Origin of the sequence: Flavobacterium phycosphaerae, from assembly GCF_010119235.1 — a bacterium.
Taxonomy (GTDB): Bacteria; Bacteroidota; Bacteroidia; order Flavobacteriales; family Flavobacteriaceae; genus Flavobacterium; species Flavobacterium phycosphaerae.
This window is the reverse complement of the sequence record NZ_JAAATZ010000001.1, coordinates 92,501-207,843: the sequence shown is the minus strand read 5'-3', so window position 1 is coordinate 207,843 and position 115,343 is coordinate 92,501. Positions and strand designations below refer to the sequence as shown.

The window sequence follows — 115,343 nt, the reverse complement described above, 5'->3', positions numbered from 1 at the left end:
ACCCCCCTAAGCATCCATTCTAAAGAAATTCAGTATTTTGATTACAACGATCCTAAGATGTCAAAACATTTATGGATGTACGAAGGAGTAACCGAATATTTTGCCAATTTATTTCAAGTAAACCAAGGATTAATTGATGCCGATGAATTTTACCAAAGAATGGTAGGCAAAATCAAAAATGCCTCCGAAATGAATGATACCATGCCCTTCACTGAAATGAGCGCTAATGTTTTGGTACAACCCTATAAAGACCAATACTTGAATGTGTACGAAAAAGGAGCATTAATAGGTATGTGCATTGATATTATCATCCGTGAAAAAAGTAATGGTGAAAGAGGGATTTTAGACTTAATGAAAAAATTATCTAAAGAATACGGCCCAAGCAAACCATTTAATGATGAGGAACTTTTTGCCAAAATAACGGCTCTGACTTATCCCGAAGTAGGCGAGTTTTTAAATACATATGTGGCTGGTAAAACACCAATTCCGTATGATGTTTACTTTGCCAAAATGGGTGTCAATAAAACAAAAATCATGGTTCCGATGAATCCGTTTTTAAAAGATCCGTCAACGCCTTATATCACCATCAATCCCGATACCAAGGAAATTGTGGTAATTCCGGGTTCGGGACTCAATGAGTTTATGAATACTTTAGGTTTAAAAGGTGGGGATATCATTGTAGCAATCAATGACAAGCCATACAATCTAGACACCATTTATGATATGATAATGGAAAGTCAAAATTGGGAAATTGATGATCCTATCAGTGTCAAAATAAAAAGAGACGGTAAAGAGCAAACCATCAATGGTAAAGTAAAATTAGCGATGCAGGAAGAAGAAGGATACAACATGAGCGATACGGCTAAAGCAAAACTAAATGTGGCTTGGTTAAAAGGATAATCTGCAAAACAACTAATTTAAATCCTCAATCGGTTCAGCTGATTGAGGATTTTTTTTAGTAATATTGCCACCCGAGACCTTTAAGTAAAATGAAACTCTGTAAAATTTAAAACCATGTACAAATCTGTTATTGCTTGCTTTTCCCTACTTCTTTTAATTTCTTGTGCTGAAAAAAATCAGATAAAAATTTTGTTTTAAACGGAAATATCAAAGGATTAAAAAACGGCACTTTATACATTCAAAGAATGAAAGACACGGTTTTGGTTGCAATTGATACCATCAAAATTAATGGTGATTCTCATTTTACCAGCGAATTCGATTTGCAGTCGCCCGAAATGTTATACTTGTTTTTAGATAGAGGAGTAACCAATTCCTTAGACAATAATATTGCTTTTTTTGCCGAAAAAGGAAAGATGAATATCGAAACTTCACTTGATTTCTTTACCGCTGATGTCAAAATTACCGGGTCTAAAAATCAGGAACTATATGATGAATACAAAAAAGTGGTCTCAAGATACGTTGATCAAGATTTGGATTTGATTGAAAAAAAATTCCAAGCCTTCAAAGACAAAAAGACTGAGGAAGTCGTTAAGATTGATGAGGAACAAAAAAACATTCAAAAAAGAAAATACCTGTACACAACTAATTTCGCAGTAAATCATGGTGATTATGAAGTGGCTCCCTATGTGACTTTAGCCGAGATTTACGACATCAACCTAAAATATTTAGACACCATCCAAAAACGAATGTCACCAAAAGTTGCCAAGTCAATGTATGGTAAAAAACTAAACGATTTTATTGCCGAAAGAAAAAAAGAAGGGAAATAATCCCATTATCGCTTCATGGCAAAGTGTCCCTTGTGAATTTTTCCATCGCTTCGGGTAACATAAAACCAATAATCATCCGATGGCATTAAGTGCCCGTTATACGTACCGTCCCAGGCTTCATCACTGTCCATTATTATGAGCAACTTCCCGTAGCGGTCAAATATTTTTATGTCAATTTCCGGTTCAAATTGTGAAAAACGTATCCTCCAATTGTCGTTGACACCATCATTGTTTGGGGTGAAGAATTTTGGATAATTCAATAGCAAAGCTTCATCATCAACCACACCACAACCATACTTATCTCTTACAAATACTTTATAAATGCCGGGTTTTAAATGCTCAAATTTATTCGAATCTTGATAATGACCACCGTCTATTGAATATTCATATATCCCCAAACCGGTAACCGTTATAATGATGCTGTTGTCCACTTCGGTCCAGTCAAATTCTTCTATTTTTGTGATTGTTGCCGGGTTCGATAAAAATACAGTGATGTCTTTTTTTGAACTACAAACCAAACCGGCGGGGTGATTCTCGGTAACAGTAACCGAATAGTTGCCGTCATGAATAACGGATACCGCATGTACCGTTTGACCGGAAGACCAATGGTAACTGTCAAAACCAACTCCGGCATCAATAATAGCAAATTTAAACTCACACAATGGATAGCGGTCTTCCATATAAATTCTTGGCGAATCAATAAAAGTAAATTGTAATACAGCCACCGCCGAACAACTGTCGGTCGAAGTGATTCGAACAAAAACCTTGTTATTACTGTTACTCAAATTACAGGCAGTAAAATTGGTAATTAACCCCGAAGAATTCCCGGTTTGAGCCGCGGTTAAACTAGTGTAGTAACTGTAATTGTATGAGGTTGAGTTGGCAATAAGATTAGCATTGTAAAGCGTTAAATCTACATTTTCCGAACCGTCATTCAAACTGTCACACAAAGTGGTCGCATAATCAGTAACAGAAGGAATTGGTAAAAATTTAGTGTTTACATACACACTGGCCGAATACGATTTGCAGGCAGCTCCTTTTCTTACCATTATACTGAAAGATGCAGGACCGTTTAAATTGGTCAGCACAGGATTGGTACTCCATGTAGTTCCACCGTCAAAACTATAAAAATCACCCGGTGTAAGTATAGTAATGGTGGCATAAGTACCGCAACCGGCATCGTCTAAGGCATACTGCGGATAACTATTTTCTAAATTGTTTAAATAAACATAAACATTTGGCGATGTACACCCTTGGCTGTCTTTTATTTTAATAATATAACTGCCACTGCTTAAATTACTCAATGTATTTGAAGTTTGCCAGGTAGTCCCTCCATCAAAACTGTATTCAGCAGCCGGTGTTGTAATGATAATACTGCCGGGATTACCACAAAAGGGATTGTCTTTAATATACAGTGGTGGATCTAAAAATTCACTGCTCAAAGTAACACTGTTAAAATTAGAAATACAGCCTGCCGCATCTTTCGTTCGAATTAAATAAATCCCAGAGGGTAATCCTGTAGCCGTATTATCAGTAGTCCAAGTAACGCCATCATCAAAACTGTAAAAAGCGGCTGGAGACGTTATGGTTATACTACCTAATCCTCCGCAAAACGTAGGGTCAACAGCCGAAAAATTAGGAAACGAAGATAAAAAGGCAATAATGTTTACACTCGAACTATACGAAATACAACCGGCAGCCGTTTTCACTTTGACCAAATAGGTACCATACGGTAGATTGCTCATCGTTGAGTTGGTAACCCAAGTAGTACCCCCATCATAACTATATTCCGATGCAGGTGAAGTAACCTGAATAGAGCCCGTACTGGTAGAACAAGTAGGTTGGGTAAGCACTATAGAAGGTAAAGGCGCCACATTATTACTCAAAATAGTAACAGTTCCATTAGCTACACAACCATTGTTATCGGTTACAGTAACCGAATAGGTTCCCGTAGCGGTAACTGTAACACTCTGCGAAGTTCCTAAACTGTTGGCCCACAAATAACTTGTCCCGGCGGTTGCCGTCAAAACAGTACTGCCACTGCAAACATTCAAGATCCCGCTTATAGAAGCCGTTGGATTTCGAACAATCAGCTTAATGGCAATTATTTTATAACAAGTCGGACTTAAGGTTGCGCGGACAAAAATGGTGGTCGTCGGACTTTCGTAATTAGCAAAAGTGGCAATGGCATTTGTATCATTGGTAGCATTAGCCAATGTAGTGTAATAACTAAAAACCAATCCCGGTTGCGGAGTAGTAATGATACTTTCCACGCTGCTAAGGTTAAAAAATTCCTTCCCGTCATGATTAGTGTCACAAGCAGTAAGACTGGTAGATTGTAAATCAAGATTACAGCTGACACAATTTAAAAACCAAATGTCCCAACCCGGATTGGCATCATCATCCGTAGCCGAGGCAAAGCTGGTTCCAAGACAATCGGTCTGTACAATACCAAAATTGATAGTAGCACTCACATTATAACTCCCGGTAAGAACATTGGGTAAATTAGCCGCAGTCAAATCAAAACAAAATCGTTTAGTCGTCAAATTAAGTGATGCCGGAGTTTGTGTTGTATAAACAACAGCATTAGTAGCATCATAAACTTTTAAATCAATAGTGGTAATCGTAGCCGTAATTCCCCCCGAGTTAGGCAAGCTAAAACTACCGCAAACAGAAATCGGTAGGGTAGGACAAATTTTGTACAACGGGTCTAATTCAATACTTCCTTGTAAACTTTCATTCGAATGCAACAAACAAATATCATCAATATAAGCATACCCAAAATGACCGTTTAAACCACAACGGGCAGCCATAAATTCAACCGTAAATTCCTGATTGTTAGGTATGCTCGAAATATCTAAAAGGCCTGATTGCCAATTAGGCGTATAAAGAATGATGCTCCCGGCCTCCAAAGTAGGGGCTTGTGTAAAAATACAGTCGGCCGGGTTTCCAATCAAACAAAATTCACTAACCACAGCACCTGCATTATTAATAATTCGAGCCTTAAAATAAGGTTGTTCATTGTCATGATCGTTTTCAGTAATACTCTGTAAAACGGCTTTATAATTAAATTTAAAAATGGTTTCATTGTCAGTTTTATAACGCTTCGTCTGAATCAATCCCATCGTAGGAGAAGAATCTTTGTAATTAATTTTCAGCGTATATTGATCAAATGCATTAATGTTACCAATATATTCGTCAATAAAATTCGAAGGTACTGTGGAGGCCATTAATCCATAATCCGAAGGATTGTACTGTTTAATTCTCAAATTGGCATATTCCGAAACCGATTTACACTGCATCGGATTTAAAGGTTCTCCGGTAGTGTATTCATAATTTTTTAAAACCGTATTGGCTGAAACGGTTTCAAATTCTTCAAAACTCCCATTAGTACACATAGGAACCGCTGGTAAGGCCATAGTCGACTTAGCACTGTTTTTTCTAAGCAACTCCAATTGCTTTTGTTGGTTCTCAAAAAAGACTTTTCGCTGAATAGAATCGGTTATCAAATGACCATTTCGGTCTTCGATTTTTTTGGTGTTATCATAAACAAGTGTTGGTTTTTGCGACTTACTTTGTCCAAAAACAGTGATAAATGACAACAAACAAAACACATAAATAATTGATTTCACTAGGCTTACATTTCAAGAGGGATAACAAATATAAGAAAGTTCTTGTATTGGCAAAGTACACATTAAAAAAATGTAAGTCTTTTTTTTAAAGCCAATTACAATAAAGTTAATAACTCAGTAATTCTAACTTTTTTATCAAGACATTTTTTAATTTGAATCAGTATTAATTTTAAATAAATACTTCGCAGGTATCTTCAGATTAAAAGCATCGCTGAATCATTTTCTTGTCTGGTTAATAATGATTACACAGCTGACTATACCAATAAAACTGAAGCTGCCACTGAAATTATGGACAAAATAAATACCCTCTCTACCGAGAAAATTTAACAAATACATGACATCATTAAAAATATGGAGTAATTTTGTTTGTCAATAAAAGTAAATGAAAGACCTCCTGCTCCTTACGCCGCCTTTTACCCAACTCAATACGCCTTACCCCGCAACGGCTTATTTGAAAGGTTTTTTAAATACCAAAAACAAATCCGCTTTTCAAATGGATTTAGGTATTGAAGTAATTTTGGAGCTCTTTTCAAAGCAAGGGATGCAAAATATATTTAACCAAGCCACAAAGGTTCCTTCAAGAACCTTAGAAACATCTCAAAACCTGCAACGTATTTATTCGCTTCGAGAGGAATATATTAAAACCATTGCAGCGGTAATCAAATTTCTGCAAGGCAAAAATCAAACTTTAGCTCGTCAAATTTGTAGCGGTAATTTTCTCCCGCAAGCGGCCCGCTTCGAACAGTTAGATGATATGGAATGGGCATTCGGCTCTATGGGAATGCAGGATAAAGCCAAACATTTAGCCACACTTTACCTCGAAGATTTATCCGATTTTATTATTGAATGCATAGATGAAAATTTCGGCTTCAGCCGCTATGCCGAACGCTTAGGAAGAAGCGCCAATTCTTTTGACGAAATGTACGCCTATCTGCAAAAAGAAACCACTTATATCGATACCATTACACTAAAAATCCTCGAAGAAAAACTCAACAAAGTGCAACCAAAACTGGTCTGCATTTCTGTTCCCTTTCCCGGAAACTTATACAGTGCTTTTCGTATCGCCCAATTCATAAAAAAACACTATCCCAACACAAAAATAGCGATGGGAGGAGGTTTTCCCAATACGGAACTCCGTGATTTAAAAGATAAAAGAGTATTCGAATTCTTTGATTTCATCACACTAGACGATGGCGAACTGCCAATTGAATTACTTTTAGAAGCAGTTTGTCACACTGAGCTTGTCGAAGTGCCTCTCAAAAGAACTTTTTTACTCGAAAACAATGAAGTAGTTTATAAAAACAACAGTACCCAACCCGACTACAAACAATCTCAAGTTGGCACGCCTGATTATTCCGATTTGCTGTTGGATAAATACATATCAGTTATCGAAATCGCCAACCCTATGCATAGTTTGTGGAGCGATGGCCGTTGGAACAAACTAACGATGGCACACGGTTGCTATTGGGGAAAGTGCACATTCTGCGACATTTCTCTCGATTACATCAAAGTATACGAACCAATAGCCGCAAAATTGCTAGTAGATCGAATGGAAGAACTAATAGCACAAACTGGCGAAAATGGTTTTCATTTTGTAGACGAAGCTGCCCCACCGGCATTGATGCGTGAACTGGCGTTGGAAATTCTCCGTCGCAACCTAGCCGTAACTTGGTGGACAAACATTCGCTTCGAAAAAAGCTTTACTAGCGATTTATGTGTATTACTGAAAGCATCAGGCTGTATAGCCGTTTCAGGAGGGTTAGAAGTAGCTTCCGATCGATTGTTAGCGCTAATTAAAAAAGGCGTAACCGTTGAACAAGTCGCTCAAGTTACCAGCAATTTCACCGAAAGTGGTATCATGGTACACGCCTATTTGATGTATGGCTATCCAACCCAAACCATTAAGGAAACGGTAGACAGTTTAGAAATGGTGCGCCAATTATTCGAATTGGGTGTAATCCAATCCGGTTTTTGGCATCAGTTTGCCATGACAGCGCATAGTCCGGTAGGCTTGTTTCCGGAAGCATTCGGAGTAATTCCCGAGCTAAATGAAATTTCATTTGCCAATAACGATATTCAGTTTAAAGACAAAACAGGTATTAACCACGATAAGTTCAGTTTCGGATTGAAGAAGTCGTTGTTCAATTACATGCATGGCATTGGTTTCGAGTATGAGTTGCAGGATTGGTTTGATTTCAAAATCCCCAAAACAACCATTCCCGCTGACTTTATAATTACGTCATTAGAGAAAGAACAATTGTTGTCCACAAAACCTTCGGCCAAGATTATTTGGCTGGGCGGAAAACCAAAAACCGAAATATTTAGTAAATACAAGAAAGGGCATTCCTGGGAAATGATGCAATTAAGTTTTCACAGCAATACCGGAAAAATTGAAATCGCAGTAGAAAAAGAGAAAGGCGAGTGGTTGGCAGCAATTTTAGATACCCTATCGGTAACAAATCAAAAAGGCCAGACTTTTGCCCAACTTAAAGCCGATTTTGAAACGCAGTTTGATGATTTTGAATTGTTTTGGTATTCAAAGCCTATGGTCACTTTGCGCGATTTTGGTTTGCTGACTGTGTAGTTTTTTAAAAAATAATCTTGCTTAAGAAATCTTAAGAAAACTCGAGTAGGGTTTTTTTAACACTATATGTTTAAGCCAATATAGATTGATTTACTAACAGTATTGTTTCACAACATTGAATTTGAAATAGTATTTTAGCCGATAAACATCATTAAAGAACGTATCCTATGAGCAGAAAAATAAAGTTTTTAATTTTTGTAATTGTCGTGTTAGCCGTTGGTTTTTTTGCCGTTCGCTATTATGTGTATCACGGGGGTAAACGCGACATACAAGCTGAAGATACTGCCTTTACTGTAACTTCTGCCGCTATAGTTGCCGAGTTTACTTCTAATGTTGAGGCTTCTAATAAAAAATATTTAGAAAAACCGATAGCGGTTTCCGGTACGGTAACTTCGGTAAAAGGTACTGAAGTAATATTAGATAATACAGTAAATTGCAGTTTTACTACAGCCAATACCATTGTCAAAGTGAATCAAAAAGCAACAGTCAAAGGTCGCGTAGTTGGCTTTGACGATCTTTTAGGAGAACTGAGGCTAGATCAATGTAACATATCAACCAATAAATAAAATCAAAATGAAATTAAGTAAAATGGCGGGTTCAGCGCTCTTGCTCATTGCTTTTCACACAGCAAGTGCACAAGATTTGATGAGTGAACTCGATTCGGTGCCAAAACAAAAAGAAATTACCGCATCAGCTTTCAAAGGATTGCAAGTTTGTAGCATGCAGTCAACTAAAATGACCAACAAAAACGAATGGTATTTTTTAGTGTCTCACCGCTTTGGTGATTTAAAAGAAGGAATTAATAATTTCTTCGGTTTCGATAACGCATTAACTAAAATTGGTGGGATTTATGGAGTGACCAATTGGTTAAACATCAGTTTAGCTCGTCACACTTATAATAAAACTTTTGAAGCCGGTTTAAAATACCGATTGGCCAATCAAATGGAAGATGGTTTTCCGGTTACTATAGTTGGCTACAATACTTTAGATGTTAACGGTTCTAAGTTCGATAAAGCTTTATACCCTAATTTCAAACAATCTAATCGTTTAGCTTATTCAACCCAATTGTTGATTTCAAGAAAATTTTCTGATGCAATTTCACTCGAAGTTGTTCCGGTGTACATTCACAAAAACCTTTATGATTTACAACCCGGGACAGATAAAAAAGACCAATTTGTAGTAGGTATGGGTGGTAGATGTAAAATATCAAAACGCATTAGTTTCAATTTAGAATATGCAGCTCGTGTAAACCCGGAAGAGCATGAATACTATCACAATCCGTTAACAGCAGGTTTTGATATTGATACCGGAGGTCACGTATTTCAGTTGGTTTTCTCCAATGCACAACCAATGAATGATATTGCCTATTTTACCAATGCTACCGGAAAATGGAATGGCGGAAGTGTTTATTTTGGATTTAATTTATATAGAGTTTTTTAAGACTATGAAAACAGTAAAATTTATTTTGTTAATCGCCTTAGGTTCATTTGTTATGTCTTGTGAATCCGATACTTATGCCGATGTTTTTGGGTATGTTGAAAATCCTACCTACAAAGCCAATATAAAACCTTTAATGAGTGCACAATGTGTATCCTGCCACAGTACAAATGGTACCGAATCGAGTTCGCCATTAGAAACTTACCAAGAGGTTGTTGATTACGCTGAGTCAATTTCATGTCGTCTTGATGGAAACTCCTGTGCATTGATGCCGCAAAGCGGAAAATTACCACAAGTACAAATTGATATGTTTAATGCCTGGATTGCCCAAGGTTTAATAGAAGAATAAAAATTATGAAAAAAGTAATAATCATCGCAGTAGCATTTTTAATGAGTGGAATGGTTTTTTCACAAAAAATGCTAACCCGTTCAGGAGAAATAAAATTTGACGCTACCGTTCCCGGTGCAACCGATTTAGTTTATGCAACCAATAGTACAGTTTCCAGTATTTTTGATAAAACTACCGGTGATTTAGTGGTACAAGCTATGGTCAAATCGTTCAAATTCAAATTGCCATTGATGGAAGAACATTTCAATGAAAATTATATGGAAAGCGATAAGCTGCCAAAAGCCAGTTTCAAAGGAAAAGTGTTGAGCTATGATGGTAAATCAGGAAATTATGATGTTGAAGGTGACTTAACCATTCACGGAGTTACCAATAAAATTAAAACCAAAATGACCTTGGCTGCTGATGGCAATAAGCTGATTATTTCGGGAGGATTCAATATTAAGTTAGCAGACTACAAGATAGCAGTTCCTGCACTGGCCAAAAAGACCTTGGCGGAAACCGCCAAAATTACTTTAAAATTACCCATGGAAAACAAATAGTTTTCTGTAAACAACCTAATCAAATAATATAAATACCACAATTAAAATGAAAAGAGTACTACTGAATTTAGGTTTAGTTGTTATGTTATGCTTTGGTGCCAATATGAATGCACAAACTGCAGGGACATTAACATTTACCTATACTCAACCACAGCCTACGAGCCCTTCCTTAAATCAAGGAGTTAAGAATGTTTACGCCGTTTGGATTGAAAATGGTACCGGAACATTTATTAAAACAAAATGCCGTTACACTTCTACATCAACAGATGACCATTTGCCTACTTGGGCCAGCAAATCAGGATGTTCAAGCACCACAGTAGCTACAGGATCTACTTGTAATACTACTGATGCTTCTACCGGAGCCACAAGAACTACTTCCACAAGCCCAACTGCTTTTGGTGCCAAAACGATTACCTGGGACGGAAAAAATGTAGTAGGAGCTACCAATGGAACTACCGTTGTAGATGGAACCTATAAAATTTGGGTAGAAAGTTCCTGGAATGATGGTGCCAATAATATTCACAACGAGTTAATTGGCTTTACTTTTACCAAGGGTCCTAACGAGCAAACACTTACTCCAACCGGAGATACTTACATTAATTCGGTTACCTTACATTGGTTACCAACGGCTTTGTCGGTAGAGCAAAATTTAACAGAAAATCCGGTAGTTGTTATCTACCCGGTTCCTTCAAAAGGCATTTTTAATATTGATGCAAAAAACGAAGTGAAAAGTATCAAGGTATATGATTTGTTGGGCAAAATAGTTTACCAACAGGAAATGAAACAATCGGTTGTCAATACTACGCTTAGTGTTGATTTATCTAATGTGACAGCGGGTAATTATATCATTAGTTTGCAAAACGATAATGGCGTTTCCAATTATGAAGTCATAGTTAGTAAATAACCCAATTTTTTACTAAACTGTAAAAGCACCTAAATTCAAAAATAGGTGCTTTTTTTATTTTGTTTTTTCTAAAATGGCAGACAGTCCATCAGTGCTGTAGGTCTTGAAATTCCCTTTTTCATCTGAATAAATCAGATAAGCTTGTAATTCCGGATGCTGTTGTAAAAATACTTTCGCTTTATCCAATCCCATAACCAAAACCCCGGTAGCATTTGCATCAGAGGCAATACATTGTTTTGAAAATATAGAAGCACTGAGTAAATTGTTTTTGGTAGGATAACCGGTTTTCGGATCAAGGTGGTGAGCATATTTTACTCCGTTTTCTATAATAAATCGGCGGTAATTTCCCGAAGTAGCTAATGCCAAATTTTCAAGATTGGCAATAATGTTATAAGGGTTTTCACTTTCTTTATTGTCATAAGGTTGTTCAATGCCAACTTTCCAGTTTTCGCCATTCGGTTTTTTACCATGAGCATAAACTTCACCGCCAATTTCAACAATAAAGTTTCGAATTCCTTTTGATTTCAAAAAATCGGAGACTACATCTACTGAATAGCCTTGGGCAAAAGCGTTAAAATCAAGTGCTACTCGTGGATCTTTTTTAATGATTCTTTTTCCTTTTAAGGCAATCAAATCAAAGCCTACAAATTGAAGCATACTGTCGATTTTGGATTGTTCTATTTTTTGTTTTTTCCCCGGCCCGAAGCCCCAAGCGTTGACTAATGGATACACTGTTGGGTCGAAAGCACCGTGAGTGTTTTTCCAAACTTCTTTGGCTTTTTTAAAACAAGTAATAAAATATTTATCGACCTTTACATTAGGTTTATTAGTGTTTATTTTTGATATAATTGAATTGGGAATATAGGTAGAAACCGACAAGTCAAATTGTCTTAAAAGCGTATCGATTTGGGTTTGCCAATTTCTGTTTTTTTTATCAAAATAAGTAATATGATAAGTAGTGCCTTGGGCATAGCCTTCTAATTTAACGGGTTCTTGTGCATAACTCAATGCTACACAAAAAAGAAAGCCAATAATGATAATTTTTTTCATAAAATAAGAGCTCAAATTGGTCAAACAAATGTAGCTTTTTTATCTGCTATCCGCCCTTAAATAATATTAAAAATGCCTTAATCCTTAAATTGAAATACGAAGAGATTTAGATCAAAAACCTTGATAACTTGTTAATTTCTTTTGCATATTCTCGATCACAGCATATTTATTTAGATTATTTTTAAAGATTGTAATCAAATTCAGAATACTGAAAAAATGACATTAAAAAAGACATTTCCTAAGATACTTTGGTTGATAATCTCCTCGAGTATATTCTTTATAATACTCTATTTTGCATTGTTTTATTATACCAAAAAAGCAGAAAAACAAGTCTATGCTAATTCTGTTGAACATTTTGATAATGAGGTGAGTAAGTTGTTGGAGGTTAATGCAAAACCTATATTGGTAGCCATTAATAATGATACGAATTGGGATGAATTTGTAAACTTTATCAAAGATAGAAATGTAAAATGGTATAATGAATCGATAGGTAATGAATTGAATATTTATGAGGCTGACTATCTGGGTGTATACGATGTGAATAAAAAATTTATAATCAGAACGGAAACACCCAAAATAAAATCGGTAGACTTCATTCCTAAAGCTGAAATGGACTTGTTGAACAAAGTGGGCATCAACAAATTCTATATGAAAATTCCGGAAGGAATTGTTGAAGTCACCGGAGCCGCAATTCACCCTTCAGATGATCCATTAAAAAATAAAACAAAGGCTTCAGGCTACTTCTTTGTGGTTAGATTATTAGATCAAAAATTCATCAAAAATTTAGAAAAATTAACTAGTTCTTCTATTGAAATTCTTGACAATTACGCAGATTTAAACGAAGAAAAAAACAAAATAAGATCGTTAAGTCCCCTGAAAGATTACAACAATCAACTGGTGGCAGAGCTTTCTTTTAAAAGAAATTTTGCAGTCTATTTTGAAAACACTACCAACTTACTCTATGTTATCATAGTGGCGTTCTTTGTAAACCTTTTGGTTAATTTGATTTACACCCGAAGATTAGTGTATTATCCCTTAGACTTAATACGAAGAGTGCTGGAAACCGGTAATAAAAAAGCCATACGTGAGTTAAAGAAAACCACAGGGGAGTTTAGTTATATTGGTAATTTATTCGAAGAAAACAGCAATCAAAAAATAGAGTTGATAAAGGCTAAAATCAAAGCGGAGGAAAGCGATAGGTTGAAGTCATCCTTTTTGGCCAATTTATCACACGAGATTCGAACCCCAATGAATGCTATCAATGGATTTACGGAACTCATTATCAATACCGATATCAATGAAACAGAAAAACTGGAGTATTTGAACGTTATCGAAAAAAGCGGAAAAAATCTGGTTTCCATTATTGATGATTTGATTGAAATGTCAAAAATTGATTCGAATCAGATTGTGCCGAATTTTGCAGTAGTTAATTTAGAATCTTGCGTCAATGAGCTTTATGAAACCGTAAAAATTACGATTAAAAATAAGGCAATCGATTTTAAATTGATTAAAAGTAAAACTCCTGCTGAGTTCAATATACTAACCGATGATATCAAATTGAAGCAGGTTATTATTAACTTATTGACGAATGCCATCAAGTTTACCGATGAAGGAGAAGTTACTTTTGGTTACGAAATTGACGAAAAAAGAGACCTCATCAATTTCACTGTCAGAGATACCGGACTGGGTATTGATGAAGACAATCACAAAAATATCTTCGATCGATTTAAACGTGTAGATAGTGATATTTCTATCAAAGTGGGAGGTCTTGGATTGGGCTTAGCCATTTCAAAAGCTTATGTCGAATTGTTAGGAGGAACAATAAGTCTGGAATCAAAAGTTGGTGTAGGCTCTACGTTTTATTTCTCTATTCCGTTGAAGTATGCCAAAGTAGAGCATATAGTGGTAAAACCAATCAACAACATTGAGTTAATCAAATCAGAAGAAGAAGTTATCCTGATTGCCGAAGATGATAATATCAATTTCCTATTGTTCCAAAAAATGATGCAGAACAAAAATTTCAAAATTTTGCGAGCTATCAATGGGCAGGAAGCGGTTGATATTTGCATCAATAATCCCAATATAGATTTGGTGCTAATGGATATCAAAATGCCATTGATGAATGGTTTCGAAGCTTTAGAACAAATAAGACCAATTCGTCCTACCTTGCCTATAATTGCTCAAACGGCCTATTCTTCATCGGATGACAAACTTAAAATTGAAGAAGCCGGTTTTACCGATTACATCACAAAGCCTTTAAATAGAGAGCGTTTATTTGAATTAGTAGATAAATATTTGCGTAAAAAAAACGAAAATGAAGCATAATAAAAGGCTATTAGTATTACTTTTTATGATAGTTTCAGCTATCGGTTTTTCACAGGAAAACGAGTCTGAAAAAGATACGGTAAGCATAGCAAACGAAAAAAAACTCGATTTAAATGTTGATATTGTCAGTCGCTATCTTTGGCGTGGACAATGCTGGGGTGGTGATTATGTAGCAGTTCAACCAACGATTGAATATGCTGTAACGCCTAAATTTTCGTTAGGTTTTTGGGCGACAACCAATTTCAAAGGAGATTATTTTTATCCGGATGGAGAAACAGCTTACAAAGGATATCAGGAAATCGATTTTTATGCCACTTACCAACTTAATGATTTTTTACAGTTTCAACTTTGGGATTATTATTGGCCCTCTGTGAGTAAAGTAGAGGGAGTTGATAATGGTTTCTTCAATTATGGCAAAGACGGAACCAAAACCGTAGACGCTATGTTGTACTTCGATTTTTCGGAAGGCTATAAATTTCCTTTTAATGCTACGATTAGTACTTTAGTTGCAGGAAATGATTACCGTTATGATGCTGATGGCGAAAATCCGAAACAAAATTTCACTACTTATCTAGAGCTCGGTTATACTTTTACTTTATTTGAAAAATCTGCTTCTAAAGTCCTTAATTCAATTGAATTAGCGCCGGTAATTGGTGCGGTTTTAAATAATAAAGCGGAGTACTATTCGTATGCCGATTATGATGAAGCTTCTTTTGTGAATATGGGACTCAAAGCCACTAAGGAATTTGATTTGGGCAATGGAATCACTATGCCATTATCTTTAAATTATATTCACAACGGAGCGAAGAACAATACAGAAACATTCGGGAAAAATTTTCTAGTAGCAGGAATTAGTTTCAGTTATTAAGATAAAAAAAAGCTCCAATTCAATTGGAGCTTTTTTTATACTGGTTCGCCGTAAAGGTCAAATTCGGTAGCGTCAATAATTTTTACGTTGACAAAATCTCCTGTTTTCACATAGAATTTAGCAGCATCAATCAATACTTCATTGTCTACATCCGGACTGTCAAATTCGGTTCTTCCAATAAAATGTTGGCCTTCTTTTCTGTCGATGATGCATTTGAAGGTTTGTCCGATTTTCTCTTGATTCAAATCCCAAGAAATTTGCGATTGTAAATCCATGATTTCTGCAGCACGAGCTTGTTTTACCTCTTCCGGAACATCGTCTTCCAATAAATAGGCGTGAGTGTTTTCTTCATGTGAATATGTAAAACAGCCTAAACGTTCAAATTTCATTTCCTGAACCCAATCTCGCATGGTTTCAAAATCTTCCTGAGTTTCGCCCGGATAACCAACAATCAAAGTGGTTCTGATGGTCATTCCCGGAACGGCAGCACGAAAATCTTGTAATAGTTTGGTTGTTTTTTCTTTGGTCGTTCCTCTTCGCATTGATTTCAGAATGTTGTCTGAAATGTGTTGCAACGGAATATCGATATAATTACAAATTTTTGGTTCGCGTTTCATCAATTCCAACACATCCATCGGAAAACCGGTAGGGAAGGCGTAATGCAATCGAATCCATTCAATGCCTTCTACTTTTACTAAGTTTTCAAGCAGTTCAGCCAGATTTCTTTTTTTGTATAAATCCAAGCCATAATAAGTCAAATCCTGAGCGATAAGAATTAGTTCCTTTACACCGTTTTTAGCTAATCCTTCAGCTTCTTTTACCAACTTTTCAATCGATTGGGAAACGTGCTTGCCACGCATTATGGGAATAGCACAAAAACTGCACGGACGATCACAGCCTTCGGCAATTTTTAGATAAGCATAGTTTTTTGGAGTAGTAGTCAAACGTTCGCCAAGTAGTTCATGTTTATAATCGGCACCAAGAGCTTTTAATAACAATGGTAATTCGGTTGTCCCGAAATATTGATCTACATTGGGAATTTCTTTTTCTAAATCGGGACGGTATCTTTCGGAAAGACAGCCGGTCACAAATACTTTATCTACCAGACCTTTGTCTTTTTTATCAGCATACTCCAAGATGGTATTTACCGACTCAGCTTTGGCATTGTCAATAAAACCGCAAGTGTTGATAACCACTATGTTTCCTTCCTGTTCGTGTACTACGTCTTTGCCGCTGGCCTTTAATTGTCCCATCAAAACTTCACTGTCGTAAGTGTTTTTGGAGCATCCCAGCGTGATGACATTGATTTTATTTTTCTTTAAAGACTTAGTTCTCATAGATTTAAAATTGGAGTGCAAAATTACGCTTTTATTTCAAATTAAATTGGTTGCATGACTGTTAAAATAAAAAAACCACTTTGTATAAAGTGGTTTTAATTGTTTCTGATGTATTCTGTTAAAAATTAACGGAATAACTCAAGGTTACGTTGTTATTGTATTGACTTATTCTTGCCGGATCAATCATGCCGGAAGAAATTAACGCTTGATTCATTTTTCTGTGTTCGTAAGAGTAAGCCAAATCCAATCGGCTTTCTCCGAAGTTATAACCAATCCCCGTAGAATATCCAGTTAGGTCACCAAAAGTGGCATCAACTTTATACGGACTTTCATCAAAATGATATCCACCTCGTAAACTTAGTTGTTTGATTTTATACTCACCACCAATACGAACTTCAATAGCTTTATCAAGGTTGTTTTTCATTTGGTCGTTTAATATTTTATAGGTTGAATCATATTTAGGTTTGAATCGGGTTGTGCTGTAATCTTTGGTTGAAACATCAACGCTCAACAACCCTTTTTTGCCAAAAATATAAGCAGCACTTCCGGTCCATTTGTAGGGTGTTTGAATTTTATAGGCCGGATAAATCATGATGGTGTTTGGATCTACAACAACTGCATTGTTTTGCGAATAACAATCAGCGCAAATTACTTGTCTTTGTTCGTCTTCTAGTCGGTACCAAGTTGGTGATTCATAGGATAATCCCAAACGCAAACTTTTAGTAGCTTTGACTATGGCGCCAAGATTGAATGAAAATCCTTGACCAAATGTGTGGGTTTCGGTATCAAATTGAAGCGATTGTAGTTTTGTTAAATCGTTAATATTATAATCTTCATAGACTGAAGTAATTCTTGTCAAATCAGTAAAATGAAAATTTAAATTAACTCCTAACGATAAGATGTTTTTATAAACTGTGGCAAAATTAATAGTCCCTTTGCCACTGTAACCGGTTGTGTTCTCATAATAGTCCTGATAATAATTATTGGAAGTAGGAACATTGGAAGTATAAAGAGTGTTTCCGGGTGTATCACTAACCGGATTGATAGCATACCCTTGATAACCAAAGAAAGCTTGTTGTGCCTGAAAGCCATTTATATTAGGGTAATCACCATCCGGCAAACCTCCCAAGTAATTGTATAAATCGGCATAGGTTTCATTAGGTAAAGTTTTTAATAATTCTAAAGGAATTCCTCCTGAAGCATTTGCTTGGTTTACAAAATATTGGCTGATAGAATTGTAGGGGTTAATTCCTGCCGAAAAAATGCTGTTATTGAAGTTGTTATTGTTTTCATAATTCACTGCAATTGTGAATTTTTTCCAATCGGTTTTCGAATTGTTATCAGTAAAAACGAAAACAACTCCAGCCTGATTTAAATCGAATGAATTGTCATTCTCTTTTGTTTTGGTTCCGAAATAACTTGAACTGTTTTTAACATTATAGCTTGTTAATGTTGCTGTAGCATAATTGTTGTTAAAAAAAGTAGAGCCGGCGGGGTTTTGATTTAAAGCGGATAAATCGCCTCCTAATGCTCCAAAGGCTCCACCCATAGAGCGGAATCGGGCGGTTCCTGTAATGTTTTCAACGGCAAATCTTAGAGCATCTTGCTGAGTGGCTTCTTGAGCTTGTGTCGTTAAAAAACTAAGCCCGGTCAATAATAATAGTATGTTTTTTTTCATTGCAAATTAATTTTTGTTCAAAAAAAACCTATGCAATTGTAAACAAAGACATAGGTGTGTTTTAAAATAGTATGATATTATCTTCTTCCGCCGGATGATGATCTTCCACCACTAAATCCTCCACCTCCACCGCTGCTACCTCCGTAGGTTGATCTTCCTCCACCATAATTGCTGCTTGGGGTGTAAGAGCGAGTAGGGGTCGATTCTGTTGATCTCACGTTACCTCTTGTTGGGTAGTAGTGTTGTTATAATTTTGATTGGTGTTTGTTCGTGGCGAACTGAAAGAATTATTTCTAACGGTGTTATTAGTTGTATTAGAACGAGTGTTATTGAAGTTTTGGTTTCTGCTGCCAAAGTTTTGGCTTCTGGTACCGTTTGATATTAAAGAATTTCCTCTGTAACCACGTGTGTTATTGGCATAGCTTCTTCCATTTCCATTTCTTGCACCATAGTAGGCAGTACCTCTTCTTCCGCCGGCATAGGAATAGTAATAATGATTATAATAATTACCACACCAATTGTTGTATCCATATCCGTAATATCCTCCGTACCAAGGACTATACCAGCTATTCCATCCAAAACCTAAACTCCAACTTGGTCCGTACCAGCTGTTCCAACCCCATCCAAAAGATGGCCCATACCAACTGTTCCAGCCCCAATAACTGCCGTACCAATAGTTGTTCCAATAACTCCAACCCCAATTGTTGTCATAAACATTTACGGTTATTGATTGTGGGTTGCTCCCCCAGCCAGAATTATTGTCGTTATAACTTTCAACTTTTTTTACAGAGTCATTGGTTACAGTGCTATAGTTGTCAACATTTGTGAATACTTCAGCATCTTTATTTAAATCGCTGAAATATTCTTGATATTTATTGCTTTGGCTTTTTTCGTTTGAAGCGGCTTGCTTGTTATTGTTTTCAGAATTTCCGTAAACACCATCTCCGTCATAATAAGAACTGTTTTGGTAAGAGCCACAAGAAGTAATGGCAAGAGCCAAAAATCCAAATAGGGAATAAATGGATGCTCTTTTGCCGGATAAATAATAAGTTTTCATATCTATAGCATTTTATATTGTTGGACTATACAAAAATAGTTAGTTTTGCCGAACTATTTAGTTAAAAAAAGTTAAACAATTTTTATGCCAAACTATTCATTATGAGTAAAAACTTAACAAAGAGAACGGAAGACTATTCCAAATGGTATAATGAGCTGGTGGTTAAGGCTGATTTAGCCGAAAACTCAGGGGTTAGAGGTTGTATGGTTATCAAGCCATACGGCTACGCTATTTGGGAAAAAATGCAAGCAGAATTAGACAGAATGTTCAAAGAAACCGGACACAGTAATGCCTATTTCCCTCTTTTTGTGCCCAAAAGCATGTTTGAAGCGGAAGAAAAAAACGCTGAAGGCTTTGCGAAAGAATGCGCAGTAGTTACTCATTACCGACTAAAAAATGATGAATCCCGTCCTGGGAAACTGATGGTCGATCCGAATGCTAAATTAGAAGAAGAACTTATTGTTCGTCCAACTTCAGAGGCTATCATATGGTCGACTTATAAAAACTGGGTACAGTCTTATAGAGATTTACCTTTGTTAATTAACCAATGGGCCAATGTAGTGCGTTGGGAAATGAGAACTCGTTTGTTTTTGCGTACGGCTGAATTTTTATGGCAGGAAGGACATACTGCTCATGCCACAAAGGCAGAAGCCATTGAAGAATCAGAAAAAATGATGCATGTGTATGCTGATTTTGCCGAAAATTTCATGGCCATCCCTGTAATCAAAGGATTAAAAACAGAAACGGAACGTTTTGCCGGTGCTGAAGAAACTTATTGCATTGAGGCTTTAATGCAGGATGGAAAGGCACTACAGGCAGGTACATCACATTTTCTTGGTCAAAATTTTGCTGAGGCTTTTGATGTTAAATTTGCCAATCAGGAAGGGAAACAAGAATATGTTTGGGGAACCTCATGGGGTGTTTCAACTCGTTTGATGGGAGCCTTGGTGATGACACACTCCGATGATAATGGGTTGGTGTTGCCTCCCAATTTAGCGCCTATTCAAGTAGTCATTGTACCCATCTTTAAAACGGATGAAGAATTGGATAAAATTTCAGTGGTTGCAAATGAATTGGTGACTCAATTTAAAAAGATTGGAATTTCAGTTAAATTTGATAACCGAACTACTCAGAAACCAGGATTTAAGTTTGCCGAATGGGAATTGAAAGGGGTTCCGGTTAGAATGGCTATTGGACCAAAAGATTTGGAAAACGGAACATTTGAAATTGCCCGCCGCGATACATTGACTAAAGAAGTTGTTTCGAATGACGGAGCAGTCAACTATATTGCTGACTTATTAGCGCAAATTCAGAAAGATTTATTCAATCGTGCCTTGGAATTCAGAAATACACACATAACCGAAGTCAATTCGTTTGAAGAATTTAAAGAGGTGTTGGAAAATAAGACCGGTTTTGTATCTGCCCATTGGGACGGAACTCCGGAAACGGAAGAAAAAATCAAAGATTTGACCAAAGCCACCATTCGTTGTATTCCTTTAGATCAAAAAGCTGAAGAAGGAAAATGCGTTTTTTCAGGAGGTAAATCTACTGGCAGAGTGCTGTTTGCAAAGGCTTACTAACAAAAATCAGAAAAAAAATAGTTGCAGCCTTGTGTGATTGAAAAATAGTTGTATTTTTGCAACCGCAATTTTAAGCAAAGATGGCCCGTTCGTCTATCGGTTAGGACGCCAGGTTTTCATCCTGGTAAGAGGGGTTCGATTCCCCTACGGGCTACTAAATTATCAGGCTTAAAATTGGCCCGTTCGTCTATCGGTTAGGACGCCAGGTTTTCATCCTGGTAAGAGGGGTTCGATTCCCCTACGGGCTACAAATTAGTTGTAAATTAGTTTTATAAAGCAAAAGTGAAGTGTCTCTCGTTTTTGTTTTATTAGTTAAAACCAAAGTGATTTTATAATTGTGGGAGGTTTTTCTTTTTTAACTAAATAGTTTATTATTAATTACAATTAAATTACAAGAAAATGGCAAATCATAAGTCAGCTTTAAAAAGAATCAGAAGCAACGAAAAGAAAAGAGTGTTGAACAGATATCAACACAAAACCACTCGTAACGCTATCAAAGCATTGAGAATGGCTACAGATAAATCTGAAGCGTCTTCAAAATTATCTACAGTTATTTCTATGATTGACAAATTAGCTAAGAAAAATATCATTCATGATAATAAAGCAGCTAACTTAAAATCTAAACTAACGAAACACGTTTCGAAGTTATAATCTAAACAGATTATTTTAAGATATAAAAAAAGCACTCAGTTTTGAGTGCTTTTTTATTTTATGTAAAGTTCTGATTAAAATCGGGTTTTCAAATCTTCCAGCATTTCCTTAGTTATCGGCTTTGATAAGAAATCAACCACGATAGGGTATTTCTTGGCCTGATTCACATCGTCTGGATCTATCGTCGAGGAAAGCACAATGAATTTGGCATCCGGGAAAAGGTTTTGATAGCCTTTTTGCAAATAAACTTCCAAAAATTCCCAGCCATTCATTACAGGCATGTTCAAATCTAAAAAGGTTAATTTAGGATACGATGCACTAGCATCATTTGGGTTTTGGGCCAAGTCATGAAAGTATTGAATAGCTTCTTCACCGTTTTGTGCGGTGAGTATTTCTTTGGCAAATTCGACTCTCTCAATTACTTTTTTACAAAGCATGAGCGTTATTGGGTCGTCGTCTACACAAAAGATTTTATCTAGCATTTATTAACTGTTTTTAAAAATTATAGTAAAAGTGGTTCCTTTCCCGATTTCGCTTTCTACCGTTATGGTGCCACCCATAGCTTCTACTTGTGATTTTACAAGATACAAGCCTAGTCCTTTACTGTCAGGATGGTTGTGAAAACGTTGGTACAAACCAAATATCTTGTCTTTGTTTCTTTGTAAATCAATGCCAATTCCATTATCCTTAAACGTTAATACAAGGTTGTCGTCTATAATTTTTGAGGAAATAGTAACTCTCAGTTGTTTGTTCTCTGAGCGGTATTTTATGGAGTTGGTGAGTAAATTTAGAAAAATACTTTCTAAGTAGGACTTATTTATATTTAAAATAGTCACTTCTTCTAAATCAATCTTAAGGATGGGCTTGTGAAGACCAATTAAAAAACTCAATTGATTGAAAACGTTTTCAAAAATCTCCTTAATTAAGACTTTCTCTTTTTCAATAGATGGATTGTCTTTAATGATTACCACTTTCACCAAATCATTTATGGTTTCATTCAGTAAATGTGTCGATTTGGAAAAACCGTTAATTATCTCTTTCAACTCAGGATCGGTTATCGTCATGTCGTCTACCAAATTCAGTAATCCGGTTAAATTAGATAACGGTGCTCTCAGGTTGTGCGATGTGATGTAGGAGAATTGTTTTAAGTCTTTATTGTTTTGGGTTAATTCTCTAATCAGTTGTTCTCTTTCTTTCTCTTTTTCTTTTTCTTCGGTAATATCTCTTTGGATTGAAATCCAGTGGGAATGTTCGCCATCCTTGTTGGTTACCGGTATCATGGAAAAATTTATCCAAAATTCCTCTTTGTTTTTCTTGTAGCTAATCGTTTCAACAAAACATTCTTTATACTCTTGAATGGCGGTTTTTAATTTGTCAAATTCCAAAATGTCTGATTTCTGACCGAAAAACATCACGGGTGATTTTCCAATAACTTCTTCTGCCGGATACCCTGTCATATCAGTGAAAGCCGAGTTGACGAAGATGATATTCGGAATCACATTTTCCGAAGTGTCAATGTCAGTAATCATGACCGCATCTTTGGTTTGCGTAATTACCGTTTCCAACAATCGAAGGCGTTGTTCTTCCTCTTTTTCTTTAGTGACATCCTGAATGGCTCCAATCATACGAATAGGCTTTCCGTCTTTGTCTTTTACTAAAAATCCTCTATCGAATACATATTTATAGGTGCCGTCAGCACATTGAAAACGGTATTCATCCTGCCATTTTTCAGTTTTTTGCTCCAAAAAGGAATATAATTTCACAGACATCTTTAGGCTGTCTTCCGGATGAATTCGGTCAAACCACCATTTGGATGTTTTGCCGACATCTTCTTTTTTATATCCGAAAACACCTTGAATTCCTTTGTTCCAAATAAAACTATCTTGTTCAATTTTCCAATCCCAAATGGTATCGCTCGTGGCTTTGGCAACTATATCATATCGTTCGTTTGACTCTATGATTTCGTTATTGGTTTCCTGAAGCTTCTCAAAAATAGATTCATTTTTTTTGTCGTTTCGGTATAAAATGTATTTAAAAACAAAACCGGAAAACAGAATTAAAACAAGATCTTTTAAGTAACTGTATCTTAAAATGGTATCAGGGATATGGTCAGAAGAAAGATTGGCAACAATTTTATGACCAATAACAGTCACAAACAGTAATATTAGGACGTAGGTAAGCGTTGTTTTATTGGAATTATTTTTCATTACTCCAAATATATAGATTTTCATATAAGTTTTAAAATTTGCCTAAAAACTTATCAAGGATTTTATAAACTTTTGTCCCAATTTTAATAAAGTGTAAACTAATTTGTTATTGGTTTTTTATCTGAAAATAAAGTGTACCTTTGCACCCACAAAAAAGCACACATGGAATCTATTAGAAACATTGCAATTATTGCCCACGTTGACCACGGAAAAACGACTTTGGTTGACAAAATTATGTATCACTGTCAATTATTTCGTGAAAACGAAAATACCGGTGATTTAATTCTTGACAACAACGACCTGGAGCGTGAGAGAGGAATTACCATCACATCCAAAAACGTTTCGGTGGTTTATAAAGGAACCAAAATCAACATTATTGATACTCCCGGTCACGCCGATTTTGGTGGTGAAGTAGAACGAGTATTGAATATGGCTGACGGTGTTTGTCTTTTAGTAGATGCTTTTGAAGGGCCAATGCCACAAACGCGTTTCGTGTTGCAAAAAGCCATCGATTTAGGATTAAAGCCTTGTGTGGTAATTAATAAAGTAGACAAAGAAAACTGTACTCCGGAAGAAGTACACGAAAAAGTTTTCGACTTAATGTTTGAATTAGGCGCTGAAGAATGGCAGTTGGATTTCCCAACGGTATACGGTTCAGCTAAAAATAACTGGATGTCTGACCACTGGGAAAACCAAACGTCAAACATAGAGCCTTTGTTAGATATGGTAGTAGCCAATGTACCGGCTCCAAAAGTATCCGAAGGAACACCACAAATGTTGATTACTTCTTTAGATTTCTCTTCTTTCACCGGTCGTATCGCGATTGGCCGTTTAGAAAGAGGTGTTTTAAAAGAAGGAATGCCGATTTCTTTAGTAAAAAGAGACGGGAAAATAATCAAATCCAGAATCAAAGAACTACACACGTTTGAAGGTTTGGGTCGTAAAAAAGTAGCTGAGGTTGTAGCCGGAGATATTTGTGCTATCGTAGGAATTGAAGGTTTTGAAATTGGAGATACTATTGCCGATTTCGAAAATCCTGAAGCGTTACAAACCATCGCTATCGATGAACCAACCATGAGTATGTTGTTTACGATTAACGATTCACCGTTCTTTGGTAAAGAAGGAAAGTTTGTGACTTCACGTCACATTAAAGATCGTTTGGCCAAAGAGCTTGAGAAAAACTTAGCTTTAAAAGTGGGTGATACTGATTCAGCCGATAAATTCATGGTATTTGGCCGTGGGGTATTACACTTATCGGTTTTAATTGAAACCATGAGAAGAGAAGGTTATGAATTGCAGATTGGGCAACCACAGGTAATCATCAAAGAAGTGGATGGTGTGAAATGCGAACCAATCGAAGAATTGACTATTGACTTACCAGAGCATTTATCTGGTAGAGCGGTAGAGTTTGTTTCGGTTCGTAAAGGAGAAATGCTATCTATGGAAGGAAAAGGCGAGCGTATGATTGTAAAATTCAACATCCCGTCACGAGGAATCATCGGGTTGAGAAATCAATTGTTGACTGCCACTGCCGGTGAAGCTATTATGGCACACCGTTTCATTGGATACGAGCCATTCAAAGGTGAAATTCCGGGAAGAAACAACGGTTCGTTAATCTCTATGGAGAACGGAAAAGCGATTCCTTACTCTATTGATAAATTACAAGACAGAGGAAGATTCTTTGTTGATCCTAACGAAGATATTTATGAAGGTCAGGTTATTGGTGAAAATACCCGTAGCGATGATATGACGGTGAATGTTACCAAAACTAAAAAACTATCAAACGTACGTTCTTCGGGAGCCGATGATAAAGCCAGAATTATTCCGGCCATCAAATTCTCTTTGGAAGAAGCCTTAGAATACATTCAAAAAGATGAGTATGTAGAAGTAACACCAAAATCGTTGCGTTTGCGTAAAATATACTTAAACGAAAACGACAGAAAACGTTTTAAAATGTAATTTTAGTTTTCAAAATATATAGAAAACCATCAACGAAAGTTGGTGGTTTTTTTGCCTAAAAATTTCGGACAACCAAAACTAATTTCAAAAAACGTACATTTGTTTAGCTACGAATCCTTTTACTTTTCAAATAAAATCATATGTTCAAATTTACAGCCATTAGCCAACTACTTCTCGTTTTTATGTTTTTGGGGATAACGGTTTGTACTGCTCAAAATAGTAACATCGATTCGTTGAAGCAGGTTATCAATAGCCGCGCCAATGATACATCCAAGATAAGGGCGTTCAGTCTTCTTTTGATTAATATTTCCAACACTTCAAAAGAATACGAGTACTATAACGAAAAGATGAAAGCCACAGCGCTTCACTCCATAAATGATAAAAAAAGCAACGAAGCGATTAAGGAAAAAGCCTATGACGCCTTAGCGGTTTATTATGTAAATAAGGCTTACCAGACTATGCAAACCGATTACCTGGTTACCATTAAAAACCTTCACAAAAGTTTAGAATATTTCAATCCAAAGTATTTTGTGTCCGACAAATATATCGGCGGAAGAGCTTATGTGCTGATGAGCCTTGGAGTGATGTATAATAAGATTGGAAACACCAAGCAATCCATCAATAACTATTTTGAAGCCTTACATATTTTTGAAAAAGAAAAGCATAAAAGTTCCATTTCCTACGCGCTGCAAAGCATAGCCAATTTGTATAACGAGCAAAAGAAGTACAATGAAGCATTACAATATTATATCAAAGCCTACAACATCTATTACAAGACAGAAGAGCTGAGTTTTCAAGACAATGTTCAGAAGGTTTTGCTGTTCATCAGTATTGCCAAGTGCCAGCAGGAATTGAACCATTGTGATTCGTCGGCCAATTATTTAAACAGAGGTTTGGCGTTGGCCTTACAACTGAATGACAAAGACGTTTTATCTGAAATCTATTTTAATTTGGGACAAAATGCAGAAAAATGCAATAACAACCTTGACTCGGCATTAGCCGAATACAGAAAGAGTTTGCTCAATAGCAGTTTACCCGAAAACAATGCTAAATCTTTTATAGCTATCGGAAGTGTTTTGGGTAAACAAAAAAAGAATGTGGAAGCCGAAATTAACCTGAAAAACGGTTTGACTTTTGCTCAAAAAATCAATCATCTCGAATTTCAAAAACAAGCTTTAGAAAACTTATATCGTTTATACAAACAGCAAAAACAATTCGCCAAAGCCATTGAAATCGGCGAATCCTATGCTATGATAAAAGATAGCATTAAAAAGGAAGAGAACGATAACACACTTAGCAAAAAGCAATTGCAGTACGAATACGAAACCAAGCAAAGTCAGCTTAAGTTACAACAAGAACGAAAACTAAATGCGGTTAAATTAGCCAATCAAAAGAAAAATGCCTTCAAAAACAATTTGCTTATCGGTCTGTCCTTCGTGTTATTTTTGTTTTTTGCTATTGGTTATTTCTTGAACAAAAGCAACAAGCAAAAACAAGCTATTGCCAATTTTGAAAAAAATGAACTCAATCAAAAGCTACTGTTAAGCCAAATGAATCCTCATTTTATTTTTAATTCTATCGATAATATTCAGAGTCTTATTTTTAACAAACAAGACAAAGAAGCGGTCAATTATTTGACTAAGTTTTCAAAATTAACCCGTCAAATTCTCGAAAATTCTAATGAAAACTATATTTCGCTAAGCGAAGAACTGACCATGATTGATAATTATTTGGTCATTCAGCAATTGTTGTATAATAATAAGTTTGATTTTGATATTGAAGTGGATGAAACACTGGATTCCGAAAGTATTTTGCTGCCACCCATGCTGACACAGCCATTCATCGAAAATGCCATCAAGCACGGATTGAAAAATACCATAGAGAAGGGACAAATCAACATCAGTTTCAAATTTGAGAACGAAAAACTGCTTTTTGAAATCACGGATAGCGGAGTGGGTTTTAGTCATGAAGAAACGGTCAATCATAAATCATTGGCTATGAAAATCACCAAAGAACGATTGGTCAATATTTCAAAGAAAACCGATTTTGAAGTGCAAACCGAAAACCGGCTTGACGACCAAAAAAATATAATTGGCGCCAAAGTATTTTTTGAGATACCTTATATTTACGAAAATTAAACCGCCTATGTTACGAGCTGTTGTTATTGATGATATCGATGCTATTCGCATAAAAAATGTCGAGATTATAAAATTGAATTGTCCTAATATTGCTATTATTGGTCAGGCTGACAGCGTAGAAAGCGGCGTGAATTTAATCAAACAAATAATCCCTGATATTGTATTTCTGGATGTGGAAATGGCTGACGGTACCGGTTTTGACTTGCTTCAAAAACTAAAACCAATTACTTTCAAAGTGATTTTTATAACCGGTTTCGAAGACTTTGCTATTCGGGCTTTCCGCTTCAGCGCAATCGATTATTTACTGAAACCTTTAGATCCTGATGATTTGGTTGAGGCCGTCAGAAAAGCGGAAGAAGCACTTACCAAAGATGTAATGGAGCTCAAACTGAACACCTTGTTTTCCAATTTAGAACGTCCTAAAAACCTCCAAAAACTGGTTTTAAAAACGGCTGAAAAATATATTCGGTCAATATTCAGGATATTGTAAACTGCGAATCCGAGAAAAATTATACCACTTTTTATTTTATCAATGCCCCAAAATTGGTCGTTTCTACTACCTTAAAAGAATATGAAACCCTGCTTAAACCGTTTCAGTTTTTCAGAGCACACCAGTCGCATTTAATCAATATGGGCTATTTTGATCACTTTATTAAATCAGATGGTGGCAATACCATTGTGATGAAAAATAAAAGTACTATCCCGTTATCCACCCGAAAAAAAGAAGAATTTTTAGCGCTCATTGATACGCTTTAGGCCTATTGCTTAAAACGAATTTTCTACCATAGTCAGCAAACTTTCAGGCATGACTATCGAACTTTCATTTGCCTATTTTCAGCATTTTTTAATCTATACTTTTGATTCTATAAATTTTTAAATAGATAAAAATGAGAAAGTCAATACTGCTTTTTGTGGCTCTTTTTGCCAGTCAGTTGCATGCGCAAATTAAACTTAAAATCAACGACAAATTAGTTTCAGAAACAACAATCACAAAAATCGAAGAAATTAACAAAATAGAAGTTGCTTTTGATAAATTCAAAAGTCTCGACTATTATGGTTTAGGCAGATTATATTTATTCGTTCAACTATTGGATGAGGAGGGAAAATCTTGCGGTGATTATGTAATAACCAAAGATGGGTCAAATGCTATTAAATTCTTTTTAGAAGATACTAATACTTTTTACAATATTACAACGGATAAAAACCCAAGAACTGACTTTTCTTCTTATGACAGTAGAGGTGCCGTTTCACTCACCGACAAACTTGAAAATATGGTTAAATATAGAGATAAATCAAGAATGGTTAAAATTTCAATATCATTAAGTTATCGTGACAAAATCGGCTATGAAAAATATGGTGATACCGTATTTCTAATCAAACCTCAAATGTTTACGATAGATAATACCTATTTATTTAACGAAGGACAAAAGAAAAAAGCCGAGGAAAAAATAGCCAGCGATGCTAAAAAAGCCGAAGACGACAAAAAAGCCGAGGAGGCTAAAAAGCAGCGGAAGAAGAAGAGAAAAAGGGCAAAGGAAAAAAACTACTCAAGAAAGTACTAGGCTGGTAATTTTTATAAACTTAGAAAACAATTTTAATTATGAGAAAAAAATCAATTTTTATGACAATGGCAGTAACAGCAATGCTTTTTGCTTCATGTGCCGACAAAACAAACAAAGCTGAAAATAGTGTAACCACTGCTGACACTACACAAGTAGCTCCTGAAAAAGAAGTAGCTCCTGAATCGACTGCCTCAGTAGTAGGGGTTTGGAAACTATCGGCTATCGATTTAGATATGGTAGCTCCAAAAGGAAAAGAGCAGGCGCTGGAAGACATGAAGAAAAAAATGATTGCCGAAACGGTTTATACTTTTAATGATGACGGTACCATGACTTTCAAAAACTCAATGGTAAAGGAAACTCCGGCAACTTACACTTTTGAGGACAACAAAATCACCATGACCGACAATAAATCCAAAAAGTCCGAAACGGTTGCGGTTGATGAATTAACAGCCAATAAACTGGTGGTATCCAGTGAGCAAAACGGCAAAAAAACCGTAATGACATTTTCAAAATAAATAAAAAGGTTAATTGCAATGCTAAACCACTAACGAAAGTTGGTGGTTTTTTGTTAGGAGCTGTTTCCGGCTGTCCACTATATCTTTTGTGCCGAACACCGGCACAAAAGGATGCCGTTCCCATCCGGGCTAGGGCTATAAGGTTTCCATAATTTTTTTCAAAAAAAGAAACTTTCCCAAAACCAAACAGCAAGGGTTGGCGTAAATGGCAATATAACTTTTAAAACACATCATTATGAAAACCGGAAATTTTTTAAGAACTGCCTGTCTTGCCCTGACTCTGTTTGTAGGAACTGCCACTTTTGCCCAAAAAGAAAAAACTGTAAAGGTAGGAGGAGCCCCAATGTACCCTTCTAAAAACATTATTGAAAACGCGGTAAATTCTAAAGACCATACCACTTTAGTAGCCGCTGTAAAAGCTGCTGACTTAGTAGGTACCCTGCAAGGAAAAGGGCCTTTCACCGTTTTTGCTCCTACGAATGCCGCTTTTGATAAATTGCCAAAGGGAACAGTAGAAACTTTACTAAAACCCGAAAACAAAAAAACACTGCAAACTATTTTGACCTACCATGTAGTAGCCGGCAAAATGAACGCTTCGGATATTGCGGCAGCTATAAAAAAGGGAAATGGGAAAGCTACGCTTAACACTGTAAGTGGTGGCACCCTTACCGCTTGGATGAAAGGCAAAGCCCTGTACATAACAGATGAAAACGGAAAAAGCGCCAAAGTAACCATTGCGGATGTTAACCAATCTAACGGGGTGATTCATGTAATTGATGCCGTAGTAACACCAAAATCATAACGATACTTACTGTACTTCGAAATACATTTTGTACTAGAAAGCCCCGATAATTCGGGGCTTTTTTATTTGTTGTTGAGTTTTGAGTAAAGTTAGGAATAATTATAAACTGCGGTTTGGCCTTTGCTAAATTTGACCTTTATAATTGGGGTCAAAATCTACCATCCATTCAATGCCGTATTTGTCTCTAAACATGCCAAAGTAAGAACCCCATGGACTGACAGCTATAGGCATTTCAACTTGTCCGCCTGCAGAAAGACCGTTAAATAATTTGTCGGCTTCTTCTTTGCTTTCTGTACTGATTGAGATTTTGCTTCGGTTTTCATTTTCGTTGGTTCGACCCATACTTTCAGGAACATCATTAGCCATTAAAATGTTTGGACCAATGGATAAAGCAATGTGCATTATTTTATTAGCTTCATTTTCGGCTATAGGGAATTCATCACTGGCCAAGTCTTTGAACCGCATGATTTTTAAGAACTCTCCACCAAATACAGATTTGTAAAAATTGAACGCTTCTTCGGCATTGCCATTAAAATTAATATGTGGATTGATAAGTGCCATACTTTTTATTTTTAAGTTGTTTTTTATTTCTTAGGGTAACTGTTGTTGTACCAACAGGGAATAAAAATTACTAAACAGTTTTTGGTTCTTCATCATTCTTTTTGCTGTAATGTTTAATAGCTAAAACCGATACGGTCAAAAAGGGAATGGTGGAAATAATTATTTTATAGTTTAAACTCAATAGGCCAATGACCAACATAAATACTAATAACAAACCTAAGCCCACTATGCTTATGTAGGTAAGAGTTTTGCCGGGTGTCTTTTGAAATAATGTTATTAATAAAATTATCTGACTCAACAGTGGCAATACTGTAAAGGGATGGAGTGTTGTTAGTGGAGCCGTAAATAATTTGGAAAGGATTTCACCTTCGGCTTGAAAAAGAAACGAATGGCTATTTTTACCCCACTCTAAATAGCCCAAAAGCGAGCTGATAATCAAAAGAGAATTAAAAATTTTACTTTTCATTTCGTCTGTCGGTTCTTGATTGCGATTAGATGTAAAGATAAATAAATTTCTTTTTCAATTTTCCTGTTATCATTAGCGAGAAAACTATTCTAATATCGATTTGAAACACTCAAATTTTAACATTTCTGTTTCAACTTACCTCAAAAAACATTTTTTGCAACACTTTTTGTTGCAAAGTTTTCCTTTTTTACACTTTTGAAACAGAAATGTTAAAAAAAATCCCCTGCGGCGGCAGAGGACTTTTGATATACTATGATTATTTTTATGATCTCAAACTGGCACCCAATTCACTTTCCATATTCTTTTGCAACTTGCTCATGATTTTGTCAATCTGCTCATCGGTCAGGGTTTTAGTGGTGTCTTGCAGCGTGAAACTCACGGCATACGACTTCTTACCTTCCGGCAGGTTTTTACCTTGGTACACGTCAAACAAACTCACTTCTTTTAAAAGCGATTTTTCCGTTTGGCGGGCAATGCTGTAAATAGCATCAAATGCCACCGCTTCATCTACCAAAAGCGCTAAATCTCTTCTCACTTCCGGGTATTTAGGAATGTCGGTAAATTTGATTTTGGTGGATAATAATTTCAAAATCAGGTTCCAGTTAAAATCAGCATAAAACACTTCCTGCTTGATGTCAAAGTGTTTCAGGATCGATTTTTTCACGGTTCCAAATTCTACCAAAGTATCATTTCCGCAGGCAATAGCCAATCCTTCGGCAAATACATCCGAAGTTACCGGTTTGTTTTGGGTTTTGCATACGCCCAAACGCTCTAATATACTGCTTACATACCCTTTAAATAAAAAGAAATCGGTTGGTTTTTGTGCCAATGTCCAGCTTTCTTCACTTCTGTTTCCCGAAACGAATAAAGTCAAATGCTTAGGCTCATCATAACCCGAAGGCAATTTGTGATACGTTTTCCCGAATTCAAATAACTTCAAATCCCCGTTTCTGCGGTTGATGTTATAAGACACAGCCTCTAAACCGGAGAACAACAACGACTGACGCATAGCCGATAAGTCATTGCTCAGCGGATTCAGCATCATTACATTGTATTCTTCTTTCAACTGTTCGGATAACTTCACATAATCGGGTGTGGTCAGCGAATTGGCCATCATTTCGTGAAAACCGTTGGCATTCAACTGAGCCGCAATGATGTTTTGTATTTTATAATCTTCGGTACGAGCCGAGTTGGCTACCGTAGCATTCAGTTTTTTGGTAAAATTGATATTGTTATATCCGTATACTCGCAGGATTTCCTCAATCACATCCACTTCGCGTTGCACGTCTACACGGTAAGACGGAATAATTAATCCCAAACCGGCATCAGAAACCGTAGTTACTTTAATGTCTAAAGAAGCCAATATTTTCTTGATGGTTTCTTTTGGTAATTCTTGTCCGATAAGTTTGGTGGTTTTATCAAAGTTCAGGAATACACGGAAATCTTCGATAGCTTTCGGATAAATATCAATGATGTCTGAAGTGATTTCGCCACCGGCTACTTCTTTAATTAAAAGAGCCGCACGCTTCAGCGCAAACTCAGTAATGTTAGGATCAATACCTCTTTCAAAACGGAACGACGCATCGGTATTCAACGCATGACGTTTAGCCGTTTTACGAACAGCAATCGGGTTGAAATAGGCGCTTTCCAAGAAAATAGAATTGGTAGTTTCAGTAACTCCTGAGCCTTTACCTCCAAAAACACCGGCCATACACAACGGTCCTTTTTCGTCACAAATCATCAAGTCTTCTTCGTGCAAGGTTCTTTCTACATCGTCAAGGGTAGTGAACTTGGTTCCGGCAGGTACTGTTTTTACAGTAATTTTCCCGGTGATTTTAGCCGCATCAAAAGCATGTAGCGGTTGTCCTAAATCGTGTAAGATATAATTGGTAACGTCAACAATATTATTTTTTGGCGTAAGTCCTATGGCTTTCAATCGGTTTTGCAACCAGTCCGGTGAAGGCTTTACCGTAAGTCCGGAAAGGGTAACACCGCAATATCTTGGAGCAAGCTTGTTGTCTTTAACATCTACATCAATCTTCAAGGTTCTTTTGTCAATTCGGAACGTACTTACCGAAGGCGTAATCAACTCGATGTTGCTGTTTTTTTGCAACAAACTGGCACGCAAATCACGCGCTACACCATAATGCGACATGGCATCGGCACGGTTAGGTGTTAGTCCAATTTCAAAAATTTCGTCATTTTCTATGTTGAAAACTTTGGCACAAGGCGTACCCGGTTTCAATTTTTCATCCAATACCATAATGCCTTCGTGGCTGGTACCAAGTCCTAACTCATCTTCGGCGCAAATCATTCCGTGGCTTTCCTGTCCGCGGATTTTTCCTTTCTTGATTTCAAATTCTACCCCTTCTTTATCAAACAGTTTAGTTCCGATAGTGGCAACGGGTACTTTTTGTCCGGCGGCTACATTGGCAGCCCCGCAAACTATTTGCACCGGAGCGCCTTCGCCCAAATCAACGGTAGTTACTTTTAAACGGTCTGCATCCGGATGTTTTTCGCAAGTCAATACGTGACCTACAACCACACCTTCTAATCCGCCGCGCACGGATTGGTATTTTTCCACCACTTCCACTTCCAGTCCTAAATCGGTAAGAATGGCCGAAGTTTCCTCTGATTTTAAATCTATTTTAATGAATTGTTTTAACCAATTGTAAGAGATTCTCATGTATCGTTCTTTAAGGCTGCAAATATAGGGATTACAGTTTTTAGATTAAAAATTATTTTGTCCCAAAAAGGAAGGTCATAACTCATTTTTCGATTGCAGGATTGCTGATTTTTTACCGCTATTTTTTGAGTAACCTTAATTAAGCACCGTTAAAATTTTCATATTACTACTATTGTGCTATAAATTGCCCGAATTGTGCTATTCCGGGTTTAGGATTGAAATTACATTTGATAAAATCAAAAAAAGATAATTATGAGTAATTTAATTCAAAGACCCACATTCAAAGATAAGTATGATAATTATATAGGCGGAAAGTTTGTACCGCCGGCCTCCGGGCAATACTTTGATGTGGTTTCTCCGGTAGACGGAAAAGTGTTTACCAAAGCGGCCCATTCCAACAAAGAAGATTTAACTTTAGCAGTTGATGCAGCCCATGAAGCTTTCAAAACTTGGGGCAAAGTTTCGGTAACCGACAGAAGCAATATGCTAATCAAAATAGCGCAGGTTATGGAAGATAATTTAGCCTATTTGGCTGCTGCAGAAACCATAGATAACGGTAAAGCCGTTCGGGAAACCTTGGCTGCCGATTTGCCTTTGGCTATTGATCACTTTCGTTATTTTGCCGGAGTAATCCGTGCCGAAGAAGGGTCGGTAAGCGAGTTGGATGAGACTACGGTTTCATTAATTGTTCACGAACCTATCGGGGTGATTGCCCAAATCATTCCATGGAACTTCCCATTACTAATGGCTGTTTGGAAATTGGCACCGGCTTTGGCCGCAGGAAATTGCGTAGTCCTAAAACCGGCAGAGAATACCCCGATTTCCATCATGATTTTAATGGAATTGATAGGTGATATTATTCCGGCCGGTGTGATAAATGTAGTCAATGGTTTCGGTTCTGAATTAGGGAGAGCTTTGGTGACCAATCCAAAAGTAGCTAAAGCAGCTTTCACCGGTTCGACCGCTACGGGAAGAATGGTAATGCAATACGCTACCGAGAATATCGTTCCGGTAACTTTAGAGTTAGGCGGAAAATCACCGAATATTTTCTTCCCTTCAGTGATGGATGCCGATGATGAGTTTTTAGACAAAGCCATTGAAGGAGCCGTATTGTACTGTTTGAATCAAGGGGAAGTTTGTACTTGTCCGTCGCGTTTATTAGTGCATGAAGATATCTATGATAAATTTATTGCAAGAGTAATCGAACGTGTGGCTGCGGTAAAAACCGGAGACCCGCTCGACCCAACCGTAATGATGGGAGCACAGGCTTCGAAAGTACAGAAAGACAAAATTATGTCGTACATCAATTTAGGAAAAGAAGAAGGAGCAGAGTTGTTAATTGGTGGCGATGAAAATAAACTAGGCGGTGACTTGGACAACGGTTACTATATTAAACCAACCGTTTTCAAAGGAACGAACAAGATGAGAATCTTCCAGGAAGAAATCTTCGGACCGGTATTGGCCGTGACTACTTTCAAAACTACCGAGGAAGCCATCGAAATTGCCAATGATACTTTATATGGTTTAGGGGCCGGTGTTTGGACACGAGATGCCCACGAATTGTATCAGGTACCAAGAGCCATTCATGCGGGTAGAGTATGGGTAAACAGCTATCATGCTTATCCTGCGGGAGCACCGTTTGGAGGGTATAAACAATCCGGTATCGGTAGAGAAAATCACAAAATGATGTTGGCGCATTACCGCCAGACTAAAAACATGTTGATTTCGTATAACAAAAATAAATTAGGGTTCTTTTAATTGTGTGAAACAATTGGTTAGTATACACCGCAGATTGGCTTTCACAGGTCAATTTGCGGTTTGTTTATTCTTAAAACAAACAATATGAAACGATTGGCAGTAACGGATAATGCTTTGGCTGTAGTACAAATGCTCAAAGAAAAATTTGGTGATTTGATGTTTTATCAAGCAGGCGGTTGTTGCGAAGGAACCCAGCCTCAGTGCTTTGAAAAGGGTGGTTTCTTTCTGAGAACCGATGATGTGTGCATTGGTCAGGTAGCCGGATTTGATTTTTGGCTCGATAAAGATTTATTCGAATACTGGAAGATGGCTCATTTCACTTTAGATGTGATGGAGGGTATAGGTGCAGGAGGATTTTCTTTGGAAACCCCTTATGGCAAAACGTTTATCATTAATTACCGCTTGTTTACCCCTGAAGAGTTAGAACAACTCGAACCGGTAAATTACAATCGCTACGATTAGTGCGAACTGAAGTTCATCAACTGGTATTGTTTGGGTGTAACGCCTTCGTACTTTTTGAACAGTCGGATGAAATAATTGCAGTCTTCAAATCCACTGGCATACGACACTTCATTGACATGTATGTTCGGATTGCTGAGTAGTTTTTTGGCGTATTTTATCTTTTCGTTTAAGATGTATTCAATAGGACTCATGCCCAATTCTCTTTTAAAATAGCGGTAAAACGAAGTGGTACTCATACAGGCTTTATCGCTCAAGTCTTTTAAACTTATAGTCTCGCGGATGTTCTTTTTGATGTATTCCAGCGTAGGTGATATAGGACTATTGTTGTCAATGTATTTTTCGTTTTCAAAGCGTTTGGCACTTTGCGTTTGAATGATACGGATGATTAATTCTTGCAAAGTCAAATCGGCAATGGCATCCTTGGTGATGGAGTCGCCCATACACTCTTTGATGAGTTTGTTGATGGTGCCTGCCAATTCTACATTGTTGTAAAAAAAGTAATTCTCGTGGTCTAATTTCCACAAGTTGCTTTTGCCTTCTTTTGGGTATTTTTCATTCAAAAAATCTAACGTATCCGTAATAATTTTATGGTCTATGGCTAAGGCAATACATTGTGTTGGGTTTTCTTTGGTAGCTTCCGGAAAATCAATTTTCATTTCTACATTCGATGGCACAATTACGGTTTCACCGGGTAAGTATTCAAACTGCGGTTCTTCAAAAAGATGCATGATTTTTTTTCCGCGTAGCATGCTTGTTACCACCAAGTCGTTAAACTTCAACGGCACGAGGTCTGATTTCTGATAGGTTTCAAAAATGTTCAGCTCGCAATGGTCTAAGGAAAAAATGGTACGGTTTTCTACCAAAGTCTTGAGTGACTTTTCGTGAGTAAGTGCCGGTTTGTTTAATAAAATTTTGGAGGCCATAAAAAAACAATCGAACTACTAAAGTAGCACATAAAACTACACTATTTCAAAAAGGGTTTCAAATAATTGCTAATTAAGTATACTTATAAGAGTTCTTCCACATGCTTCTTGATGTTGGAAGCTATTTTGGCTGTAGGCAAATCATTAGCATCACCACCAAAAGGATCTTCAATTTCTTCGGCAATTAGTTCTAAAGAAGCCAATACATAAAAGATAAACACCACTACCGGCGCTACATAATAACCCAAACTAAAGGAATACCCAAAAGGCAATGTCATAACATAAAAGAAAATGAACTTTTTGATAAAAGCACTGTAAGAGTAGGGAATAGGCGTGTTTTTGATGCGCTCACAAGCCCCGCATATTTCGGTCAGCGATTGGATTTCGGCATTCAGAATTATTAATTGGTCGCCCGAAATTTTCTTTTCAAGATACAACTCATTTATTCGCGCAAACATTTTTTTGGCTACCTGATTTGGTTTGTGTTTGTGGTGGTCAATTGCTAAATCAACATCGTCAAACAACTGCTGACTGATTTCGGAGTTGTTCAAATGTTTGTGTAGTATGACAGCATAATGAGGAATGAGTTTTCTGAAAAAACTTCTGTCTTTCTCATCTTCCAAAATCACGGCCAATTTAATAGCTAAGTTGCGACTGTTGTTAACTAAGCTTCCCCATTGTCGTCTGCCTTCCCACCAACGATCATAAGCGGTGTTGGTTCTGAATACTAATAATAACGAAATGACAAAACCCAACATTCCATGCATGATGGTGATGTTTTTAATATAACTGTTTTCAGCTACTTTCCAAAATTCCACTTCCAAATAACCAATAAGCGCAGCATAAAAGCCAATGGCAATCATGATTGGGAAAAGCGTACGAAACGTATCGGCTTTGTGAAAACGAAAAATAAAAGTAAACCAGTCTTTGGTATTATAGGAAATCATTTTTCAGAATTAGATAGCGTCAAAAATACATTAAAAACTCAAATTCCCGGCCAATTCTTTTAGACTGATTTCAGAAAGTTTGGCCTGAAACTGCGCATTGGTATAACGCACTTTAGCAGTAATATAATTGAGTTGTGCCGTTCTGAATTCAATTGGCGTAATGGTTCCGATTCGGAATTTCTCCAAAGTGATATCCAGATTCTGCTTGGCAATGCCTTCGTTTTTTTCTTCTAATTGTACCAGTTCCAAGTTGGTTAAATAGGTTTGGTAACTGCTTTCCAATTGCCCGTTCAAAGTCGCCGTTTGTTGCTCGATGGCAATTTTGGAGTTTTCCAGTTCAAGTTGGGCAATCTTCTCGGTACGTTTTTGGGCAAAGCCGTCAAAAAGATTCAGGCTGGCACTGAAACCATAATTCAATCCACGGGAATAAGAGGAAGAAGTGAATCCCAAACTGGATTGACTTTCTGAAAAATTATATCCGGTATTCACTTTTACCGTAGGGTAGCGGTTGGCTTTGACTTGCTTCAATTGTAGTTCGGCTACTTTTTTATTGATAATTTGAGCTTCGAGTTCCGGATTTTGTTTGGTAGCTAAATCGGTTAAAGTTGGTAATAACAATCCTTTATCTACCACAATAACCTCTGCCACTTTGAAATCGGTTTTGACATCTCGCGCTAACAATTGATTCAAAAGAATTTTAGTATTGCCCAACAATTCCTTTTGTTTTAAAAGTGCGGTTTGGTCGGTATTCAAATCTACCTGAGCATTCAAAACTTCCAATTTAGAGGCCTTGCCAATGCTGAACCGGTTTTGTGCCACGGTCAACCGTTGGTTAGAAATTACGATTGAACTGTCTAAAGCCGCTAACTGTTGCTGTTGTTGTACTAAATCAAAATAAGTAGTGTTGACATCACTTATTTTGGTAATGATGGTCAATTTGGTTTTGGCATCGCCTAGTTTTTTTAACTCCTCTAACTGACTTTTTTTGGCAAACATTTTAAAGCCGTCAAATACCGTCCAGTCTAAGCTTACGCCATAAGTAAGGCTATTGTTTTTGGCGTTATTCAATTCGGTTTTAGTACCATCCTGACGGGTTTGTGAACTGTTTTGAATGCTGTTGTTGTCAGCAATATTGGCGGTGAGTTTGGGTAACATTCCGGCATTACCCGCGGTGGCATTGGCTTCATCCATTTTTTGATTGTTCGACGCTATGCGAATGTCAAAATTATTTTCCAAAGCAATTTTCACTGCCTCTTCAAGTGTTAGTACTTGTTGAGCCTTGGTTTTGGGCACAATGACCAACAATAGGATGACAAGATATAGTGATTTCATTTTCATAGTCAATTATTTTTCTAATGCTTCTATATTGTCAAATTCCGGGCGGTGTTTCTTTTGTTTTGACCACATCAAATAGAAAGACGGAATCACAAATAAAGTCAATACCAAAGAGAAAATAGTACCACCCACAATTACAACTCCCATTCCGATTCGACTGGTAGCAGCAGCTCCTAAAGATAAAGCGATAGGCAGTGCTCCTAAAGCAATGGCTAAACTCGTCATTAATATAGGGCGAAGTCGGGCTTCCGAAGCCTGAATAATAGCATCATATTTAGATAAACCTTGTTCTCGGAGTTGGTTGGCAAATTCAACTATAAGAATTCCGTTCTTGGTCACCAAACCAATTAACATTACGGTTCCTATCTGACTGAAGATATTCCACGTTTGACCAAACAACCATAACGAAAATAAGGCTCCCGCTACAGCCATTGGTACCGTTAAGATAATAATAAACGGATCAATAAAACTTTCAAATTGTGCCGATAAGATTAGATAAATTAATAGTAAAGCCAACCCAAAGGCAAACATGGTATTAGAACTGCTCTCCACAAAATCACGGGACTCTCCGCCCAAATCGGTGGTAAAAGTGGAATCTAAGACTTTCGCTTTGATTTCATCCATGGCGTCAATACCGTCACTGATGCTTTTGCCCGTCGCTAATCCGGCAGAAACGGTTGCCGACATATACCGATTGTTATGATACAACTGCGGCGGATTGCTTTGTTCGTCTACTTTCACGACGTTGTCTAACTGAATTAATTCGCCTTTGTTGTTTTTAACAAACATGGACGTTAAGTCCAGAGGCTCGTCGCGGTCTTTTTTGTCAAATTGCCCAATGACTTGGTATTGTTTTCCGTTGCGCATGAAATACCCAAAACGTTGTCCGCTCAAAGAGAGTTGCAGGGTTTGTGCCACATCTAAAACCGATACGCCTAAACTCTCCGCTTTTTCTCTGTCGATAGTCACATTAATTTCAGGTTTGTTGAATTTCAAGTTGACATCTACATTGGAAAAGGTTTCATTCTGATTGGCTAAATCCATAAACTCCGGAATCTTTTCGCGTAGTTTTTCAAAATTAGGAGCCTGAATGATATACTGAATTGGCAAGCCACCTCTTTTGTTTACAGCAATAGTAGGTTGTTCTGAAACGGTTACTTTGGCTTGGGAATATTTTTTCGTCCATTTGGTGAAAGCCTCAGCCACTTCTTTTTGCGACTTTTCACGGTCTTCCGGATTTTTCAAAGCCAAGCGTACTCTACCACTGTTTACCGAAGCTGAAGCAAAACCGGGAGCGGTAATCACCAAAGCAATTTTTTTCTCCGGAATAGAATCATCAATTAACTTTGACAAATCCTGCATGAAGCGATCGGTGTAATCATACGTTGAGCCTTCAGGTGTGGTAACTCCTACAATAATCAAACTTCTGTCATCATAAGGAGCCGTTTCTTTGGGGATAATTTTGAAAAACAAAACAATCAGTCCGATACAAACGATAACGATAGGAAAGCTTAGCCATTTCTTTTGCATAAAGTTTTCCAAAGCGGTGGCGTAGCCTTTGTTTAAACCTTCAAAATAAGGTTCGGTAAAAGTGTAAAACTTGGTTTTCTTTTGTTCGCCTCCTTTCATTAAATAGGCATTTAACATTGGGGTAAGTGTCAGTGAAACAAAAGCTGAAATCAATACGGCAGCACCAATGACGACTCCAAATTCTCTAAAAAGTCTTCCAACAAAACCTTCTAAAAAGATAATCGGTAAAAATACCGCAGCAAGTGTTATGGAAATGGAAATTACAGCAAAGAAAATCTCGTTAGAACCTTTAATCGCCGCTTCAATGGGTGTCATGCCTTGCTCTACTTTCTTGAAGATATTTTCGGTAACTACAATTCCGTCATCCACAACTAATCCTGTGGCTAAAACAATCGCTAGCAGTGTTAGTACATTTACGGAGAATCCGCATAAATACATAATGAAAAAAGTAGCAATCAAGGATACCGGTATATCAATCAGCGGACGGAAAGCAATAGCCCAATCCCTGAAAAACAAATAGATAATCAGGATAACCAAAAAAATGGAAATCAATAAGGTTTCCGCTACTTCGACTACTGATTTTTTGATGAAAAGCGTATTGTCTAAAGCAACATTGAGTTTAATGTCTTTGGGTAAATCTTTTTTAAACGAATCAAATTGTTTGTAAAATTGGTCCGCAATATCCAAATAATTAGTTCCCGGTTGCGGAATAATGGCGAGTCCGACCATCGGCTGTCCGTTGGCTTTTAGCTGGGTTTCCAGATTCTCGGCGTCTAATATGGCGTGACCAATATCGCTCAATCGAACTACCTTGTCACCGTTGGCTATGATAATAATGTTGTTGAATTCCTCTGCTTTAGAAAGATTCCCCATGGTTTTCACCGTAAGCTCTGTGTTAGCACCGGTTAGTTTTCCGGAAGGCAATTCTACGTTTTGTTTTTCTAATGCAGTGCGCACATCTGAAACGGTAACGCCATAGGAAGACAACTTCACGGGGTCAATCCAAATGCGCATGGAGTAGCGTTTTTGTCCCCAAATCTGAACGCTGCTGACACCCGGTATGGTTTGTAACCGTTCGGCAATAACGTTCTCGGCATAATCACTTAAGTCTAAAGCATTCTTAGTGTCGCTTTGAACGGTCATGGTTATAATCGGGTCAGAATCGGCATCAGCTTTTGATACCACGGGTGGCGCATCAATATCCTGAGGCAAACTTCTAACGGCTTGCGACACTTTATCTCTTACATCATTGGCGGCTTCTTCTAAGTTTTTTTCGAGTTTGAATTCGATGGTAATATTGCTCGAACCCTGATTACTGGAAGAAGTGATGTTTCTGATGCCGTCAATGGAGTTGATGGCTTTTTCTAAAGGTTCGGTAATTTGGGACTCAATAATATCAGCATTGGCACCGGTATAATTGGTTCGTACCGAAATCTGAGCCGGGTCAATCGAAGGAAACTCACGCACCCCCAAATAGCTGTAGCCTATAATTCCGAAAAGAATAATGGTCAGATTAATGACAATCGTAAAAACCGGCCGTTTGATGCTTAAGGTAGATAAACTCATAATTTAGTTATTGAAGTTTACTTGATTTTTACTTTGATATCGGCTTCATCTTTTAATGACATCATCCCCGAAGTCAGCAAAGTATCTCCGGCTTTTAATCCGGAAGTGATGACTACGTCTTTATCGGTTCGTGCCAATGTTTCTACTTTTATTTCTTTGGCTTTGCCGTTGTTGGCAATGAATACTTTTTTACCATCTTGCACCGGAACAATAGCTTCGGTCGGAATAATGATGGCGTCTTTGATATTACGCAAAGGAAGCTCAATAGTAGCGAACGTCCCAGGCAATAATTTGCCATTACCATTTTCGGTTAAAGCTCTTATTTTTAAAGTTCTGGTGGCTAATTCAATACCCGGTTCCAAAGCATAAATTTTGGCATTGAATTTTTCGGTCATATTCGGAACTGTAAAGGTAATTTGAGAACCTTTTACAATCTCCGAAGCGTATTTTTCCGGAATCGAAAAGGTGATTTTTAGCGGATTGGTATTGACTAAATTGGCAATCAAAGTGGCGGGTGTTACATAAGTCCCCGGGGAAATGGTTCTTAGTCCAATTTTACCCGAAAAAGGGGCTCGGATAGAAGTTTTACCAATTTGCGCCTGAATTAATTGGGTTTGTGCTTTGGCCGTTCGGTAATCCGCGCTGGCTATGTCGTATTCTTCTTGACTGATGGCTTCTTTTTGCAATAATAACTTGGCTCTTCTTTCGTTTTCCGAAGCTAAACTTTCTTTGGTTTTGGCTTGTGCCAATTGGGCTCTAAGTTCTATATCATTGACTTTAAGTAATATTTGCCCTTTACTCACCTGACTGCCTTCGGAAAAAGAAATACGTTCGACAATACCTGAAACTTCACTGTGAATTTCAATTTGTTCATTGGCTTCAATAGAACCGGATAACGAAATGGTATTCGAGAAATCCTGAGTTTTTACGACCATGCCACTAACCGCAACCGGCGGCTTTTTGCCTGACTTGTCGTTTCCTTTTTCGTTTTCTTCTTTGTTTTTGGTGATGCGGTAAACAATCATGCCGCCAAGGGCTATAACCAGCAGAGTAATAATTAGGTGTTTTAATTTCATAGAAATTGCGGTGTGGAGTTTCTGGTACAAAACTACTTCTTACCAATGGAAACGGCGTTAGACTTAGATTTTATTTAACAGTTGTAGATACAAATTTCCCTAGCTGATGTAATTCCAAATGTTTTTCTTTTTGGTCAATTCAATAAAAACCGTTCGCAATGTTTGGTGTTCGGGCAAACTCATTGAAGCGTCTCTTTTTAATAAATCCATGGCTTTGTGTCGTGCCAAAAGCAAAATGTCTTTATCTCTGACCAAATCGGCTATTTGTAAATTAAGAACACCACTTTGTTGTTTGCCCATAATATCTCCGGGACCACGCAGTTTTAAATCTACTTCAGCGATTTCGAAACCGTCGTTGGTTTTGCACATCGTTTCTAAACGAATTTTACTGTCGCTCGATAATTTAAAAGAAGTCATCAAAATGCAATAACTCTGCTCAGCACCACGTCCGACACGACCTCGCAGCTGGTGAAGTTGTGATAAACCAAAACGCTCAGCACTTTCAATAATCATTACACTGGCGTTGGGAATATTCACGCCCACTTCAATTACCGTTGTGGCTACCATGATATTGGTTTTGCCTTCGGCGAAGCGTTTCATTTCGGCATCTTTATCGGCGGGTTTCATTTTGCCGTGAACAATGGAAATACTGTAGTCCGGTAACGGAAAATCTCTGGATATACTTTCATAACCATCCATCAAATCTTTGTAATCCATGGTTTCACTTTCTTTAATTAAGGGATAAACAATATAAATTTGACGGCCTTTGGCGATTTCATCTTTAATAAATTTCCACACCTTCAAACGGTTGCTATCGTAGCGATGAACGGTTTGAATGGGTTTTCTTCCCGGAGGCAATTCATCAATCACCGAAATATCCAAATCACCATACAAACTCATGGCCAACGTTCGCGGAATAGGAGTGGCGGTCATTACCAAAATGTGTGGCGGAATGTCATTTTTTTGCCAAAGTTTGGAGCGTTGTTCTACACCAAAACGATGTTGCTCGTCTATAATAGCCAAGCCTAAATTGTTGAATTGTACTTTATCTTCCAGCAAAGCGTGTGTACCTATCAGTAGGTGCAAACTTCCGTTTTCAAGTTCTTCGTGGATGATTTTTCGGTCGGCGGTTTTGGTTGAACCGGTAAGTATTTTGATGTTGATGTTTAAGTCTTTCGCCAATTCGGTTAGCCCGTTAAAATGTTGGTTGGCCAAAATTTCGGTAGGAGCCATCAAACAACTTTGAAAACCATTGTCTAAAGCAATCAGCATGGCCATCAGCGCCACGATAGTTTTCCCCGAACCAACATCGCCTTGCAATAAGCGATTCATTTGGGCGTTGCTGCCCATGTCGTTCCTGATTTCTTTGAGTACTTTTTTCTGAGCATTGGTCAGCTCAAACGGGAGGTGATTTTGGTAGAAATTATTAAAGTTATCGCCAACAACGGTAAACGGATGGCCTTTGATTTTGTGTTTCCGCACCAAATTTTTGGTAATCAACTGCAGCTGAATGAAAAACAATTCTTCAAACTTCAAGCGAAATTGCGCTTTGGCCAAAAGATCAGCACTCTTCGGGAAATGAATGTTAAACAAAGCCGCATTTTTCGGAATCAGCTTTAATTCATCAATCAAATAACCGGGTAAGGTTTCGGTAAATTTGGCTTGCGTTTCCAAAAAGATTTGCTGCATCATTTTATTGATAACCCTGTTGGAAATGCCGCGATTGGTCAAGGTTTCCGTCGATGGATAAACCGGTTGCATGGCGGAACGCAGACTTTGTTCATGCTCATTTTTCAGTTCCATTTCAGGATGTGCCATGTTGTATTGCCCGTTGAAATGGGTCACTTTCCCAAAAATAACATAATGAGTATTGAGTTTTAACGTGTCGCGAATCCATTTGTGACCTTGAAACCAAGTGAGTTCCATTTGGCCCGTTTCATCAACAAAAGAAGCTACTAAACGCTTTTTGCCTTTGCCGAATTCTACAGTTTTAATGTTAATGATTTTGCCAATGATTTGAACCTCAGCCGGGTTGTTGTTCAGCTCATTAATTTTATAATACCCCGTTCGGTCGATGTACCGATTGGGATAAAAATTGAGTAAATCTTCATACTTGTGAATGCCAACTTCTTTGCGCAACAATTCCCCACGTTGCGGACCAACGCCTTTGAGGTATTCGATGGGAGTTTGGAGAAGAGTAACAGACATTTTAGATTGTTAGAATAACCATAGCGAAGATAGTTTTTTAATTTGAAAATTTGAAAATGTGTCAAATTGAAAATGATTATATTCGTAACAAATAATTCAAGCCAATGCGTCAAGTTTTTTTACTACTGTTCAGCATTTTTTCTTTCGCCCAACCATCTTCAAAAGTGGATTTCAAAATCGCTTATGGCAACATTACCATCAACCCGATAGAGAAGAAGGTCTATGGTTCGGTTCGGTATGTTTTAGATGTAAAAGAAACTGTGGATACCATTAAAATTGATGCACAAAACACGACATTCAACGCGGTAGAAATGAACGGCAAAGAAGCTAAGTTCAGCAACTCCGGAAAAAAACTACTATTGTTTGACGGGTATAAAAAAGGGAAATACACTTTAACCTTTACCTATGAAGCCAAGCCAAAACAAACGATGTATTTCAATGGCGACTTCAGCAATGCTACTATTAGCAATCAACAAGTTTGGACCCAAGGGCAAGGGAAATATACGAGTCACTGGTTTCCGAGTTTTGATGATGTGAATGAGAAAGTGATTTTTAATTTAAATATTTCGTTTGATAAAAATTACAATGTTATATCTAATGGTGTTTTGAAAGACGTGTTGCCGGATAAGGACAAAAAAATCTGGAAATACGAAATGTTGAAACCTATGAGTTCCTATTTATTGTCGGTGGCCATTGGCGATTTCAGCAATAAAGCGGTAGGTTCCAAATCGGGAATTCCGTTGCAGCTATTTATTCAGCCGAAAGACACCGGAAAGTTTGAAACCACATACCGCTATTCCAGAGAAATATTTGATTATTTGGAAAAGGAAATCGGCGTGAAATACCCATGGAAAATCTATAAACAAATTCCGGTAGAAGATTTCCTTTATGCCGGAATGGAAAATACCAGTTCTACCATTTTCGCTCAAGACTTTGTAATAGACAATGTTGGATTCAACGACCGAAATTATGTGAATGTCAATGCTCATGAGTTGGCTCATCAGTGGTTTGGTGATTTGGTAACGGCAACCTCAGGAAAACACCACTGGTTGCAGGAAGGATTCGCAACTTATTATGCGTTGTTGGCGGAACGACAGGTTTTTGGGGACGATTATTTTTACCACCAACTATACAGAACCTCTTTGCAGTTGCGCAATGCGGCTAAATCAGACACAATTCCGGTGATGCATGAGCGAGCCAGTTCGCTGTCGTTTTACCAAAAAGGTGCTTGGGCTTTGCATGTGATTCGGGAAGCCATCGGGCCAAAAGCATTTCAGAAAGCAGTAAAAAGTTATTTGAAAAAGTACCAATACCAAAATGCCGAAACCGATGATTTTTTGGCAGAAATTAGAAAAGTGTCGCATTTTGATACACAAGCATTTAAGAAAACGTGGCTGCAGGATTATCATTTTCAAACTGAGGAAGCTAATGCTTTATTGAAGAAGAATAAATTCATTCAAGCGCTTTTTGAAACACAACAATTGCGAAAAAAAACATTTGCAGAAAATAAAGAAACGTATAAAACCATACTGCAATCCAACGCTTTTTATCCTGTTAAAACGGAGATTCTATATCAGATAAAATACATTCCGTTTGAAGATAAAAAAGAGTTGCTGGATATAGCGTTGCAAACCAATGATATCAAAGTACGCCAGTCGGTAGCAGAGTTTACAGAGGAAATTCCGTTAGAATTCAAATCAAAATATGAAACCTTACTGAACGACAACTCTTATGACACTAAGGAAATTTCATTTATGAATTTGTGGAAAAATTTCCCGGACAGTAGGAGCAATTATTTGGCCAAAGCCCAAAACTGGATTGGAGGCAACGATAAAAGTTTAAGGATACTGTTTCTCACGTTTTCCATACTTTCTACCGAAGATAAAAGTGAGATTAAAACCAAGTATTATAACGAATTAATAGATTATACATCTTCTAAATACGAGAGCTCTGTGCGCCAAAATGCCATCATTAACGCATTAACCATTAGTGATAAGGATGTTGCTGTTTTGAAAAATTTGGTCAATGCCACTACCCATTACAAATGGCAATTCAGTAAATTTGGTCGCGAAAATATTCGAGAATTATTGCCGCAAGAAGGCTATCGAAGTTTGTTTGAATCGTTATTGCCCATACTACCGGAAGCCGATAAAAATCAGTTGCAAAAACTCTTAAGCGAAAAACCATGAGAGCCTTAGTTATATCAGGAGGCGGGAGTAAAGGGGCTTTTGGCGGGGGCGTTGCGCAGTATTTGCTTCAGGAAAAATTTCATAAATACGATTTGCTTATCGGAAGTTCCACCGGAAGTTTGTTGATTCCGCATTTGGCTTTGGGCAATGTTGATAAAATTCACGGCATTTACACCAGTGTGGATATGAGCAAAATTTTTGACATCAATCCGTTTGTGGTGAAAAAGAAAGACGATATCGATGTGGTTTCCATTAATCACTTTAATGTATTGCTGCAGTTTTTAAAAGGAAAGAGAACATTCGGCGAAAGCCACCGACTCAAGAGTTACATCAAAGAAAACTTCACTCTGGCCGAATTTAACCAACTTAAAGCCTCGGGTTGTAATATTGTTGTTACCGTTACCAATCTTTCTAAAAATGAAGTCGAATATAAATCGATTATTGACTTTGAGTATGATGAATTTTGTGATTGGATTTGGATTTCCTGCAACTACATTCCGTTTATGAGTTTGGTGACCAAAGAAAATAATGAGTACGGTGACGGCGGATTTTCGAGTTTGGTTCCTATACGCGAAGCCATAAACCGTGGTGCTACCGAAGTAGATGTTGTAATTTTGGAAACCGAAATGCAAAGCATCCCCAAATCTATCGGGAAAAACCCGTTTTCATTGATGATCGATTTGTTTCAAACCTTGTTAAATCAAGTGGAGAAGCATGATATCACCATCGGAAAATTGGCTGCCAACAATAAAAATGTAAAACTCAATTTATATTACACTCCAACCCAATTGACCAACAATGCCTTGATTTTTAACAAAGAAAAAATGAAGCAATGGTGGCAGCAAGGGTATGATTATGCCAAAAACAAGAGTGACTTAATGAGTGATAATTTGCAGTAAATCGCTTTAATCCTCTTGTTCCAAAGCAAAAATTTCTTCTACCGATTTTTCAAAAAAGCGCGCCAGTTTCAATGCCAAAACGGTTGAAGGAACATATTTTCCTTTTTCCATAGCATTGATGGTTTGTCGGCTTACTTGTATTTGTTTGGCCAATTCCTCCTGAGAAATGTTTTTAATTGCTCTCAGTACTCTCAAATTATTCGTCATCGCCAGTGGTTTTATTGAGTTTGTAAATTTGATAATGAAAGCGGATAATGAAAAACAGCAATAGCGTAAATGTATTGTAAAATAATACATTCAGGTACGATATGCCATAGATGAAAATAGTAAACAGCAAAATCAATCCGTAGTTGAGGTATGTTGCCCATACTAAGCTTTCGTATCTGATTTTGGAGGTGAATTCGTCTTCTGTTTTTAGTTTGGAGAAGCCAATTAAAATTCCGCCTATTATTAAACCAAAAAGTAATAATTCATCGGCAATACTATTTTCTGTAAAAGTAAAATAGCTGTCGGGTTCCATTATCCCGGTTTCTGTAAAAGCAAAAACTTTTACTTTAAGATAACTGTCTAAATTGATATTCAGTATGGAAACCAATATCGAAAAGACAAAACAAGGCACAAATAAAAACCAGCCTACTACTTTAAATTTGTTTGGTAATAAAAAATGTGTTTTCATATTTCTTAAAAGATTGATTCAATTCAAAAGTATATTATATTTTACAAATAGACAAATAAACTTTACATAAAGTTTGCTTTATTTTACATCTGTGCAAATTTTATCTATTGAAGATGCAGCTTTTGTAACTATTTTATTATTTTTATTTTGTAAATAAAATAGTATATGTTAGTTAAAGTCTTTGGAAGTGCAGTATTTGGCGTAGAGGCCACTACCGTGACGGTGGAAGTTAATATTGATAAAGGAGTTGGCTATCATTTAGTCGGTTTGCCTGATAACGCTATTAAGGAAAGCAGTTATCGAATAGCCGCAGCATTGAAAAATAACGGCTATAATTTACCGGTCAAAAAAATTACGATTAATATGGCACCAGCCGATTTGCGCAAAGAAGGGTCAGCTTATGATTTGACATTGGCCATTGGTATTTTAGCGGCTTCAGGACAAATCAAAGCGGATGAAGTTGACCAATATCTAATCATGGGCGAATTGTCACTGGACGGTGGTTTGCAACCTATAAAAGGTGCTTTGTCTATTGCAATCAAAGCCAAAGAAGAAGGATTTAAAGGATTCTTTTTGCCCAAACAAAACGTAAAAGAGGCTGCTATCGTGTCGGGATTAAATGTTTACGGTGTAGAAAATGTTTTGGAAGTCATTGATTTTTTTGAAGGAAAAGGTAGCTTGGAACCTACGGTTATCGATACCCGTGAGGAATTTTATAAAACCTTGGATTTTCCCGAATTTGATTTTGCTGATGTCAAAGGACAGGAAAGCATTAAGCGCTGTATGGAAATTGCGGCAGCGGGTGGTCATAATATAATTTTAATTGGCCCGCCGGGTTCAGGAAAAACCATGTTAGCTAAGCGATTGCCCAGTATTTTGCCACCGATGACTATGAAAGAAGCGTTAGAAACTACCAAAATTCACAGTGTGGCCGGTAAGATAAAAGAGGTTGGGTTGATGAATCAAAGGCCCTTCAGGAGTCCGCATCATTCTGCTTCAGCGGCAGCTTTGGTCGGTGGTGGCAGTTATCCGCAACCTGGAGAAATATCCTTAGCTCACAATGGTGTTTTGTTTTTAGACGAGTTGCCCGAATTCAAAAGAGAAGTTTTAGAAGTCATGCGCCAGCCGTTAGAAGATAGAGAAGTAACTATTTCCAGAGCAAAATTTTCTATTACTTATCCTTCTTCTATAATGTTGGTGGCAAGTATGAATCCGAGTCCGGGTGGTTATTTCAATGATCCTGATGCGCCGGTAACTTCTTCGCCTGCTGAGATGCAACGGTATTTGGGTAAAATTTCCGGCCCTTTGTTAGACAGGATTGACATTCATATTGAAGTAACTCCGGTGCCATTTGAAAAACTGACAGAAACCCGTCCGGCAGAAAGCAGTGTGCTGATTCGGGAACGCGTCACCAAAGCCAGAGAAATTCAATCGCAACGCTTTGAAAATTTTGAAGCCATCCACTACAATGCCCAAATGAGCACGAAACAAATAAGAACTTTCTGTGCTTTGAACGAAACCTCATTACAACTTTTGAAAACAGCGATGGAACGACTCAATCTTTCGGCAAGAGCTTATGACCGAATCTTGAAAGTAGCCAGAACTATAGCTGATTTAGAGCAATCGGAAAGTGTAAATTCTAATCATATTGCAGAAGCCATCCAGTATCGAAGTTTGGATAGGGAAGGGTGGCTGGGTTAATTCAACAATCCTTTAAAAGTATCTCCTTGTGAAATATCACCTGTTTTATAACCTCGGTTAAACCAATACATGCGTTGTTCCGAAGTGCCATGGGTAAAACTGTCAGGAACTACGTGACCTTGCATTTTGCTTTGAATGGCATCGTCACCTACTGCATTGGCAGCGCTCAAGGCTTCTTCTATATCACCGGTTTCCAAATATTGGCTGTTGTGTTTGGCCCAAACTCCGGCATAAAAATCGGCTTGCAACTCTAAACAAACAGAAAGTTTATTTCCTTCGGCTTCACTTTTCTCGGCTTGCAGTTGACGTACTTTATCCGAAGTACCCAGCAGATTTTGAATATGATGTCCTACTTCATGTGCAATGACATAGGCAATGGCAAAATCACCACCTTCGGCTCCAAAGCGTGATTTTAGTTCTTCAAAAAAGCGTAAATCCATATACACTTTATTGTCGGCCGGACAGTAAAACGGACCTGACGCTGAGGAGGCACTTCCACAACCTGTTTCTACATTGTCATAAAACAAAACCATTTTAGGCTTATCATAGTCTTGTCCGTTTTCAATAAAAATCTGGCTCCAGGTATCTTCATTGAGTTTGAACATAGTACTAGCAAAACTGCCGATTTCTTTTTCTTCGACGGTAAGTTCCCTATTTTCGGTTTGTTCTGTGGTATTGCCTTGATTCATTTGTTCCAATACCGGTGTAAGCATTTGAGCATTTTCGCCACCAAAGATGTTGAGTAACAAAATAATAATACCGATTACACCACCACCAACGAGTGCTTTTCCCTTACCCGACATGCCTCTTCTATCTTCTACATTGTCACTTTCTCCTAAACCTTTCCATTTCATATGCTTGATTTTTTAGTTAGTAGTTATGTATTCACGAATAATATTTTCCAAAAATTCTTTGTCAATAGGTTTTGGAATATAATCATTCATGCCAAATTCGATGCATTTTTCTTTTTCACCAACTATGGTTCCGGCAGTTAAGGCAATAATCGGAACTCTTTTTGAATGCGGTAGTTTTCTGATCTCGACCGAAGCTTCATACCCATTCATTATAGGCATTTGGATGTCCATTAAAATCAAATCCGGTAATTGGTTTTGTGCTTTTTCGAGCGCTTCTTTACCATTTTCTAATTCAATTACTTCAGCATTCGGCAAGATTTGTTTGACTAAGGTTTTGGCCAAAAGCATATTGATTTTATTATCTTCTACAATAAAAACTACTTTAGCATCGTTTGAAATAACATTTGTTTTAGGAGCTGTTTTGGCATAAAAATCAACCGAATTATCGTTGCTTATGATTTCATTAGAATAGTTCACTTCGAGAATGAAACTAAAATTACTGCCTTTGTCGGCTTCGCTGCTGAGTTCCAGTTGACTATTCATTAACCCCAAAAGTTGGTTGGAGATGGAAAGACCAAGACCGGTACCCCCGAACTTTTTGGTAGTTGAACTGTCTTCTTGCGAAAAGGCTTCAAAGATGCGCAGTTGGTTTTTCTTTTTGATACCAATTCCGGTATCTTTTACCGAAAATTGGAGTTGTATTTTATTATTATCAAGCAGTTTGAAAACAGAAATGGTTAAGTCGATGCTACCACTTTCTGTAAATTTAACAGCATTACTCAGTAAATTGATTAAGACTTGTTTCAATCGAATGTAGTCAATCCAAATGTACTTTGGCACATTTTCTTCGATGTTCAAATTGAGTTCTAATTTTTTTAGATTGGCTTCATATTTTATTAATTCAATCACTTGATTGGCTAAATCGTAAACATCAAACTTCTCAACATTCAATTCTAATTTTCCGGATTCTATCTTAGAAAAATCCAAAATATTATTGATAACCTCCATAAGGGCATTGGCCGATTGATTGACCGTTTCCATGTATTTTTTCTGAATGCTTTCCAAATCGGTATTCATAAGTAGTTCGGTAAAACCAATAATTCCGTTTAAAGGCGTTCTGATTTCGTGGCTCATATTGGCTAAGAATTCTGATTTGGCTCTGTTGGCTGCTTCTGCATAATTCTTGGCTTTGATGGCTTCTTCGGCTTCCATTCGTTGCGTAATGTCGATAAAAATCCCAACAATATAAACAATTTCTTCGCCTTTGAAAATAGGTTCTCCAAATTCTTCTACCCAAATGTAATGCCCATTTTTGTTGATGATTCGGTAGATTAAGTGTATTTTTTGTCGGTCTTTAAATAATTCGCTGGCTTTGTTTTGTACAATTTTCAAATCATCCGGATGCACCAAATCGATGTAGTGAATTTTATTGGACAGAAAATCAGATTTTGGGTATCCCGTTAGTTTTTCAATTTCGTCATTGAGGTAAATTTTGGACCATTTCTCATCGTATTTAGAAAGGTGAACGGTTCCCGGAATGTTGTTGGCCAACAATCGGAATTTTTCTTCGCTTTCCTGAAGCATCGCCTCATTAATATTTCTTTCGATAGCATAAGAAATATTATTGGTCAGTGTTTGCAATGCCCCAACTTCGTCAGATGACCATTCTCTCTCTTTGGTAGAATCGTCAAAAACTATAAAACCGTAAAAAGCAGATTTTACAAAAACGGGAATAAAAAGTACTGATTTGGTATCCAACTGCTGTAAAAAGGTGCGCGATACCTCGTCTGTCATTTTTCGTATGGTGGAATAGTAAATTTTGTTTTGAACCAATTGTGCTGAAATCTCCGGAATAGCATTATGAGACACATTTATCAGTTCTGGATTTGGTTCAGTTAACGAGTTGGTTTTTGCTGTCCAACGGTATTTTTGAGTGTAAATTTTATTTTGGTTGTCACTTTCAAAAAAAGAAAGTTTATCTACATTGGTTACAATTCCAATTGTTTCGAGAATTCCGGTAAAGATTTCACTGGTGTTTTTTGATAATAAAAAGCGTTCAGTGTTTTTGGTTATTTCTAAAAGGATATCGCTTTTATAGGATAATTTTTGTTCTACCTCAATACGCATTTGGGATTCGATGGCAATAGCAATCAAATCGGCAATAGAGCGTGAAAAATTAATGTCTTCATTGTCCCAATCTCTGGTGATTTCGATGGCTTCGAAGCACAAAATACCAATGATTTTGCCATTGATAAAAATAGGCGTATCAAGCATTGACTTGATGTTGTTTTTGGGGAAGTAATCTAAGCAAAGTTCTGAAGTGATGTTGTTGTTGTATACGTTCGAAGCAACAATTTGTATACCGGTTTCTATTTGATTGAAATAGGTTGGATAGTTTTCAATAGCCAGAAAAAAGTTCTTTTCAAAACGATCACTTTTTAAATAATAAATGCTTTCACAGCGAAGTCCTTCAGGAATGTAAGACCAATAACTTACTCGGTCAATGGCGCAATTAGTACCCGCTACCTTTAAGATGTTTTTTAGAATACCATTAAAAGTATCTTTGTTGGAATAACTTTGAGAAGTTAGTTTTTTTAATGTCTCATTGTGAACTCTGACTTTTTTGCTTCGGTTGTAATGCTCTATTTCAAGATTTTTAACCAAAGTAATGTCTCGGGCAATAGCCGAGTAGCCTATGACTTCTCCGTTTTCATTTCTTTTTAAAGTAACTTTTTGGGAAACCCAAATGGTATCTCCGTCATTTTTAAGCAATGGGAAAACCAAGTCATTATAGTCTTGCGCTTCTTTTGGTACCTCTTTATAAAAATCGACAACATAGTCCAGATAATCCTGTCGGATAAAGTTGGAGTAATTTTTATTTAAGATATCTTCTCTGGAATAGCCCAGTGTTTTTTCGGTGAAATGATTAACATAAGTTATTTGGGCGTCTAAATCGATTTCATAAATCAAATCGGCAGCCGATTCAATTAAACTGCGGTATTGGTCTTTGATTTTTACTTGCTCGGTTACATCCTGTCCAATTCCGATAGTAATATCGTCGGAGTATTTTTTATCTTTCCATTGAATGTATTTGTAGTCGCCGTTGCGGCATTTTAATTTCCGAATGTGGAGTCTCCCGTCAACATAATCATCGTGATACTCTTCACCAATAAACTCGGGGTCTTCAGTTAATTTCCAAAAACCAAAACCTAAAACTTCTTCTACCGTATAGCCTAAAATGGTTTCCACCGATTCACTGCAAAACGACAGCTCTCCTTTTTTATTAGTGGTGATAATTAATGAATTTCCGTTGTTGACAATAATGTCGGAAAAAATGAATTTGTTTTTAACTCCAATGGAGGCTAAATGCGTTGAAATATGTATGGCACTGATGGTTATAAAAGCGCATAAAAGCAGGATAATTAGTTTTTTGTCAATGAGTACAGCGTAATAAGCTATAGCCAAGGTAAGCATTGAAACAAAAACAAACAGCCAATAGCGCGTAATGTTTTTGATAACAAAATACGAAAGGAAAAATCCCAGAATCAATCCAACGTAGGCAAGCAATTCAAAAGGCCTGAAGAAGACATTGTAGGCTATGTAGCAAAAATAACTTAAATATAAAAAGGTAAATATTTTATTGAGGGACTTATAAAAATAGTCATATCTGCCGGTTAAATAATACAAAGACAAAAGCAATCCACCTACCGATAAATTAACAGCCAGATGACTCGTGGCTCTTATTTCGAAAACATCAACAATAATTTCTACCAATGGAATGGTTATTCCGAAAAAGAGTAAATAGATTCTGAATTGTTCCGCATTGGGTTCAAAATCGGAATATTTAGTGCTGAGATTTAATTTTTTTTGTAATGTTTTACTAATAGCTACATAAAATAGCATTAAAACAATTAATAATAAACTGATTATTATATAGCTATTGATGTTTGCAAATGAAACAAGCGTATTCAAAGTAGTGTAATTTTATCCAATTAGACAATTCAGTTTAAGGGTTACCTATTTTCTGCTCCAATATACATAAAAATAAAAATACAATGGCCAATTACAGTCTCATATTTTTAAGGATTATGAAAACCATTTCAATACGTTTTTTATCAACTTAATTTTCCCCTGATAAGGAGCATATCTAAAGGGCAAATCAAGCCAGTTTCCTTTTTTTACAACGGGTTTATGATGTGAAAAGGTAGCAAAAGCAAACTTCCCGTGATAGGCCCCAATGCCGCTGTGTCCGACACCACCAAAAGGCAATCGTTTATTGGCAAAATGCACTACGGTATCATTGATACAACCCCCGCCAAAAGAAAAATTTTGTATGATTTTTTTAGCGAATTGGGTATCGTCTGAGAATACATACAAAGAAAGCGGTTTTTCATATTTTGAAATGATGCGTTGCAAATCGGCTTCGGTTTCAAAACTTACAACAGGGAGGATTGGACCAAAAATTTCCTCATGCATCACCGGGCTTTCCAGATTCGGTTCGTCTATAATGGTTGGTGATAAATAACAATCCGAAGCGTTACTATTACCGCCAAAAACAATGGTTTCGTTTTCCAATAAAGTTACCAGTCGTTTCCAGTTTTTTGCATTGATGATTCGGGCAAAATCAGGTGAAGCTTCAGGATTTTCAACATAGGCCGTGGTAATTTCTGCTTTTAGATAGTCAATGAAAGTTCTTTTTATTTTTTGATGTGCCAAAATATAATCCGGTGCAATACAAGTTTGTCCGGCATTAAGGAATTTTCCCCAAACGATTCTTTTGGCAGCTAATTTCAGATTGGCATTTTCGGCAACAATACATGGGTTTTTACCTCCTAATTCTAGCGTCACCGGGGTTAAATTTTCAGCAGCAGCTTTGGCTACAATCTTTCCAACAGTAACACTTCCGGTAAAGAAGATATAGTCCCAGCGCTGTGCGAGTAATTGTTGTGTGACTTCAACACCTCCTTCGATGCAGTCTACATGATTTTTATCAAAAGTTTCACTAATGATTTTGGCTATGATACGCGAAGTGTTCGGCGTTAGTTCTGATGGTTTGACTACCACTTGGTTTCCTGCGGCAATGGCAGCTATCATAGGAGACAACACCAATTGATATGGATAATTCCACGGTGCAATGATCAGTACTTTACCATAAGGTTCTTTGTAGATATAATCCGTTGACGGAAAATTTAAAAGCGAAGGCAAAACCCGTTGCGGCTTTGCCCATTTATGAATATTGGTAATTGTATGATTAAGTTCGGCCAGAATAAAACTGGTTTCACTAAAAACGGACTCAAAAGCCGGTTTCTTGAAATCGTCATAAAGGGCTTTTATAATGGCCTCTTCATGTAATTGTACAGAATTCAGCAATTTCAGTAACGCTTGTTTTCTGTGATGAATATCCAACGTAAAACTCATTCGGGTTTACAAAAAGGCCCAGCGGAATCCGGTATAAATATCGGCTTGTTTGCTGTCGTTGATTAAGGCCGTAACAATAGAGCCTGAGCCCAGATAGAAACCTCTGAATCGCAATCCAACACCCACATTTGTTCCGGAAATCTCATTGTTATTCACCGGTAAAAATGCTTCAAAGAAGCCTAGGGTAAATCGCGGAGTCAGGGTAAAAGTATTAACTGTGGTAATTTGGTCGTTGCCTTCGTTGTCTTGTAATTTTTGTTGTAAAAAACCGGAAACATAAATTTTAGGGATGATTTTAAAGTCGGCATACAAGTTAATCATGGCAGGTAACTTTACTTTGAAACTTTTCTGATTAGGTAATTCAGTTAAATAACCTTTTTGTCTTAAAATAGTTTCTACATCTTTCAAATTATCAACTCCATCAAACAGACTCAAATCTAAAGGGCCAGGACCTTGAGTGCTAAAAGCATAATTGGTTGAAGCATTATTACTGTCTTTAAAGGTCATGCTTCCCAAGTTTTTGAATGCTAAACCTGCATTGACTTTATAGTCTTTACTACCGCCTTTCCATTGATAATTGAAACCAATATCAATTGCAGTACCATTCAATCCGCCAAAAATGGATTTACTATAATCACTGAAATTGGTAAAACTGTCCGCTAAGTTTCCGGAATAGGCAATGTTTAACGTTGCCGGCGAATTGGTAGTAAGATAGGCACCTGAAACATTTTGTGTGATTTGTCCATTCAGGTTATCTAGACCAAAATTGGAATATGTACCCGGGAATAAAAATTTAAGCGAAATCCCAGCGCTGAAAAGGTGCTTCTCGTTTTCAAATAAATTCCGTCCTGCCGATAAACCAACTTCGCCATAAGCAACACCATTTAAACGTTGGTTATTGCTACTGTTTAGTAAGGTTGTATTGAACACCAAATTATCATTGGCAATGGCATTACCAATAGCAGGGTCAACATCAATAATATTAAAATTGGTATAAGCTTTTGTGGTAAACGCGAATCCCCATTTTTTCCATTTCATGGCAAATCCGGGACCTAATATTTCTGCATCAACTCGTGCGTCAACAGGATCTGTTCCTTGAAAAAGTAAATCTTCAAAATCAGCATCGGAGTTGATGTCGCTAAAACCAATTTTATTGTTAGCCACACTAAAGCTCAGTCCGTAAATATTAACTTCAAATCGTTTAGAAAGATTTGCAAATTCAGCAGGATTCATCACTCCGTTTATAATACCAACACGATTGGAGGTACTCATTCCGGAAAAATGTTCTTGTGCCAAAGCACTAAAACCAATAAATAAACCAAGGGTTACAATGATTTTCTTCATAGCAGATGTTATTTGGGTTACTAACTAATCGTAAATATACAATTTTTAGTATTAAATCAAATTCCAAATAACATCTTTTGGGGTGGGCGCAATAATTTCAAGATTTTCTTTAGTGACCGGATGAACGAAAACCAACTTTCGGGCATGCAGATGAATGCCGCCATCCGGATTACTGCGGTCAAAACCGTATTTCAAATCGCCTTTGATTGGGCAACCAATAGCCGCTAGTTGTGCTCTGATTTGGTGATGTCTTCCGGTATGCAGATTGATTTCTAAAGCAAAGTAATTGTCTAATTCTTTGATGATTTTATAATCCAGACTGGCTTTTTTGCTTTCCGGTACTTCTTTTAGATGGGCTTTTGAAGTATTGTTTTTTTCATTTCGTTTCAGAAAATGAATAAGTGTATCTTCTGTTTTGGGTGGTTTGTTTTTTACTACAGCCCAATACGTTTTCTTCGTTTCGCGGTTGCTGAATAATTCATTCAAACGTGTTAAAGCTTTGCTCGTTCTGGCAAAAACCACGATGCCGGTAGTGGGTCTGTCTAAGCGATGCACTACGCCCAAAAAAACTTCTCCGGGTTTTTGGTATTTATCTTTGATATATTCTTTGACTACTTCTGATAAGGGTTTATCTCCTGTTTTATCTCCCTGGACAATATCGCCTACGCGCTTATTAACCACAATAACATGGTTATCTTCATGAAGGATTTGTAAATTATTTTTGGTAGAAACTATCTTCTCAGCCATACAAATTAATACTGCTCACTCTTATTCGGAAAGTCCTGCGATTTTACATCGTCTACATATTGTCCGATAGCTTTGGTCATTCCTTCGTATAAGTTCATGTAACGTCTCAAAAATCGGGGACTGAATTCGTTGTTCATGCCAAGCATATCGTGAATTACTAATACTTGTCCATCTACACCGCCACCAGCACCAATACCAATTACCGGAATGGAAATCGTTTTGGCTACTTTCTCGGCCAAGGCAGCCGGAATTTTTTCCAAAACTAAAGCAAAACAGCCCAATTTTTCTAGCAATTTAGCATCTTCAATCAATTGTTCTGCTTCCGCTTCTTCTTTGGCTCGTACGGTGTAGGTACCAAATTTGTATATCGATTGTGGTGTCAAACCCAAATGACCCATCACCGGAATACCGGCATTTAAGATGCGCTTGATACTTTCTTTAATTTCACTACCGCCTTCCATTTTTACAGCATGACCACCACTTTCCTTCATGATTCTGATAGCCGAACGCAAAGCCTCTTTGGGGTCAGATTGGTAACTTCCGAAAGGTAAATCCACTACAACTAAGGCTCTGTCAATAGCTCTCACTACAGAGGAAGCGTGATAAATCATTTGGTCTAACGTAATAGGCAAAGTCGTTTCATGTCCCGCCATCACATTACTGGCTGAATCGCCTACCAAAATCACGTCAACGCCCGCCGTATCTACAATTTTAGCCATAGTATAATCATAAGCCGTCAACATCGAAATCTTCTCGCCATTGGCCTTCATATCAAATAGGGACTTAGTGGTAATTCTTTTGTAATCTTTTTTTGCTGTAGACATAGTGGTTCGTTTTGGAAGTGTAAAAGTATTAAATCTATTTTTGATGGCACAAAAGTAAGGTGCCTAATGTGAAATTATACTACTTTTGTCAAAACGGATTAGGAGCGAATGGCTTGGGCAAATGCTAAACCATATTCCTGCTGTCTGCGCTACACGGTAGCCGCTCCCATCAGGGCTAGTTAGCCATCCATAAATTTTTAACAGTATGCCGAAAATATTAATCATCGAAGACGAACTTTCCATCCGAAAAGTATTAAGCCGAATACTTATTGAAGAAAGCGATACTTATATAGTAGAAGAAGCCGAAGACGGCAAGTTGGGATTTGAAAAAATCAAAAACGAAGACTACGATTTAGTGCTTTGCGATATCAAAATGCCCAAAATGAACGGTGAAGAACTGTTAGAAGCGGTTAAAAAAATAAAGCCCGAAATTCCAATGGTTATGATTTCCGGTCACGGCGACTTGGAAACGGCAGTAAATACTATGCGTTTAGGAGCATTCGATTACATTTCGAAACCCCCAGATTTAAATAGGTTGTTAAATACTGTTCGCAACGCTTTAGATAAAAAACAATTGGTAGTAGAAAACAAAATTCTAAAGAAGAAAGTTTCCAAAAACTACGAAATCATAGGTAAAAGTGAACCAATCAATCAAATTAAACAAATGATTGACAAAGTCGCTTTGACAGATGCCCGCGTATTAATCACTGGCCCAAATGGTACCGGAAAAGAACTCGTGGCGCACCAATTACACGAAAAAAGCGAAAGAGCCAATGCTCCAATGATAGAGGTAAACTGTGCTGCTATTCCCTCAGAATTGATTGAAAGCGAATTGTTCGGGCACGTAAAAGGAGCCTTTACTTCAGCCGTAAAAGACCGAGCCGGAAAGTTCGAAGCAGCCGATGGCGGTACCATTTTCTTGGATGAAATTGGTGATATGAGTTTGTCGGCACAAGCCAAAGTGTTACGCGCGCTACAGGAAAGTTTGATTCAAAGAGTAGGTGCCGATAAGGATATCAAAATCAATGTACGCGTGGTTGCGGCAACCAATAAAGATTTGAAAAAGGAAATTGCAGAAGGAAGATTTCGGGAAGATTTATACCACCGTTTGGCTGTTATCTTAATCAAAGTCCCGTCTTTGAACGATAGGAGAGATGATATTCCGTTATTGATAGAACACTTCGCCGTAAAAATTGCCGAAGAACAAGGAAACGCCACCAAGTCATTTTCAAAAGATGCCGTCAAACTATTACAAGAATACGACTGGACCGGAAACATCCGCGAATTGAGAAACGTAGTAGAAAGATTGATTATCCTAGGCGGAACTGAGATTTCTGAAACGGATGTGAAATTATTTGCCTCAAAATAACTGTCAGCTATCAGCAGTTAACGATTAGAAGAATTCTGTTGGCTAAAAGCAAAAAGAAAAAAATGAATCTAAAAAAATAAACCCAAGCCTGCAACAAGCTCTCATTGAAAACAAATTAACTGAAGCCAATGAGATACAGTCGGCTACCTTTTCTACTATAAAGAGTGGTGCCGATGCTGTAATTCAGTCGCCTGAAGGTACCGGTAAAACCACTACTATAGTTTTGAATGTCATTCAACGTATGGAAAAAACCATGGGCGAAAGTACTCGAGCGTTGATTATGGTTGAAAACAAAGAGCGTGTTTTAGAAATGGAAGAACTGTTTTTAAAATATGGTACTTACACCGATTTGAGCATACTGGGCGTACATGACAAAGGCGATATCGATTATGATAAAAACATCATTTCAATGGGATTAGATGTTTTAATTGGTACTCCTACCAAGATAAACACCATTTTTGCCTCGGCAGGTTTTAATATCAATACCATCAAAATGTTTGTGGTAGATGACGCTGATATTCTTTTCCGTTTGCGCCATGATGCTATTGTACAACGTTTGTCCATGAGTATCGAAAAAACACAACGTTTGTTCTTTTGTTCTCAAATCACTGAAAGAGTAGAAGTACTGGCAGATAAAATCATGATTGAACCACTCTTCTTCGAAATGGAGGAGTAAAGGTTGCAACTCGTAATTCATAATTTTTAATTCGTAATTAATAAAATGGGACTTATCAAAATATTCTCGGGTGAAGAAATTCTTGCCGTTACTTTAAAAGAAAGATTGGAAGAAGCCAATATCAATGTGGTGCTCCGAAATAACAATCAGGCTAATGTATTGCCAAGCATTCAAACCGCTAAACCGGTGGAATTATTCATCATGGAAGTTGATTATGGTAAAGCCAGTCCGGTGATTGAAGCGTTTCGGTTGAGTTTGTAATTACTTAAATAGCCTCAATCGACTTACCAAAATTGAAATAATTATTCCAAATACACCAATAACAGCAAAGGAGTATTTTAAACTGGTCAATTCGGCAATGAATCCAATTAAAGGCGGACCAATTAAAAACCCCAAAAAACTGATGCTGGTAACTATAGTTAAGGCAATGCCGGGAGGTACTTTTTCGTTGTTTCCGGCCACGTTGAATATGATTGGTACTACATTAGAAACGCCAAATCCTACCAGCATAAAAGCAATAGTACACGGAATCAGATAAGGCAATAAAACCGCCATATACAAACCGGCTGAAATTACCAGACCGCTACTGATGAGTACTTTTTTGGCACTATATTTCCTAACCAATATATCGCTCAAAAACCGTCCTGAGGCCATACTGATCATAAAAGTAGTATAACCCAAAACCACCAAAGCACCGGGCGCTTTTATAATTTCTTTAAAATACACACCACTCCAGTCAAACATAATCCCTTCGCTGGCCATTCCGCAAAAACAAACTATGCCTAACCAAATCAACGTCATATCAGGATTTTTAAAAAAAGAATAGCTTGATTTTTCCTCCCGTTGTTTTGATTTTACTTTGAGGATGAATTTATAATTGAGCAGTACTATGGCAATAACCAAGCTCAAGGCAACAGCAAAATGTTGTAACGGACTCAGCTTAAAAGCCAACATTACCAAACCTACCAAAGCACCGCAGAAACCGGCCAAACTCCACGAACCGTGAAAGGAACCAATGATGGGCTTATCAAACAATTGCTGCGTATAAACCCCTTGTGTGTTTACAGCGATGTTGCAAAAGTTGCCGAAAAAACCAAACAAGAACAAACCAATGGCTAACTGCCAACTAGTGGTTGCCAATCCCAGTAAAGTGAGACAAACAGCATACAACAACAAGCCGAGTATTGAAATAGTGCGGCTACCATAATGCGTGACCACTTTTCCCGAAAACGGCATAGCAATCAATTGTCCAACCGGAATGGCAAACAACAAAGTTCCCAAAGCCGCTTCGCTTAGTTGCAACACCGATTTAATATCCGGGATGCGACTCGCCCAAGTGGCAAAACAAAATCCCATACCAAAGAAAAACAAAGAAGTAGCCAGTCGAACCCTGTTGAGATACGATTTTTTGGCTTTCCTAAAGCTCTTTTTAATCTTGGCTTTGGGCAAAATTTTGGACAGGAAACTATAATCTATTAAAGGCATGTTACGGAGAAATGTTGATGCAATAAAGATAAATAAAACTAAGCAGACATTTTCAAATTTTCAAATTGACACATCTTCAAATTAGACTATCTTTGCCGCTTCAAAAAATAGCTCATGATAACTATTAACGACATAGCCGTAGAATTTGGCGGCACCACACTGTTCAGCGAAGTGACTTTTGCCATCAACGAAACCGATAAAATTGCCTTAATGGGTAAAAACGGTGCCGGTAAATCAACCTTACTTAAAATCGTAGCCGGCGAAAACAAACCTTCCCGAGGGAATATCTCAGCGCCCAAAGAAGCGGTAATTGCCTATTTGCCTCAGCATTTACTGGCAGCAGACAATTGCACAGTTATGGAAGAAGCATCGAAAGCTTTTGCCGAAGTGTTCAAAATGAAGGCCGAGATTGACGAAATCAATGAGCAGCTAACCATTCGTACTGATTATGAAAGCGATGCTTATATGAAACTGATTGAACGTGTTTCGGAGCTTAGTGAAAAATACTATTCCATAGAAGAGGTAAATTACGAAGCCGAAGTAGAGAAGGTGTTGAAAGGACTGGGATTTGAAAGAGAAGATTTCAACCGACCTACCTCAGAGTTTTCAGGAGGATGGCGCATGCGTATAGAGTTGGCTAAAATCCTGTTGAAACAACCCGACTTGATTTTGTTGGATGAGCCAACGAACCACTTGGATATGGATAGTATTCAGTGGCTCGAAGATTTCTTAATCAATCAGGCGAAAGCGGTAATGGTGATTTCCCACGACCGTGCGTTTGTCGATAATATTACCAACCGTACCATCGAAGTAACGATGGGTAGAATTTACGATTACAAAGCCAAATATTCGCACTATCTAGAATTGCGTAAAGACCGTCGCGTACACCAGCAAAAGGCCTATGACGAACAGCAAAAGTTTATAGCCGAGAATCAAGCCTTTATTGAGCGTTTCAGAGGTACTTTCTCTAAAACAGAACAAGTGCAATCGCGCGTAAGAATGTTAGAAAAATTGGTTCCGGTTGAAATAGATGAAATTGACAACTCGGCCCTGAAGTTGAAATTCCCGCCTTCGGTACGTTCCGGTCAATATCCTGTTATTGTTCGCGATTTGGAGAAATCGTATGGAGACCATTTGATTTTTAAGGATGCCAATATGGTAATTGAACGCGGACAGAAAGTAGCTTTTGTGGGGAAAAACGGGGAAGGAAAATCGACCATGATTAAAGCTATAATGAAAGAAATTGAAATCAATAGCGGAAATGTTGAGGTTGGCCATAATGCACAAATCGGCTATTTTGCCCAAAATCAAGCCTCGTTATTAGATGAAAATGCTACGATTTTTGAAACGATTGATAATATTGCCGTGGGAGAAATTCGTACTCAAATCAAAAATATTTTAGGAGCCTTTATGTTCCATGGCGATGACATTCAAAAGAAAGTCAAAGTATTGTCAGGTGGTGAGAAAACCCGTTTAGCTATGATTAAATTGTTACTGGAACCGGTAAACTTACTGATTCTGGATGAGCCTTCTAATCACTTAGACATGAAGACCAAAGACATCATCAAAGAAGCACTTAAAGATTTTGACGGAACTTTAATCTTGGTATCTCACGACCGTGACTTCCTTGATGGGTTGGCCACCAAAGTATTCGAATTCGGAAACAAACGCGTGAAAGAACATTTTGAAGACATTAAAGGATTCTTGGCGCATAAGAAAATGGAATCGCTGCGTGAAATTGAGAAATAACAATTACAATTCTACTGTTAATTTGTAAATAACAGATTCTAATTCTTCGGTATCATTATCCTCACAAAGCAAAAATTCAAGTTGTGTTGGCGTTTGTTTAAATAACGTTAAGCCTTCAAATTTTTGTTTTGCTGCAATTTGCTGTACGAAAGTGACTTCCTTGGTTTTCAAATCCATACACCCTAAAAAGCTACCATAGATTTCTCCGTCAGTATAGGTTGAGGTGGTGTCTTCACAAGCTGCTGTGAAATATACTTTGTCATCAACTTCAACAGCATCGGTAAACGTAGCTTCAATTGAGTTCACTTTGGGCAACAAAATCAAATGGAAACGTACAGTTTTATCCACTTTGTTAACCGTGAAAATACCGTTTTGTGCCTGAGCCCCATTTCCTCTTTGAAACAAATAATAATTTTCGGTATCAATGATAACGCCTTCAATGTTGAGTTCGTCTTCGTCAAGTGCTATGGTTTGGCGGAGTTTTTTATGCAATTTGGATACATCTTTTGCTTTGATTTCTTGGCTATCCAAATGGTATTTTACTCGAATGTCCCTCTTTTTGGTAGAGCCGGAGCCAAATATATAAAGCGTGTTTTCAAAAAGAGTTATCGATTCAAAATCGGCTTTGTCTTTTTTAGCTAAGCTTTCCTGACTGTCTTCAAAGAGTTTAATCTTGTTAAGCGCTTTGTCGGTAAAACGGTATTCGTATAAAAAAGTGCTGTCATCAGAAATAATAAACAGCGAATCGTCTTTATAAACTAAGCCTGAAGCGGCCGCAATTCCTTTGATTTCAAAATAGGGAAGTAGTTGTATGTTTTGCATAAGACAAATATAAAGAGGAATAGAATTAAAATCTTCAGGATTGATTTTTTTAAGGCTAATAAAAAGAGAAATCCTCACTATCTTTGCCCACTGAAAAAAATAGCGCTGTGAATTTAGCTCAATACACCAAAGAATTTCGATACAATATGCAACTGGCTTATCCGGTGATACTGGGTATGCTGGGCCATACCTTAATTGCTATTGTTGATAATATAATGGTCGGAAAATTGGGTAGTACCGAGCTGGCGGCCGTTTCTTTAGGTAATAGCTTGGTGTTTGTTGCTATGTCATTGGGTATCGGTTTTTCAACAGCCATCACACCTATAGTGGCCGAAGCAGATGCCGAAAAAGATACCGGAAAAATTCGTGCGGCTTTTCATCACGGTTTGTTTTTGTGTATCATTCTGGGATTTGCCCTCTTCGGATTAGTGATGCTGGCCAAGCCGATAATGGAGTTATTACACCAGCCTGAAGAAGTAATTACCTTGGCGCGTCCGTATTTGTCTTGGGTTGCTTTTTCATTGGTTCCCCTGATTATTTATCAAGGGTATAAGCAATTTGCAGACGGGCTTTCGATGACCAAAATCTCGATGTATGCTATTGTTATGGCCAATGTTATCCACGTTCCTATCAACTACTGTTTGATTTACGGGGTTTGGGTTTTTCCAAAAATGGGCATACTGGGAGCGGGTTTGGGTACGGTGATTTCCCGTATCGCGATGGTGGTTTTTATGCATTTTATTTTGGTCAAAAAGGAAGAACTAAAGCCCTATTTTCAAGAGTTTAGTTTTGAAGAAATCAAGAAAGAAACAATAAAAAAGATTGTCAACCTTGGATTACCTTCAGCTATGCAAATGCTGTTTGAAGTAGTGCTGTTCACCGCCGGAATCTGGCTTTGCGGGAATATCGGAAAAACCAGCCAGGCTGCCAATCAAATCGCGCTGAGTTTGGCTTCCATGACTTTCATGTTTGCTATGGGACTGAGTGTGGTTTCTATGATACGAGTAAGTAATCAGAAAGGATTAAACGATTATAAACAATTAATAGTTGTAGCCCGTTCCATCTTTTTATTGGCCATTATTATCGAAATTATCTTTGCAGTGATGTTCGTAGCCTTGCATCAGGTTTTGCCCTATTTGTTTCTCAACATGGAAAATCAATCCCAACTGTTAGACAATCAGGAGGTGATTACTATTGCCGCTAAACTCCTTTTGGTAGCCGCCGTTTTCCAAATTTCAGACGGAATTCAGGTAGTGGTGCTTGGAGCTTTACGAGGGTTACAGGATGTAAAAATCCCAATGTACATTACCTTTGTGGCCTATTGGTTAGTGGGCTTTCCAACGTCCTATTATTTAGGAATCAAGACCAATCTGGGAGCAGTTGGGGTATGGATTGGTTTATTGGCCGGATTAACCGCCGCCGCCGTCTTTCTTTTCATCCGTTTTCATTACCTGACCAAAAAGCTGGCTTCAGAAAATACTTCCCAATAAGTTGTAACTTCCTTTTAACAGTTGCGTATAATCACCGTATAATTTAAAACAAGTAAAATGATACTTTCTATTATTATTGGTGCTATCTTAATTATTATCAGCATTACGCTAAAAAACAATGTTAATCCGCTTTCTAAATTTGCCAATCTATTTAAAATACTGGGTTTTGTAATCATTCTAATCGGATTGCTTTCCTCTGCGTTTAAACAAATTGACGCTGGTAAAGTGGGGGTCAAATCACTTTACGGAAACGTGCAACCCGATATTTTAGAAAGTGGTTTGCACCTCGTTAACCCCCTTTTGGATATTACCGTTTTTGATGCCCAAACGCAAAACTATACCATGTCGGCCATACATAGCGAAGGCGCCCAAGAAGGTGATGATGCTATCCGTGTTTTATCAAACGATGGTTTGGAAGTGGTGATTGATTTAACGGTGCTTTACCGAGTGATTCCTCAAGACGCCCCTAAAATTTTAAAAGGCATAGGGGAGAACTATACCGATAAAATTGTGCGTCCGGTAACCAGAACCCGTATTCGTGACAACGCCGTTTACTACGATGCCGTGGCCTTGTATTCGACTAAAAGAAACGAATTTCAGCAACGTATTTTTCAATCTATTGAACAAGATTTCAAGAAAAGAGGATTGGTCTTAGAACAACTGTTAATTCGTAATATCAACCTGCCTGCTTCGGTAAAAACCACTATCGAAAGTAAAATTAATGCCGAACAGGAAGCTCAAAAAATGCAATTCGTACTGCAAAAAGAAAAACAAGAAGCCGAACGAAAAAGGGTAGAAGCCCAAGGGATAGCCGATTACCAAAGAATTATTTCGAGCGGACTGACCGACAAACAATTGCAATACGAACAAATCAAAGCCCAAAAGGAGATTGCTACTTCTGCTAATGCTAAGATTATTTTTATGGGTAAAGGGAGTGCCCCTGTAATTTTATCCGATAAATAACCGCTGAGCTGCTAGAGATAGACCAACAGACAGGAGCCCTTTAAAATTAATTCTTTACTTTTGCCGCAACTGTTAGCGATCAGTTTATCATCTATTCTCTCTTTATAAAATACAACAACTATGGAATTACCAAAATTTGTACTGGCCGACAACTCTGATTATCCTGATGATATTTTTGTTATTCACCTTGATTTTCCTCGTTTTATTATCAATTTAAAAGATGATGAAGTAGAGTTTTTGGAAGATCTTGAAGGCGAAGACGAAACCGAACTGGAATCAGAAATGGAGCACTTAATTACATTGGCCGGAGAATTCTACGATAAAGAAATGGAAGGCTACGAAGAGTAGTGCTTAGTCCGGGTCTCTTTAGGTATATAAAAGGAGACCAGCTACTATAATATAGAATTTCAACAACTTAAGGCTGCTTCAAAGGATGAAAGACCATCTGTTGAAGCGGCTTTTTTATTATACAGGGCTAAGAAAAACCATTTCTCATGGCGTATACTGCCAACCCTACGCGGGTCTTTAGTCCCAGTTTTTCAAAAAGATTATCTCTGTAGCTTTCTACAGTTCTCGGACTGCAGCACATCAATTCGGCAATCTCTTTATAATTCATCTCAGTGATGGTATATTTCAAGAACTCTTTTTCTCTTTCGGTAAGTTTGGAAACAGAACTGCTGGCCGTACCGTTTATATTGGTATAAATAATTTTGGAAACCCATTCAGGATAATAAAACCCTTCTTCGGTAACCTTGTTTAAGGCTATTTCCAAATCACGCGGGTGCGTGTTTTTCAGCAGATAACTTTTGGCGCCGTTGCGAATCATTTTAATCACACTCTGTTCATCGTTTTGCATGCTCAGTGCCATAATTTTAATCTCCGTATAGTTCTCGTTCAACCACAATGCGGTATCAAAACCATTCATCTCCGGCATACTGATGTCGAGCATTACAATATCGGGCAAGCTTTTAAGCGTGGGTATTTTGGTAATGAGTTCTTTACCGTTTTCACATTCAAAAATAACTTCAAAGTTGTTGAAATTAGAAATAATCCCCTTCAACGCTTGTGCAATCAACGTATGATCATCTACTATGGCAATCGTCTTTTTCATTTGAGTGGTAAGGTTACGGTTACTTTGGTTCCTATACTGAGTTGGCTTTCCAGTGTAAATTGGCCCTCGAGCATTTCGGTTCTTTTTTTCATGTTGTTTAAGCCGATTCCGTTAGTGTAGGTTTTAGAAATGTCAAACCCCTTACCATCGTCTACCAGCATCAGTACTACATTTTTATCGGAAACATTGAGTTGTAAAGTTAAGTTTTTACATTCGGAATGCTTAATGCTATTCTGAAAAAACTCTTGCAGTATTCGAACCAAAATGGTTTTCGATTGATAATCCAAATCAATATCTTTAATGTTGCAGCTGAGTTTTACCGTAAACAACTTTAGTTTCTTAACCCGTTCACATTCTTCTTTAATCAACTTATAAATGCTGTTTTTTTCTATGGCATTGTCGATAAGGGATTTTGTTAATTCCCGCATCTCGGCCAAGGATTCATTAATCAACAGGCTTACATTGTCAATACTCTCTTTGCTGTCAGGTTCGGTGTTTTTATATTCCAATTGTTGGGTATACAAACTGGCTAAGGTGAGCTTTTGACCTATGTTATCGTGAATTTCTTTGCCAATGTATTCCATCGTTTGCTGCTGTATTTCAAATTTCGTGGTAAAAAGCTGCATTTTGTGCTGGTGTTCTACTTCGCGTTTTTCTTTATCCACTATAAAATACTTGTAAATAAAGGCTCCGATAAAACAAATATTTTCAAAGAAGTACCCATAACATAAGTAATGAAAACCGGTATAAATGCTCGTTTTGGCATTGACCGTTGAGTCCCAAAGAGCCAAAATCCCGGACACAAATAAAAAAGTTGTTGCTAAAAACAAGTAACGGAAGAAGACTATTTTAAGCCCTTTTGCCATGTGGTAATAAAACAGTATCGAAATCAGATAAATAATTACTCGCGTCAGTACAAAAAAGGAAAAGCTAACCCTAACGAAATCAGGGAAAAGCAGCATGATGATAAAGTAGAACCCAGTAAAGGCTATAAAGGAATAATAAGCCTTTTTGAGTTTTTTATATTTTACATCCTGCGAAACCATGGCATGGTAAATAAAAGCGCAAAAGAGTAAAGCACTCAGCATTTGTAACCCATCCACCACCAACTGCATAACATTGCGCCTGTCTGATTTTAAGGGAAAATCACCAGTGTCTTTAGCATAAACCGCCACAATAAACAACAACAGCGTTACTATATACAAGCTGTAATACCGATACGTTTTTGATTTGAAAAGGTAGTTGAGATAGGCACTGGTAAACCCTACCAAAGACAAGAAGCCTATAGTAAAAAAACAAATTCCAATAAAGAAAGGGTCGTTTAAAATCATTTACGCTGTTAGTGCTTTCCTACCGTTGGCTTCGGATAGGAAACCTTTAAATTCCTGTATTCTACAAAGTAACTCGAACAGTAATTAAATAAATACCGCCGGAACCTCATTTTTGTACCCGTTAAACAACGGTATTTTTTTTTGGTTTATCCAACAGCGTAAATATAGTTTTTTGCCCATCAATTGCTAGGGGCAATTATTTGAAATTTGTTAGTAGTTAAGATTAAGGCATAGAAGAAGCGTTAGGAAACCTAAATTTTAACGATTTATCCATCGACGTAAAGTTAAATAAATATTGTGGTTTATTTGAGTTGTTCCCTAAAGTCGGACGCGTTTGCCACCGACTTTTAGGACAACAATTTTTTAGTAATCAAACAAATAATCCCCCTTTTGTCCAATAGAATTCCAGTAATATAATAATAGAATAAGTTAGTTAGATTTAGAATCCCGAGTCATTAAGTGGTTCGGGATTTTTTTTGTTACCGCAGTCGCTTAAAGCTAATTTCTTTTAATCTTGATTTCAATCCCTTAGACGGACTGAAAATCACTTTAGTTTTTTTGATGTTAGCCTTGCCTAAATCGGCTTCACTGTCGGCAGCAGTGCCTTGCAAAGTCAGCGCAAACGAACCCAAAAAATCAATATCTACGATATGACCATTCAGGAGCGATTCTCCTATTGCCCTAGTCAATCCTACAATCACACCATAACAATCGGCCTCACTTACCGTAGAGCGCGAAGCCACTATTTGGGATAAGGTGTCTAAATCTACTCTGCCCTGACTCACCGCACAAGGGTAGTATTTAACCTCGGGTGGGCTAACCTGCATGTTCTTTTTGGGAATCATTTTAAACGTAACAGCCATACTTTTTGAATTTATAAGGTTACTGTTTTACTTTGCTGCTGACTACTACACTAAAAGATGTACATCATTTGACTAAAACATGTACATCTTTGGGTAGAAACATGTACATCTTTTGACAAAGTGTTCAGCAACATTCTAAAAACTACTAAGGAACTTCAGAAAAAGTAATAAGGACTACGCAACTCACTTTTACTTTTTAAAGTAATGTGTCAGCAAATTCTGTGCCGCGGCAAAAGGAGAGATTTTGTTTTGAAGTACTTCTTGTTGGCTGGTAGCCAGTAGTTCAGCAATATCAGGGTGTTGGTAAAAGTTTTGTTTCAACTGTTCGTTGATGGTTTCCAGCATCCAGTACAAACTTTGTTCCTGACGCTTGTTTTCGAAATAGTGGTTGCTTTTGACTAAAGTTAGATAAGCGGTAATGGTTTCCCAAACAGCATCAATACCGGTTTTTTCAAAAGCACTACAAGTAGAAACTGTTGGGGTCCACCCCGAACTTTTAGCCGGAAACAAGTGCAAAGCCCTGTTGAATTCGGTTTTAGCCAATTTGGCTTTAGCCACATTATCCCCATCGGCTTTGTTGATGACAATAGCATCTGCCATTTCCATAATACCGCGTTTGATGCCCTGCAGTTCATCGCCGGCTCCCGATATTTTTAGTAACAAAAAGAAATCGACCATGCTGTGCACCGCCGTTTCGCTTTGTCCGACGCCTACCGTTTCAATGATGATGGTGTCAAAACCTGCGGCTTCACAAAGGATAATGGTTTCACGGGTCTTTCGAGCCACCCCGCCCAGGGTTTCTCCCGAAGCACTCGGACGGATATAAGCATTGTCATCTTTAACCAGCTCTTCCATACGGGTCTTATCGCCCAAAATGCTCCCGTGCGAAATCGTACTGCTAGGGTCAACCGCCAAGACCGCTACTTTTTTACCCATAGCGGTTAAGTAGCTGCCAAACGCTTCTATAAACGTACTTTTTCCCACCCCGGGAACGCCGGTAATGCCTATTCTGACCGATTGGTTGGCATGAGGCAAACAACCCGAAATGATTTCATTGGCTTTGGATAAATGGCTGTTGTTGGTACTTTCCACCAAGGTAATGGCTCGACTCAAGGCTACTTTGTCTTGGGCCAAAATACCGGCAATCAGCTCCGGTGCCGAAGGTTGTACTTGCCGCTTACGGACAATGTTGGCCATAGCCGACTGACTGAAGACCTCCGGTGGCGGAATGCCGTCTTTTTCGTGTAAAGCACTTTTTTTGTTAGCCTTGTCGTTCAAAGGAAAATCGTTTGGGTAAATTTAGTAAAATAATGCTTGTCCCAAAAAACGAAACTAAGCATTTTTTAAGAAACCTTTCACGTTTGATTTTAGTCTGTTTGCTTTTTTTGCCGTTCCTTTGCACAATAATTTTACCCTTTCGAATGGATAACATTCTACTAGTTTTTCTTTGCTTACTTATGGGTTTGGGCATGCAACGCATAACCGCCTTCCCCAAAAACGGACACTTAGCCCTTAACCAATTTGTTATTTATATAGCGCTGCCGGCTTTGGCCTTGTTCTATATTCCTAAGGTTTCCATTTCTACTGATTTGTTGTTTCCTTTGGGCATTGCGTGGATTGGCTTTATGCTGTCGTTTGCTTTTTTCTATACCCTCGGAAAACGATTAGGCTGGCCCAACCGATTGATAGGCTGTTTAGTCATCACGGCTGGTTTGGGGAATACTTCTTTTGTTGGTTTTCCTATCATACAGGCCCTTTATGGCGAAGAAGGATTGAAGACCGCCATCATAGTGGATCAGCCCGGTTCGTTTGTCGTAATGGCCACATTGGGTATTATCACTGCGGGTATCTTTGCCAAAGGCGAGCCCAGCCGCAACGAAATCATCAAAAAAATATTGCTGTTCCCCCCGTTTATAGCCTTTGTTGTTGCTTGTATCATGAACGTGATGAAAGTAGATTTTAACGACCACTTTCAAACCGTTTTCCAAAAATTGGGTGCTACAGTAACGCCGGTGGCCCTGGTAGCGGTAGGCTTACAGCTCAAGATTGACAAACGCAGCCAGCACTGGAAATTCCTTCGCTTGGGATTGTTGTTCAAACTGTTCATCACACCGGCTGTTTTCTTGGTGTTGTATAAAATCATTTTGGGCGGAAAAGGCTTAGCGGTTGACGTTTCCATCATGGAATCGGCTATGGCGCCTATGATTACCGGAGCGATATTGGCTTCTAATTATGGCTTGAAACCCAAGTTGAGCAGTATGATGGTAGGTATCGGTATCCCGCTGTCGTTTATCTCACTGGCTTTTTGGTATTTCATTTTAAACACTTTTTAAATGGACTCAATTGTAAACGCAACGTCAAAAAAGGATTTAGCCCAAAAAACAGTCTACTCTATACTGTTTTCCATCAGCTTTGCGCATTTGCTGAACGATTTAATTCAGGCAGTGATTCCTTCGGTATATCCTATTTTGAAGCAGAACTACAACTTGTCCTTCTCTCAAATCGGTTTGATTACGTTTGCGTTTCAACTGACCGCTTCGCTATTCCAGCCTTTTGTAGGCTACTATACGGATAAGTATCCCAAACCGTTTTCACAAATTTACGGCATGCTGTTCTCTATGGCGGGAGTGGTTTCGATTGCTTTTGCCAATAACTTTTACTGGATCTTGCTTTCGGTTATGCTCATCGGAACCGGTTCATCTATATTTCACCCCGAATCGGCCCGAATCTCCAACATGGCCTCCGGCGGAAGACGCGGCTTAGCACAGTCTATCTTTCAGGTAGGAGGTAATTTCGGTACCGCACTTGGCCCTTTACTAGTCGCCCTAATCGTAGTGCCCTACAGCCAAAAACACCTGCTTTGGTTTGTTTTAGCAGCGGGTATAGCCATTGCCATCATCACGAAAATTGCCTATTGGTACCGCGACCATTTAATCCACCGCCAACAGAAAAAAGTAGTCTTTGCCGATTTCCAACGCTTAACCAAAAGCAAAGTAAAATGGGCCATAGCCATACTGCTGATTGTAATCTTTTCTAAGTTTTTCTACTCAGCCAGCTTATCCACTTACTACACGTTCTATGTCATTGATAAATTCCACCTGACTATCAAACAGGCGCAATTCCACATGTTCATTTACCTTATAGCTTATGCTGCCGGTACCATAATGGGCGGCCCGCTGGGCGATAAAATCGGAAGAAAATATGTAATCTGGTTGTCTGTTTTCGGAGCGGCACCATTTGCCCTTTTATTGCCTTATGTCAATTTATTCTGGACCGATGTCTTAATGATTATCATCGGTATGATTATTTCCTCGGCTTTCCCGGCTATATTGGTGTATGCCCAAGAATTACTGCCTCGAAAACTGGGTATGGTGTCCGGACTTTTCTATGGTTTTGCCTTTGGGATGGGCGCATTAGGCTCGGCCTTGCTGGGTAAGTTAGCCGATTTTACTTCAATACAATACGTGTATCACGTGTGTTCTTACCTGCCGTTGATTGGGATAATCTGTTATTTTTTGCCTAATTTGAAGAAGCGATAGGAGCGAAGGGTTTGGGCTTTTTTGGAGTCCCTATTCCCGCTTTCCATTACAATCTCTTCGAGGATTTCCATTGCAATCGGGGCTAAAAAGGATTTGTCTTTTCCTTTTGTTATCCTTACATTTACTTCTCAATATATTAGAAATGTCACTCAATCCCGAAATAATTCAAAAACTTACCGCCATAGTAGGCGAAGCTTTCATTTTTACTGATATGGCTACTCGTAACCACTACGGTCACGACGAAACCGAAGATTATGTTTTTCCGCCCAGCGTTGTGGTAAAACCTGCCAACCCGCAGGAAATTGCCGCCATACTAAAAGTAGCCAACGACTATAAAATTCCTACCACACCCATAGGAGCCCGAACCGGTTTGAGCGGCGGGGCGTTAAGCATTTATGAGGGTATCGGACTGTCAACAGAACGGTTGAATAAAATACTTGAAATTGACGAACAGAACCTCCAAGTTACTGTAGAACCGGCAGTTATCAATCAAGTCTTGCGCGAAGCCGTAGCCGAAAAAGGCTTGTTTTACCCGGTCGACCCAAGCAGTATGGGCAGTTGTTGGATAGGAGGCAATATAGCCGAAAACGCCGGAGGAGCCAGAGCTTTAAAATATGGCGTGACTAAAGATTATGTCCTCAATTTAGAAGTGGTATTGCCTAACGGTGAAATCATTTGGACGGGAGCCAACACCTTGAAAAACTCTACAGGATACAATTTGACCCAATTAATGGTAGGCAGCGAAGGTACTTTGGGTGTGATTACCAAAGCCGTATTAAAGTTGTTGCCCAAGAACAATCATAACGTATTAATGTTGGTACCGTTTTACAAAGCCAATGAAGCTTGTGAAGCCGTGTCAGCCATTTTCCGTGCCGGAATTACGCCGAGTGCTTTAGAATTTATGGAGCGCGACGCCATCGATTGGACGCTTCGATTTGTAGAAGGCATCAGCGTAACCATCAAACCCGAGCATCAGGCGCACTTGCTGATTGAAGTAGATGGCAATTACCCCGATATTTTGATGCAGGAAGCCGAGAAGATATTGTCGGTGGTAGAGCAGTTTGAAATAGATGAAGTGTTATTTGCCGATACCGAAGACCAAAAGAACGCCTTATGGAAAATGAGACGCTCTGTGGCCGAGGCGGTCAAATCGAATTCAGTTTACAAAGAAGAAGATACTGTGGTGCCCCGCTATATGTTGCCCGAATTGCTGAGCGGCATCAAACGAATTGGTGCTAAATACGGCTTCAAATCGGTTTGCTACGGCCATGCCGGCGATGGGAATTTGCATGTGAACATCATTAAAGGCGAGATGACCGATGACAATTGGAAGAAACAAGTGCCCTTAGGTATCAGAGAAATTTTCGAGTTAACCGTTTCGCTCAAAGGAACATTATCAGGCGAACACGGCATAGGGTATGTGCAAAAAAACTTTATGGATATAGCGTTTTCGCGTACGCATTTAGAACTGATGGAAAGCATCAAGCGAGTATTTGACCCCAACAATGTTTTAAATCCCGGGAAGATATTTCCGGATGAATTATAAAAGAAAAGTCCCGATTGCTCGGGACTTTTTTAATCTCTTTTCGGGTTTTGCTTTTTTTGTCGCTTTTCCTCTTTTTTTTCTTTAGCCGTTTTGAGCGGTTCTTTTTTTACGGCTTTTTGTACATCTTTTCCTTTGGCCATGGTATCTTGATTTTGGTTGATTTTTTCTTGAGTTAAGTAAAGGTAAAAACTATTTGCCTAATCCCAATACCGTTTGGGTCTTTTCGTCAAATAAAGTCTTGAATGCCGCTTTTTGATGGTCATCATCTAAGTTGAAAAACGCCCAGTTGCCGTTGGTGGTTTCATCAAAAACAGCCAGATAGGTGGTGCTTCGTTTTACATTAAAACTGTTTCTTTTAGGTTCAAAAGTCACGTCTTTGGTGTGATTGATTTCCTGTAAGATCGGTATTTTGGCAGCGGCTTCTTCGGCGGATAGTTTAGTTTCATAAAAATACCGCACCGGGTTACGGCAGCTAACCACACAAAAGGATTGGTTTCCTATTTTTTGTATTTTACGAGTGATGAAAGGCATGCTCTCCAATTGGTAACGCAAGCGGTACTCATCATTTTGGTAGGACTTGTCGAGTTGCTCCTGCAGCACTTCTTTACCAATGGTTTCTACCATTTTGGGATACGAAAGTGCAGTGATGGTTTCAAAATCCATTTCATAATTGGCGGTATAGAATTTTTTGGTTGCCGATAACAACTGTAAGGCAGTTTGCGAAAAGCTGTTGCTGACTACCACGAGCAACAATAAAGTGAAGAGTTTTGTTTTCATACTACGATTTGCCATTGTATTACACAGCGTTATTTAGGTGTTATAAATCCTTGTACCTTATTATATTTTAAAAATAACATTTAAACTGCCCTGTAGGTTGGTAAACTTAGTTTCTTTGGTTTTGAGTCCCTCCGTTTCCGAAATGATTGTATCTCCATTGGTGTAATTGACCGTTACTGAAGAAACTCCACCTCCCACATTGGAATGTTGGAAAGCCGAATTTATTTCGAACCCAACTCCGATATGTTTGCTGATATAAAAATTCGATCCCAGAAAGAAGCCCAGTCCTATAGCGAATCCGCCGGGTTGTGTGATTCGGGTTCTTTGATCGGTTGCTTCACTGTTGGTAACAATATAGGTTTTGTCAGTGTATTCAAATTCGCTGATGGTAGTGATGGGAAGTTCTAAACCACCAAAAAATGAAATTCTTTTAGAAACAATTCCCCATTGGTAACCCGGAGAAAATTTCAGGTATTGTTGTTTGTTTCTGATGTTTATATAACCATGGCCGGGCGAAGTTGCATCTCCTACATTTTGCCTATTATTAATATCCTTGAGGGTGAGGCTTATCTTTAAACGCAGTGCTGAGTTTTCAGCTATAAAATATTTTCCCAGAACTCCAAAACTAAAACTGTTGTTGTTATTGGTTCCAAGTATACTGCTCCCATCGTTGGATAGCAATAAACTACCGTAGGCAGGATAAAAAGGCTCAACTGAATTTAGACCAATGCTGAATTCTTTAGTGTGTTTGGGCTGAGCTACCATTAAAATAGGGAGGAGCAACAAGAGAAAAGGAATCCGGTTTTTCATAACTTTTTTAGCATTTGTGATTATTAGCTAAAGACAAGATATAAAAAATCCCCGACAATAGATATTATCGGGGATTACTTTTTTTATTTTGGAAACTTAGTCGTGAACGATAACCCACTCACCCGAGGCCATCATACCTTCCGCTTTTTTGTATTTCATGGTTTCGGTTTTGCCGCTCATTACGTGTTTAATGGTCACGTTATCATTACGGTTGATTTTAGGTTGATCGCGAACGATGGTTTCAGTTACTTGTGGTCGTTGTTGCGTTTGTCCTGCTTCACGATTCGCACTTTCACTGCTTTGGATTTCGTCTTTACTTTCGGTGTAATTTTGTTTTTCACGTACTTGTCGTGCTTCCTGTATGTTTTGGTTTTGTTGCGGTAAGTCGCCTTTGAACAAGAACGAGATTACTTCTTTATTCACGCCGTCCAACATGTTGCGGAACAATTTGAATGCTTCTAATTTATAGATAAGTAACGGGTCTTTTTGTTCGTGTACCGCCAACTGTACCGATTGTTTCAATTCATCCATTTTGCGTAAGTGCTTTTTCCAAGCTTCATCCACTATGGCCAAGGTGATGTTTTTTTCAAAGTCGGCGACCAATTGAGCACCGTTACTATCGAATGCTTTTTTCAAATCGGTTACCACATTCAAGGTTTTGATACCATCCGAAAACGGCACGATGATGCGTTCAAATTTGTTGCCTTCTTTTTGGTATACATCGGCTATGATAGGGAAGGCTTCGCGGGCACTTCTTTCAGTTTTCTCGGTATAATAAGCCAAGGCTGCTTTGTATATTCTACCCGTAATTTCCATTTCGGATAATTTCTCAAAGTCACCGGCGGCAATAGGAGAAGTGATAGAGAAGTAACGAATCAATTCGAATTCAAAGTTTTTGAAATCATTTTTCGCTTTGTTTTCGCCTACGATTAATTCGCAAGTGTCATACATCATATTGGCAATATCCAGTTTCAAACGTTCTCCGTGCAACGCATGACGACGGCGTTTGTAAACTACTTCTCTTTGGGCATTCATAACGTCATCGTATTCTAACAAACGTTTACGGGTACCAAAGTTGTTCTCTTCTACTTTTTTCTGAGCGCGCTCAATCGACTTGGTCATCATAGAGTGCTGAATTACTTCGCCTTCTTTCAAGCCCATACGGTCCATGATTTTGGCTACTCTTTCAGAACCGAATAAACGCATCAGGTTATCTTCCAAAGACACATAGAACTGGGAACTTCCCGGATCTCCCTGACGACCGGCACGACCACGCAACTGGCGGTCTACACGACGCGAATCGTGACGTTCTGTACCGATGATGGCTAAACCTCCGGCGGCTTTAACTTCCGGTGTTAATTTGATGTCGGTTCCACGACCGGCCATATTGGTTGCGATAGTTACTACCCCCGGTTTTCCGGCTTCGGCAACGATATCGGCTTCTTTTTTGTGCATTTTGGCATTCAATACATTGTGAGCTACCCCGCGAATTTTCAGCATTCGGCTTAACAATTCTGAAATCTCTACCGATGTTGTTCCGATAAGTACCGGTCTTCCTGAGGCGGATAATTGCGTTACATCTTCAATCACCGCATTAAATTTCTCACGTACCGAGCGGTAAATCAAATCTTCTTTGTCATGACGAGAGATGCCTTTGTTGGTAGGGATTTCAACTACATCTAATTTGTAGATTTCCCAAAGCTCACCGGCTTCGGTAACGGCAGTTCCGGTCATACCGGCCAATTTGCTGTACATACGGAAATAGTTCTGTAATGTAATGGTAGCAAATGTTTGCGTAGCGGCTTCAATGGTTACTTGCTCTTTGGCTTCAATCGCCTGGTGCAAACCATCAGAATAACGACGACCGTCCATAATACGACCGGTTTGTTCGTCTACAATCAGAATCTTGTTGTCCATGATAACGTATTCTACGTCTTTTTCAAACAAGGTGTAAGCTTTCAACAGCTGGGTAAGCGTATGAATTCGTTCTGATTTGATTCCGAAGTCTTGGAATAATCGTTCTTTGGCTTCGGCTTCTTTGTCTTTTTCTAAGTTTTGTTTTTCGATGTTGGCAATCTCCGTTCCGATGTCCGGTAATACAAAGAAAGTTTCATCAGTATCTTGCGAAAGGAATTTGATTCCGCTATCAGACAACTCCACTTGGTTATTTTTCTCCTCGATTACAAAGTAAAGGGCTTCGTCTACTTCCGGCATTTTGCGGTTGTTGTCGGCCATGTATTCGTTTTCGGTCTTTTGCAATAGTTGTTTTACGCCTTCTTCACTTAAGAATTTGATAAGCGCTTTGTTTTTAGGTAAGGCTCTGTAGGCTCTCAATAATTGGAAACCAGCTTCTTTGTTATTGCCTTCTTTGAACAAACGTTTGGCTTCGGTTAAGAATCCGTTAGCCAATTGACGTTGTAAATTATAAAGGTTTTCAATTTTCGGTTTCAATTCGTTGAACTCGTGGCGGTCACCATCAGGCACCGGACCGGAGATAATCAAAGGCGTACGAGCATCATCAATTAACACCGAATCCACCTCATCGACAATCGCGTAATTGTGTTTTCTTTGTACCAAATCTTCCGGCGAATGGGCCATGTTATCACGCAGGTAATCAAAACCGAATTCGTTATTCGTTCCGTAAGTGATGTCGGCTTCGTAAGCTTTTCTACGAGCGTCAGAGTTTGGCGAGTGGTTGTCAATACAGTCAACAGTTATTCCGTGGAACTCAAATAAAGGTGCTTTCCAAGTACTGTCACGTTTCGCTAAGTAGTCATTCACGGTTACCAAGTGAACACCGTTTCCGGTCAAAGCGTTTAAGTAAAGCGGAAGCGTAGCTACCAATGTTTTACCTTCTCCGGTTTGCATCTCGGCAATTTTACCTTCGTGTAATACGATACCACCAATCAACTGTACGTCGTAGTGAATCATGTCCCAGGTAATTTCTTTACCGGCCGCATTCCAGGAGTTGGCCCAATGGGCTTGGTCACCATCTAGGGTGATGTAGGTTTTCGTGGCCGAAAGCTCTCGGTCTTTTGGTGTAGCCGAAACCGTAATAGACGTGTTTTCTTTGAAACGACGGGCCGTTTCCTTAACTACAGCAAAAGCTTCCGGAAGAATTTCCAATAAAACCTTTTCTGAAATTTCGTAAGCTTCTTTTTCTAAAGCGTCAATGGCGTTGTAGATATCTTCACGTTGGTCGATATCGGCGGTGTTTTCGGCTTCAGCTTTTTTGGCATTTATTTCAGCGTCTTGTTTAGCGCGGGCTTGTTTGATTTTTTCTTTGAATTCCGCCGTCTTCGCACGCAACTCGTCGTGAGAAAGGGTCGCTAATACAGGCTCTAAAGCTTTTATTTTGGTGATATAAGGTTGTGTAGCTTTGACATCTTTTTGCGATTTGTCGCCTACAAAAGCTTTGATAATGCTATTAATGAAACTCATAATGGGTTTGTATTTTTTTATGTTCTAAAAGGTGTGCAAATTTAAACAAAAAAAAAGCCCGAAATGGACTTTTTTCTGTTGTGTTCGTTTATTTTTTTAATATTCATCCTCGTTCCAAAGGTAGTCCTCGTCAGTTGGATAATCCGGCCAAATCTCTTCCATTGACTCGTAAATTTCGCCTTCGTCTTCTATCGATTGTAAATTTTCCACTACTTCAAGTGGAGCTCCTGTTCGTATAGCATAGTCGATAAGTTCGTCTTTGGTAGCTGGCCAAGGGGCATCACTTAAATAGGATGCTAATTCTAATGTCCAATACATCTTCTGTCGATTTTAGTTTATGCAAAAATAAATTTAATACTGAAAAAGTCAAGTTTTTTTTGATTTATTTTTAAGTAAGTTTAAGAACGTGCTTTTTCAGTGACCAGCCACTGTTTTAGTTTACAACAATTGTATACTAAATAAGGCTACTGATTACTTTCTCGGAATCCATTTTACTTCTTCCGCGTGCAGGTCAAGGGACAACTTCCGTGCCAAGACAAAAAGGTAGTCAGAAAGTCGGTTCAGGTACTTAATAACTTGTTCGTCGGTGGGTTCTATTTCGTGTAAATGTACCGCTAAACGCTCGGCTCTACGGCAGACACAGCGGGCAATGTGACAATATGACACGGTAGTATGACCGCCCGGCAAGACAAAGTTTGTCATGGGAGGTAAAGCGGTTTCCATGAGGTCGATTTCGTTTTCTAGAAAAACGATATCTTCTTCGGAAATGCGGTTGATGTTTAAACGGGGTTGGCCATTTTTTAGTATTTCCTTTTCGGGTGGTGTGGCTAGGATGGCGCCCACGGTGAATAAGCGGTCTTGAACCTCAATCAAAACGTTTTTGTACAAAACATTGATGTCTTGGTCTCGGATTAAACCGATATGGGAATTGAGTTCGTCAACGGTGCCGTAGCTTTCGATGCGAATATGGTGTTTTGGGACACGGGTGCCGCCAAAGAGTGCGGTGGTACCGGTGTCGCCGGTTTTGGTATAGACTTTCATGGTTGAATTAGGAATTAGGAATTAGGAATTAGGAATTCATAATTCGATATATTTGATTCCAAAGGTAACAAAAATACAAATGGATTACCAATTAGCCCTGATGGGAGTGGCACCTTGTAGAACGGACAGCAGGAAAAAGGATTACTGATAAAGCCCGAGCCTTTCGCTTCTTATTTTAAAGATGTTCCGGATTGGGGCTGTCACTTTCAATCAACCCGTCGCGCAAACGGATGATGCGGTGGGCGTATTTGGCGATGTCTTCTTCGTGGGTTACCAAAATTACCGTGTTGCCGTTTTTGTGAATGTCGTTGAACAGGTTCATGATTTCGACCGAAGTTTTACTGTCGAGGTTTCCGGTGGGTTCATCAGCCAGGATGATGGAAGGTTTGTTGACCAAGGCTCTGGCAATGGCTACACGTTGGCGTTGTCCTCCTGAAAGTTGGTTGGGCTGGTGGTCCATACGGTCGGCTAAATTTACTTGAGTCAGTACTTCGGTGGCACGTTCGTTTCTTTCGTTTTTAGCGTAACCAGCGTAAATCATGGGCAAAGCTACGTTGTCTAAAGCTGTGGTTCTTGGCAAAAGATTGAAGGTTTGGAAGACGAATCCGATTTCTTTGTTTCGGATTTCGGCTAAGTCGTCGTCGTGCATTTGGCTGACGTCTTTTCCGTTCAAAATATAGCTTCCCGAAGTGGGTGTGTCCAAACAGCCTAAAAGGTTCATCAAGGTAGATTTTCCTGAACCTGACGGTCCCATCAGTGCTACATATTCGCCTTTATTGATTTCTAAATCGATGCCTTTTAAAACGTAGATGGTTTCGCTCCCTAGTTGGAAATCACGTTTCAGGTTGCTTATTTTGATTAATGGGTTTGCCATTGGAATTGTGAGTTGTGAATTGTGAATGGTAAATATAAGTAATCTGTAGTGAGGATTTGTTACACTATATTATATTCTTATCACAAAATGCTCTTTCGGTTGTTCTTTTCTGAAGAATACCAATCCCCATTGAAACGTATCAATTGTTACTGTTACTTTCGGATGATTCTTTATGGTTTTCCAAGCTTCTTCCATGTCTTTTGACCAATGTATGTCGTCAAAAATCCAGACGGTTTCGTTGGTAATGGTTGGTAGTAATAATTCAAAATAGTCTAACGTGGCTTGTTTAGAATGGTTGCCGTCAAAGTAAATTAAGTCGAAAGTCGAAAGTCGAAAGTCAAAAGGTTTGAGGTAAGTTGAAAATTCAGCAACAATAAATTCAGCCTTTAGGGTCAAATTTTCAAATTGTTTTTGAGCTATTGCGGATGTGTTTTGGCAACCTTCAAGGGTGATGATTTTAGCTTTCGGATTTCCCAATGAAAGTGCTGAAGTTGCCAATCCTAAAGAAGTTCCGATTTCTAAAATATTCTCAGGCTTGAAATAATTCGTGATACGGAATAATAATTCGGCTCTTTTCTTTGAAATTCCGGCGTTCTTGGCAATTTGATTGATGGCTCTGGTGTTGCTTTTGAAAACGCGTGAACCTGCTCCGAAGTCGGTGACTTCAATCGTATTTTTGTTTTGTAAAAGAGTGTTTCGGTAGTTTTTTAAAAGCGCGTATTCGGCATACTCTTTCTTATCATAAAAACATTTGGTTACTAACGAAAAAACAAAAGGGGAATGTACCCCATGTTCGTTTTTAGAGTGCCAAAGGAAATTGAGATATGATTTTACGATATGAAACATTACTCCATTTTTGACGATAATTCAAACCAGCGTTCTTCTTTTTCTTCCAACTTGGTAATAATCGCTTGCAGTTCGTTGGCTTTGGTTGTGATGTCGGCATCGGCCACTTTTCCTTCCGCGAATTGGTTTTCGATTTGTTTTTTCTCGTATTCCAAATCCTTGATTTCGCGTTCGATTTTATTGAACTCTTTTTGCTCGTTAAAATTCAGGCCTGAAGTAGTTGGATTGTTTTGTTTCCAGTTCACTTTTTCGGTCGAAACATTTGATAAACCTTTTGGTTCCGCCGAATCTTCATAGGCTCTGAAGTCTGAATAATTCCCGGGGAAATCTTCTATCTGTCCTTCGCCTCTGAAAATAAACAGGTGGTCTACAATCTTATCCATAAAATACCGGTCGTGCGAAACCACCAATAAACAACCCGGATAATCCAGTAGGAAACTTTCCAATACATTTAAGGTCACAATATCCAAGTCGTTTGTAGGCTCATCTAAGATTAAAAAGTTGGGATTCTGAATTAAAACGGTACATAAATACAGTCGCTTTAACTCACCACCACTTAGTTTTTCCACAAAGTCGTATTGCTTTTTGGCATCAAATAAAAAGCGTTCCAGCAATTGCGAGGCCGAAATGATTTTGCCTTTTGTTAGCGGAATGAATTCACCGTATTCTTTAATAATGTCAATTACTTTTTGTCCAGGTTTCGGATTGATGCCGCTTTGGGTGTAGTAACCCACTTTTATAGTGTCGCCAATCACCACTTTCCCGGCATCGGGTACCATAGTTTTGGTAAGTATGTTTAGGAAAGTCGATTTCCCGGTTCCGTTTTTACCAATGATACCAATGCGTTCCCCGCGTTGAAAATCATAACTGAAGTTGTCGAGTATGGTTTTGTCTTTGAACTTTTTATATAATTTGTGCAGCTCAATAATCTTACTGCCCATGCGCTCCATATTGATTTCGAGCTCTACCACGTTTTCTTTTCTTCGGCTTTCCGCTACTTCTTTGATCTTGTAAAAATCATCCTGACGCGATTTCGATTTGGTCGTTCTCGCTTTAGGTTGGCGACGCATCCAAGCCAATTCTTTCACAAATAAGTTTTGTGCTTTGTCTATGGTGGAGTTTTCCATGGCAATACGCTCTTCTTTTTTCTGTAAATAATAGGAGTAATTGCCTTTGTAATTGTATAGCTTTCCGTTATCTAACTCGATGATTTCATTACACACACGCTCCAAAAAGAACCTGTCATGCGTAACCATAAATAAGGTGATGTTTTCTTTGGCAAAATAGCTCTCCAACCATTCAATCATCTCTAAATCGAGGTGATTGGTAGGCTCATCCAATATCAATAAATCCGGACGATTAATCAAAATAATAGCCAAAGATAAACGCTTTTTCTGCCCACCCGAAAGCGATTTGACTTTCAGTTTTAAATCATCCAATTTCAGTTTGGATAAAATCTGTTTGAACTGCGTTTCAAAATCCCAGGCATTGTGCCGGTCCATTTCATCAAAAGCCAATTGGTATTTTTCCTCATCTTCGGGATTTTCCAAAGCTTTTTCGTAACGTTCAATGATATGCAAAATTTCATTGTCCGAAGCAAAAACACTTTCCTCAATAGTTAATTCGTCCTGAAGATTATTGTTTTGGGAAAGAAACGCCATTTTAATTCCTTTTCTGATGATAATCTGTCCGGTATCGGGTTCGTCATCGCCATTAATCATGCGCATGATTTGGGTTTTGCCCGAACCGTTTTTGGCAATGAAAGCAATTTTTTGGTCTTTATTGATACCGAATGAAATGTCCTTAAACAAGGTTCTTTCGCCAAACGATTTTGATATATTTTCTACTGAAAGATAGTTCACTTTTGAGTTATGAGTTACGAATTATAAGTTATGAGTTATAACATTTTCGGCAAAAGTAACTCAAATTTCTAACAATCTAAAGGTGCAGCCGTATCTAATAATCTAACAATCCATTATATTTGTCCAATGCAACTATCGGTCATCATCCTTAATTATAACGTACGCTATTTTTTGGAGCTCTGTGTCTTGAGTGTCCAAAAGGCCATTCAAAATATAGAAGCCGAAATCATAGTGGTGGATAATAATTCTTCTGATGACAGCTGCGCCATGATGCAACAACGTTTTCCTAATGTCAAACTCATTCAAAACAAAGAAAACGCAGGCTTCCCCAAAGGCAATAATATAGGAGTAGCACAAACCAAAGGCGAATACATTTGCATCCTAAATCCCGATACCGTAGTCGCCGAAGATACTTTTGAAAAAGTACTGGCTTTTGCCAAAAGCAAAATCGATTTGGGTATAGTGGGCTGCAAACTTATTGATGGTACCGGAAAGTTTTTACCGGAAAGTAAACGCGGCATTCCAACGCCTTGGGTAGCTTTTACCAAGATTTTCGGCTTGTACAAAATGTTCCCGAATTCGGCTCTTTTCAATAAATATTACGCACAACATCTTGGCGAAAACCAAACCGGAAAAGTCGAAATTCTCGTTGGGGCTTTTATGGTCATGAAGCGTGAATTGTATATTGAACTGGGTGGTTTTGATGAAAATTGTTTCATGTATTCGGATGACATTGACTTGAGTTATATGGCTTTGCAAAAAGGGAAATCTAATTATTATTTCCCCGAAACCACCGTCATACATTATAAAGGAGAAAGCACCGTCAAAGACGGAACCTACATGAAACGCTTTCAGGAAGCGATGAATTTCTTTTATCAAAAACATTTTAAAGTTTCGGTTTTCTTCTCATTGTTTATGAAAATAGGGATAGTTTTCTTCTCCTTGGTTAAAATGTTTCAGGGAAAATCAAAAGCAAAACAGACTCCTGAGCGGTATATTCTGATTTCAAATAAGGAAGCCACCAAAGAAATAGTGGAACAAAAGCTTCAAAAAAATACAATCAGAAAGGCCCCGGAAAACGGAAAAATAGTATTTTCGCAAACGATTTCGAAAGGCAAAAACGAAGAAATAATCTTGGATTTAAACGACGTAAGCTTTAGAGAATCCATCCGTTTTTTAGAAGTAAATGCAACTAATGCATTTACTTTTAAATTGTTACCGCCTGAGAGCCATTTCATCATTGGAAGCAACAGCAGTAACGACAGAGGTGAAGTGGTGCTAATTTAGGATTTGGAAATTAGGATTAAGGATTTTAAATTAAAAAAGATTCTTGCTAACCCACAAGATTTAGTATTTTTGCACACGAAATAACAAAACACAACTTTAGAGTATCAATATGGCAAAGTTTGAATTGAAATTACCTAAAATGGGTGAAAGCGTTGCGGAAGCAACGATTACAAATTGGTTAAAAAATGTAGGCGAAACAATAGCTGCCGACGAAGCCGTTTTGGAAATCGCTACTGATAAAGTCGATAGCGAAGTGCCAAGCGAAGTTTCGGGTACCTTAACCGAAATTTTATTCCAGGTAAATGATGTAGTAAAAGTGGGGCAGACGATAGCCATTATTGAAACGGAAGGCGGAAGCGTAGCTGCTGCTCCGGTTGCCGAAACTGTGGCCGCTCCGGTTGCTGAAGTGGTTAAAACCGTTGAAGTTGCCCAAACCATTGCCGCTCCGGCCGATTTCAAATCGTCAGACAAATTCTTCTCTCCATTGGTAAAAAATATTGCCACGGCTGAAGGCATTGCGCTTACTGAATTAGAAAGCATTGCCGGTTCCGGAAAAGACGGACGTGTTACGAAAGAAGACATTTTAAATTATATCAAAAACAGAGGCAGTCAACCTGCTGCTGCCACTCCGGCTCCTGTTGCCGCAGCTGCTCCTAAAACAACGGCTCCAATCGCAACTCCGGTATCGGTAAACGGTGGTGACGAAATCGTAGAAATGGACCGCATGCGTAAGCTAATCTCGGGCTACATGGTAGCATCGGTACAAACATCGGCGCACGTACAATCGTTCATAGAAGTGGATGTGACCAATATCGTAAAATGGAGAGATCGCGTGAAAAATGCTTTCGAAAAGAGAGAAGGCGAGAAGTTGACTTTCACCCCAATCTTTATGGAAGCCGTGGCCAAAGCCTTAAAGGATTTCCCGGGAATGAATATTTCAGTTGATGGTGAATTTATTATTAAACGTAAAAATATCAACTTAGGAATGGCGGCTGCTTTACCTAATGGAAACTTAATCGTACCGGTAATTAAAAATGCTGACCAATTGAACTTGGTAGGGATGGCTAAAGCGGTAAACGATTTAGGTAATCGTGCCAAAGCCGGTAAACTAAAACCGGACGATACGCAAGGCGGAACATACACCGTGACGAATGTGGGAACTTTTGGTTCTGTTTTCGGAACACCAATCATCAACCAGCCACAAGTAGGAATCCTTGCTTTAGGAGCTATTCGTAAAGTGCCTGCAGTTATCGAGACTCCGGAAGGAGACTTCATAGGAATCCGTCAAAAAATGTTCTTATCGCACAGTTACGATCATCGTGTGGTAGATGGGCCTTAGGAGGAAGCTTTGTAAAACGCGTAGCTGAATACCTCGAAGCCTTTGATGTGAACAGAGAATATTAAAAACATATAAACCCCGACTAATCCTCGGGTTTTGTATTATTTCACCATTGATGCTAATGACCGCTTTGTCAACAAACCGACATTCCCCTTTCTTAAAAACATCATTATTAGCCAAAACTACTTCATAAGTATAAACACCTTTTGGTAACTCATAGAAGAATTCTTTGCTGTCTTTCTGAATGACCAACTCTTTTCTGATTTCGTCTCCGTCTTCGGTTTGTCGCGTAATGATGAATGTGATTTTGTCTGTTAGTTTATTTTTGACGCACACACTTTCTACAGTAGTACTGGTCTCTTTTTCGGATTTGTTCGAAGAAAAAATAGTGATTAAACCACCAAATAATAATTCACCACCCCGAATTAGGTTTACGGTGTCTGATTGAGCATTGGCTATTGTTGGCACTAATAAAAGAGAGGCCAATACCGATTTGAATGTCACAGAGAGGCTGCAGTTGGAAATAGGATTCATAATAAAACAGGATTAAAAAGTTAGCGTAACCGTTTTGCATAATGAATCGTTTTTAAACCAATTGATAGGGTAAAGTTGCGGCAATAAAAACCACATTCCAAAAGGCAAACTTTTAAAGTTAATAAGGGGTCTTTTAAATTTTATAAGTTTTATTATAACACGACTTATCACACAATAATTTTAACATTATTTCGTTATAGTATAAGTACTTAGCGTTGTGATTTGCCATTTCATTTCAGCTACTATTCTCTAACTAATTTTAAACTGCTTAACTATGACCACCGGAACTAAAATTCGCTATCTCAGAGAGAAAAAAAGATTATCACAGGAAGAATTGGCTCATCTTGTCGGGGTGAGTCAGGTAACTATCGGCAACTGGGAACAAGGTAAAAGTATCCGGCATGAGCACATCAAAAAACTGGCTGAAGCCTTAGAAATACAAATGGATTATTTGTTTCACGAAGAAAAAACTACTGCAGCTACAGTGTATAATTCAGCAGTAAATCCTACCGATAAAGGTTTCGAAATCATCATAAAAGCACCCAATAATTTTTTTGAGGATTTGAACCGTAAAATGGATTTTATCATCACTAAATTTGATACCACAAAATAATACTAAACGCCAAAATAAGTAGCAGTCAACCCTTTCCTATTGTGAAAGGGTTTTTTGTATAAAAAAAAGCAAAACTTTTAAAATAATCGACCAACGGTAACCGCAATATTTTATATTTGTCGACTTAACATTTTACAATGGAATTAAAACTCAACAGACCCATTTGCTTTTTCGATTTAGAAACCACAGGAATCGATGTGGCCAAAGACCGAATCGTTGAAATCTCGATTTTTAAAGTCTATCCCAACGGCAATAAAGAAAGCAAAACTTGGCTGGTGAATCCTACTATTCCTATTCCGGCAAGTGCTACCGCCGTGCATGGTATTTCCAATGAAAAAGTGGCTAATGAGCCCACATTCAAGGAACTCGCCGGGCAAGTGCATAATATGATTAAAGATTCTGATTTGGCCGGATTCAATTCGGATCGATTTGATATTCCGCTTTTGGCCGAAGAATTATTGCGAGCTGAGGTTGATTTTGATATGAAAAACCGAGTGTCAGTGGATGTGCAAACCATCTTCCATAAAAAAGAAGAAAGAACCCTGAGTGCCGCTTATAAGTTTTACTGCAACAGTAGTTTGGAAAATGCCCATTCGGCAGAAGCAGATACGATGGCTACATACGAAATCCTAAAAGCTCAATTAGACCGTTACGACGATTTAGAAAACGATATGAAAACGCTGTCCGAATTCACCACCCGAAAAAAATCGGTCGACTTTGCCGGTTTTATCGCTTTGAATGCCGAAGGACAGGAAATCTTCACTTTCGGGAAACACAAAGGGGTGTTGGTAGATGAGGTTTTGGATAAAGAACCGGGTTATTTCGGTTGGATTCAAAATGCCGAATTTCCGCTATACACCAAGAAAGTGTTAACCGCAATCAAGTTGAGAAAACTAAACAATAAATTCAGTTAATTTCCGTTTTATCCTTCATGAAAATAATCTGCATCGGAAGAAATTACGTCAACCATATTGAGGAGCTCAACAATGAGCGTCCTGAGGAACCTGTAATTTTTCTGAAACCGGATACGGCTGTAGTGCCTAAGAAATTCCCTTTCTTCATCCCGGCTTTCAGTAACGAAATTCACCACGAAGTAGAGATTTTAGTTAAAATCAACAAAGTGGGGAAATACATTGATACCAAGTTTGCTCACAAATATTACGATGAAATAGGATTGGGCATCGATTTTACTGCAAGAGATGTTCAAAATAAATTAAAAGAAAAAGGACTTCCTTGGGAAAAAGCCAAAGGTTTTGACGGTTCAGCGGTAATTGGTGACTTTCTTCCGAAAAATAATTTTATTTCAGTCGAAAATATTACTTTTGAGTTGAAAAATAACGGCCAAACCGTTCAAAAAGGAAATACCAGCCACATGTTGTGGAAAATTGACGAAATAATTTCCCATATTTCGCAGTATTTCACACTAAAAAAAGGTGATATTATTTTCACCGGAACACCCGAAGGCGTTGCCAAAGTAGCTCCCAACGATGTTTTAGAAGGATTTATAGACAATAAACAACTATTACGAATACACGTTAAATAATGGCAATAAATTACAACCTAGCAAAAGTTTACGCGCTGTCTGACAATGACCCCGAATTTGTTATGCAAATCATCACATTGTTTGTTACAGAGGTACCCGAAGACATGAAACAAATTGATTTGGGCATCAAAACCAAAGACCACAAATTGGCTTACAGTTACGCACACAAAATAAAACCAAGTTTGGATTTATTGGGCATGACCGTAGCCTTTGAAGAAATCCTTCAGGTAGAAGCCTGGACCAAAAGAGAAGGCAAACGCAAAGAAATTGTCGACACTTTTGAAAGTATTCAAAATCAGGTTGAAAAAGCGGTTAAAGAAATCAAGAAAGATTTTGAAATGTAAAATAAGAAGCGAAAGGCTCGGGCAATATCAGTAATGGTATTTCCCGTTTTCCGCTCTACAAGGTGCCGCTGCAACCGGGGCTAGTCAGGATTCCATTTCTAAATCCTAAATCCCAATTCCTAAATCCGCAATTTCTAATGAAAGCAACCATAGTAACCATTGGCGACGAAATTCTCATCGGGCAAATCGTAGACACTAATTCCGGTTATATTGCCAAAGCGTTAGATAAGATTGGAGTGCAAACCCACGAAATGCTCTCCATTTCCGATGATAAACAACACATTTTAACTACGTTTGCCTCACTGCAAAACAAAGTCGATTTGGTCATTATCACCGGTGGCTTAGGGCCAACCAAAGACGACATTACCAAACACACTTTTTGTGAATATTTTGAGGATACCCTCGTGGTAAATCCAAAAGTAGAAGCCCATGTTATTGAATTAATAGAAGGCTTTTACAAAAGACCCATTACCCAATTAAATCGCGATCAGGCCTTAGTGCCGTCTAAATGCGAAGTGCTTTTCAATAAAATGGGAACCGCGCCCGGCATGTGGATGAAAAAGGAGAACACCGTTTATATTTCTTTACCTGGAGTGCCTTATGAAATGAAGTATATCGTTGACAACGAAATCATTCCAAAAGTCGTAAAAGAGTACAAGCGACCTTACTTCGTTCACAAAACCATACTCACTTACGGACAAGGAGAAAGCCTGATTGCTGAGCGCATTGAACATTGGGAAAACAGTTTGCCTGAGTTTATAAAGCTCGCTTATTTACCCAATCCCGGCAGAGTGCGTTTGCGCTTAACGGCTCGCGGTGAAAACAAAGAAACTCTGGAAAAAGCCATACAAGAAAATGTAGATTCTTTAACCAAAATCATTGGTGATATCATAGTCGGCTTTGATGAAGATCAAACCATAGAAGTAGTTTTGGGACGATTGTTAGCACAACAAGGCAAAACCATAGCCACAGCCGAAAGTTGTACTGGAGGCAAAATCGCTCAAATGTTTACTTCCGTAGCGGGTTCATCGCATTATTTCAGAGGCAGTGTGGTGAGTTATGCTACCGATACCAAAGTTTCTGTCTTGGGTGTTTTACCAAGTACAATTAGCAAGCATACGGTGGTTAGCGGCGAAGTAGCCAAAGAAATGGCTGTCGGAATTAAAAAGTTGATGCAAACGGATTACGCCATTGCTACAACAGGAAATGCAGGACCGGCTAAAGGTGATGCAGATGCTGAAGTGGGTACCGTTTTTATCGCTTTGGCTACACCGGAGGAAATAATAATTGAAGAATTTAATTTCGGTCAACCTCGTGAAAAAGTGATAGATAGAACGGCAAATAAAGCGTTAGAAATGTTGCAGAAAGAAATTTTTAAAAAACTGCCATAATTTTTTTGTTACAATGATTTATTTTGCTTAAGTTTGCACCCTCGAATTGAATAACGATAAAAGAAAAGCATAATGTCAAGAGTTTGTGACCTTACAGGTAAAAGAGCGATGGTAGGAAATAACGTTTCTCACGCTATGAACAAAACTAAGAGAAAATTTTCTGTTAACTTAGTTAAAAAACGTTTCTATCTTGCTGAAGAAGACAGATGGATTACGCTAAGAGTAGCTGCGTCTACAATTAAAACAATCAATAAAAATGGATTGGCTGCTGTTTTGAAAAAAGCAAAAGTTGAAGGATTTATTAAATAATTCTATCCAAATAAAAATAAAGTAAGATGGCAAAGAAAGGTAATAGAATACAAGTTATTTTAGAGTGTACTGAGCACAAAGGAACAGGTCTTCCTGGAACTTCTCGTTACATCACAAACAAAAACAAAAAAAATACTCCGGACAGATTAGAGATTAAAAAATTTAATCCAATCTTAAAGAGAATGACTGTTCATAAAGAAATTAAATAATATCCTTACAAAGGATTTTAAAGATATAAATCATGGCAAAAAAGACCGTTGCAACGTTACAGACAGCTTCAAAAAGATTAACCAAAGCTATTAAAATGGTTAAGTCTCCAAAAACAGGTGCCTATACTTTCGTGGAAAGCATCATGACACCGGAAGAAGTAGATAGTTTCCTTAAAAAGAACTAATTCAATAAACTCTTATATATCAAAGCTACTTTCATTCGGAAGTAGCTTTTTTATTTTTATATTTGTCCAACAATTTTTGAATAGTCAATCCCTGAACCATGAGTTTTTTCAAAAGAATATTTTCCTCCGAAAAGAAGGAAACCTTAGATAAAGGTTTGGAACAAACGAAAACCTCGTTTTTCTCCAAGCTAACCAAAGCTGTTGCCGGAAAATCTAAAGTAGACGATGAGGTTTTAGATAACTTAGAAGAAGTATTAGTGTCTTCGGATGTGGGTGTTAATACTACCTTGAAAATTATTGAAAGAATCGAAGCTCGTGTAGCCAATGACAAGTACATGGGTACGGATGAATTAAATAAAATACTTCGTGAAGAAATAGCGGCCTTACTTTCAGAAACCCAATCAGGTGAAGAAACTGAGTTTACCATTCCGGCCAATAAAAAGCCATATGTTTTAATGGTAGTTGGTGTAAACGGTGTTGGTAAAACGACTACTATCGGGAAGTTGGCTCATCAATTTAACAAAGCGGGGTATAAAGTTGTACTTGGTGCGGCTGATACTTTCCGTGCCGCTGCGATTGACCAATTGCAGATTTGGGCAGACAGAGTAGGTGTACCATTGGTAAAACAACAAATGGGAAGTGACCCGGCCTCAGTAGCTTTTGATACATTACAAAGTGCTGTGACTCAAAATGCCGATGTTGTGATTATAGATACTGCCGGTCGTTTGCATAATAAAGTTAATTTAATGAATGAGTTAACCAAAGTAAAACGCGTGATGCAAAAAGTGATCGAAGATGCGCCACACGATGTATTATTAGTTTTAGATGGTTCAACCGGACAGAATGCTTTTGAACAAGCTAAACAATTTACCGCGGCTACAGAAGTTTCCTGTCTTGCAGTAACTAAGTTAGACGGAACAGCCAAAGGTGGAGTAGTTATCGGAATATCCGATCAGTTCCAAATCCCTGTAAAATATATTGGCGTTGGTGAAGGTATTGAGGATTTACAGGTTTTTAATAAATTTGAATTTGTAGATTCGTTTTTTAAATAAAAAAATATGAATAAAGTTATAGGCTTTTTTAAAGATTCATCTCCGATAAAGTTGGTGTTGCTATCTATTCTTATTGGATTTGTTGGTATTTTTATCGAGAAACCACTTCCTAATGTTTTTATGGGATTGCGTTTGATAGCATTTCTGTTGTTTATTTACGCAGTCATTAAATATTTCAATTCCAAATAAAAAGCACTTTACTGGTATAACGCTACAATTTTCTCCCAAAGCGTTTCGTCAAAATCAGAAAGCGCTAAGTTTTCACTATCTGCAGCATCCCCCATGCGGATGACTACCATTTTTTTACTTGGAATGACATAAATTTTTTGGTCATTTTTACCTAAGGCCATAAACATATCATTAGGCCCTGTTGGAATAATACTTCCCGGGAATTCGACTTGCACTTGTGGCATATGGTAACTGGCTTTACCATTTAACCACCACAAATACCCATAACTCAAATTAATATTTTGCGAAGTAGTTGTGGCTGCTGTGAAGTAGTTCTGATTTACTATTGTCGTGCCATTCCATTTACCATTGTTCAAAGCCATTAACCCAAAACGCGCCATGCTACGTGTGGTACTCCAGTATACACTGTTGTTTCCTGATTGTATCCATGACCCTGTCATGCCTAATTTATCTCTCAACTTGCTATTAAAATATGCGCTCCAGGTTTGTCCGGTAGCATTGGCCACCACATCTTGTAATTTTACATACACATTGCTGTAAGCCCAACGGGTTCCGGCATCAGCTTTGTAATTCAGACTTGAAGGCGTCACATCATCACTGTAAACGCCACCCACATAATCATCAATGCCCGAGGTCATACTCAATAAGTTTTTACACGTAATTAAATTTTCTTGTGCCAAAGTTTCATTCGTCCAGCCGGTTCCAATATAAGTTGAAACTTTATTGTTAATGTTTAAAAAACCTTCTTGTTCTGCTATGCCTGTAACCGTTGAAGTTAGTGTCTTTCCGGCACTGGCCCAATACCACGGAGTAGTAGCGCTGTGTCCGTTAAAATAATTTTCCATCACTATTCTGCCGTTAACGAGTATGATAAAGGATTTAGTATGTTTCAGTTCCAAATAATCTAACAAGGGTTGTACGGCACTTTGATTCCAACTTAAAGCGGCTAGGCTTTTAGTTTCCCAAGTACTGCTGCCATCGTTGGGTGGAAAATACATTGTTTCTTCGGTTGTGCACGTTACCTCGTTTCCATAAGCTGTCCCTACGGAGTTAATAGCATAGGCTCTTATATAATATAGTGTATTAGGAATTAATTCGGTAATGTTTGAAGTAAAACTACCACTTCCGCTACCGTCTGTTGTTTTACTATCAGCTGTAGTCGGATTATGATTCATACTCCAGCATACGCCTCTTTGGGTTATTGTAGCTCCTCCATCAGCACTGATACTACCTCCACTAACTGTTGTTGAATTTGTAGTAACGCTGCAGGATGTTGTAGTCAAAGATGCCATAGTAGCTTCAGCACTGCTGCTGTCACTTGAACATGACCAAGATAAACTCACAAAAAGAAACAGCAATAAGGAAAGATTTCTCATAATCATTTTTTTAAAATCTGACGTAAGACCTTAAAGATATCAAATAGTTTAATGTTGATAACATTAATTCTCTTTTACTACGCTTTATTAAGTTTAAAATTTAAATTTGTGTCATCATAAAGCCCAAGCCATCATGAAGAAATTTAGTTTGCTATTCCTTACTCTGCTATTGATTTCCTGTCATCCTAATGTTAAAAAAGAAGACCTGGCAAAGCTCAACGGGTATTGGGAAATTAAACAAGTTGAAATGGCGAATGGTGAAAAAAAGACTATAAAATCAACGAAACTATTGATTATTTTGAACTAAAAAATGAAGTAGGCTTTCGCCAAAAAGTAATGCCGCAATTTGATGGCCGATATAAAACCAATGACATCAAAGAAAACATTAAAATTGTTTCAAAAGACAACGATTACTTTATTGAATACAATACCAAATACGGCAAATGGCAGGAAGAAATCATGGAGCTGGCCGATTCCACTTTGGTACTGAAAAACAAAGATCAACTGGAATACACTTATAAAAGATTCACCCCGTTTTCGCTAAAATAATGGCCAAAAGACTCAGCAACGAAAGCTCTATAGGAGATGTCCTCAAAGCGTTTATTGAAACCAATAAACTCCAAACCGGTATGGACAAGATTGACGTGCAGCAAGCGTGGAAATCACTTATGGGCAATGGCGTGAACAATTATACTAAAGAAGTAGTACTTAAAGGTTCAACGCTATATGTTTCATTAACTTCGGCCGTGTTGCGCGAAGAGTTGAGTTATGGCAAAACCAAAATCATCACCATGATTAACGAGGAACTCCGCAAAGAAGTGGTCAAAGATATTATTCTCCGTTAAGTATTTGTTTCTAAATCTTTGATGTAGTCTTCGTATTCGTAGAAAAAGAATTCAAATTGCGACATCGTATCATTAAAAAAATCAAAAATCTCAGGCCAATAGCTCTTGTTATTTAGGCTTACGCCCAATTTTTCTATCCAAATTCGGCTAATTACTTTACCGTTTTCCAAGTAAAAATTTCTCTCTAAAATGGCTTCCGGTAAGTATTCTTCGAGCAGTATAGTCTTTAGCGATTCTATTTTTTCATAATATATTTTGCGCTTTTCCTCTTCTTTGGGCTCAATGTCTAAAAGCACTTGCGCCTTCTTGTTGTCGATATAAAATTTAAAAGTAACGTCCTTTATCTTAGTGTTATACAACAACCATTTGCGTGGATAAGCCGTGGCAAATGCCGTCCAGAATTCTTTTTTTATGGCTAAGGCTTCTTCTTTGCTGTACATTTTAATTGAGTTAAAATTGGTTTGCGTTAAATTTTTGAGGTAACTTTATATTTCTAAAACTAGGTATGATGCACTTTGAAGAGTTTTTAAAATACACGCCAAAAATACAAAATGTCGCGCTTCCGGCAACGCATGCCCATGCAAAAATGGCACCGTCCAACCGATTAGAGTTGCTTAAAAACATCGATTTTGATAAAATGAGTCCCCGCAAAGCAGCCGTAATGATGTTGTTTTATCCTAAGCAAGAGCAAACCCATTTGGCTTTAATTCTTCGCACCTCTTATAATGGTATTCACTCTTCACAAATAGCTTTTCCGGGGGAAAGGCAGAAGAATTTGACGGCGATTTGAGCAACACGGCACTACGCGAAACCCATGAGGAAATTGGCGTACATCCTGAGCATATTAATTTGATTCGTCCTTTTACTCAAGTTTATATTCCGCCCAGCAATTTTATGGTTTATCCCTATTTGGGCTACAGCATTAGTGAACCCAGCTTTACACTTCAGGAAGCAGAGGTAGCCGGGTTGGTTGAGTTGCCTTTGGTGCATTTCTTAGACGAAAGCATAGTGCAGAATAAAATCATGAAAACCTCTTATGCCGGCGACTTTGAAGTACCCGGATTTAAAGTGGAAGAGCACTTTGTTTGGGGAGCCACCGCCATGATGCTGAGCGAATTGAAAGAAACGTTGAAAATGGTTTTATAAATGGTTTAGTTTTGTAGCTTTGCCAACCTAAAAACAAAAACTACACTATGGGATTGTTGAAACGAAATCCTTTTGGTCATATCCTTATTATCAAAAAATGGTTAATCCGTATTTTTGGTGCCATTACCCACCGTCGTTATCGTGGTTTTAATGATTTACACATCGAAGGTTCTGAGATTATCCGTAACCTGCCCGATAAAAACGTACTGTTTATTTCCAATCACCAAACCTATTTTGCCGATGTTGTAGCTATGTTTCATGTGTTTAATGCCAGTCTTTCCGGTAGAGAAAACAACATTAAAAACGTGGGCTATTTGTGGCAACCCAAAATGAATATCTATTACGTGGCGGCCAGCGAAACCATGAAAGCCGGGTTATTACCTCGTATTTTGTCCTATGTAGGTGCTATTAGTGTAGAACGTACTTGGCGTTCGGGTGGGAAAGATGTAATTGAGAAACGCGATGTAAATCCTAACGATACCGAAAACATTCGTATTGCCTTAGAAGACGGATGGGTCATTACTTTTCCGCAAGGTACAACCAAGTCGTTTAAGCCGGTGCGTAAAGGTACGGCTCATATCATCAAACAACACAAACCGGTTGTGGTGCCAATTGTAATTGATGGTTTCCGTCGTTCGTTTGACAAAAAAGGATTGCGCCTGAAAAAGAAAAATATCCTGCAATCATTCATTATCAAAGAGCCGCTGGTTATTGATTATGAAAACGAAACCATAGAGCAAATTGTAGAAAAAGTAGAATATGCCATTGAGCAGCACCCATCTTTTCTGAAAGTTATTTCCGCCGAGGAACTGGCCGAACAAGAGCGCCTCAACAAACTCCGCAAATGGAATGTAGATAAAAACAAAGTCCCTCAATAGAGGGATTTTTTGTTGGTACTAATGCGTATTTGGAGCCAAAAAAATTAAAGTTTCCTTTCGTTTCTTTTCTTATTCAGTAGTTTTCCCAGAAAGGCACCGGCTATAGCAGGCAAAGCCATCAGGAAATGAATTATTAACTCAAATGGGATTAAATTGTGACTGCCTCGATATACAGTCATTTCATAAAAACTCGCTATTGGAAAAAGCAACACCAAGCACAAACCTATTCCCCAAGGATTAAGTTTGAAATAATAACCTGCTGCTAATCCGGCCAAAAGAAAAAGACCGGCAGTAAGGAAGGTATAATTATTTCGTAACCAATTAGTATAATAATACTCTCCAGCATCAGGAGGAGTCACATGGTGCAGTAAGCTACTCGCATATATAATCAGGAAACCTACCGGAATTAAAACTAGATATTTAAGTTTGGATGCCATGCGGTTTAAATAGAATTACGTAACAATATCATTATTTTTCTTTATTGGGGAAATTTCCAATTTTAAAGAACATATTTAGTATTCCTAATAGCAATCCTGTTACTATGGCCGTTACAAAAGATCTAGTGACTAATTTTGTTAGTGCTTCGCTATTTGAAAAATCAATATCAAATAATCCGTAAACTATAATACCGGCAAAAAGCCCGGCCGAAACGGATAAAAATGTCACTTTAAAGTAGAAAAATCGATTCATTGTTTTTTGGGTTTAGGTGTATACTTATTTTTTTGTTCTGATAAAAATAGGCTGCAAGTGTGTTATAAAAAGCAGCCTTTAAAGTAAAGATATATAATTTTTCTTTAGATAAAGTGTTATTGCTTTAAACCGCATTGATAGACTAGTGCTTAAGTTTTATTAGCACGATAACTTTTATCAGCAACCCATTCGTGTAATTTCTTGGTGTTACTGGTTGCTCAATTAGAAACAACTCGTTCAAAAAACCTCATTTCTTGTAAAATTTCTCATTTCATTTTTAAAGCCTTTTTATTGGGTGTAATTTTTTGTGACAAAGAAAAATGTGACAAAATATTTTGTCACATAATTTAATGTCACAACTTTTTTTTGACACTATATTTTTACCGCTTTTTTTAGGTGTTAACTATTTCAAAGTACTGCTTTTAACTTTCTTTTACCACTTTACCTCAGTAAATAAGGCTATTTTTGCCTCATGTTTGCAAAACGATTCATAGCGTTGGTTAAAATTGGAGTACTGCTGTTGCTGGTTAGCAACTTCGCGGTGGCCAAAACTGTGGGGCCCATAAGTGACGCCCAGGAAACCAAAACTGTAATGCTCGTTAAAGGCAAACACGCACTCACTAAAGAGTTGCTGCAACCGCAAGTACTCACAGTAAGAACAGGAGTAGAGCCTACGGCTAAACCAATGCCGGCCGGGTATGTGGCTATAACTTCTGACGATGAGTTGACCTTAGCTATTAACGCTGTTGGTACAACGACTATCCTACTTCAAGACGTTAACCGTTGCCAAAGCGTATCGCTTCTTTTGTTTCCTTATCATATTTTTTGGTAAAGCCGTAACCGCTTTTTGTTACAGTAGTTACTGCAGGGCTTCCGCACCGGGATAGCCTTGCCAATCATTTATTTAAAAAAATATAACATGGAAACACCTATAATTATCATAGGTACGATACTGTTTTTAATAGTAGTCATACCGGTCTATTTTGTCATCAAAGCCAATAAAGTAGACAAAAACCAAATCAAAACCCTTTTTGCCCAATACAGTCAAAATAACCGCTACAGTTTTGAGTTGGTAGCTTCTCAAAACCGAAAAGCCCTGGCCATTGACCCTCAAAACAAAGGCTTACTTTTTATAGATTTTAATCTAAAGGAACCTTACGTAGCCTTTCGCGATTTGGCCGAAACCAAAGGCTGTGCTGTAGCGACCGACAATCCGCAAGGGTTAACCAATATTGTGAAAAAAGTAGAATGGATTTTCTTTGCCAAAAACGGAATGTCACAAAGCAATGACCTGCTGTTTCACGACAGAGAAAAACCCTATATCGTTCCGGTATATGGCTATGAAGAACAAAAATTGGCCGAGCAATGGCAAGAAGTGATACACAAGTATCTTTAGGACAGCAAACCAAAAACAGTTTTGTTACGTAAATGGGTTTGATGTCAAAATCAAAATACCACAAAAAGAAGAGTCCCGCTGTTAGTAGCGGGACTTTTTATTTATTCTTTGAGATAGTCTTTATATTGCTTTATCTCGACTTTTATTCGACCGTTGATATCCATTTTGGCTCCGGTAAAAACAAAGATTGTCGTTCCAAATTCGCGAGCATTGGGATTGGTTATAGTCCCAGCAATTGAAGCAGTAGTAAAGAAGGGAGAAGTTTCCTTTAGTTCGGTTTGGCTCCCATCGGCTTCTTTTATTCGGATTAAGTTTTTATGTTTTTGGGTAAGGTCAAACCAATTAATATAATCGGCATTAAAAGAAACAGCTTGTATTTTTTGTTGCGTATAATAGTTAATAGCACCTGCTTGTCCGTAATTATCACAAAGGATAAGGGTGTGTTGTGGGTCAGGAATTTTGGTATAAACCGAGTCTACTTTTTGAGCTAGTTCTTTCCAGCCTTGCATATCGGCAAAATCCTGTGGGAGGGTGTGATCTTTTCCGTCTTCCCAACGAAGTAAACCAAATTTTTTATAAGGCTCGGGGTGTTCTAAAATATAGTTCGGACTTTTATTTGGAAAAGCGATGTTGTAAACCGGTATAAAAAGCAATAGAGGCAAGGCAATGGTAACCGGTTGCAAGTATTTTTTCCACCCTGTTTTTAACCATTCGCCTAAAACGACCGCGCCAAATGCTATATAAATTGGGTAAAGACCTATGGCATAATAATCTTTAGCTTTAAAATACATGAAAACGAAAAGGGTTAGAAAGAAGGAAAAGAAAAACAATCGGTAGGGCTTAAAAGGCTTGTAACACAACAATCCCACTAAGCCTGAAATAATCACAAAGAACGATCCTATGAAAAAAAGTAACTGATGCTTTAAAAAATCAAATCGGTCAACATTGACTAATTGCGTAGCGGCCAATTCTTTGAGATGGTGCACCACCGGGAAATGATTGTTGTACTGCCAAAGCAGGTTAGGAGTGACTACTAGTATGGCTAGCAGTAACGACCAGCAGAGTTGTTTTTTAGACAACACCACACGATGTTTGGTTAACAGAAAAACAGGTAACAGCCCAATGAGCAGAAAAATGATGTTGTATTTGTTAAGAAAGCCCAACGCAAAAGCAAAAGCTCCTATAAATAGCCATTTGGATTTTTGAGTTTGTATATACCGGATGACGATGTAATAAAATGTCACCCAACTCAACACGTCGAAAGAATTAGGTTGGTATAATATATTAAGCCTTAAAATGGCCGAGAACAAAATACAAACCGAACCTAATATCAAGGAAAAAAGACTTCCGTTCAAGGACTCAATGGTTTTCCATACGATATAAATAGTGAGAGCTCCAAACAGGGCAGGGAAAAACTTGACCCAAAATACCGAGTTGCCTAAAAGCAAAATCAGTTTAGAGACCCAAGCAGTAAAAGGCGGCACCGAAATATACCCCCAGTCTAAATGTCTGCCTTGGTCAAGATGCAAGTATTCATCACGATGCAAATCATATTCGGGACTAATTAAAAAGTAATGCAATATAAACTTCAATGCTATGAAGCCGAATAGTAGTAAAGCCTTTTTCGTCATAGTTCAAGTATCCAAAAAAAGCCCCAAAAGGGACTTTTTATTATAAATCTATTTTCTGTAATTCTTTGTAATTTTTATTCAGCTTGCCCAGCAGTATGCCATAAATCAGTTTGTAGAATAACCAAATTCCCACTACAATAAGCAGCATAAAGCCCAGTATAATTCCGAGTGACTTGCACAAGGTCATATAGCCCGAATCTTCGTGAATTTTTTGCATCAGCGCAGCAAATTTGGAGTCGTAGTTTAATTGTACATATAAGATAACCAAAGTGCCTACCACAAAAAACAAGATGTTGAACCACACATAGTAGTGTACTGTTTTGCGGGTTTTCAGGATATCACTCATCAATTGCTTGGTAGAGGTAGTAGTTGATATGCGTTTGTAATTTTTATAAAACAAATAAATAAATACAGCAACCACAGTATAATTGATGATGTTGTATATGGTATTGATTTCGACAACATATTCATAAATGTCTTTACCATATTTTTTACGGATATAACCATCGCCCAAATACATCACACTGATGATGTTCCAAAAAACAAATTCCAGTATACTGATAATCAAAATCCATTTCACAATAGAGGATGACCTTTTATGTATCATGCTGTAAATCTCGTTTTCGGTAACCTGATTGAAAGAATGACTGTCTTTCTGCCAAGCTTTTTTTAATAAATCCAACTCTTCCATAATCCTTAGGGATTTAATATTTTTTTTAATTTTCCTTTAATTCTGTTCATTTTCACTCGCGCATTTACTTCGCTAATCCCCAATGTTTCCGATATTTCGGTGTAATCTTTGTCTTCCAAGTACAAGAAGACCAATGCTTTTTCGATATCATTAAGCTGTTGCACGGCCTGATACATCAACTTAAGTTGTTCTTCTTCTTCGTGATTGTATTCTTCTTGACTGATGAAATGAAACTGCCCTTCGTATGTCACCGTGTTGATAGAACGGGTACTTTTTCGGTATAGGGTGATGGCGGTATTCAAGGCCACGCGGTAAGCCCAAGTTGAAAATTTAGATTCGCCTCTAAATTTCGGGAAGGCTTTCCAAAGCTGAATGGTGATTTCCTGAAATAAGTCGTTGTGAGCGTCTTCGCCATTGGTGTACAACCTACATATCTTGTGGATGATGTTTTGGTTCTCCTTTAGCTGCTTGACAAACGATTGTTCTAAGTTTTCACTCATAGCTTTGTTAGTGTAAAAAGTATTGGTTTTGTTACACTACACAAAACTACACATTTTAAAATGCAAATTCAAGTTTCAAATTTGCCTATCTTTGCAAAGCAAATTGACAAGCAAACAAGATGAATATAGGGCATTACAATACACTAACCATAGCCAGAGAAACCAAAGTAGGATTGTTTTTAACCGACGGAAAAGACGATGTGCTGCTCCCGTTAAAATATATGCCTAAGGACTATACCGTAGGCGATGAGATTATTGTATTTGTATATCTTGACCACGAAGAAAGACCGGTGGCGACCACTTTAGAACCTTATATTTTGATGGATGAGTTTGGTTTGTTGCGGGTGAATTATGTCAACAAATTTGGAGCTTTCCTCGATTGGGGATTAGAGAAAGATTTGTTTGTGCCGTTCAAAGAGCAAGCTCGTCCAATGGAAAAAGGGAAACGCTATTTGGTATTTGCTTACATTGATGAAAAGACCGGAAGGATTGTGGCCTCGAGCAAAACGAATCAGTTTTTGAGCAATGAAAATTTAACCGTAGCCGAGGGCGATGAAGTAGATTTAATCATTTCGCACATTACCGATTTAGGGATTAATGTCATTATTAATGACACGCATAAAGGACTTTTATACAAAGACCTAGTATATGATGATATCCGTTTGGGTGACCGTATGACGGGGTATGTAAAAACCATCCGTCCCGATCATAAGATTGATGTTTCGTTGCAAAAGTTGGGTTATGAAAACATTGAACCCAATGCCGAGAAAATCTTAGACGAGTTAAGAGCCAGCAGAGGTTTCCTGAGACTAAATGACAACAGTCATCCCGAAGACATCAAAACGGTGTTGAAGATGAGTAAAAAGACCTTTAAAAAAGCAATCGGTTCGCTTTACAAAAACAAACAAATTGAAATCAAAGAAGACGGGATTTATTTGGTAAAAGAGTAGTTATTCGCTACCGGCAAGTTCTAATTCACTTGGAATTTCATGAGTTGCTGCCTTTGGCTTTTTGTAAAATAAATTACTCACCATGCTTAGCGTAGTATAAGGACGGTTTGAATATTTATTTCCTAAACATACAACCGTTATCGTATCTTTTCTAACCGGTACAAATGAAGTGTTGTTACCATGCCACCAACCATTATGGTAAATCAATTTTTCTCCGGTAGGTTGTAAAAATCGCATGCGCATTCCTAAACCATAATCTTTTACCGGTTTTGCGGTTTGACCTGAGCTATAGCCAACATAAGCTTCTTGCAAAAGTTCCGGTTTGATAAAATCAGGCGAATAAGTAGCTAAATCAAATTTTACCAAATCTCTGGGAGTAGAGTAAATGTTTTTATCACCATACAAAGCATCAAATTGATCCCAAGGGAATTGTGCATTACCTTTGTAAGATTTAGAAGCTGTTTCCTTATCAGTTGCATAATTGAATACATAAGTACTCTTCATTCCAAGCGGTTTGAAGATTAACTCTTGCATGGCCTTACGATAGTTCATTCCGGTAGCTCTTTCAATGATTAAGGCTAATAATACATAATTGGTATTGCAATAATCAAAACGAGTGTTCGTTGGAAATAATTTTTTGAATTTATGTTGTACCAATAAATCCAAAATATCCTGATTAGAAAGTACTTTTCGACTGTTCCAATTTTTCTTTAGCAAAGCACTAAAACTTGAATACGGTTTAATACCGCTTCGGTGGTTTAGCAACATTCTAATCGTTATGTCTTTGTATGGGAATTTCGGCAACCAGTCAGTAACCTTTTGGTCTAACATAATATTGTCTTCCTGTACCAATTTTAAAACTGCAGTAGCAGTAAGTACTTTACTTACTGAAGCTAAGTGTATGGCGGTTAAAGAATCAATAGGGGTTTTATTTTTTGAATCAGAATAACCTTGGTAGTCTTCGTATAAAATGCGTCCGTTTTTGGCAACAATAAATCCACCGCTATAGTAAGGCGACTTAATGTTTTTGCTGTAAAAAGAATCTATTTTGGGAGTAATTTGTCTGACATAGCTGTCGGATACATTCCCCATCCTCAATGAAAACGGGATGGTAATAAAAGTACTGTCTATAGTATCATGGCCAAAAAAAGAAGTAGGTCTTTTGTCTCTTGGTCCCGAAATATAGAAAACTAGCGATAAGAAGAATGTGACTAGGGCGACTCTCATGTATCTTATAATTAGTGCAATAATAACAATTTTTTAATACAAATGAAAATAAATGTCGAAAATGAAACCCCAACTTCGGTTGTGTATGTGTGTAAAAGAAACTATTTTTGCGCCAACAACAACACACTATAATGAATACTATCACTACAACCCACTTCCAATTTCCGGGGCAAAAATCTGTTTACAGAGGTAAAGTACGAGAGGTTTATAACATAAATGACGAATTATTAGTCATGATAGCCACTGATCGACTTTCTGCTTTTGATGTCGTAATGCCTAAAGGCATTCCGTATAAAGGCCAAATTTTGAATCAAATAGCGACCAAGTTTATGCATTTGACACAAGATATTGTACCTAACTGGCTTATTGCTACTCCCGATCCAAATGTTGCCATTGGCCATCTTTGTGAACCTTTTAAAGTTGAAATGGTCATTCGCGGTTATCTTTCGGGTCATGCTGCCCGTGAATATGCTTTGGGTAAAAGAAGTATTTGTGGAGTAACTATGCCTGAAGGATTAAAGGAAAACGACAAATTTCCAACACCTATTATAACACCAACCACTAAAGCGGATAACGGTTCGCATGATGAAGATATTTCGAGAGAAGCTATATTGGCTAACCAAATAGTTTCTGAAGAAGATTATCTGGTTTTAGAAAAATACACCCGAGCTTTGTATCAAAGAGGAACAGAGATAGCCGCAAGCAGAGGGTTAATTTTGGTAGACACTAAATATGAATTCGGGAAAACCAAAGACGGAGTGATTGTTTTAATTGACGAGATACATACTCCCGATTCCTCCCGTTATTTTTATGCTGAGGGATATCAGGATAGACAAGACAGAGGTGAAGAGCAAAAACAATTGTCTAAAGAATTCGTTCGCCGTTGGCTGATTGAAAATGGTTTTCAAGGAAAAGAAGGACAACAAATTCCTGATATGACTGATGAATATATCGAAACAGTTTCTGAACGTTATATTGAATTGTATGAGAATATTATTGGTGAAAAATTCATAAAAGCTGATATTTCAAATATCAACCAGCGCATAGAACAAAACGTTTTCCAGTTTTTGAAATCATAAAATGAAGAAGTATATAATTAATAACCACGCTCAGGCGTGGTTTTTTTATGCCAAATGTTAAAGTTTTGTTATAGTTAACTATTTGATGCAACGAAAATTAATGGTCAGACGTCTTATCGTCAATCAATAACTTTTAAATCAAATCATCATGAAAAAACAATCATTTTCGCAGGTTTAGCTCTAGTAGCTTTTGCTAATGTATCATTGGCATCTAATGTTTCAAACATTGCAATTTCTAAAGAAGTTGTAATGGATCCAAATTCTCCTTTGTGTACTGCTATTTACAAAGGCGATTTAACTACAGTAAAAAAATTCGTTGAATATGGAGCAGATGTCAATGAAGAATCAAACGGAATGACACCTCTAATGTTTGCGGCTCGCTACAACAAAGTAGATATTATTAAGTATTTATTAGAAAAAGGAGCTAAAAAAGAGGTGAAAGATGAAAGAGGGTATACTGCTTTAAAATATGCAGAATTCTCAAATTCTCAAGAGGCATTGGCTATTTTGAAACAAGCCTAAGAAATTACAAAAGCACCGTTTACAATCGTATACGGTGCTTTTATCTTTAAAATCAACATGATAGAGAATGTTAAAAGTTAAAAATTTGTTAAAATTAAGTACTATGTAATACAAGATACTTGTTTTTAGATATATATTTGCATAGGATATTAATAACAATACTAAAATCATCAATTAAAAAAAAAATCAATCATCATGAAAACATCAATCACATTTTTAGGACTAGTTGCTTTACTTTTTACTACCAATAGCAAAGCAGCAAGTGAGTTTAAAACACAAGATTTAAACCAACAAGAAGTAACTACAGTAAGTGTAGAAGACAATCAACAAAGCCAACAGGCTTTTGTAAATCAAGAATTCTCTAAAATTACATTTGCCAATAATTCAGACGAGACTACTGTTTTTGATCCAAATACAGTAATCAAAACTAATTACACAAAAACTATAGAAGATGTCATCGCTGAAAACAAATTAATCACCGAAAGTCAAGAAGTAATCGCTCAACCACTTTCACTAGAAAAAACATTCGAAGACTATATCAATGAAGCTAATCAAATCATTGAAAGTACAGTTACCAGTGAAGTGTACCCATTAGATTTCGAAAAAATTAATCGATCTGTAAAAAGCAATAAAATTTCAAACAATAATATTGCAGTATCAGTAGATTTAAAACTATAAGTTTAGGTTGATTGCTTTCGCAACACTGCGAGAGTTAAAAGCATCATTAGTTCGTCTTTACTAATGATGCTTTTTGTTTGTGATTATTTAAAGTATGAAAAAGAATCGTTGTTTTCTATTTTTAATAAACTTTCGTAAATCAGTTTGATAACATTTTCAACATCTTCACGATGCACCATTTCAACTGTAGTATGCATATATCGAAGCGGCAACGAAATCAAAGCCGAAGCTACACCACCGTTACTGTAAGCAAAAGCATCAGTGTCCGTTCCCGTAGCTCTTGATGTAGCATGGCGCTGAAACGGAATTTTCTTTTCTTCCGCTGTACCTACAATTAAATCTCTCAAAGTATTATGAACCGCTGGAGCATAAGCAATTACCGGACCTTTGCCCATCTGTAAATCACCTTCAATTTTTTTCTCAATCATTGGAGTTGTGGTGTCGTGACAAACATCGGTAACAATTGCAACATTAGGTTTTATAGTATTGGTAATCATTTCGGCACCTCGGAGTCCTATTTCTTCCTGAACGGAATTAGTGATGTATAAACCAAAAGGCAATTTCTTTTTATTCTCTTTCAATAAACGAGCTACTTCAGCAATCATAAAACCACCCATTCTATTGTCAATAGCTCTACAAACGAATTTATTTTCGTTTAAAATCATGAATTCATCAGGATAGGTAATCACACAGCCTACATGAACTCCCAATTTTTCTACTTCTTCTTTGGTCGAACAGCCACAGTCAATAAAAATATTGTGTAATGTGGCCGACTCTTCTTTGCCGCGATTTCTGGTATGAATAGCTGGCCAACCGAAAACACCTTTCACAATACCTTTTTTAGTATGAATGTTTACTCTTTTCGAAGGCGCAATTTGATGATCAGAACCTCCATTTCTTATCACATAGATAAGACCGTTGTCAGTAATATAATTTACGTACCACGAAATTTCATCCGAGTGTCCTTCAATAACAACTTTATAAGGTGCGTCAGCGTTAATCACACCCACGGCTGAACCATAAGTATCCGTAATAAAACTATCCACATAAGGTTTTAGATAGTCCATCCAAAGTTTTTGCCCATTCGATTCGTAACCGGTCGGTGAAGCATTATTTAAGTAACTTTCCAAAAAAGAAAGCGATGATTTTGTCAGTATCGATTCTGTTGCCATAATTTTTTTTTCGCTAAAATATAAATTTGGCATTACAGTTGTTAAGGATATTATATATTTTTACCTTAATAATACTATCCATGAAATTCAAGAATCACGAATACCCAAAAGACAATTGTAAAGGCATGAGTAAAAAGCTGTGTTTTTTCGCTTTTATGTTCCTTATTTCATTAGCTACAAAAGCTCAAATTACAACCGATTCTATTCCTAAAAGAGAAATAGGAGTAGAGGAAAGCGACACCATTCTTGATGAACCGGTTCAGTTAGAAGAAGTAATCGTCTACAAACAAAAACTAACAGCCGAAGAAAAGAAAGCGTTTCTCTTGTTGCAAAACAGAGTTTATAAAGTATATCCTTATGCTAAAACTGCAGCAGAACGTTTGACAGTACTGAACAAAAACTTGGATAAACTTAAATCAAAACGCGAAAAAAGAAAGTACTTCAAAATCGTAGAAGATTATATAGAAGGCGAATTCACCGGCCAACTTAAAAAACTGTCTCGTAAACAAGGCCAAATTTTAGTCAAACTAATCCACCGTCAAACCGGTTTTACCACTTTTGAACTTATTAAAGACTACAAAAGCGGTTGGAAGGCCTTCTGGTCCAATAATACCGCCCGTCTATTTGATATCAATCTAAAAACAAAATACGCTCCCTACGATGTCAATGAAGATTTTCTAATCGAAACCATTCTCGATAGAGCTTTTACCCGAGGCAGATTGGTACCTCAAAAGCCGGCCAATCCGGTTGATATAGACGAACTAACCGACTATTGGGAGAAAAAAGCATTAAAAAAATAACTCTACTATATATAGTGTAAAAGCTCGGAGCGAAAGTTTCGGGCTTTTTTGTTGTCCATTTTCCCGCTTTCCGTGCTACGCGGTAGCCACTGCAATCGGGGCTAAAGAGGGAAGTGTTTTGTGTTTTTGTGATGGTTTAAAAAAATAATCGACCAACGGTGATTGCAAAAAACTTTAAATCAGCGGATTAAAAAAAAGACAAAAAAAGGGCGAGATTTATTTGGATTGGGAAGAATTTAGTTTTTATATTTGCACCCCGCAAGAGAGGGAGTTCATTGAAAGTTTTGGGAATACAAGTGGAGGGAAAATAAAATTAAAAATATTTTCAAAAAAGCTTGCCAGAATAAAAAAGTTACTTACTTTTGCACCCGCTAACCGAAAGAGAGGCGAAAAACAAGATAAGAAAACGTTCATAGACATATTGAATTGACAGCCGTTTTAGAAGAGATTCTAAAACAAATAAAAGAGAGTAAGAGAATCGGAAGATTTGAAAAGCCTAGCCTTTGTCTAAATAATTAGCTCGAAAGAGCAAACAATATACGATGAAGAGTTTGATCCTGGCTCAGGATGAACGCTAGCGGCAGGCCTAACACATGCAAGTCGAGGGGTATAGTAGCAATACTAGAGACCGGCGCACGGGTGCGTAACGCGTATGCAATCTACCTTATACAGAGGGATAGCCCAGAGAAATTTGGATTAATACCTCATAGTGTTATTGACTGGCATCATTTGATAACTAAAGTTCCAACGGTATAAGATGAGCATGCGTCCTATTAGCTAGATGGTAAGGTAACGGCTTACCATGGCTACGATAGGTAGGGGTCCTGAGAGGGAGATCCCCCACACTGGTACTGAGACACGGACCAGACTCCTACGGGAGGCAGCAGTGAGGAATATTGGACAATGGGCGCAAGCCTGATCCAGCCATGCCGCGTGCAGGAAGACGCATCTATGGTGTGTAAACTGCTTTTGTACGGGAAGAAACACTCCTACGTGTAGGAGCTTGACGGTACCGTAAGAATAAGGATCGGCTAACTCCGTGCCAGCAGCCGCGGTAATACGGAGGATCCAAGCGTTATCCGGAATCATTGGGTTTAAAGGGTCCGTAGGCGGTTTGATAAGTCAGTGGTGAAAGCCCATCGCTCAACGATGGAACGGCCATTGATACTGTCAGACTTGAATTACTGGGAAGTAACTAGAATATGTAGTGTAGCGGTGAAATGCTTAGATATTACATGGAATACCAATTGCGAAGGCAGGTTACTACCAGTGGATTGACGCTGATGGACGAAAGCGTGGGGAGCGAACAGGATTAGATACCCTGGTAGTCCACGCCGTAAACGATGGATACTAGCTGTTCGGAGCAATCTGAGTGGCTAAGCGAAAGTGATAAGTATCCCACCTGGGGAGTACGTTCGCAAGAATGAAACTCAAAGGAATTGACGGGGGCCCGCACAAGCGGTGGAGCATGTGGTTTAATTCGATGATACGCGAGGAACCTTACCAAGGCTTAAATGTAGATTGACAGATTTGGAAACAGATTTTTCTTCGGACAATTTACAAGGTGCTGCATGGTTGTCGTCAGCTCGTGCCGTGAGGTGTCAGGTTAAGTCCTATAACGAGCGCAACCCCTGTTGTTAGTTGCCAGCGAGTAAGGTCGGGAACTCTAACAAGACTGCCAGTGTAAACTGTGAGGAAGGTGGGGATGACGTCAAATCATCACGGCCCTTACGCCTTGGGCTACACACGTGCTACAATGGACGGTACAGAGAGCAGCCACTGGGTGACCAGGAGCGAATCTATAAAACCGTTCTCAGTTCGGATCGGAGTCTGCAACTCGACTCCGTGAAGCTGGAATCGCTAGTAATCGGATATCAGCCATGATCCGGTGAATACGTTCCCGGGCCTTGTACACACCGCCCGTCAAGCCATGGAAGCTGGGGGTACCTGAAGTCGGTGACCGTAAGGAGCTGCCTAGGGTAAAACTGGTAACTGGGGCTAAGTCGTAACAAGGTAGCCGTACCGGAAGGTGCGGCTGGAACACCTCCTTTCTAGAGACAAAAAGAAGGATAGGTCTTAGATTAGACAATTCAATTACTCTCGCTGTTAGTTCAAATATTATAATAAGCAAAAAAACAGAGTCTCGTAGCTCAGCTGGTTAGAGTACTACACTGATAATGTAGGGGTCCCCAGTTCGAGTCTGGGCGGGACTACTTTTTAAATTAGGAATTACGAATTAGTAATTACGCATTAAGAAGGGCTGTTTGAGTTTATAAAGGAAATTCTAGGGTTGAGGGGTTATGGATAGCCAATTCATAATTCATAATTCACAATTCATAATTAGATTGGGGGATTAGCTCAGCTGGCTAGAGCGCCTGCCTTGCACGCAGGAGGTCATCGGTTCGACTCCGATATTCTCCACGATCCGGAAACGGAAAAAGTTCATTGACATATTGAGATAAGAAAATAATAACAAAGTAGAAAGAACACTGCTTTAGCTGATAGCTATTAGCTGTTAGCCAAAAGCTAAAAAGTACAATAAGCAAAATAAGGGCGTATGGGGGATGCCTAGGCTCTCAGAGGCGAAGAAGGACGTGATAAGCTGCGAAAAGCTACGGGGATTGGCACACACGAATTGATCCGTAGATATCCGAATGGGGCAACCCACTATGTTGAAGACATAGTACATCGATAGATGGGCAAACCCGCTGAACTGAAACATCTAAGTAGGCGGAGGAGAAGAAAACAAAAGTGATTCCGTAAGTAGTGGCGAGCGAACGCGGATTAGCCCAAACCAGTGTTGTTACGGCAATGCTGGGGTTGTAGGACCACGACATTTCTTGCGGATTGAATTAGAATAACCTGGAAAGGTTAACCACAGAGGGTGATAGTCCCGTATAAGTAAGAGAAGATAAGGATAGTGGTATCCTGAGTAGGGCGGGGCACGTGAAACCCTGTCTGAATTTGGCGGGACCATCCGCTAAGGCTAAATACTCCTGAGAGACCGATAGTGAACCAGTACCGTGAGGGAAAGGTGAAAAGAACCGTGAATAACGGAGTGAAATAGATCCTGAAACCATACGCTTACAAGCGGTCGGAGC

General features: G+C 38.0%; 106 protein-coding genes, 4 tRNA genes, 2 rRNA genes and 1 pseudogene (2 of these 113 running past the window's edge). 65 read left to right on the top strand and 48 right to left on the bottom strand.

What is annotated here, in order from left to right:
- On the top strand, window positions 1-900 hold the 3' end of the coding sequence (locus GUU89_RS00945; protein ID WP_162126186.1) for a M61 family metallopeptidase. It extends 960 nt beyond the left edge of the window; the window shows 900 of its 1,860 coding nt (coding positions 961-1,860); its start codon lies beyond the left edge, outside the window; the stop codon is at window positions 898-900.
- A 245-nt stretch (window positions 901-1,145) separates the two neighbouring features.
- The gene (locus GUU89_RS00940) at window positions 1,146-1,727 is read left to right on the top strand and encodes a DUF4369 domain-containing protein (protein WP_317163838.1); all 582 of its coding nucleotides are present in this window, start codon (window positions 1,146-1,148) and stop codon (window positions 1,725-1,727) included.
- 5 nt (window positions 1,728-1,732) lie between these two features.
- On the opposite strand, the gene GUU89_RS00935 is transcribed toward GUU89_RS00940, so the two are convergent.
- The gene (locus GUU89_RS00935; RefSeq protein ID WP_162126185.1) at window positions 1,733-5,359 is read right to left on the bottom strand and encodes a T9SS type B sorting domain-containing protein; all 3,627 of its coding nucleotides are present in this window, start codon (window positions 5,357-5,359) and stop codon (window positions 1,733-1,735) included.
- 382 nt (window positions 5,360-5,741) lie between these two features.
- Here GUU89_RS00935 and GUU89_RS00930 point away from each other — a divergent pair, with 382 nt between their 5' ends.
- From GUU89_RS00930 to GUU89_RS00905, 6 genes are all read left to right on the top strand, one after another.
- The gene (locus tag GUU89_RS00930) at window positions 5,742-7,943 is read left to right on the top strand and encodes a B12-binding domain-containing radical SAM protein (RefSeq protein ID WP_162126184.1); all 2,202 of its coding nucleotides are present in this window, start codon (window positions 5,742-5,744) and stop codon (window positions 7,941-7,943) included.
- Window positions 7,944-8,110: 167 nt separating this feature from the next.
- The gene (locus tag GUU89_RS00925) at window positions 8,111-8,509 is read left to right on the top strand and encodes an OB-fold protein (protein WP_162126183.1); all 399 of its coding nucleotides are present in this window, start codon (window positions 8,111-8,113) and stop codon (window positions 8,507-8,509) included.
- A gap of 7 nt (window positions 8,510-8,516) precedes the next feature.
- The gene (locus tag GUU89_RS00920) at window positions 8,517-9,383 is read left to right on the top strand and encodes a DUF5777 family beta-barrel protein (protein WP_235921915.1); all 867 of its coding nucleotides are present in this window, start codon (window positions 8,517-8,519) and stop codon (window positions 9,381-9,383) included.
- Window positions 9,384-9,387: 4 nt separating this feature from the next.
- Window positions 9,388-9,729: a hypothetical protein gene (locus GUU89_RS00915; RefSeq protein ID WP_162126182.1), complete on the top strand. Its 342-nt coding sequence runs from the start codon at window positions 9,388-9,390 to the stop codon at window positions 9,727-9,729.
- Window positions 9,730-9,734: 5 nt separating this feature from the next.
- Window positions 9,735-10,268 carry a YceI family protein gene (locus GUU89_RS00910; RefSeq protein ID WP_162126181.1) on the top strand — a complete coding sequence of 178 codons (534 nt, stop codon included), beginning with the start codon at window positions 9,735-9,737 and terminating at the stop codon, window positions 10,266-10,268.
- Window positions 10,269-10,314: 46 nt separating this feature from the next.
- Window positions 10,315-11,172 (top strand): T9SS type A sorting domain-containing protein, encoded by an 858-nt coding sequence (locus GUU89_RS00905; RefSeq protein ID WP_162126180.1) that lies wholly within the window; start codon window positions 10,315-10,317, stop codon window positions 11,170-11,172.
- Window positions 11,173-11,226: 54 nt separating this feature from the next.
- Here the strand turns inward: GUU89_RS00905 and GUU89_RS00900 are convergent, their stop codons facing one another.
- Window positions 11,227-12,222 carry an FAD:protein FMN transferase gene (locus tag GUU89_RS00900; RefSeq protein ID WP_162126179.1) on the bottom strand — a complete coding sequence of 332 codons (996 nt, stop codon included), beginning with the start codon at window positions 12,220-12,222 and terminating at the stop codon, window positions 11,227-11,229.
- Between the two features lie 216 nt (window positions 12,223-12,438).
- Between GUU89_RS00900 and GUU89_RS00895 the strand changes: the two genes are divergently transcribed.
- Together GUU89_RS00895 and GUU89_RS00890 are read left to right on the top strand one after the other, a co-directional pair.
- Window positions 12,439-14,547 (top strand): ATP-binding protein, encoded by a 2,109-nt coding sequence (locus tag GUU89_RS00895; RefSeq protein WP_162126178.1) that lies wholly within the window; start codon window positions 12,439-12,441, stop codon window positions 14,545-14,547.
- A complete protein-coding gene (locus tag GUU89_RS00890) occupies window positions 14,537-15,415 on the top strand; it encodes a TorF family putative porin (protein ID WP_162126177.1) in 879 nt (292 codons plus the stop codon). The genes GUU89_RS00895 and GUU89_RS00890 overlap by 11 nt, the downstream gene beginning before the upstream one ends.
- A gap of 35 nt (window positions 15,416-15,450) precedes the next feature.
- On the opposite strand, the gene rimO is transcribed toward GUU89_RS00890, so the two are convergent.
- The 4 genes from rimO to GUU89_RS00870 form a co-directional block, all read right to left on the bottom strand.
- Complete coding sequence (rimO, locus tag GUU89_RS00885; RefSeq protein ID WP_162126176.1) at window positions 15,451-16,752, bottom strand: 30S ribosomal protein S12 methylthiotransferase RimO; 1,302 nt, start codon at window positions 16,750-16,752, stop codon at window positions 15,451-15,453.
- 118 nt (window positions 16,753-16,870) lie between these two features.
- Window positions 16,871-18,430, bottom strand: a complete 1,560-nt coding sequence (locus GUU89_RS00880) for an OmpP1/FadL family transporter (protein WP_162126175.1) — start codon at window positions 18,428-18,430, stop codon at window positions 16,871-16,873.
- A 77-nt stretch (window positions 18,431-18,507) separates the two neighbouring features.
- On the bottom strand, window positions 18,508-18,648 hold the full coding sequence (locus tag GUU89_RS00875) for a hypothetical protein (protein ID WP_162126028.1): 141 nt from the start codon (window positions 18,646-18,648) through the stop codon (window positions 18,508-18,510).
- Entirely contained in the window at window positions 18,645-19,487 is an 843-nt protein-coding gene (locus GUU89_RS00870) for a hypothetical protein (protein ID WP_162126174.1), read from the bottom strand. The genes GUU89_RS00875 and GUU89_RS00870 overlap by 4 nt, the downstream gene beginning before the upstream one ends.
- Window positions 19,488-19,588: 101 nt before the next feature.
- On the opposite strand from GUU89_RS00870, the gene proS reads away from it, so the two are divergent.
- The 4 genes from proS (at window position 19,589) to rpsT (ending at window position 21,718) form a co-directional block, all read left to right on the top strand.
- On the top strand, window positions 19,589-21,067 hold the full coding sequence (proS, locus tag GUU89_RS00865; protein WP_162126173.1) for a proline--tRNA ligase: 1,479 nt from the start codon (window positions 19,589-19,591) through the stop codon (window positions 21,065-21,067).
- An 82-nt stretch (window positions 21,068-21,149) separates the two neighbouring features.
- Window positions 21,150-21,221: transfer RNA gene (locus tag GUU89_RS00860), tRNA-Glu, on the top strand.
- Between the two features lie 22 nt (window positions 21,222-21,243).
- Window positions 21,244-21,315, top strand: a tRNA-Glu gene (locus GUU89_RS00855).
- 151 nt (window positions 21,316-21,466) lie between these two features.
- Window positions 21,467-21,718, top strand: a complete 252-nt coding sequence (gene rpsT / locus GUU89_RS00850) for a 30S ribosomal protein S20 (protein WP_162126172.1) — start codon at window positions 21,467-21,469, stop codon at window positions 21,716-21,718.
- A gap of 74 nt (window positions 21,719-21,792) precedes the next feature.
- Here rpsT and GUU89_RS00845 read toward each other — a convergent pair whose 3' ends face one another.
- Together GUU89_RS00845 and GUU89_RS00840 are read right to left on the bottom strand one after the other, a co-directional pair.
- Complete coding sequence (locus tag GUU89_RS00845) at window positions 21,793-22,200, bottom strand: response regulator (protein WP_162126171.1); 408 nt, start codon at window positions 22,198-22,200, stop codon at window positions 21,793-21,795.
- A 3-nt stretch (window positions 22,201-22,203) separates the two neighbouring features.
- Window positions 22,204-23,949 carry a PAS domain-containing sensor histidine kinase gene (locus tag GUU89_RS00840; protein ID WP_235921914.1) on the bottom strand — a complete coding sequence of 582 codons (1,746 nt, stop codon included), beginning with the start codon at window positions 23,947-23,949 and terminating at the stop codon, window positions 22,204-22,206.
- Between the two features lie 138 nt (window positions 23,950-24,087).
- On the opposite strand from GUU89_RS00840, the gene typA reads away from it, so the two are divergent.
- From typA to GUU89_RS00805, 7 genes are all read left to right on the top strand, one after another.
- Window positions 24,088-25,884, top strand: coding sequence for a translational GTPase TypA (typA, locus tag GUU89_RS00835; protein ID WP_162126170.1), 1,797 nt, complete (start codon window positions 24,088-24,090; stop codon window positions 25,882-25,884).
- 140 nt (window positions 25,885-26,024) lie between these two features.
- Window positions 26,025-28,022 (top strand): tetratricopeptide repeat-containing sensor histidine kinase, encoded by a 1,998-nt coding sequence (locus GUU89_RS00830; protein ID WP_162126169.1) that lies wholly within the window; start codon window positions 26,025-26,027, stop codon window positions 28,020-28,022.
- A 7-nt stretch (window positions 28,023-28,029) separates the two neighbouring features.
- On the top strand, window positions 28,030-28,512 hold the full coding sequence (locus GUU89_RS00825; RefSeq protein WP_162126168.1) for a LytR/AlgR family response regulator transcription factor: 483 nt from the start codon (window positions 28,030-28,032) through the stop codon (window positions 28,510-28,512).
- Window positions 28,482-28,778 (top strand): LytR/AlgR family response regulator transcription factor, encoded by a 297-nt coding sequence (locus tag GUU89_RS00820; protein WP_162128595.1) that lies wholly within the window; start codon window positions 28,482-28,484, stop codon window positions 28,776-28,778. The genes GUU89_RS00825 and GUU89_RS00820 overlap by 31 nt, the downstream gene beginning before the upstream one ends.
- A gap of 131 nt (window positions 28,779-28,909) precedes the next feature.
- Window positions 28,910-29,584 carry a hypothetical protein gene (locus GUU89_RS00815; RefSeq protein WP_162126167.1) on the top strand — a complete coding sequence of 225 codons (675 nt, stop codon included), beginning with the start codon at window positions 28,910-28,912 and terminating at the stop codon, window positions 29,582-29,584.
- Between the two features lie 38 nt (window positions 29,585-29,622).
- Entirely contained in the window at window positions 29,623-30,099 is a 477-nt protein-coding gene (locus GUU89_RS00810) for a lipocalin-like domain-containing protein (protein ID WP_162126166.1), read from the top strand.
- Window positions 30,100-30,334: 235 nt separating this feature from the next.
- The gene (locus GUU89_RS00805; RefSeq protein WP_162126165.1) at window positions 30,335-30,901 is read left to right on the top strand and encodes a fasciclin domain-containing protein; all 567 of its coding nucleotides are present in this window, start codon (window positions 30,335-30,337) and stop codon (window positions 30,899-30,901) included.
- A 123-nt stretch (window positions 30,902-31,024) separates the two neighbouring features.
- Here the strand turns inward: GUU89_RS00805 and GUU89_RS00800 are convergent, their stop codons facing one another.
- The 3 genes from GUU89_RS00800 to pheT form a co-directional block, all read right to left on the bottom strand.
- A complete protein-coding gene (locus GUU89_RS00800) occupies window positions 31,025-31,462 on the bottom strand; it encodes a VOC family protein (RefSeq protein ID WP_162126164.1) in 438 nt (145 codons plus the stop codon).
- Between the two features lie 70 nt (window positions 31,463-31,532).
- Window positions 31,533-31,928: a hypothetical protein gene (locus GUU89_RS00795; RefSeq protein WP_162126163.1), complete on the bottom strand. Its 396-nt coding sequence runs from the start codon at window positions 31,926-31,928 to the stop codon at window positions 31,533-31,535.
- A gap of 262 nt (window positions 31,929-32,190) precedes the next feature.
- Complete coding sequence (pheT, locus tag GUU89_RS00790) at window positions 32,191-34,614, bottom strand: phenylalanine--tRNA ligase subunit beta (RefSeq protein WP_162126162.1); 2,424 nt, start codon at window positions 34,612-34,614, stop codon at window positions 32,191-32,193.
- Window positions 34,615-34,866: 252 nt separating this feature from the next.
- On the opposite strand from pheT, the gene GUU89_RS00785 reads away from it, so the two are divergent.
- Both GUU89_RS00785 and GUU89_RS00780 read left to right on the top strand, forming a co-directional pair.
- Window positions 34,867-36,372, top strand: a complete 1,506-nt coding sequence (locus tag GUU89_RS00785) for an aldehyde dehydrogenase family protein (RefSeq protein WP_162126161.1) — start codon at window positions 34,867-34,869, stop codon at window positions 36,370-36,372.
- An 84-nt stretch (window positions 36,373-36,456) separates the two neighbouring features.
- Window positions 36,457-36,834, top strand: coding sequence for a DUF779 domain-containing protein (locus GUU89_RS00780; RefSeq protein WP_162126160.1), 378 nt, complete (start codon window positions 36,457-36,459; stop codon window positions 36,832-36,834).
- Here the strand turns inward: GUU89_RS00780 and GUU89_RS00775 are convergent.
- The 6 genes from GUU89_RS00775 to recG form a co-directional block, all read right to left on the bottom strand.
- The gene (locus GUU89_RS00775) at window positions 36,831-37,757 is read right to left on the bottom strand and encodes an AraC family transcriptional regulator (RefSeq protein WP_162126159.1); all 927 of its coding nucleotides are present in this window, start codon (window positions 37,755-37,757) and stop codon (window positions 36,831-36,833) included. The two genes, GUU89_RS00780 and GUU89_RS00775, sit on opposite strands and share 4 nt — an antisense overlap.
- An 83-nt stretch (window positions 37,758-37,840) precedes the next feature.
- Window positions 37,841-38,704 (bottom strand): bestrophin family protein, encoded by an 864-nt coding sequence (locus GUU89_RS00770; protein ID WP_162126158.1) that lies wholly within the window; start codon window positions 38,702-38,704, stop codon window positions 37,841-37,843.
- A 30-nt stretch (window positions 38,705-38,734) separates the two neighbouring features.
- Window positions 38,735-40,042, bottom strand: coding sequence for a TolC family protein (locus tag GUU89_RS00765; protein WP_162126157.1), 1,308 nt, complete (start codon window positions 40,040-40,042; stop codon window positions 38,735-38,737).
- Between the two features lie 6 nt (window positions 40,043-40,048).
- Complete coding sequence (locus GUU89_RS00760) at window positions 40,049-43,135, bottom strand: efflux RND transporter permease subunit (RefSeq protein WP_162126156.1); 3,087 nt, start codon at window positions 43,133-43,135, stop codon at window positions 40,049-40,051.
- Window positions 43,136-43,152: 17 nt separating this feature from the next.
- Window positions 43,153-44,211, bottom strand: coding sequence for an efflux RND transporter periplasmic adaptor subunit (locus GUU89_RS00755; protein ID WP_162126155.1), 1,059 nt, complete (start codon window positions 44,209-44,211; stop codon window positions 43,153-43,155).
- Between the two features lie 99 nt (window positions 44,212-44,310).
- Window positions 44,311-46,419 carry an ATP-dependent DNA helicase RecG gene (recG, locus tag GUU89_RS00750; RefSeq protein ID WP_162126154.1) on the bottom strand — a complete coding sequence of 703 codons (2,109 nt, stop codon included), beginning with the start codon at window positions 46,417-46,419 and terminating at the stop codon, window positions 44,311-44,313.
- A gap of 164 nt (window positions 46,420-46,583) precedes the next feature.
- Here recG and GUU89_RS00745 point away from each other — a divergent pair, with 164 nt between their 5' ends.
- Window positions 46,584-48,608: a M1 family metallopeptidase gene (locus GUU89_RS00745; protein ID WP_317163837.1), complete on the top strand. Its 2,025-nt coding sequence runs from the start codon at window positions 46,584-46,586 to the stop codon at window positions 48,606-48,608.
- Window positions 48,605-49,507: a patatin-like phospholipase family protein gene (locus GUU89_RS00740; RefSeq protein ID WP_162126152.1), complete on the top strand. Its 903-nt coding sequence runs from the start codon at window positions 48,605-48,607 to the stop codon at window positions 49,505-49,507. The genes GUU89_RS00745 and GUU89_RS00740 overlap by 4 nt, the downstream gene beginning before the upstream one ends.
- A gap of 6 nt (window positions 49,508-49,513) precedes the next feature.
- Here the strand turns inward: GUU89_RS00740 and GUU89_RS00735 are convergent, their stop codons facing one another.
- Both GUU89_RS00735 and GUU89_RS00730 read right to left on the bottom strand, forming a co-directional pair.
- Window positions 49,514-49,714 (bottom strand): helix-turn-helix transcriptional regulator, encoded by a 201-nt coding sequence (locus GUU89_RS00735; RefSeq protein ID WP_162126151.1) that lies wholly within the window; start codon window positions 49,712-49,714, stop codon window positions 49,514-49,516.
- Window positions 49,704-50,183 carry a hypothetical protein gene (locus GUU89_RS00730; protein WP_162126150.1) on the bottom strand — a complete coding sequence of 160 codons (480 nt, stop codon included), beginning with the start codon at window positions 50,181-50,183 and terminating at the stop codon, window positions 49,704-49,706. The genes GUU89_RS00735 and GUU89_RS00730 overlap by 11 nt, the downstream gene beginning before the upstream one ends.
- Before the next feature lie 165 nt (window positions 50,184-50,348).
- Between GUU89_RS00730 and GUU89_RS00725 the strand changes: the two genes are divergently transcribed.
- On the top strand, window positions 50,349-51,884 hold the full coding sequence (locus GUU89_RS00725) for a YifB family Mg chelatase-like AAA ATPase (RefSeq protein ID WP_162126149.1): 1,536 nt from the start codon (window positions 50,349-50,351) through the stop codon (window positions 51,882-51,884).
- On the opposite strand, the gene ypfJ is transcribed toward GUU89_RS00725, so the two are convergent.
- The 6 genes from ypfJ to panB all read right to left on the bottom strand — a co-directional run bounded on the left by ypfJ (window position 51,881) and on the right by panB (window position 61,071).
- Complete coding sequence (gene ypfJ / locus GUU89_RS00720) at window positions 51,881-52,738, bottom strand: KPN_02809 family neutral zinc metallopeptidase (RefSeq protein WP_162126148.1); 858 nt, start codon at window positions 52,736-52,738, stop codon at window positions 51,881-51,883. The two genes, GUU89_RS00725 and ypfJ, sit on opposite strands and share 4 nt — an antisense overlap.
- Window positions 52,739-52,750: 12 nt before the next feature.
- Entirely contained in the window at window positions 52,751-56,710 is a 3,960-nt protein-coding gene (locus tag GUU89_RS00715) for a PAS domain S-box protein (protein ID WP_162126147.1), read from the bottom strand.
- 114 nt (window positions 56,711-56,824) lie between these two features.
- Window positions 56,825-58,156 (bottom strand): aldehyde dehydrogenase, encoded by a 1,332-nt coding sequence (locus tag GUU89_RS00710; RefSeq protein ID WP_162126146.1) that lies wholly within the window; start codon window positions 58,154-58,156, stop codon window positions 56,825-56,827.
- 6 nt (window positions 58,157-58,162) lie between these two features.
- A complete protein-coding gene (locus GUU89_RS00705) occupies window positions 58,163-59,500 on the bottom strand; it encodes a conjugal transfer protein TraF (RefSeq protein WP_162126145.1) in 1,338 nt (445 codons plus the stop codon).
- Between the two features lie 51 nt (window positions 59,501-59,551).
- Entirely contained in the window at window positions 59,552-60,247 is a 696-nt protein-coding gene (locus GUU89_RS00700) for an RluA family pseudouridine synthase (protein WP_162126144.1), read from the bottom strand.
- 5 nt (window positions 60,248-60,252) lie between these two features.
- Window positions 60,253-61,071 carry a 3-methyl-2-oxobutanoate hydroxymethyltransferase gene (panB, locus tag GUU89_RS00695; protein ID WP_162126143.1) on the bottom strand — a complete coding sequence of 273 codons (819 nt, stop codon included), beginning with the start codon at window positions 61,069-61,071 and terminating at the stop codon, window positions 60,253-60,255.
- A gap of 205 nt (window positions 61,072-61,276) precedes the next feature.
- On the opposite strand from panB, the gene GUU89_RS00690 reads away from it, so the two are divergent.
- From GUU89_RS00690 to GUU89_RS00680, 3 genes are all read left to right on the top strand, one after another.
- Window positions 61,277-62,440 carry a sigma-54-dependent transcriptional regulator gene (locus tag GUU89_RS00690; protein ID WP_162126142.1) on the top strand — a complete coding sequence of 388 codons (1,164 nt, stop codon included), beginning with the start codon at window positions 61,277-61,279 and terminating at the stop codon, window positions 62,438-62,440.
- Window positions 62,441-62,516: 76 nt separating this feature from the next.
- Window positions 62,517-63,116: a DEAD/DEAH box helicase gene (locus GUU89_RS00685; protein WP_162128594.1), complete on the top strand. Its 600-nt coding sequence runs from the start codon at window positions 62,517-62,519 to the stop codon at window positions 63,114-63,116.
- Between the two features lie 45 nt (window positions 63,117-63,161).
- On the top strand, window positions 63,162-63,377 hold the full coding sequence (locus GUU89_RS00680) for a putative signal transducing protein (RefSeq protein WP_162126141.1): 216 nt from the start codon (window positions 63,162-63,164) through the stop codon (window positions 63,375-63,377).
- Here the strand turns inward: GUU89_RS00680 and GUU89_RS00675 are convergent, their stop codons facing one another.
- Window positions 63,378-64,601, bottom strand: a complete 1,224-nt coding sequence (locus tag GUU89_RS00675; protein ID WP_162126140.1) for an MFS transporter — start codon at window positions 64,599-64,601, stop codon at window positions 63,378-63,380.
- A 114-nt stretch (window positions 64,602-64,715) separates the two neighbouring features.
- On the opposite strand from GUU89_RS00675, the gene GUU89_RS00670 reads away from it, so the two are divergent.
- Window positions 64,716-66,350 carry an ABC-F family ATP-binding cassette domain-containing protein gene (locus GUU89_RS00670; protein ID WP_162126139.1) on the top strand — a complete coding sequence of 545 codons (1,635 nt, stop codon included), beginning with the start codon at window positions 64,716-64,718 and terminating at the stop codon, window positions 66,348-66,350.
- Between the two features lie 3 nt (window positions 66,351-66,353).
- Here GUU89_RS00670 and GUU89_RS00665 read toward each other — a convergent pair whose 3' ends face one another.
- Window positions 66,354-67,172 carry a DUF6929 family protein gene (locus GUU89_RS00665; protein ID WP_162126138.1) on the bottom strand — a complete coding sequence of 273 codons (819 nt, stop codon included), beginning with the start codon at window positions 67,170-67,172 and terminating at the stop codon, window positions 66,354-66,356.
- Window positions 67,173-67,279: 107 nt separating this feature from the next.
- Between GUU89_RS00665 and GUU89_RS00660 the strand changes: the two genes are divergently transcribed.
- The 3 genes from GUU89_RS00660 to GUU89_RS00650 all read left to right on the top strand — a co-directional run bounded on the left by GUU89_RS00660 (window position 67,280) and on the right by GUU89_RS00650 (window position 69,973).
- A complete protein-coding gene (locus GUU89_RS00660) occupies window positions 67,280-68,662 on the top strand; it encodes an MATE family efflux transporter (RefSeq protein WP_162126137.1) in 1,383 nt (460 codons plus the stop codon).
- 57 nt (window positions 68,663-68,719) lie between these two features.
- The gene (locus tag GUU89_RS00655) at window positions 68,720-69,625 is read left to right on the top strand and encodes a prohibitin family protein (protein WP_162126136.1); all 906 of its coding nucleotides are present in this window, start codon (window positions 68,720-68,722) and stop codon (window positions 69,623-69,625) included.
- A 120-nt stretch (window positions 69,626-69,745) separates the two neighbouring features.
- Entirely contained in the window at window positions 69,746-69,973 is a 228-nt protein-coding gene (locus GUU89_RS00650; RefSeq protein WP_162126135.1) for a hypothetical protein, read from the top strand.
- 127 nt (window positions 69,974-70,100) lie between these two features.
- Here the strand turns inward: GUU89_RS00650 and GUU89_RS00645 are convergent, their stop codons facing one another.
- From GUU89_RS00645 to meaB, 4 genes are all read right to left on the bottom strand, one after another.
- Window positions 70,101-70,736, bottom strand: a complete 636-nt coding sequence (locus GUU89_RS00645; protein WP_162126134.1) for a response regulator — start codon at window positions 70,734-70,736, stop codon at window positions 70,101-70,103.
- On the bottom strand, window positions 70,733-72,067 hold the full coding sequence (locus tag GUU89_RS00640) for a sensor histidine kinase (RefSeq protein WP_162126133.1): 1,335 nt from the start codon (window positions 72,065-72,067) through the stop codon (window positions 70,733-70,735). Before GUU89_RS00640 ends, GUU89_RS00645 begins: the two co-directional genes overlap by 4 nt.
- Window positions 72,068-72,546: 479 nt before the next feature.
- Window positions 72,547-72,930, bottom strand: a complete 384-nt coding sequence (locus GUU89_RS00635) for an HU family DNA-binding protein (RefSeq protein WP_162126132.1) — start codon at window positions 72,928-72,930, stop codon at window positions 72,547-72,549.
- A 189-nt stretch (window positions 72,931-73,119) separates the two neighbouring features.
- Window positions 73,120-74,208, bottom strand: coding sequence for a methylmalonyl Co-A mutase-associated GTPase MeaB (gene meaB / locus GUU89_RS00630; protein WP_235921913.1), 1,089 nt, complete (start codon window positions 74,206-74,208; stop codon window positions 73,120-73,122).
- Between the two features lie 143 nt (window positions 74,209-74,351).
- Between meaB and GUU89_RS00625 the strand changes: the two genes are divergently transcribed.
- The 3 genes from GUU89_RS00625 to GUU89_RS00615 all read left to right on the top strand — a co-directional run bounded on the left by GUU89_RS00625 (window position 74,352) and on the right by GUU89_RS00615 (window position 78,015).
- A complete protein-coding gene (locus GUU89_RS00625) occupies window positions 74,352-75,263 on the top strand; it encodes an AEC family transporter (protein ID WP_162126131.1) in 912 nt (303 codons plus the stop codon).
- Entirely contained in the window at window positions 75,264-76,469 is a 1,206-nt protein-coding gene (locus GUU89_RS00620) for an MFS transporter (RefSeq protein WP_162126130.1), read from the top strand.
- 142 nt (window positions 76,470-76,611) lie between these two features.
- A complete protein-coding gene (locus GUU89_RS00615) occupies window positions 76,612-78,015 on the top strand; it encodes an FAD-binding oxidoreductase (protein WP_162126129.1) in 1,404 nt (467 codons plus the stop codon).
- A 189-nt stretch (window positions 78,016-78,204) separates the two neighbouring features.
- On the opposite strand, the gene GUU89_RS00610 is transcribed toward GUU89_RS00615, so the two are convergent.
- The 8 genes from GUU89_RS00610 to GUU89_RS00575 all read right to left on the bottom strand — a co-directional run bounded on the left by GUU89_RS00610 (window position 78,205) and on the right by GUU89_RS00575 (window position 87,666).
- The gene (locus tag GUU89_RS00610; RefSeq protein WP_162126128.1) at window positions 78,205-78,792 is read right to left on the bottom strand and encodes a hypothetical protein; all 588 of its coding nucleotides are present in this window, start codon (window positions 78,790-78,792) and stop codon (window positions 78,205-78,207) included.
- 60 nt (window positions 78,793-78,852) lie between these two features.
- Complete coding sequence (locus tag GUU89_RS00605) at window positions 78,853-79,602, bottom strand: hypothetical protein (RefSeq protein ID WP_162126127.1); 750 nt, start codon at window positions 79,600-79,602, stop codon at window positions 78,853-78,855.
- 96 nt (window positions 79,603-79,698) lie between these two features.
- Window positions 79,699-83,043 carry a preprotein translocase subunit SecA gene (gene secA, locus GUU89_RS00600; RefSeq protein WP_162126126.1) on the bottom strand — a complete coding sequence of 1,115 codons (3,345 nt, stop codon included), beginning with the start codon at window positions 83,041-83,043 and terminating at the stop codon, window positions 79,699-79,701.
- Between the two features lie 96 nt (window positions 83,044-83,139).
- Complete coding sequence (locus GUU89_RS00595; protein ID WP_002986941.1) at window positions 83,140-83,361, bottom strand: DUF2795 domain-containing protein; 222 nt, start codon at window positions 83,359-83,361, stop codon at window positions 83,140-83,142.
- 153 nt (window positions 83,362-83,514) lie between these two features.
- Window positions 83,515-84,084 (bottom strand): cob(I)yrinic acid a,c-diamide adenosyltransferase, encoded by a 570-nt coding sequence (locus GUU89_RS00590; protein WP_162126125.1) that lies wholly within the window; start codon window positions 84,082-84,084, stop codon window positions 83,515-83,517.
- A gap of 175 nt (window positions 84,085-84,259) precedes the next feature.
- Window positions 84,260-84,958 carry an ABC transporter ATP-binding protein gene (locus GUU89_RS00585; protein ID WP_162126124.1) on the bottom strand — a complete coding sequence of 233 codons (699 nt, stop codon included), beginning with the start codon at window positions 84,956-84,958 and terminating at the stop codon, window positions 84,260-84,262.
- A gap of 69 nt (window positions 84,959-85,027) precedes the next feature.
- Window positions 85,028-85,804, bottom strand: a complete 777-nt coding sequence (locus GUU89_RS00580) for an O-methyltransferase (RefSeq protein WP_162126123.1) — start codon at window positions 85,802-85,804, stop codon at window positions 85,028-85,030.
- Window positions 85,804-87,666, bottom strand: a complete 1,863-nt coding sequence (locus GUU89_RS00575) for an ABC-F family ATP-binding cassette domain-containing protein (protein WP_162126122.1) — start codon at window positions 87,664-87,666, stop codon at window positions 85,804-85,806. The genes GUU89_RS00580 and GUU89_RS00575 overlap by 1 nt, the downstream gene beginning before the upstream one ends.
- A gap of 126 nt (window positions 87,667-87,792) precedes the next feature.
- Here GUU89_RS00575 and GUU89_RS00570 point away from each other — a divergent pair, with 126 nt between their 5' ends.
- From GUU89_RS00570 to GUU89_RS00510, 12 genes and pseudogenes are all read left to right on the top strand, one after another.
- Window positions 87,793-88,953: a glycosyltransferase family 2 protein gene (locus GUU89_RS00570; protein ID WP_162126121.1), complete on the top strand. Its 1,161-nt coding sequence runs from the start codon at window positions 87,793-87,795 to the stop codon at window positions 88,951-88,953.
- 109 nt (window positions 88,954-89,062) lie between these two features.
- Window positions 89,063-90,357: pseudogene (locus GUU89_RS00565) on the top strand (dihydrolipoamide acetyltransferase family protein).
- Window positions 90,358-91,100: 743 nt separating this feature from the next.
- The gene (locus GUU89_RS00555; RefSeq protein WP_162126120.1) at window positions 91,101-91,439 is read left to right on the top strand and encodes a helix-turn-helix domain-containing protein; all 339 of its coding nucleotides are present in this window, start codon (window positions 91,101-91,103) and stop codon (window positions 91,437-91,439) included.
- 137 nt (window positions 91,440-91,576) lie between these two features.
- Window positions 91,577-92,353, top strand: a complete 777-nt coding sequence (locus tag GUU89_RS00550) for a 3'-5' exonuclease (RefSeq protein ID WP_162126119.1) — start codon at window positions 91,577-91,579, stop codon at window positions 92,351-92,353.
- Window positions 92,354-92,370: 17 nt separating this feature from the next.
- Window positions 92,371-92,982 (top strand): fumarylacetoacetate hydrolase family protein, encoded by a 612-nt coding sequence (locus GUU89_RS00545; protein WP_162126118.1) that lies wholly within the window; start codon window positions 92,371-92,373, stop codon window positions 92,980-92,982.
- Entirely contained in the window at window positions 92,982-93,326 is a 345-nt protein-coding gene (locus GUU89_RS00540) for an Hpt domain-containing protein (protein WP_162126117.1), read from the top strand. The genes GUU89_RS00545 and GUU89_RS00540 overlap by 1 nt, the downstream gene beginning before the upstream one ends.
- Before the next feature lie 137 nt (window positions 93,327-93,463).
- The gene (locus tag GUU89_RS00535) at window positions 93,464-94,717 is read left to right on the top strand and encodes a CinA family nicotinamide mononucleotide deamidase-related protein (RefSeq protein ID WP_162126116.1); all 1,254 of its coding nucleotides are present in this window, start codon (window positions 93,464-93,466) and stop codon (window positions 94,715-94,717) included.
- Between the two features lie 72 nt (window positions 94,718-94,789).
- Window positions 94,790-95,026 (top strand): 50S ribosomal protein L28, encoded by a 237-nt coding sequence (rpmB, locus tag GUU89_RS00530; protein ID WP_121313180.1) that lies wholly within the window; start codon window positions 94,790-94,792, stop codon window positions 95,024-95,026.
- Between the two features lie 26 nt (window positions 95,027-95,052).
- Window positions 95,053-95,235 carry a 50S ribosomal protein L33 gene (rpmG, locus tag GUU89_RS00525; RefSeq protein ID WP_035126304.1) on the top strand — a complete coding sequence of 61 codons (183 nt, stop codon included), beginning with the start codon at window positions 95,053-95,055 and terminating at the stop codon, window positions 95,233-95,235.
- A gap of 32 nt (window positions 95,236-95,267) precedes the next feature.
- Complete coding sequence (locus tag GUU89_RS00520; RefSeq protein WP_162126115.1) at window positions 95,268-95,420, top strand: DUF4295 domain-containing protein; 153 nt, start codon at window positions 95,268-95,270, stop codon at window positions 95,418-95,420.
- 98 nt (window positions 95,421-95,518) lie between these two features.
- Window positions 95,519-96,472 carry a signal recognition particle-docking protein FtsY gene (ftsY, locus tag GUU89_RS00515; RefSeq protein ID WP_162126114.1) on the top strand — a complete coding sequence of 318 codons (954 nt, stop codon included), beginning with the start codon at window positions 95,519-95,521 and terminating at the stop codon, window positions 96,470-96,472.
- A 6-nt stretch (window positions 96,473-96,478) separates the two neighbouring features.
- Window positions 96,479-96,661 carry a hypothetical protein gene (locus GUU89_RS00510; protein ID WP_162126113.1) on the top strand — a complete coding sequence of 61 codons (183 nt, stop codon included), beginning with the start codon at window positions 96,479-96,481 and terminating at the stop codon, window positions 96,659-96,661.
- Between the two features lie 8 nt (window positions 96,662-96,669).
- On the opposite strand, the gene GUU89_RS00505 is transcribed toward GUU89_RS00510, so the two are convergent.
- Window positions 96,670-98,037, bottom strand: coding sequence for a serine hydrolase domain-containing protein (locus GUU89_RS00505; RefSeq protein WP_394350893.1), 1,368 nt, complete (start codon window positions 98,035-98,037; stop codon window positions 96,670-96,672).
- 133 nt (window positions 98,038-98,170) lie between these two features.
- On the opposite strand from GUU89_RS00505, the gene GUU89_RS14875 reads away from it, so the two are divergent.
- Genes GUU89_RS14875 through GUU89_RS00495 form a run of 3 tightly spaced genes read left to right on the top strand, consistent with a single transcriptional unit; the run spans window position 98,171 to window position 98,882 of the window.
- Entirely contained in the window at window positions 98,171-98,344 is a 174-nt protein-coding gene (locus tag GUU89_RS14875; protein WP_235921912.1) for a hypothetical protein, read from the top strand.
- A gap of 29 nt (window positions 98,345-98,373) precedes the next feature.
- Window positions 98,374-98,586 (top strand): hypothetical protein, encoded by a 213-nt coding sequence (locus GUU89_RS14870; protein ID WP_235921911.1) that lies wholly within the window; start codon window positions 98,374-98,376, stop codon window positions 98,584-98,586.
- On the top strand, window positions 98,586-98,882 hold the full coding sequence (locus GUU89_RS00495; protein WP_162126112.1) for a DUF721 domain-containing protein: 297 nt from the start codon (window positions 98,586-98,588) through the stop codon (window positions 98,880-98,882). The genes GUU89_RS14870 and GUU89_RS00495 overlap by 1 nt, the downstream gene beginning before the upstream one ends.
- Here GUU89_RS00495 and GUU89_RS00490 read toward each other — a convergent pair.
- Entirely contained in the window at window positions 98,879-99,322 is a 444-nt protein-coding gene (locus GUU89_RS00490) for a DUF4268 domain-containing protein (RefSeq protein ID WP_162126111.1), read from the bottom strand. The two genes, GUU89_RS00495 and GUU89_RS00490, sit on opposite strands and share 4 nt — an antisense overlap.
- 65 nt (window positions 99,323-99,387) lie before the next feature.
- On the opposite strand from GUU89_RS00490, the gene GUU89_RS15215 reads away from it, so the two are divergent.
- Genes GUU89_RS15215 through GUU89_RS00480 form a run of 3 tightly spaced genes read left to right on the top strand, consistent with a single transcriptional unit; the run spans window position 99,388 to window position 100,906 of the window.
- Entirely contained in the window at window positions 99,388-99,672 is a 285-nt protein-coding gene (locus tag GUU89_RS15215) for an NUDIX hydrolase (protein WP_317163836.1), read from the top strand.
- Window positions 99,669-100,028, top strand: coding sequence for an NUDIX hydrolase (locus GUU89_RS15210; RefSeq protein WP_317163835.1), 360 nt, complete (start codon window positions 99,669-99,671; stop codon window positions 100,026-100,028). The genes GUU89_RS15215 and GUU89_RS15210 overlap by 4 nt, the downstream gene beginning before the upstream one ends.
- Before the next feature lie 47 nt (window positions 100,029-100,075).
- A complete protein-coding gene (locus tag GUU89_RS00480; protein ID WP_162126110.1) occupies window positions 100,076-100,906 on the top strand; it encodes a lysophospholipid acyltransferase family protein in 831 nt (276 codons plus the stop codon).
- 44 nt (window positions 100,907-100,950) lie between these two features.
- Here GUU89_RS00480 and GUU89_RS00475 read toward each other — a convergent pair whose 3' ends face one another.
- Both GUU89_RS00475 and GUU89_RS00470 read right to left on the bottom strand, forming a co-directional pair.
- A complete protein-coding gene (locus tag GUU89_RS00475; protein WP_162126109.1) occupies window positions 100,951-101,343 on the bottom strand; it encodes a hypothetical protein in 393 nt (130 codons plus the stop codon).
- A 31-nt stretch (window positions 101,344-101,374) separates the two neighbouring features.
- Complete coding sequence (locus tag GUU89_RS00470; protein WP_162126108.1) at window positions 101,375-101,596, bottom strand: hypothetical protein; 222 nt, start codon at window positions 101,594-101,596, stop codon at window positions 101,375-101,377.
- A 472-nt stretch (window positions 101,597-102,068) separates the two neighbouring features.
- Here GUU89_RS00470 and GUU89_RS00465 point away from each other — a divergent pair, with 472 nt between their 5' ends.
- Both GUU89_RS00465 and GUU89_RS00460 read left to right on the top strand, forming a co-directional pair.
- On the top strand, window positions 102,069-102,428 hold the full coding sequence (locus tag GUU89_RS00465; protein WP_162126107.1) for a hypothetical protein: 360 nt from the start codon (window positions 102,069-102,071) through the stop codon (window positions 102,426-102,428).
- 87 nt (window positions 102,429-102,515) lie between these two features.
- On the top strand, window positions 102,516-102,992 hold the full coding sequence (locus tag GUU89_RS00460) for a hypothetical protein (protein ID WP_162126106.1): 477 nt from the start codon (window positions 102,516-102,518) through the stop codon (window positions 102,990-102,992).
- A gap of 101 nt (window positions 102,993-103,093) precedes the next feature.
- Here GUU89_RS00460 and GUU89_RS00455 read toward each other — a convergent pair whose 3' ends face one another.
- Genes GUU89_RS00455 through GUU89_RS00445 form a run of 3 tightly spaced genes read right to left on the bottom strand, consistent with a single transcriptional unit; the run spans window position 103,094 to window position 105,814 of the window.
- Window positions 103,094-104,623, bottom strand: coding sequence for a glycosyltransferase family 39 protein (locus GUU89_RS00455; RefSeq protein WP_162126105.1), 1,530 nt, complete (start codon window positions 104,621-104,623; stop codon window positions 103,094-103,096).
- A gap of 40 nt (window positions 104,624-104,663) precedes the next feature.
- Window positions 104,664-105,314: a hypothetical protein gene (locus tag GUU89_RS00450; protein ID WP_162126104.1), complete on the bottom strand. Its 651-nt coding sequence runs from the start codon at window positions 105,312-105,314 to the stop codon at window positions 104,664-104,666.
- A gap of 5 nt (window positions 105,315-105,319) precedes the next feature.
- Window positions 105,320-105,814, bottom strand: coding sequence for an RNA polymerase sigma factor (locus tag GUU89_RS00445; protein WP_162126103.1), 495 nt, complete (start codon window positions 105,812-105,814; stop codon window positions 105,320-105,322).
- 119 nt (window positions 105,815-105,933) lie between these two features.
- Here GUU89_RS00445 and GUU89_RS00440 point away from each other — a divergent pair, with 119 nt between their 5' ends.
- Window positions 105,934-106,764, top strand: coding sequence for a CvfB family protein (locus GUU89_RS00440; protein ID WP_162126102.1), 831 nt, complete (start codon window positions 105,934-105,936; stop codon window positions 106,762-106,764).
- On the opposite strand, the gene GUU89_RS00435 is transcribed toward GUU89_RS00440, so the two are convergent.
- The gene (locus tag GUU89_RS00435; protein WP_162126101.1) at window positions 106,765-107,991 is read right to left on the bottom strand and encodes a serine hydrolase domain-containing protein; all 1,227 of its coding nucleotides are present in this window, start codon (window positions 107,989-107,991) and stop codon (window positions 106,765-106,767) included.
- A 131-nt stretch (window positions 107,992-108,122) separates the two neighbouring features.
- Here GUU89_RS00435 and GUU89_RS00430 point away from each other — a divergent pair, with 131 nt between their 5' ends.
- The 3 genes from GUU89_RS00430 to GUU89_RS00420 all read left to right on the top strand — a co-directional run bounded on the left by GUU89_RS00430 (window position 108,123) and on the right by GUU89_RS00420 (window position 110,270).
- Complete coding sequence (locus GUU89_RS00430; RefSeq protein WP_162126100.1) at window positions 108,123-109,070, top strand: phosphoribosylaminoimidazolesuccinocarboxamide synthase; 948 nt, start codon at window positions 108,123-108,125, stop codon at window positions 109,068-109,070.
- Window positions 109,071-109,319: 249 nt separating this feature from the next.
- The gene (locus tag GUU89_RS00425; protein WP_317163834.1) at window positions 109,320-109,592 is read left to right on the top strand and encodes an ankyrin repeat domain-containing protein; all 273 of its coding nucleotides are present in this window, start codon (window positions 109,320-109,322) and stop codon (window positions 109,590-109,592) included.
- Between the two features lie 195 nt (window positions 109,593-109,787).
- Window positions 109,788-110,270 (top strand): hypothetical protein, encoded by a 483-nt coding sequence (locus GUU89_RS00420; protein WP_162126099.1) that lies wholly within the window; start codon window positions 109,788-109,790, stop codon window positions 110,268-110,270.
- Between the two features lie 83 nt (window positions 110,271-110,353).
- Here the strand turns inward: GUU89_RS00420 and GUU89_RS00415 are convergent, their stop codons facing one another.
- Entirely contained in the window at window positions 110,354-111,442 is a 1,089-nt protein-coding gene (locus GUU89_RS00415) for a M42 family metallopeptidase (RefSeq protein ID WP_162126098.1), read from the bottom strand.
- Between the two features lie 80 nt (window positions 111,443-111,522).
- On the opposite strand from GUU89_RS00415, the gene GUU89_RS00410 reads away from it, so the two are divergent.
- The 5 genes from GUU89_RS00410 to GUU89_RS00385 all read left to right on the top strand — a co-directional run.
- A complete protein-coding gene (locus GUU89_RS00410) occupies window positions 111,523-112,242 on the top strand; it encodes a DUF4294 domain-containing protein (protein ID WP_235921909.1) in 720 nt (239 codons plus the stop codon).
- A gap of 539 nt (window positions 112,243-112,781) precedes the next feature.
- Window positions 112,782-114,293: ribosomal RNA gene (locus GUU89_RS00405) — 16S ribosomal RNA — on the top strand.
- A gap of 88 nt (window positions 114,294-114,381) precedes the next feature.
- Window positions 114,382-114,455: transfer RNA gene (locus GUU89_RS00400), tRNA-Ile, on the top strand.
- A gap of 134 nt (window positions 114,456-114,589) precedes the next feature.
- Window positions 114,590-114,663: transfer RNA gene (locus GUU89_RS00395), tRNA-Ala, on the top strand.
- A gap of 115 nt (window positions 114,664-114,778) precedes the next feature.
- Window positions 114,779-115,343: ribosomal RNA gene (locus tag GUU89_RS00385) — 23S ribosomal RNA — on the top strand; it runs 2,316 nt beyond the window's last position.
- The 16S and 23S rRNA genes sit together here with 2 tRNA genes alongside, the layout of an rRNA operon.

Coding starts and splice junctions, on each gene's coding strand:
- GUU89_RS00520 (WP_162126115.1), top strand. CDS start 95,268: ATGGCAAAAAAGACCGTTGCAACGTTACAGACAGCTTCAAAAAGATTA.
- GUU89_RS00455 (WP_162126105.1), bottom strand. CDS start 104,623: ATGACGAAAAAGGCTTTACTACTATTCGGCTTCATAGCATTGAAGTTT.
- GUU89_RS00785 (WP_162126161.1), top strand. CDS start 34,867: ATGAGTAATTTAATTCAAAGACCCACATTCAAAGATAAGTATGATAAT.
- GUU89_RS00415 (WP_162126098.1), bottom strand. CDS start 111,442: ATGGCAACAGAATCGATACTGACAAAATCATCGCTTTCTTTTTTGGAA.
- GUU89_RS00795 (WP_162126163.1), bottom strand. CDS start 31,928: ATGAAAAGTAAAATTTTTAATTCTCTTTTGATTATCAGCTCGCTTTTG.
- GUU89_RS00730 (WP_162126150.1), bottom strand. CDS start 50,183: ATGAAAACACATTTTTTATTACCAAACAAATTTAAAGTAGTAGGCTGG.
- GUU89_RS00910 (WP_162126181.1), top strand. CDS start 9,735: ATGAAAAAAGTAATAATCATCGCAGTAGCATTTTTAATGAGTGGAATG.
- GUU89_RS00915 (WP_162126182.1), top strand. CDS start 9,388: ATGAAAACAGTAAAATTTATTTTGTTAATCGCCTTAGGTTCATTTGTT.
- GUU89_RS00535 (WP_162126116.1), top strand. CDS start 93,464: ATGAAAGCAACCATAGTAACCATTGGCGACGAAATTCTCATCGGGCAA.
- GUU89_RS00445 (WP_162126103.1), bottom strand. CDS start 105,814: ATGAGTGAAAACTTAGAACAATCGTTTGTCAAGCAGCTAAAGGAGAAC.
- GUU89_RS00505 (WP_394350893.1), bottom strand. CDS start 98,037: ATGAGAAATCTTTCCTTATTGCTGTTTCTTTTTGTGAGTTTATCTTGG.
- GUU89_RS00755 (WP_162126155.1), bottom strand. CDS start 44,211: ATGAAATTAAAACACCTAATTATTACTCTGCTGGTTATAGCCCTTGGC.
- GUU89_RS00545 (WP_162126118.1), top strand. CDS start 92,371: ATGAAAATAATCTGCATCGGAAGAAATTACGTCAACCATATTGAGGAG.
- GUU89_RS00595 (WP_002986941.1), bottom strand. CDS start 83,361: ATGTATTGGACATTAGAATTAGCATCCTATTTAAGTGATGCCCCTTGG.
- GUU89_RS00930 (WP_162126184.1), top strand. CDS start 5,742: ATGAAAGACCTCCTGCTCCTTACGCCGCCTTTTACCCAACTCAATACG.
- GUU89_RS00465 (WP_162126107.1), top strand. CDS start 102,069: ATGTTTGCAAAACGATTCATAGCGTTGGTTAAAATTGGAGTACTGCTG.
- panB (WP_162126143.1), bottom strand. CDS start 61,071: ATGTCTACAGCAAAAAAAGATTACAAAAGAATTACCACTAAGTCCCTA.
- GUU89_RS00710 (WP_162126146.1), bottom strand. CDS start 58,156: ATGAGTTTTACGTTGGATATTCATCACAGAAAACAAGCGTTACTGAAA.
- rpmB (WP_121313180.1), top strand. CDS start 94,790: ATGTCAAGAGTTTGTGACCTTACAGGTAAAAGAGCGATGGTAGGAAAT.
- ypfJ (WP_162126148.1), bottom strand. CDS start 52,738: ATGAAATGGAAAGGTTTAGGAGAAAGTGACAATGTAGAAGATAGAAGA.
- GUU89_RS00490 (WP_162126111.1), bottom strand. CDS start 99,322: ATGTACAGCAAAGAAGAAGCCTTAGCCATAAAAAAAGAATTCTGGACG.
- typA (WP_162126170.1), top strand. CDS start 24,088: ATGGAATCTATTAGAAACATTGCAATTATTGCCCACGTTGACCACGGA.
- GUU89_RS00625 (WP_162126131.1), top strand. CDS start 74,352: ATGGATAACATTCTACTAGTTTTTCTTTGCTTACTTATGGGTTTGGGC.
- GUU89_RS00580 (WP_162126123.1), bottom strand. CDS start 85,804: ATGTTTCATATCGTAAAATCATATCTCAATTTCCTTTGGCACTCTAAA.
- GUU89_RS00605 (WP_162126127.1), bottom strand. CDS start 79,602: ATGAAAAACCGGATTCCTTTTCTCTTGTTGCTCCTCCCTATTTTAATG.
- GUU89_RS00705 (WP_162126145.1), bottom strand. CDS start 59,500: ATGAAGAAAATCATTGTAACCCTTGGTTTATTTATTGGTTTTAGTGCT.
- secA (WP_162126126.1), bottom strand. CDS start 83,043: ATGAGTTTCATTAATAGCATTATCAAAGCTTTTGTAGGCGACAAATCG.
- GUU89_RS00550 (WP_162126119.1), top strand. CDS start 91,577: ATGGAATTAAAACTCAACAGACCCATTTGCTTTTTCGATTTAGAAACC.
- GUU89_RS00650 (WP_162126135.1), top strand. CDS start 69,746: ATGGAATTACCAAAATTTGTACTGGCCGACAACTCTGATTATCCTGAT.
- GUU89_RS00540 (WP_162126117.1), top strand. CDS start 92,982: ATGGCAATAAATTACAACCTAGCAAAAGTTTACGCGCTGTCTGACAAT.
- GUU89_RS00645 (WP_162126134.1), bottom strand. CDS start 70,736: ATGAAAAAGACGATTGCCATAGTAGATGATCATACGTTGATTGCACAA.
- pheT (WP_162126162.1), bottom strand. CDS start 34,614: ATGAGAATCTCTTACAATTGGTTAAAACAATTCATTAAAATAGATTTA.
- GUU89_RS00740 (WP_162126152.1), top strand. CDS start 48,605: ATGAGAGCCTTAGTTATATCAGGAGGCGGGAGTAAAGGGGCTTTTGGC.
- GUU89_RS00775 (WP_162126159.1), bottom strand. CDS start 37,757: ATGGCCTCCAAAATTTTATTAAACAAACCGGCACTTACTCACGAAAAG.
- GUU89_RS00435 (WP_162126101.1), bottom strand. CDS start 107,991: ATGAGAGTCGCCCTAGTCACATTCTTCTTATCGCTAGTTTTCTATATT.
- GUU89_RS00870 (WP_162126174.1), bottom strand. CDS start 19,487: ATGAAAACTTATTATTTATCCGGCAAAAGAGCATCCATTTATTCCCTA.
- GUU89_RS14875 (WP_235921912.1), top strand. CDS start 98,171: ATGAAGAAATTTAGTTTGCTATTCCTTACTCTGCTATTGATTTCCTGT.
- GUU89_RS00615 (WP_162126129.1), top strand. CDS start 76,612: ATGTCACTCAATCCCGAAATAATTCAAAAACTTACCGCCATAGTAGGC.
- GUU89_RS00880 (WP_162126175.1), bottom strand. CDS start 18,430: ATGAAAAAAAACATACTATTATTATTGACCGGGCTTAGTTTTTTAACG.
- GUU89_RS00815 (WP_162126167.1), top strand. CDS start 28,910: ATGAGAAAGTCAATACTGCTTTTTGTGGCTCTTTTTGCCAGTCAGTTG.
- GUU89_RS00765 (WP_162126157.1), bottom strand. CDS start 40,042: ATGAAAATGAAATCACTATATCTTGTCATCCTATTGTTGGTCATTGTG.
- GUU89_RS00810 (WP_162126166.1), top strand. CDS start 29,623: ATGAGAAAAAAATCAATTTTTATGACAATGGCAGTAACAGCAATGCTT.
- GUU89_RS00410 (WP_235921909.1), top strand. CDS start 111,523: ATGAAATTCAAGAATCACGAATACCCAAAAGACAATTGTAAAGGCATG.
- rimO (WP_162126176.1), bottom strand. CDS start 16,752: ATGAGAACTAAGTCTTTAAAGAAAAATAAAATCAATGTCATCACGCTG.
- GUU89_RS00475 (WP_162126109.1), bottom strand. CDS start 101,343: ATGGCATCCAAACTTAAATATCTAGTTTTAATTCCGGTAGGTTTCCTG.
- GUU89_RS00555 (WP_162126120.1), top strand. CDS start 91,101: ATGACCACCGGAACTAAAATTCGCTATCTCAGAGAGAAAAAAAGATTA.
- GUU89_RS00470 (WP_162126108.1), bottom strand. CDS start 101,596: ATGAATCGATTTTTCTACTTTAAAGTGACATTTTTATCCGTTTCGGCC.
- GUU89_RS14870 (WP_235921911.1), top strand. CDS start 98,374: ATGCCGCAATTTGATGGCCGATATAAAACCAATGACATCAAAGAAAAC.
- GUU89_RS00925 (WP_162126183.1), top strand. CDS start 8,111: ATGAGCAGAAAAATAAAGTTTTTAATTTTTGTAATTGTCGTGTTAGCC.
- GUU89_RS00640 (WP_162126133.1), bottom strand. CDS start 72,067: ATGATTTTAAACGACCCTTTCTTTATTGGAATTTGTTTTTTTACTATA.
- GUU89_RS00735 (WP_162126151.1), bottom strand. CDS start 49,714: ATGACGAATAATTTGAGAGTACTGAGAGCAATTAAAAACATTTCTCAG.
- GUU89_RS00845 (WP_162126171.1), bottom strand. CDS start 22,200: ATGCTAGATAAAATCTTTTGTGTAGACGACGACCCAATAACGCTCATG.
- GUU89_RS00450 (WP_162126104.1), bottom strand. CDS start 105,314: ATGGAAGAGTTGGATTTATTAAAAAAAGCTTGGCAGAAAGACAGTCAT.
- GUU89_RS00890 (WP_162126177.1), top strand. CDS start 14,537: ATGAAGCATAATAAAAGGCTATTAGTATTACTTTTTATGATAGTTTCA.
- rpmG (WP_035126304.1), top strand. CDS start 95,053: ATGGCAAAGAAAGGTAATAGAATACAAGTTATTTTAGAGTGTACTGAG.
- GUU89_RS00800 (WP_162126164.1), bottom strand. CDS start 31,462: ATGGCACTTATCAATCCACATATTAATTTTAATGGCAATGCCGAAGAA.
- GUU89_RS00675 (WP_162126140.1), bottom strand. CDS start 64,601: ATGCCTTTAATAGATTATAGTTTCCTGTCCAAAATTTTGCCCAAAGCC.
- GUU89_RS00610 (WP_162126128.1), bottom strand. CDS start 78,792: ATGAAAACAAAACTCTTCACTTTATTGTTGCTCGTGGTAGTCAGCAAC.
- GUU89_RS00770 (WP_162126158.1), bottom strand. CDS start 38,704: ATGATTTCCTATAATACCAAAGACTGGTTTACTTTTATTTTTCGTTTT.
- GUU89_RS00780 (WP_162126160.1), top strand. CDS start 36,457: ATGAAACGATTGGCAGTAACGGATAATGCTTTGGCTGTAGTACAAATG.
- GUU89_RS00430 (WP_162126100.1), top strand. CDS start 108,123: ATGAATACTATCACTACAACCCACTTCCAATTTCCGGGGCAAAAATCT.
- GUU89_RS00805 (WP_162126165.1), top strand. CDS start 30,335: ATGAAAACCGGAAATTTTTTAAGAACTGCCTGTCTTGCCCTGACTCTG.
- GUU89_RS00900 (WP_162126179.1), bottom strand. CDS start 12,222: ATGAAAAAAATTATCATTATTGGCTTTCTTTTTTGTGTAGCATTGAGT.
- GUU89_RS00840 (WP_235921914.1), bottom strand. CDS start 23,949: ATGAAAATCTATATATTTGGAGTAATGAAAAATAATTCCAATAAAACA.
- GUU89_RS00760 (WP_162126156.1), bottom strand. CDS start 43,135: ATGAGTTTATCTACCTTAAGCATCAAACGGCCGGTTTTTACGATTGTC.
- GUU89_RS00425 (WP_317163834.1), top strand. CDS start 109,320: ATGGATCCAAATTCTCCTTTGTGTACTGCTATTTACAAAGGCGATTTA.
- GUU89_RS00585 (WP_162126124.1), bottom strand. CDS start 84,958: ATGGCAAACCCATTAATCAAAATAAGCAACCTGAAACGTGATTTCCAA.
- GUU89_RS00495 (WP_162126112.1), top strand. CDS start 98,586: ATGGCCAAAAGACTCAGCAACGAAAGCTCTATAGGAGATGTCCTCAAA.
- GUU89_RS00670 (WP_162126139.1), top strand. CDS start 64,716: ATGATAACTATTAACGACATAGCCGTAGAATTTGGCGGCACCACACTG.
- GUU89_RS00690 (WP_162126142.1), top strand. CDS start 61,277: ATGCCGAAAATATTAATCATCGAAGACGAACTTTCCATCCGAAAAGTA.
- ftsY (WP_162126114.1), top strand. CDS start 95,519: ATGAGTTTTTTCAAAAGAATATTTTCCTCCGAAAAGAAGGAAACCTTA.
- GUU89_RS00665 (WP_162126138.1), bottom strand. CDS start 67,172: ATGCAAAACATACAACTACTTCCCTATTTTGAAATCAAAGGAATTGCG.
- GUU89_RS00725 (WP_162126149.1), top strand. CDS start 50,349: ATGTTAGTTAAAGTCTTTGGAAGTGCAGTATTTGGCGTAGAGGCCACT.
- GUU89_RS00920 (WP_235921915.1), top strand. CDS start 8,517: ATGAAATTAAGTAAAATGGCGGGTTCAGCGCTCTTGCTCATTGCTTTT.
- GUU89_RS00570 (WP_162126121.1), top strand. CDS start 87,793: ATGCAACTATCGGTCATCATCCTTAATTATAACGTACGCTATTTTTTG.
- GUU89_RS00460 (WP_162126106.1), top strand. CDS start 102,516: ATGGAAACACCTATAATTATCATAGGTACGATACTGTTTTTAATAGTA.
- GUU89_RS15215 (WP_317163836.1), top strand. CDS start 99,388: ATGATGCACTTTGAAGAGTTTTTAAAATACACGCCAAAAATACAAAAT.
- GUU89_RS00830 (WP_162126169.1), top strand. CDS start 26,025: ATGTTCAAATTTACAGCCATTAGCCAACTACTTCTCGTTTTTATGTTT.
- GUU89_RS00420 (WP_162126099.1), top strand. CDS start 109,788: ATGAAAACATCAATCACATTTTTAGGACTAGTTGCTTTACTTTTTACT.
- GUU89_RS00440 (WP_162126102.1), top strand. CDS start 105,934: ATGAATATAGGGCATTACAATACACTAACCATAGCCAGAGAAACCAAA.
- GUU89_RS00700 (WP_162126144.1), bottom strand. CDS start 60,247: ATGGCTGAGAAGATAGTTTCTACCAAAAATAATTTACAAATCCTTCAT.
- GUU89_RS00480 (WP_162126110.1), top strand. CDS start 100,076: ATGGGATTGTTGAAACGAAATCCTTTTGGTCATATCCTTATTATCAAA.
- GUU89_RS00940 (WP_317163838.1), top strand. CDS start 1,146: ATGAAAGACACGGTTTTGGTTGCAATTGATACCATCAAAATTAATGGT.
- GUU89_RS00895 (WP_162126178.1), top strand. CDS start 12,439: ATGACATTAAAAAAGACATTTCCTAAGATACTTTGGTTGATAATCTCC.
- proS (WP_162126173.1), top strand. CDS start 19,589: ATGAGTAAAAACTTAACAAAGAGAACGGAAGACTATTCCAAATGGTAT.
- GUU89_RS00635 (WP_162126132.1), bottom strand. CDS start 72,930: ATGGCTGTTACGTTTAAAATGATTCCCAAAAAGAACATGCAGGTTAGC.
- GUU89_RS00825 (WP_162126168.1), top strand. CDS start 28,030: ATGTTACGAGCTGTTGTTATTGATGATATCGATGCTATTCGCATAAAA.
- recG (WP_162126154.1), bottom strand. CDS start 46,419: ATGTCTGTTACTCTTCTCCAAACTCCCATCGAATACCTCAAAGGCGTT.
- GUU89_RS00680 (WP_162126141.1), top strand. CDS start 63,162: ATGGGACTTATCAAAATATTCTCGGGTGAAGAAATTCTTGCCGTTACT.
- rpsT (WP_162126172.1), top strand. CDS start 21,467: ATGGCAAATCATAAGTCAGCTTTAAAAAGAATCAGAAGCAACGAAAAG.
- GUU89_RS00510 (WP_162126113.1), top strand. CDS start 96,479: ATGAATAAAGTTATAGGCTTTTTTAAAGATTCATCTCCGATAAAGTTG.
- GUU89_RS00905 (WP_162126180.1), top strand. CDS start 10,315: ATGAAAAGAGTACTACTGAATTTAGGTTTAGTTGTTATGTTATGCTTT.
- GUU89_RS00590 (WP_162126125.1), bottom strand. CDS start 84,084: ATGAAAGTCTATACCAAAACCGGCGACACCGGTACCACCGCACTCTTT.
- GUU89_RS00655 (WP_162126136.1), top strand. CDS start 68,720: ATGATACTTTCTATTATTATTGGTGCTATCTTAATTATTATCAGCATT.
- GUU89_RS00620 (WP_162126130.1), top strand. CDS start 75,264: ATGGACTCAATTGTAAACGCAACGTCAAAAAAGGATTTAGCCCAAAAA.